The sequence below is a fragment of the Variovorax durovernensis genome, from assembly GCF_977011995.1.
Genome location: NZ_CDRNCW010000002.1, coordinates 618,387 through 731,676 on the forward strand (window position 1 = coordinate 618,387; position 113,290 = coordinate 731,676).

At 66.3% G+C, this 113,290-nt stretch carries 97 protein-coding genes, 1 tRNA gene and 7 pseudogenes (1 of these 105 running past the window's edge); 46 read left to right on the forward strand and 59 right to left on the reverse strand.

Annotated elements, in window-relative coordinates; all coding sequences use genetic code 11:
- Positions 1–135: 135 nt before the first annotated feature.
- Complete coding sequence (locus tag ACWV14_RS34925) at positions 136–3,084, reverse strand: Tn3 family transposase (protein WP_454908371.1); 2,949 nt, start codon at positions 3,082–3,084, stop codon at positions 136–138.
- Positions 3,085–3,236: 152 nt separating this feature from the next.
- Between ACWV14_RS34925 and ACWV14_RS34930 the strand changes: the two are divergent.
- The 3 genes and pseudogenes from ACWV14_RS34930 to ACWV14_RS34940 all read left to right on the forward strand — a co-directional run.
- Positions 3,237–3,647: pseudogene (locus ACWV14_RS34930) on the forward strand (Tn3 family transposase); the annotation flags it as partial.
- A 134-nt stretch (positions 3,648–3,781) separates the two neighbouring features.
- Positions 3,782–4,036, forward strand: a pseudogene (locus ACWV14_RS34935) (hypothetical protein); the annotation flags it as partial.
- A gap of 39 nt (positions 4,037–4,075) precedes the next feature.
- Positions 4,076–4,150: transfer RNA gene (locus ACWV14_RS34940), tRNA-Arg, on the forward strand.
- A 73-nt stretch (positions 4,151–4,223) separates the two neighbouring features.
- Here the strand turns inward: ACWV14_RS34940 and ACWV14_RS34945 are convergent.
- The 4 genes from ACWV14_RS34945 to ACWV14_RS34960 form a co-directional block, all read right to left on the reverse strand.
- The gene (locus ACWV14_RS34945; protein ID WP_454912867.1) at positions 4,224–6,425 is read right to left on the reverse strand and encodes a molybdopterin cofactor-binding domain-containing protein; all 2,202 of its coding nucleotides are present in this window, start codon (positions 6,423–6,425) and stop codon (positions 4,224–4,226) included.
- Positions 6,422–6,880 (reverse strand): (2Fe-2S)-binding protein, encoded by a 459-nt coding sequence (locus tag ACWV14_RS34950; protein ID WP_454908427.1) that lies wholly within the window; start codon positions 6,878–6,880, stop codon positions 6,422–6,424. The genes ACWV14_RS34945 and ACWV14_RS34950 overlap by 4 nt, the downstream gene beginning before the upstream one ends.
- A gap of 151 nt (positions 6,881–7,031) precedes the next feature.
- A complete protein-coding gene (locus tag ACWV14_RS34955) occupies positions 7,032–8,201 on the reverse strand; it encodes a CaiB/BaiF CoA transferase family protein (RefSeq protein WP_454908428.1) in 1,170 nt (389 codons plus the stop codon).
- Positions 8,201–9,373 carry an acyl-CoA dehydrogenase gene (locus ACWV14_RS34960; protein WP_454908429.1) on the reverse strand — a complete coding sequence of 391 codons (1,173 nt, stop codon included), beginning with the start codon at positions 9,371–9,373 and terminating at the stop codon, positions 8,201–8,203. Before ACWV14_RS34960 ends, ACWV14_RS34955 begins: the two co-directional genes overlap by 1 nt.
- Before the next feature lie 115 nt (positions 9,374–9,488).
- Between ACWV14_RS34960 and ACWV14_RS34965 the strand changes: the two are divergent.
- From ACWV14_RS34965 to istB, 4 genes and pseudogenes are all read left to right on the forward strand, one after another.
- A pseudogene (locus ACWV14_RS34965) lies at positions 9,489–9,650 on the forward strand (LysR family transcriptional regulator); the annotation flags it as partial.
- A 126-nt stretch (positions 9,651–9,776) separates the two neighbouring features.
- A pseudogene (locus ACWV14_RS34970) lies at positions 9,777–12,245 on the forward strand (Tn3-like element IS1071 family transposase); the annotation flags it as partial.
- 105 nt (positions 12,246–12,350) lie between these two features.
- Positions 12,351–13,940, forward strand: a complete 1,590-nt coding sequence (istA, locus tag ACWV14_RS34975; RefSeq protein ID WP_454901620.1) for an IS21 family transposase — start codon at positions 12,351–12,353, stop codon at positions 13,938–13,940.
- Complete coding sequence (gene istB, locus ACWV14_RS34980; protein WP_454901618.1) at positions 13,930–14,733, forward strand: IS21-like element helper ATPase IstB; 804 nt, start codon at positions 13,930–13,932, stop codon at positions 14,731–14,733. Before istA ends, istB begins: the two co-directional genes overlap by 11 nt.
- A gap of 72 nt (positions 14,734–14,805) precedes the next feature.
- Here the strand turns inward: istB and ACWV14_RS34985 are convergent.
- From ACWV14_RS34985 to merT, 8 genes and pseudogenes are all read right to left on the reverse strand, one after another.
- A pseudogene (locus ACWV14_RS34985) lies at positions 14,806–17,502 on the reverse strand (Tn3 family transposase); the annotation flags it as partial.
- Between the two features lie 2 nt (positions 17,503–17,504).
- Complete coding sequence (locus ACWV14_RS34990; protein ID WP_003124096.1) at positions 17,505–18,065, reverse strand: recombinase family protein; 561 nt, start codon at positions 18,063–18,065, stop codon at positions 17,505–17,507.
- A gap of 130 nt (positions 18,066–18,195) precedes the next feature.
- Positions 18,196–19,185: a DUF3330 domain-containing protein gene (locus ACWV14_RS34995; protein ID WP_003132006.1), complete on the reverse strand. Its 990-nt coding sequence runs from the start codon at positions 19,183–19,185 to the stop codon at positions 18,196–18,198.
- Complete coding sequence (merE, locus tag ACWV14_RS35000; protein WP_003132004.1) at positions 19,182–19,418, reverse strand: broad-spectrum mercury transporter MerE; 237 nt, start codon at positions 19,416–19,418, stop codon at positions 19,182–19,184. The genes ACWV14_RS34995 and merE overlap by 4 nt, the downstream gene beginning before the upstream one ends.
- The gene (gene merD, locus ACWV14_RS35005; protein WP_000995360.1) at positions 19,415–19,780 is read right to left on the reverse strand and encodes a mercury resistance co-regulator MerD; all 366 of its coding nucleotides are present in this window, start codon (positions 19,778–19,780) and stop codon (positions 19,415–19,417) included. Before merD ends, merE begins: the two co-directional genes overlap by 4 nt.
- Positions 19,781–19,797: 17 nt before the next feature.
- Complete coding sequence (gene merA, locus ACWV14_RS35010; RefSeq protein WP_003158917.1) at positions 19,798–21,483, reverse strand: mercury(II) reductase; 1,686 nt, start codon at positions 21,481–21,483, stop codon at positions 19,798–19,800.
- A gap of 71 nt (positions 21,484–21,554) precedes the next feature.
- Positions 21,555–21,830, reverse strand: coding sequence for a mercury resistance system periplasmic binding protein MerP (gene merP / locus ACWV14_RS35015; RefSeq protein ID WP_003131987.1), 276 nt, complete (start codon positions 21,828–21,830; stop codon positions 21,555–21,557).
- 12 nt (positions 21,831–21,842) lie between these two features.
- Positions 21,843–22,193 (reverse strand): mercuric ion transporter MerT, encoded by a 351-nt coding sequence (gene merT, locus ACWV14_RS35020; RefSeq protein ID WP_003131974.1) that lies wholly within the window; start codon positions 22,191–22,193, stop codon positions 21,843–21,845.
- Between the two features lie 71 nt (positions 22,194–22,264).
- Between merT and ACWV14_RS35025 the strand changes: the two genes are divergently transcribed.
- Positions 22,265–22,699, forward strand: a complete 435-nt coding sequence (locus tag ACWV14_RS35025) for a mercury resistance transcriptional regulator MerR (RefSeq protein ID WP_003131969.1) — start codon at positions 22,265–22,267, stop codon at positions 22,697–22,699.
- A 184-nt stretch (positions 22,700–22,883) separates the two neighbouring features.
- On the opposite strand, the pseudogene ACWV14_RS35030 reads toward ACWV14_RS35025, so the two are convergent.
- Positions 22,884–23,387 (reverse strand): annotated as a pseudogene (locus ACWV14_RS35030) (TRAP transporter large permease subunit); the annotation flags it as partial.
- Positions 23,366–24,721 carry a M20 metallopeptidase family protein gene (locus tag ACWV14_RS35035; RefSeq protein ID WP_454908430.1) on the reverse strand — a complete coding sequence of 452 codons (1,356 nt, stop codon included), beginning with the start codon at positions 24,719–24,721 and terminating at the stop codon, positions 23,366–23,368. The pseudogene ACWV14_RS35030 and the gene ACWV14_RS35035, both read right to left, overlap by 22 nt.
- A 339-nt stretch (positions 24,722–25,060) precedes the next feature.
- Here ACWV14_RS35035 and ACWV14_RS35040 point away from each other — a divergent pair, with 339 nt between their 5' ends.
- Positions 25,061–25,990 carry a LysR family transcriptional regulator gene (locus ACWV14_RS35040; protein ID WP_454908824.1) on the forward strand — a complete coding sequence of 310 codons (930 nt, stop codon included), beginning with the start codon at positions 25,061–25,063 and terminating at the stop codon, positions 25,988–25,990.
- 119 nt (positions 25,991–26,109) lie between these two features.
- On the opposite strand, the gene ACWV14_RS35045 is transcribed toward ACWV14_RS35040, so the two are convergent.
- The 5 genes from ACWV14_RS35045 to ACWV14_RS35065 all read right to left on the reverse strand — a co-directional run bounded on the left by ACWV14_RS35045 (position 26,110) and on the right by ACWV14_RS35065 (position 30,194).
- Entirely contained in the window at positions 26,110–26,541 is a 432-nt protein-coding gene (locus ACWV14_RS35045; protein ID WP_454908431.1) for a VOC family protein, read from the reverse strand.
- 111 nt (positions 26,542–26,652) lie between these two features.
- Positions 26,653–27,405, reverse strand: coding sequence for a LamB/YcsF family protein (locus tag ACWV14_RS35050; protein ID WP_454908432.1), 753 nt, complete (start codon positions 27,403–27,405; stop codon positions 26,653–26,655).
- Positions 27,406–27,454: 49 nt separating this feature from the next.
- Entirely contained in the window at positions 27,455–28,468 is a 1,014-nt protein-coding gene (locus tag ACWV14_RS35055; protein WP_454908433.1) for a 5-oxoprolinase subunit C family protein, read from the reverse strand.
- The gene (gene pxpB / locus ACWV14_RS35060; protein ID WP_455342745.1) at positions 28,465–29,229 is read right to left on the reverse strand and encodes a 5-oxoprolinase subunit PxpB; all 765 of its coding nucleotides are present in this window, start codon (positions 29,227–29,229) and stop codon (positions 28,465–28,467) included. The genes ACWV14_RS35055 and pxpB overlap by 4 nt, the downstream gene beginning before the upstream one ends.
- Positions 29,230–29,264: 35 nt before the next feature.
- On the reverse strand, positions 29,265–30,194 hold the full coding sequence (locus tag ACWV14_RS35065; protein ID WP_454908435.1) for a LysR family transcriptional regulator: 930 nt from the start codon (positions 30,192–30,194) through the stop codon (positions 29,265–29,267).
- Between the two features lie 169 nt (positions 30,195–30,363).
- Here ACWV14_RS35065 and ACWV14_RS35070 point away from each other — a divergent pair, with 169 nt between their 5' ends.
- The 7 genes from ACWV14_RS35070 to ACWV14_RS35100 all read left to right on the forward strand — a co-directional run bounded on the left by ACWV14_RS35070 (position 30,364) and on the right by ACWV14_RS35100 (position 37,677).
- Entirely contained in the window at positions 30,364–31,152 is a 789-nt protein-coding gene (locus tag ACWV14_RS35070; RefSeq protein WP_454908436.1) for a putative hydro-lyase, read from the forward strand.
- Between the two features lie 56 nt (positions 31,153–31,208).
- A complete protein-coding gene (locus ACWV14_RS35075) occupies positions 31,209–32,456 on the forward strand; it encodes an ABC transporter substrate-binding protein (protein WP_454908437.1) in 1,248 nt (415 codons plus the stop codon).
- Positions 32,453–33,331: a branched-chain amino acid ABC transporter permease gene (locus tag ACWV14_RS35080; protein ID WP_454908438.1), complete on the forward strand. Its 879-nt coding sequence runs from the start codon at positions 32,453–32,455 to the stop codon at positions 33,329–33,331. The genes ACWV14_RS35075 and ACWV14_RS35080 overlap by 4 nt, the downstream gene beginning before the upstream one ends.
- Positions 33,331–34,356: a branched-chain amino acid ABC transporter permease gene (locus tag ACWV14_RS35085; protein ID WP_454908439.1), complete on the forward strand. Its 1,026-nt coding sequence runs from the start codon at positions 33,331–33,333 to the stop codon at positions 34,354–34,356. Before ACWV14_RS35080 ends, ACWV14_RS35085 begins: the two co-directional genes overlap by 1 nt.
- Positions 34,353–35,084: an ABC transporter ATP-binding protein gene (locus ACWV14_RS35090; RefSeq protein ID WP_454908440.1), complete on the forward strand. Its 732-nt coding sequence runs from the start codon at positions 34,353–34,355 to the stop codon at positions 35,082–35,084. The genes ACWV14_RS35085 and ACWV14_RS35090 overlap by 4 nt, the downstream gene beginning before the upstream one ends.
- Positions 35,074–35,781: an ATP-binding cassette domain-containing protein gene (locus ACWV14_RS35095; RefSeq protein WP_435439671.1), complete on the forward strand. Its 708-nt coding sequence runs from the start codon at positions 35,074–35,076 to the stop codon at positions 35,779–35,781. Before ACWV14_RS35090 ends, ACWV14_RS35095 begins: the two co-directional genes overlap by 11 nt.
- A gap of 369 nt (positions 35,782–36,150) precedes the next feature.
- Positions 36,151–37,677, forward strand: coding sequence for a diguanylate cyclase (locus ACWV14_RS35100; RefSeq protein WP_454908441.1), 1,527 nt, complete (start codon positions 36,151–36,153; stop codon positions 37,675–37,677).
- Between the two features lie 15 nt (positions 37,678–37,692).
- Here ACWV14_RS35100 and ACWV14_RS35105 read toward each other — a convergent pair whose 3' ends face one another.
- Complete coding sequence (locus ACWV14_RS35105; RefSeq protein WP_454908442.1) at positions 37,693–38,499, reverse strand: IclR family transcriptional regulator; 807 nt, start codon at positions 38,497–38,499, stop codon at positions 37,693–37,695.
- Positions 38,500–38,630: 131 nt separating this feature from the next.
- On the opposite strand from ACWV14_RS35105, the gene ACWV14_RS35110 reads away from it, so the two are divergent.
- Genes ACWV14_RS35110 through ACWV14_RS35150 form a run of 9 tightly spaced genes read left to right on the forward strand, consistent with a single transcriptional unit; the run spans position 38,631 to position 47,083 of the window.
- Entirely contained in the window at positions 38,631–39,617 is a 987-nt protein-coding gene (locus tag ACWV14_RS35110) for a Bug family tripartite tricarboxylate transporter substrate binding protein (RefSeq protein ID WP_454908443.1), read from the forward strand.
- A gap of 6 nt (positions 39,618–39,623) precedes the next feature.
- On the forward strand, positions 39,624–40,544 hold the full coding sequence (locus tag ACWV14_RS35115; protein WP_454908444.1) for an amidohydrolase family protein: 921 nt from the start codon (positions 39,624–39,626) through the stop codon (positions 40,542–40,544).
- Positions 40,541–41,527: a Bug family tripartite tricarboxylate transporter substrate binding protein gene (locus ACWV14_RS35120; protein ID WP_454908445.1), complete on the forward strand. Its 987-nt coding sequence runs from the start codon at positions 40,541–40,543 to the stop codon at positions 41,525–41,527. The genes ACWV14_RS35115 and ACWV14_RS35120 overlap by 4 nt, the downstream gene beginning before the upstream one ends.
- 39 nt (positions 41,528–41,566) lie before the next feature.
- Positions 41,567–42,256: an RraA family protein gene (locus ACWV14_RS35125; RefSeq protein WP_454908446.1), complete on the forward strand. Its 690-nt coding sequence runs from the start codon at positions 41,567–41,569 to the stop codon at positions 42,254–42,256.
- Entirely contained in the window at positions 42,253–43,194 is a 942-nt protein-coding gene (locus tag ACWV14_RS35130; RefSeq protein ID WP_454908447.1) for an NAD(P)-dependent oxidoreductase, read from the forward strand. The genes ACWV14_RS35125 and ACWV14_RS35130 overlap by 4 nt, the downstream gene beginning before the upstream one ends.
- A 38-nt stretch (positions 43,195–43,232) precedes the next feature.
- Entirely contained in the window at positions 43,233–44,213 is a 981-nt protein-coding gene (locus ACWV14_RS35135) for a Bug family tripartite tricarboxylate transporter substrate binding protein (protein ID WP_454908448.1), read from the forward strand.
- Between the two features lie 46 nt (positions 44,214–44,259).
- Entirely contained in the window at positions 44,260–45,216 is a 957-nt protein-coding gene (locus ACWV14_RS35140; protein WP_454908449.1) for a tripartite tricarboxylate transporter substrate binding protein, read from the forward strand.
- Between the two features lie 7 nt (positions 45,217–45,223).
- Positions 45,224–46,111: an amidohydrolase family protein gene (locus tag ACWV14_RS35145; protein WP_454908450.1), complete on the forward strand. Its 888-nt coding sequence runs from the start codon at positions 45,224–45,226 to the stop codon at positions 46,109–46,111.
- 30 nt (positions 46,112–46,141) lie between these two features.
- Positions 46,142–47,083: an SMP-30/gluconolactonase/LRE family protein gene (locus tag ACWV14_RS35150; protein ID WP_454908451.1), complete on the forward strand. Its 942-nt coding sequence runs from the start codon at positions 46,142–46,144 to the stop codon at positions 47,081–47,083.
- A gap of 12 nt (positions 47,084–47,095) precedes the next feature.
- Here ACWV14_RS35150 and ACWV14_RS35155 read toward each other — a convergent pair whose 3' ends face one another.
- Positions 47,096–49,090, reverse strand: a complete 1,995-nt coding sequence (locus ACWV14_RS35155; RefSeq protein ID WP_454908452.1) for a phosphatase PAP2 family protein — start codon at positions 49,088–49,090, stop codon at positions 47,096–47,098.
- A gap of 343 nt (positions 49,091–49,433) precedes the next feature.
- On the opposite strand from ACWV14_RS35155, the gene ACWV14_RS35160 reads away from it, so the two are divergent.
- Positions 49,434–51,740, forward strand: coding sequence for a LamG-like jellyroll fold domain-containing protein (locus ACWV14_RS35160; RefSeq protein WP_455240234.1), 2,307 nt, complete (start codon positions 49,434–49,436; stop codon positions 51,738–51,740).
- A 27-nt stretch (positions 51,741–51,767) separates the two neighbouring features.
- On the opposite strand, the gene ACWV14_RS35165 is transcribed toward ACWV14_RS35160, so the two are convergent.
- A complete protein-coding gene (locus tag ACWV14_RS35165) occupies positions 51,768–52,391 on the reverse strand; it encodes a TetR/AcrR family transcriptional regulator (protein ID WP_454908454.1) in 624 nt (207 codons plus the stop codon).
- A gap of 143 nt (positions 52,392–52,534) precedes the next feature.
- Between ACWV14_RS35165 and ACWV14_RS35170 the strand changes: the two genes are divergently transcribed.
- The 4 genes from ACWV14_RS35170 to ACWV14_RS35185 are packed head-to-tail and all read left to right on the forward strand — an operon-like array spanning position 52,535 to position 59,101.
- The gene (locus ACWV14_RS35170; RefSeq protein ID WP_454908455.1) at positions 52,535–53,743 is read left to right on the forward strand and encodes an efflux RND transporter periplasmic adaptor subunit; all 1,209 of its coding nucleotides are present in this window, start codon (positions 52,535–52,537) and stop codon (positions 53,741–53,743) included.
- Between the two features lie 15 nt (positions 53,744–53,758).
- Complete coding sequence (locus tag ACWV14_RS35175) at positions 53,759–56,935, forward strand: efflux RND transporter permease subunit (protein ID WP_454908456.1); 3,177 nt, start codon at positions 53,759–53,761, stop codon at positions 56,933–56,935.
- 10 nt (positions 56,936–56,945) lie between these two features.
- Positions 56,946–58,406, forward strand: a complete 1,461-nt coding sequence (gene adeC / locus ACWV14_RS35180; protein ID WP_454908457.1) for an AdeC/AdeK/OprM family multidrug efflux complex outer membrane factor — start codon at positions 56,946–56,948, stop codon at positions 58,404–58,406.
- Between the two features lie 47 nt (positions 58,407–58,453).
- The gene (locus ACWV14_RS35185) at positions 58,454–59,101 is read left to right on the forward strand and encodes a TetR family transcriptional regulator (RefSeq protein ID WP_454908458.1); all 648 of its coding nucleotides are present in this window, start codon (positions 58,454–58,456) and stop codon (positions 59,099–59,101) included.
- 50 nt (positions 59,102–59,151) lie between these two features.
- Here ACWV14_RS35185 and ACWV14_RS35190 read toward each other — a convergent pair whose 3' ends face one another.
- From ACWV14_RS35190 to ACWV14_RS35250, 13 genes are read right to left on the reverse strand one after another with little or no spacing between them, the layout of a single operon-like run.
- Positions 59,152–60,135, reverse strand: coding sequence for a Bug family tripartite tricarboxylate transporter substrate binding protein (locus tag ACWV14_RS35190; protein WP_454908459.1), 984 nt, complete (start codon positions 60,133–60,135; stop codon positions 59,152–59,154).
- A gap of 49 nt (positions 60,136–60,184) precedes the next feature.
- On the reverse strand, positions 60,185–60,970 hold the full coding sequence (locus tag ACWV14_RS35195) for an SDR family NAD(P)-dependent oxidoreductase (protein ID WP_454908460.1): 786 nt from the start codon (positions 60,968–60,970) through the stop codon (positions 60,185–60,187).
- On the reverse strand, positions 60,963–61,967 hold the full coding sequence (locus ACWV14_RS35200; RefSeq protein WP_454908461.1) for a Bug family tripartite tricarboxylate transporter substrate binding protein: 1,005 nt from the start codon (positions 61,965–61,967) through the stop codon (positions 60,963–60,965). The genes ACWV14_RS35195 and ACWV14_RS35200 overlap by 8 nt, the downstream gene beginning before the upstream one ends.
- A gap of 43 nt (positions 61,968–62,010) precedes the next feature.
- Positions 62,011–62,991 carry an NAD-dependent epimerase/dehydratase family protein gene (locus tag ACWV14_RS35205; protein ID WP_454908825.1) on the reverse strand — a complete coding sequence of 327 codons (981 nt, stop codon included), beginning with the start codon at positions 62,989–62,991 and terminating at the stop codon, positions 62,011–62,013.
- Positions 62,992–62,993: 2 nt separating this feature from the next.
- Positions 62,994–63,995, reverse strand: coding sequence for a fumarylacetoacetate hydrolase family protein (locus tag ACWV14_RS35210; protein WP_454908462.1), 1,002 nt, complete (start codon positions 63,993–63,995; stop codon positions 62,994–62,996).
- Between the two features lie 22 nt (positions 63,996–64,017).
- Positions 64,018–64,596: a cupin domain-containing protein gene (locus tag ACWV14_RS35215; RefSeq protein ID WP_454908463.1), complete on the reverse strand. Its 579-nt coding sequence runs from the start codon at positions 64,594–64,596 to the stop codon at positions 64,018–64,020.
- A gap of 27 nt (positions 64,597–64,623) precedes the next feature.
- Positions 64,624–65,427 (reverse strand): cyclase family protein, encoded by an 804-nt coding sequence (locus ACWV14_RS35220; RefSeq protein ID WP_454908464.1) that lies wholly within the window; start codon positions 65,425–65,427, stop codon positions 64,624–64,626.
- Positions 65,424–66,578 carry an MFS transporter gene (locus tag ACWV14_RS35225; protein ID WP_454908465.1) on the reverse strand — a complete coding sequence of 385 codons (1,155 nt, stop codon included), beginning with the start codon at positions 66,576–66,578 and terminating at the stop codon, positions 65,424–65,426. The genes ACWV14_RS35220 and ACWV14_RS35225 overlap by 4 nt, the downstream gene beginning before the upstream one ends.
- Positions 66,579–66,606: 28 nt before the next feature.
- Positions 66,607–67,740 (reverse strand): FAD-dependent oxidoreductase, encoded by a 1,134-nt coding sequence (locus ACWV14_RS35230; RefSeq protein WP_454908466.1) that lies wholly within the window; start codon positions 67,738–67,740, stop codon positions 66,607–66,609.
- Positions 67,737–68,090, reverse strand: coding sequence for a Rieske (2Fe-2S) protein (locus ACWV14_RS35235; protein ID WP_454908467.1), 354 nt, complete (start codon positions 68,088–68,090; stop codon positions 67,737–67,739). Before ACWV14_RS35235 ends, ACWV14_RS35230 begins: the two co-directional genes overlap by 4 nt.
- Before the next feature lie 15 nt (positions 68,091–68,105).
- Positions 68,106–69,035, reverse strand: coding sequence for a VOC family protein (locus ACWV14_RS35240; protein ID WP_454908468.1), 930 nt, complete (start codon positions 69,033–69,035; stop codon positions 68,106–68,108).
- Positions 69,036–69,049: 14 nt separating this feature from the next.
- Positions 69,050–70,207 (reverse strand): alpha/beta hydrolase family protein, encoded by a 1,158-nt coding sequence (locus ACWV14_RS35245; RefSeq protein ID WP_454908469.1) that lies wholly within the window; start codon positions 70,205–70,207, stop codon positions 69,050–69,052.
- A 31-nt stretch (positions 70,208–70,238) separates the two neighbouring features.
- Entirely contained in the window at positions 70,239–71,114 is an 876-nt protein-coding gene (locus ACWV14_RS35250; protein WP_455240235.1) for a SphA family protein, read from the reverse strand.
- 323 nt (positions 71,115–71,437) lie between these two features.
- Here ACWV14_RS35250 and ACWV14_RS35255 point away from each other — a divergent pair, with 323 nt between their 5' ends.
- On the forward strand, positions 71,438–72,373 hold the full coding sequence (locus tag ACWV14_RS35255; RefSeq protein WP_454908471.1) for a LysR family transcriptional regulator: 936 nt from the start codon (positions 71,438–71,440) through the stop codon (positions 72,371–72,373).
- Positions 72,374–72,386: 13 nt separating this feature from the next.
- Here the strand turns inward: ACWV14_RS35255 and ACWV14_RS35260 are convergent, their stop codons facing one another.
- The 3 genes from ACWV14_RS35260 to ACWV14_RS35270 form a co-directional block, all read right to left on the reverse strand.
- Positions 72,387–74,513, reverse strand: coding sequence for a LamG-like jellyroll fold domain-containing protein (locus ACWV14_RS35260; protein WP_454908472.1), 2,127 nt, complete (start codon positions 74,511–74,513; stop codon positions 72,387–72,389).
- A gap of 203 nt (positions 74,514–74,716) precedes the next feature.
- Complete coding sequence (locus ACWV14_RS35265) at positions 74,717–75,148, reverse strand: antibiotic biosynthesis monooxygenase family protein (RefSeq protein WP_454908473.1); 432 nt, start codon at positions 75,146–75,148, stop codon at positions 74,717–74,719.
- Positions 75,121–75,885, reverse strand: coding sequence for a nuclear transport factor 2 family protein (locus ACWV14_RS35270; RefSeq protein WP_454908474.1), 765 nt, complete (start codon positions 75,883–75,885; stop codon positions 75,121–75,123). Before ACWV14_RS35270 ends, ACWV14_RS35265 begins: the two co-directional genes overlap by 28 nt.
- 276 nt (positions 75,886–76,161) lie before the next feature.
- Between ACWV14_RS35270 and ACWV14_RS35275 the strand changes: the two genes are divergently transcribed.
- Entirely contained in the window at positions 76,162–77,046 is an 885-nt protein-coding gene (locus ACWV14_RS35275; RefSeq protein WP_454908475.1) for a helix-turn-helix domain-containing protein, read from the forward strand.
- A gap of 20 nt (positions 77,047–77,066) precedes the next feature.
- Here ACWV14_RS35275 and ACWV14_RS35280 read toward each other — a convergent pair whose 3' ends face one another.
- The 5 genes from ACWV14_RS35280 to ACWV14_RS35300 are packed head-to-tail and all read right to left on the reverse strand — an operon-like array spanning position 77,067 to position 82,434.
- Entirely contained in the window at positions 77,067–78,617 is a 1,551-nt protein-coding gene (locus ACWV14_RS35280) for a bifunctional 3-(3-hydroxy-phenyl)propionate/3-hydroxycinnamic acid hydroxylase (RefSeq protein WP_454908476.1), read from the reverse strand.
- On the reverse strand, positions 78,614–79,477 hold the full coding sequence (locus ACWV14_RS35285) for a fumarylacetoacetate hydrolase family protein (protein ID WP_454908477.1): 864 nt from the start codon (positions 79,475–79,477) through the stop codon (positions 78,614–78,616). The genes ACWV14_RS35280 and ACWV14_RS35285 overlap by 4 nt, the downstream gene beginning before the upstream one ends.
- Before the next feature lie 33 nt (positions 79,478–79,510).
- Positions 79,511–80,416: a VOC family protein gene (locus ACWV14_RS35290; RefSeq protein WP_454908478.1), complete on the reverse strand. Its 906-nt coding sequence runs from the start codon at positions 80,414–80,416 to the stop codon at positions 79,511–79,513.
- Complete coding sequence (locus ACWV14_RS35295; RefSeq protein WP_454908479.1) at positions 80,413–81,444, reverse strand: amidohydrolase family protein; 1,032 nt, start codon at positions 81,442–81,444, stop codon at positions 80,413–80,415. Before ACWV14_RS35295 ends, ACWV14_RS35290 begins: the two co-directional genes overlap by 4 nt.
- Positions 81,445–81,459: 15 nt before the next feature.
- Entirely contained in the window at positions 81,460–82,434 is a 975-nt protein-coding gene (locus ACWV14_RS35300) for a Bug family tripartite tricarboxylate transporter substrate binding protein (protein WP_454908480.1), read from the reverse strand.
- 87 nt (positions 82,435–82,521) lie between these two features.
- On the opposite strand from ACWV14_RS35300, the gene ACWV14_RS35305 reads away from it, so the two are divergent.
- A complete protein-coding gene (locus ACWV14_RS35305) occupies positions 82,522–83,463 on the forward strand; it encodes a LysR family transcriptional regulator (RefSeq protein WP_454908481.1) in 942 nt (313 codons plus the stop codon).
- 7 nt (positions 83,464–83,470) lie between these two features.
- Here the strand turns inward: ACWV14_RS35305 and ACWV14_RS35310 are convergent, their stop codons facing one another.
- Complete coding sequence (locus ACWV14_RS35310) at positions 83,471–83,896, reverse strand: GlcG/HbpS family heme-binding protein (protein WP_454908482.1); 426 nt, start codon at positions 83,894–83,896, stop codon at positions 83,471–83,473.
- Between the two features lie 180 nt (positions 83,897–84,076).
- Here ACWV14_RS35310 and ACWV14_RS35315 point away from each other — a divergent pair, with 180 nt between their 5' ends.
- Positions 84,077–84,721: an SGNH/GDSL hydrolase family protein gene (locus tag ACWV14_RS35315; RefSeq protein WP_454908483.1), complete on the forward strand. Its 645-nt coding sequence runs from the start codon at positions 84,077–84,079 to the stop codon at positions 84,719–84,721.
- Positions 84,722–84,736: 15 nt separating this feature from the next.
- Here ACWV14_RS35315 and ACWV14_RS35320 read toward each other — a convergent pair whose 3' ends face one another.
- Entirely contained in the window at positions 84,737–85,768 is a 1,032-nt protein-coding gene (locus ACWV14_RS35320) for a HAMP domain-containing sensor histidine kinase (protein ID WP_454908484.1), read from the reverse strand.
- A 5-nt stretch (positions 85,769–85,773) separates the two neighbouring features.
- Positions 85,774–86,469, reverse strand: coding sequence for a response regulator (locus tag ACWV14_RS35325; RefSeq protein WP_454908485.1), 696 nt, complete (start codon positions 86,467–86,469; stop codon positions 85,774–85,776).
- Between the two features lie 124 nt (positions 86,470–86,593).
- Here ACWV14_RS35325 and ACWV14_RS35330 point away from each other — a divergent pair, with 124 nt between their 5' ends.
- Genes ACWV14_RS35330 through ACWV14_RS35340 form a run of 3 tightly spaced genes read left to right on the forward strand, consistent with a single transcriptional unit; the run spans position 86,594 to position 92,228 of the window.
- Positions 86,594–88,042 carry an efflux transporter outer membrane subunit gene (locus ACWV14_RS35330; RefSeq protein WP_454908486.1) on the forward strand — a complete coding sequence of 483 codons (1,449 nt, stop codon included), beginning with the start codon at positions 86,594–86,596 and terminating at the stop codon, positions 88,040–88,042.
- Positions 88,039–89,157 carry an efflux RND transporter periplasmic adaptor subunit gene (locus ACWV14_RS35335; protein WP_454908487.1) on the forward strand — a complete coding sequence of 373 codons (1,119 nt, stop codon included), beginning with the start codon at positions 88,039–88,041 and terminating at the stop codon, positions 89,155–89,157. Before ACWV14_RS35330 ends, ACWV14_RS35335 begins: the two co-directional genes overlap by 4 nt.
- A complete protein-coding gene (locus ACWV14_RS35340; RefSeq protein WP_454908488.1) occupies positions 89,154–92,228 on the forward strand; it encodes an efflux RND transporter permease subunit in 3,075 nt (1,024 codons plus the stop codon). The genes ACWV14_RS35335 and ACWV14_RS35340 overlap by 4 nt, the downstream gene beginning before the upstream one ends.
- Before the next feature lie 44 nt (positions 92,229–92,272).
- Here ACWV14_RS35340 and ACWV14_RS35345 read toward each other — a convergent pair whose 3' ends face one another.
- The 9 genes and pseudogenes from ACWV14_RS35345 to ACWV14_RS35385 form a co-directional block, all read right to left on the reverse strand.
- Entirely contained in the window at positions 92,273–93,445 is a 1,173-nt protein-coding gene (locus ACWV14_RS35345) for a CMD domain-containing protein (protein ID WP_454908489.1), read from the reverse strand.
- The gene (locus tag ACWV14_RS35350) at positions 93,438–94,760 is read right to left on the reverse strand and encodes an acyl-CoA thioesterase/bile acid-CoA:amino acid N-acyltransferase family protein (protein WP_454908490.1); all 1,323 of its coding nucleotides are present in this window, start codon (positions 94,758–94,760) and stop codon (positions 93,438–93,440) included. The genes ACWV14_RS35345 and ACWV14_RS35350 overlap by 8 nt, the downstream gene beginning before the upstream one ends.
- A 10-nt stretch (positions 94,761–94,770) precedes the next feature.
- Complete coding sequence (locus ACWV14_RS35355) at positions 94,771–96,348, reverse strand: ABC transporter substrate-binding protein (protein WP_454908491.1); 1,578 nt, start codon at positions 96,346–96,348, stop codon at positions 94,771–94,773.
- A 34-nt stretch (positions 96,349–96,382) separates the two neighbouring features.
- Positions 96,383–97,432: an ABC transporter ATP-binding protein gene (locus tag ACWV14_RS35360; protein WP_454908826.1), complete on the reverse strand. Its 1,050-nt coding sequence runs from the start codon at positions 97,430–97,432 to the stop codon at positions 96,383–96,385.
- A gap of 36 nt (positions 97,433–97,468) precedes the next feature.
- Positions 97,469–98,458, reverse strand: a pseudogene (locus ACWV14_RS35365) (ABC transporter ATP-binding protein); the annotation flags it as partial.
- Positions 98,455–99,354 (reverse strand): ABC transporter permease, encoded by a 900-nt coding sequence (locus tag ACWV14_RS35370; protein ID WP_454908492.1) that lies wholly within the window; start codon positions 99,352–99,354, stop codon positions 98,455–98,457. The gene ACWV14_RS35370 and the pseudogene ACWV14_RS35365, both read right to left, overlap by 4 nt.
- A complete protein-coding gene (locus tag ACWV14_RS35375; protein ID WP_106938356.1) occupies positions 99,351–100,325 on the reverse strand; it encodes an ABC transporter permease in 975 nt (324 codons plus the stop codon). Before ACWV14_RS35375 ends, ACWV14_RS35370 begins: the two co-directional genes overlap by 4 nt.
- Positions 100,322–101,815 (reverse strand): SidA/IucD/PvdA family monooxygenase, encoded by a 1,494-nt coding sequence (locus ACWV14_RS35380; RefSeq protein ID WP_454908827.1) that lies wholly within the window; start codon positions 101,813–101,815, stop codon positions 100,322–100,324. Before ACWV14_RS35380 ends, ACWV14_RS35375 begins: the two co-directional genes overlap by 4 nt.
- Positions 101,812–102,801 (reverse strand): LysR family transcriptional regulator, encoded by a 990-nt coding sequence (locus tag ACWV14_RS35385; protein ID WP_454908493.1) that lies wholly within the window; start codon positions 102,799–102,801, stop codon positions 101,812–101,814. Before ACWV14_RS35385 ends, ACWV14_RS35380 begins: the two co-directional genes overlap by 4 nt.
- A gap of 228 nt (positions 102,802–103,029) precedes the next feature.
- On the opposite strand from ACWV14_RS35385, the gene ACWV14_RS35390 reads away from it, so the two are divergent.
- The gene (locus ACWV14_RS35390) at positions 103,030–103,299 is read left to right on the forward strand and encodes a type II toxin-antitoxin system prevent-host-death family antitoxin (protein ID WP_019657235.1); all 270 of its coding nucleotides are present in this window, start codon (positions 103,030–103,032) and stop codon (positions 103,297–103,299) included.
- A 12-nt stretch (positions 103,300–103,311) separates the two neighbouring features.
- Positions 103,312–103,629: a CcdB family protein gene (locus tag ACWV14_RS35395; protein WP_081267703.1), complete on the forward strand. Its 318-nt coding sequence runs from the start codon at positions 103,312–103,314 to the stop codon at positions 103,627–103,629.
- 136 nt (positions 103,630–103,765) lie between these two features.
- Here ACWV14_RS35395 and ACWV14_RS35400 read toward each other — a convergent pair whose 3' ends face one another.
- On the reverse strand, positions 103,766–104,119 hold the full coding sequence (locus ACWV14_RS35400) for a hypothetical protein (protein WP_454908494.1): 354 nt from the start codon (positions 104,117–104,119) through the stop codon (positions 103,766–103,768).
- Between the two features lie 54 nt (positions 104,120–104,173).
- On the opposite strand from ACWV14_RS35400, the gene ACWV14_RS35405 reads away from it, so the two are divergent.
- The 6 genes from ACWV14_RS35405 (at position 104,174) to ACWV14_RS35430 (ending at position 111,424) form a co-directional block, all read left to right on the forward strand.
- Entirely contained in the window at positions 104,174–104,707 is a 534-nt protein-coding gene (locus ACWV14_RS35405) for a MarR family winged helix-turn-helix transcriptional regulator (RefSeq protein WP_454908495.1), read from the forward strand.
- Positions 104,708–104,713: 6 nt separating this feature from the next.
- A complete protein-coding gene (locus ACWV14_RS35410) occupies positions 104,714–106,297 on the forward strand; it encodes an ABC transporter substrate-binding protein (RefSeq protein WP_454908496.1) in 1,584 nt (527 codons plus the stop codon).
- Positions 106,298–106,420: 123 nt separating this feature from the next.
- Positions 106,421–107,362, forward strand: a complete 942-nt coding sequence (locus ACWV14_RS35415) for an ABC transporter permease (RefSeq protein WP_454908497.1) — start codon at positions 106,421–106,423, stop codon at positions 107,360–107,362.
- Between the two features lie 32 nt (positions 107,363–107,394).
- Positions 107,395–108,327 (forward strand): ABC transporter permease, encoded by a 933-nt coding sequence (locus ACWV14_RS35420; RefSeq protein WP_454908498.1) that lies wholly within the window; start codon positions 107,395–107,397, stop codon positions 108,325–108,327.
- A 2-nt stretch (positions 108,328–108,329) separates the two neighbouring features.
- Positions 108,330–109,979 (forward strand): dipeptide ABC transporter ATP-binding protein, encoded by a 1,650-nt coding sequence (locus tag ACWV14_RS35425; protein ID WP_454908499.1) that lies wholly within the window; start codon positions 108,330–108,332, stop codon positions 109,977–109,979.
- Between the two features lie 59 nt (positions 109,980–110,038).
- A complete protein-coding gene (locus tag ACWV14_RS35430) occupies positions 110,039–111,424 on the forward strand; it encodes an amidase (RefSeq protein ID WP_454908500.1) in 1,386 nt (461 codons plus the stop codon).
- Positions 111,425–111,620: 196 nt separating this feature from the next.
- Here the strand turns inward: ACWV14_RS35430 and ACWV14_RS35435 are convergent, their stop codons facing one another.
- Both ACWV14_RS35435 and ACWV14_RS35440 read right to left on the reverse strand, forming a co-directional pair.
- Positions 111,621–111,851 carry a hypothetical protein gene (locus tag ACWV14_RS35435; protein WP_454908501.1) on the reverse strand — a complete coding sequence of 77 codons (231 nt, stop codon included), beginning with the start codon at positions 111,849–111,851 and terminating at the stop codon, positions 111,621–111,623.
- Positions 111,852–111,935: 84 nt separating this feature from the next.
- Positions 111,936–112,658: a PRC-barrel domain-containing protein gene (locus tag ACWV14_RS35440; RefSeq protein WP_454908502.1), complete on the reverse strand. Its 723-nt coding sequence runs from the start codon at positions 112,656–112,658 to the stop codon at positions 111,936–111,938.
- 146 nt (positions 112,659–112,804) lie between these two features.
- Here ACWV14_RS35440 and ACWV14_RS35445 point away from each other — a divergent pair, with 146 nt between their 5' ends.
- Positions 112,805–113,290: the start of an MgtC/SapB family protein gene (locus ACWV14_RS35445; RefSeq protein WP_454908503.1), read on the forward strand. It continues 774 nt past the right edge of the window; only the first 486 of its 1,260 coding nucleotides appear in the window; it begins with the start codon at positions 112,805–112,807; its stop codon lies off the right edge, out of view.

Genomic DNA, 113,290 nt, shown 5'->3' on the forward strand with positions numbered 1-113,290 from the left:
TACGCTGGGCGTTTTCTGAGTCGCGTGCAAATCACAGCGGTTTGGCATTGAATTCCCATATGAATCAAGCACTTGTGAAAGGCCTGGTGTCGAGGCACTTTCTGATTCATGTGCAAACCGCAGCGCTGCGGTGCATCACATGGCCCCGGCAGCACGCCGCTTTGGGGCGGTCTTGTGCAGCAAGGCGTCCTCGAACTGCTCGATCCTGAACGCGATGGTTCCGCGAAAGTTGATGTGCCCGAAGTGCACCGGCCCCATGCGGCGCAGCCAGGCATCTTCGATGGGGTGCTGTTCCTTGCGCCAGCGATCGACAACACCTTGCATCCTCATGGTGTTCCATGCGACGACCACGTTCGTCAGCAAGGCGTGAGAACCCGAGATGGCCCGCATCTCGTCGCGCCGGCGACCGCGCTCGGGAAGAATCCGGCCATGGTAGATGGCACGCTGAAGTTGGTGCACCGACTCACCCCGGTTCAGCAGCGTGTGGATCTCGCGGCGGAATTCGGTGTTGGTGAAGTAGTCGCACAGAAAAATCGTGCGCAACAGCTTTCCCAGCTCATCTGCGGCCCGGTGCAAAGGATCACCCTTGGCGGCGCTGCCGAGTTTTTCCAGCGCTTCCTTGGCCGAGAGATGGCCGCCGCGGATCGAGGCGATCAACCTCAAAAGATCATCCCAGCCTTTGGTGATCGCCCGCTCGGAGACGTCGCCAATGGCAAGCTGCTCCAGATTCTCGGGTCGCTCGAACGAGCGCGGCAGATAGAGCTTGCGCTCGGCGAGATTCTGCAGGCGAACGCACAGGTCGAAGCCCAGCAGCTTCGCGACGGCCATCGCGACGTTCGTGTAGCCGTGCGTGTCCACCGCGAGCAGAGACAACCGGAGACCGTCGGCACCCAATGTGTTGTTGTGGGACTCCACCCCGTGAACCGCGACCGGTGCCTGGCGCTCGTTCAGGACGATCGGCTGGTCATAGAACAGGCCGTACGATCCCATGACGTGCGAATAGACCCCAACCGCGGGCGTGCGCCGGCGCGGGTCCAGCCGCGCGTTGTACAAGTGCCTGGACGCGTCCAGCGACATCATGTCGGCCGACGCCTTGTCGCCCTTGCCCCAAAGGCTTGCGATAGGGTGCTGGCGCTGGAATGCGACGAGACGCTCATTCGCACGCCGAAGGCGGCCATGCCCTTCCAGGGACCGCATGGCGGCCGAGATGTGAGAAACCTCCAGGCCGGGAACCATCGCGGCGACACCTCTCGCATCGTTCTCAGTGCCGTGCGCCAGGAGCGCACCGTACAAGGCACTGAGTTCGCGGGGCGTTTTCGCACGACTGCCCAAAAGCAGTTCACTGAAACCGACATGCGCATCGAGTTCAACGATCATGTCGCCGAACTGGGCATCGCCGATGATCGCAAAGATGGCATCCCGGCTCCGGCTGGCTTGGGCGTCGACGTCCATCGGCTGGATGGCAGGCAGTCGCACATGCCCTTGGGCGTCGATCTCGACCTTTCCGGCGGCGCACGCGGTGGACAGCGCCTGGAGGCATTCCTTCAGGGTGCCATGAAGGCGATCCAGAAATTGCTTCGGGTCGGCTGTGAGGCTCAGGGCACTGATCAAGCTCTGCCGCTTCTTCTTCCAGTCCTGCGGCGAGATCAACTGATCCTGCCTGTTGCGGTGGCTCCAGCTGTGATCGATCCACAGACGACCACCGCGCAGACCCTTGCGCACCGACGTGAGGGTGGACGCGCGAAGCGCGGCAAGAGCCTTCTTGCGATCGGGAGCATTCAGCAACTCATGCCACACCGGGTCCGTGATCGTGACATCGAAATCCTTAGGCAACTCTCTGATGCCACGCGCCTGGAGGTCGCGCAGCGCCTGGATCTGCTTGAGGGGACGCTGCGATTCATCGCCCTTGACCTCGAAGTGTGCCAACGAATTCAGCAGGGCTGTGATCTTCTGGTTGTCCTGCGTGAGTGCCTGCCTGACAAGCGCTGCGCGGCTCGTGAGGGGAGAACCGCACTCGGGCGGGATCAACGCTTTCAAGGCTTCGATCTTCTGCTGGGCCGTCTGGTCCTCGGCATACAGCAAGTTGCGAATCTTTTCGCGCTCCTGGCGCAGTTCGATGGCGCCACGTGCCTGCGTGGACTGGACCCGGCTGGAGGCATGGCGCACAAAATCGCAGACGCGGCGACCGGCCATGTACACGGTGGCGTCCGTCAGCTCGAGCAGGGTCACGCGCAGGAAACAAGCAATCTCCACCGCCTTCCTGTCCTCGCTCAGCCGCTCGGTGTCGAACGGGGGCCGGCTGACGACGCTATGGCTGTAAGCCCTCAGGCGCGCGTTCGAGATGCCGGACAGCGCCCAGTCGTGAACGCCGAGGGATTTGAGGTAGGAGACCTTCTCAGTGACCTCACTCAGGCCGCTGGGACCATGTTTACCCGGCGGCACCCTCAGCCATTCGAGAATGGTGCCACCCGTTCGGCCACGGCGCTTCGAAAACACCCGGGTAATGGCCCGCCTCAACATCGGTGCAGAGATCTCGCTGCGCACCGAGGCGAGCGCGGCGGCTTCAGTGGCCGCAAAGGCCTGGCGGGCGATGTCCCGAATCGCACGATCCCCTGGCAGGAGGTGTCTGCGGTCGAAGAGCCAGTGCTCAGCCTCCTTGACGAGTTCGTCGACAGATGAGGCCGTCGCCGCGAGTTCAGTCAGCGCGTCGGCAAGTTGTTTGAGAGTCGAGTCGTCGGCCGGGGAGAGGCCACTGGCTTCTCGGGCCCATTTTTGATGAGCGAATCGCGTGGCCGACCGCTTGTACAGCGTCTTGAGCGTTGCGATCGCCGTGTCGTTCAACGCCAGCGATATGCAAAGGGATTTCAGCAGCGCTCGGGGAATGCCCGTGACCTTGTCGAGAGAGCGACCCGTGGCCCGAATGAACACCAGTTGCAGTGCTGCACCCAGTCGCGCGCTCTTGAACTTCTCTCGAACGTCGGCGATGTCCTTCTCACTCAGGCGAAAGGATTCATCAACATCCATCTCCGAAAGCGACTTGGGCAACTCGACCGCACCCACGAACCTCAAGTGGAAACTCGACACCGTGTTCCTCTCGTCGACGCCGAATGGCGCAGGCGGCGCCAATCATGGCAGAGACGGAGGTCCGTGAAACCCGGGCTGAGTTACTCTTGCGAATACAAGGGTTTACCCTTTATTCAAACCGCTGCGATTTGCACCGGAACCGAGATCACCCCTTGCTGCGTACGGCGTTTTTGGCTGACTACTTTGTCAAGGACGCTTTCAGGAACGAGTTGCGCCGGGTGCTCAATCGGGGCGAGGCTGTTAACGCCCTCAAGCGCGCCATTTATACCGGCCGGATCAGCCCGGCGCAGGCCAAACGTGTCGATGAAATGCAGGCTGTGGCCGATGCGTTGAGCCTGATGGCCAACATCGTGATGGCGTGGAATACCTCACAGATGCAGGCGGTCCTGGATCGCTGGTCGAACCGCCGCCAGGTCATTCCACCGGAACTGATCGGGAAGATTGCGCCCACCAGGCTGGAGAGCATCAACTTGCGGGGTGTGTTTCGCTTCCCGGTTGACCGCTATGCTGACCAAATCCTGCCTTCGCGGCCAAATGCATCGATAACTGGCACCAATGGATGAAACCGACCACGGTTTGACGCCACGAATCGCAGATTTGAAAGTGAACAGGAAAGTCAATGAAATCAACGATCTACCAACACCACCTCCGCGCCAGTGCTAGCTTTTCGTACCGTCACTTATTGCACTGAAAACGAGGAGACCCCACCATGAGCCCGTACGAGATCCTGCAGCCGGGCGGCAGCGTCGAGCACCACAACCCTGAACCCGGGGCCGAGTGGCTGCAGCGGCTGACACATGCGTTCCCGAAGTCCGTGTGGATCAACCCCGAACCGCAGGGCGTCTGGGGCTACCGGCAAAGCATCAGCATCGTCCAGCAGCTCATGGGGCAGCGCATGTACCCGCTGACGGTCAAGGGCCTGGAAGAGGCCATGCGGCTGCTGTCCAAGTAGCGGCGGCGCGGGACGCCGCCACTACAATGGGCGCCCTTCGCCGCCGTAGTTCAATGGATAGAACGAGCGCCTCCTAAGCGCTAGATACAGGTTCGATTCCTGTCGGTGGTGCCAAGGCCAAGGCCCCATGCAAAGCGAAACGGCCGCCTGGTCTGCACCAGGCGGCCGTTCTACTTCAGCTCACGCTTCAGGCGCGCTTGAGCGTGGAGGTCTCGAAGGGCAGCGTGCGCAGGCGCTGCCCCGTGGCACGGGCGATGGCGTTGGCCACCGCCGGCGCCACCAACGGCACACCGCACTCTCCCACGCCGCCCGGGGCGGCGTCGCTCTTGACCAGCTGCACCTGCATGGGAGGCAGGTCGGCGGCGCGGGTCAGGTGGGCGTAGTCGTGGAAGTTGGAAGGCACGACCGCACCGTCCTTCAGGACCAGCTCGGCCCGCAGCGATTCCAGACCCCACATCAGACCGCCTTCGACCTGGTGGATCACGTTCTCCGGCATCACGGCCACGCCGCAGTCGATGACGGCCCAGAGCTTGGTGACCTTGAAGTCACCGACCTTGCGGTCCACGGCGACCTCGGCCACCAGTGCCGCGTGGGTGTTCCAGATGTCCGAATAGGCCACGCCCAAGGCGCGACCCGGCTGGCGCCGGCCGCTCCAGTTGGACAGCTTGGCGGCCTCGCGCAGCACGGCCTGGGCACGGGGGTGCTTGTGCAGCAGTTGCACGCGCATCTCGAGCGGGTCGACGCGGCGGCTGGCGGCCACTTCGTCGATCATGCTTTCCAGCGCGAACTTGGTGTAGCCGCCGCCCACGCCACGCCAGAACGCCACGTCCACGCCGCGCTCCTGGCGCAGGTATTCGATGTGGTGCACCGGCAGGTCGTACAGCGCCTCGGCGCCTTCATGGAAGGGCGCGTCCTTCTGCCCGGAGGCCCTGAATGCCGCAAGGTTGGCGCGCGCATAGATGCTCTCGCCAGCCAGCCGGTGCTGGATGCCGACGATGTTGCCGCGCGCGTCCAGACCCACCTCGACCCGCTGCGCGTTGAGCGGGCGCGGCTTGCCATGGCGCATCTCGTCCTCGCGCGACCAGGTTACCTTCACCGGCCGGCCCCCCATCTCACGCGACAGCATGGCGGCGTCGAGCGCGGCGTCCGGCTCGAGCTTGCGGCCGAAGCCACCGCCGATCAGGGTGCCGTGCACGGTGATGTCGGTGGGTGCGAGCTTGAGCCCGCCGGCCAGTGCGCCGGTGAGGCTGGAAGGCGCTTGCGTGGGCGCCCACAGTTCGAGCTTGTTGTCCTGGAAGCGCGCGGTGGCGGTGAACGGCTCCAGAGCTGCGTGCGTGATGTGGCCGGTGACGAAATCGGCGCGCAGCACCTTGGCGGCGCTGGCCAGGGCCGCCGGGGCATCGCCGTGCTTCTCGACCACCACGCCCGACTTGGACGCGTCCCGCACGACGGCGAGATAGTCCTTCTTGACCTCATCGGACGAGTAGCCGCGCGCCGGCGATTCGTTGGACCAGGTGACCTTCAGCGCGTCCTTGGCCTTGCGGGCTGCCCAGGTGTTGGTGGCGACCACACCCACGCCGTGCGGCAGGGTGATGGCCCGCACGAAGCCCTTGACCTTGGCGGCCTCGGAGGTGTCGACGGACAGCGGCTTTTCCTTCTGCACCGGCGGGCGCAGCACGGCTGCGTGCAGCATGTCGGGCAGGCGCACGTCGATGCCGTACACCGCGCGGCCGGTCACCTTGTCGCGCAGGTCCACGCGCTCGACGTCCTTGCCGGCCAGCTTCCACTGCGAGCTGGGCTTGAGCTGCGCGGGCGTGACCTCGGGCATGGCCTCGGGCACGCGGGCGAAGGCGGCGATCTCCCCGTAACCCATGCGGCGGCCGCTAGCGGCGTGCACGACCACGCCCGGCTCGGTGGACAGTTCGGAGGCATTGACGCCCCACTTCTCGGCCGCATTGAGCAGGAGCACCTGGCGCGCCTGGGCGCCGGCCAGGCGCATGGGGTTGTAGTAGCCGCGGGTGGTGCGGCTGGCGCCGGTGACCTGGCCGCCACCGAACATCGGGTTGCCGAATTCCTTGGGCCGGTGGGGCGCCTGGCGGACCACGACGCGCGACCAGTCGGCGTCCAGTTCCTCGGCCAGCAGGCGGGGCATGGCGGTGGAGGTGCCCTGCCCCATCTCGGCGGCGGGCGAGAAGATGGTCACGGTGCCGTCGGCTCCGATGGCGACCCAGGCCGTGAGCGGCTTGCTTGCGGCAGGGGATGCGGCAGACTGGGCGAGCGCCTGTTCGGCGATGCCCAGTGCCGGGGCGCCGAAGGCCACGCCGAGCGCCACGCCCCCGGTGCGCAGCAGGAAGGAGCGGCGGGATTGCTGGTCGATATCGAGCTTCATGCCTGGCCCCCCTTGGCCACGCGCGCCACGGCGGCGCAGATCTGGCCATAGGTGCCGCAGCGACACAGGTTGCCGGTCATGGCTGCGACGATCTGTGCGTCGCTCGGCTTGGGGTTCTTCTTGAGGAAAGAGGCCGCCGTCATGATCTGGCCCGACTGGCAGTAGCCGCACTGCGGCACGCTCTCGGCGACCCAGGCCTTCTGCAGGGGGTGTTCGCCCTGGGGCGACAGGCCCTCGATGGTGGTGACGTTCTTGCCCGCGGCGGCGGAGACCGGCAGCACGCAGGAGCGGGTGGCCTCGCCATCGAGGTGCACGGTGCAGGCCCCGCACATGGCCATGCCGCAGCCGAATTTCGTGCCGGTCAGGTTCAGCTCATCCCGCAGTGCCCACAGCAGGGGCATGTCCGCGTCGACATCGAGGGACACGGGCTTGCCGTTAACTTTTAGATCAATCACTCTGTTGTTTCCTCGGGTTGTGTGGGCGCGCCCGGTGGGGGACGTACGCATCCCCGGACCGCGCCGCCGCGCAGTCTGGATTGCGCCCGAGGCCGAGTCAAGTCTGGAAATTACCGAGATGGCACGCGCCGCACGATACGGCAAGCGAGGATCAGCGCCCCGTGTCGTCGGCGCCCCAGGCGGCGGTGCCTCCACCCAGGCGTGGCGGCGGCAGGTCCGATCGCATGCGCCAGCCATCGATGCAGATCGGATTCGCAATCATCGGCGGCACCCCTTCGCTTCCTTCGATGCGCATGCCGCGCGCGGCGACATGGGGGTGCGCCATGACCTGACCGACATCCAGCACGGGGGCGCAGGGCACGCCGCGCTCATCCAGTGCGCGCACCCAGTCAGCCGCATCGCGCTCGAGCAGCCAGCCGGCGATCCGGGGCACCAGCTCCTGCCGGTTCTCCACGCGGCCCTGGTTGCTGGCAAAGCGCGGATCTCGCGCCACCTCCGGATGGCCGGCGGCCTCGCAGAACTTGGCGAACTGCGTGTCGTTGCCCACGGCCACCACCAGCTGCCCACTGCGGGTGGGAAAGGCCTGGTAAGGGACGATGTTGGGATGGGCATTGCCCATGCGCGTGGGCGTGCGACCGCCGATCAGCTGGTTGCTGGCCTGGTTGGCCAGCATGGCCACCTGCACATCGAACAGGGCGGCGTCGATGTGGCGGCCGCGCCCGGTGGCGTGCCGCTCGTGCAGCGCGGCTAGCATCGCGCTGGTGGCGTACACACCGGTCATGAGGTCCGTCACCGCCACGCCGACCTTCTGCGGCTCGCCGCCTGGCTCGCCGGTGATGCTCATCAGGCCAGCCTCGGCCTGGATGGCGAAGTCGTAGCCGGCCTTGGACGCCAGGGGCCCGGTCTGACCGTATCCCGTGATGGAGCAGTAGATCAGGCGCGGGTTGAGCGCGGACAGCGCCGCATAGCCCAGGCCCATGCGCTCGAGCTGGCCCAGCTTGTAGTTCTCGATCAGGATGTCGGCCTCGCGCGCCAGTTCGCGCACGCAGGCCAGGCCAGCCTCGCTGGCGAGGTCCAGCGCCACCGAACGCTTGCCCCGGTTGGCGCAGACGTAATAGGCGGCCACGCGGTCCTCGCCCTGGCCCCACCAGGGCGGTCCCCAGGCGCGGGTGTCGTCACCACTGCCGGGGCGTTCGACCTTGATCACTTCGGCGCCATAGTCGGCCAGCATCTGCGCGGCCCAGGGGCCGGCCAGCACCCGCGACAGGTCGAGTACGCGCACGCCGGCCAGCGGCCGGGGCATGGAGGCAGCGGAGGGCATCAGGAGAAGGCGGCGATGCCGGTGATCGCGCGGCCGAGGATCAGCGCGTGCACGTCGTGCGTGCCCTCGTAGGTGTTGACCACTTCCAGGTTGACCAGGTGCCGGGCCACGCCGAATTCGTCGCTGATGCCATTGCCACCCAGCATGTCGCGCGCCACCCGGGCGATGTCCAGGGCCTTGCCGCAGGAGTTGCGCTTGAGGATGGAAGTGAGTTCGACCGGCGCCGTGCCTTCGTCCTTCATGCGGCCCAGGCGCAGGCAGCCCTGCAGGCCCAGCGAGATCTCGGTCAGCATGTCCGCCAGCTTCTTCTGCACCAGCTGGTTGGCCGCCAGCGGCCGGCCGAACTGGTGGCGGTCCAGCACGTACTGGCGCGCGCGGTGGTAGCAGTCCTCGGCCGCCCCCAGGGCGCCCCAGGCAATGCCGTAGCGTGCGGAGTTCAGGCAGGTGAACGGGCCCTTCAGCCCGCGGACCTCGGGGAAGGCGTTCTCCTCGGGACAGAAGACTTCGTCCATCACGACCTCGCCCGTGATCGAGGTGCGCAGCCCCACCTTGCCGTGGATGGCCGGGGCGCTCAGGCCGCTCCAGCCCTTCTCCAGGATGAAGCCGCGGATGGCGCCCTCATCGTCCTTGGCCCAGACCACGAAGACGTCGGCGATGGGGCTGTTGGTGATCCACATCTTGGAGCCGCTCAGGCGCCAGCCGCCGGGCACCTTGCGCGCGCGCGTGGCCATGCCGCCGGGGTCGGAACCATGGTTGGGCTCGGTCAGGCCGAAGCAGCCGATCCACTCGCCACGGGCCAGCTTGGGCAGGTACTTCTGCTTCTGCTCCTCGGTGCCGAAGGCGTTGATGGGAACCATCACCAGCGAGGACTGCACGCTCATCATCGAGCGGTAGCCGGAATCGACCCGCTCGACCTCACGCGCCACCAGCCCGTAGCAAACGTAGTTGAGGCCGGCGCCACCGTAGGCCTCGGGAATGGTGGCTCCCAGCAGCCCGAGCTCGCCCATCTCGCGGAAGATCGCCGGGTCGGTGCGTTCGTGCCGGAACGACTCCTGCACGCGCGGCAGCAGGCGTTCCTGGGCGTACTGGCTGGCGGCCTCGCGCACCTGGCGCTCGTCGGCCTGCAACTGCTGGTCGAGCAGGAAAGGATCGGACCAGGAAAAGGAAGTCATGCAAGAGCCTCACAAGGTAGATCGTCTGACCGGTGGATGCTAGGCGCCGGGGCCGGTGGCGGCAAGCGAGGATCCTGCATGCAGATATGCTGGAGGCTCATTTCTTCGCGAACGCATGAGACGACACCTGCCATCCACCCAGGCGCTCACCTGTTTCGAGGCGGCGGCCCGCCACCAGAGCTTCACCCGGGCGGCCCAGGAACTGGCCCTCACGCAGGGTGCCGTCTCGAGGCAGGTGGCCGCGCTCGAATCCTTCGTGGGGTCTCCTCGTTTTCAGTGCAATAAGTGACGGTACGCAAAGCTAGCACTGGCGCGGGGGTGGTCTGGGTAGACCGTTGATTTCATTGACTTTCCTGTTCGCTTTGTAAACGGGTATGGTGGCCTCCCACTTTTGAGGTTCACGATGCAGGGTTGGCACACAACGTTTTTGGGGATGCGTGGGCTCCCCCGCGATATCAGCGACTTCGAGATGAAGGCATTTTTCACCTTCGATGGTGCCGAGCGCGACGCAATCAATGCACGCCGAGGTGATTCCCACAAGCTTGGTCTGGCGCTCCATATTGGTTTCCTGCGCATGAGTGGGCGTTTGCTCGGTGCCTTTCGGGTAATTCCAGTAGCCTTGTGGCGCCACCTTGGCAACGAGCTTGGCATTGCAGCACCAGAAGTCGCCTCGCTGAGAGCCATGTATGAACGCGGGCGCACGCTATTCGATCACCAACAAGTAGCCTGCACGGTCCTTGGATTCCAGTGGATGAGCGAGCACCAGCGCCGCTCACTGGTACGTGAACTGCGCGACGAAGTGGCGCGCTGCGCCGACCGCGATCAGCTACTCGTGCGGGCGCGTCAATGGCTGTACAAGAACAAGCTGGTGATCGTGCACGAGCGGGCAATTCGGACACTGATTGCGGCGGCACTTGCCCAGCTTGAAGTTGAAACAGGCACCGCCATCGCCGCCAGCGTTGATCCAGCAACACTTGATCGCTGGCGAGCCTCAGTTTCAGAGCTGCGCCCAGATGGACAAACCCAGCAGAGTTGGCTATGGGCTGCACCGGCGAAACACTCAACCCGCCAAATCAGCGAGGTACTGGAGCGCATCGACCTGCTTTACACGCTGGACGTTCATAAGCACCTGGCAGACATCCCCGATCTCATCTTGCGCCGCTACGCGCGCCGACTTGTCTCCAGGCCGCCCTCAGCCGGAGCCAAGATCAAAGAGCCAGCGCGCACCGTGGAGGTCGCATGCTTTCTTCGGTATTGCCTGTTCACCACCACAGACCAGTTGATCCTTATGGTGCAGCGCCGGATCGCCGATCTGTGGCGTCAGGCTGCCGCCGATGTCCCCGCTACCGTCAATTGGGCCGCAATGTACAAAACGCTGCTCGGCGAACTTGTTGCCTTGAGCGCGCAAGGTGCGGTGCCAGATGCTGAGTTGCGTGCCCGTCTTGAAGCCTTGATCACCGAAACCCAGAAACGCAAACCACCGAGCAGGGCCTCCCTGGTCCGCGAGGGATTGATTGATGGAATTCGCCCCGTGCGGTCGTTGCTCGTCGCCATTGCAAAGCTGCCCTGGCAGGCCACCGGCGAGCATCCTGCCATCGAGTACCTTGCCAAGCTGCAAGCTTTATATCTCAAAGGATCCAGAAAGCTGCCAGTTGAAGTGGTGGCACCAAGTCTGGGAATGATCTGGCAGGTTTCGATCTCCAGCCCAGACCGGGAACGGGCGTTTCAGGCGTTGGAGGTGGCCACCCTGTTTGCCCTGCGCCGCGCGGTGCGCAATGGCTCGGTCTGGATTGAGCACAGCCTGAGCTTTCGGGGTCGTGCGCGCTTGTTCTTCACGGACGAGCGTTGGCAGGCAGAGTCCAAGAAACACTATGCCCGTCTATCGTTACCCAGCAAGGCTGCCACTTTCTTGAAGCCTTTGCTGGCCAGAGTAACTGCCGGTGTCGATGCGGTGGCCGCTGCAGCCCGCAGTGGCGTACTGCGCGTGGATGATGAACTCCATTTGTCGCCATTGCCCGCAGAGGACGAAGACCCAGAAGTGACCAAGCTGCGCGCGGCTTTGGATCACCGCATCGGTGAGGTTCAATTGCCGGAAGTGATTCTGGCCGTTGACGCCCAGGTGCGCTTTAGCTGGATCATGCTCGGACGTGAGCCGCGCTCTACCGACGAGCTGCTGATGGTCTATGCCGGCATCATGGCCCACGGCACCAGTCTGACTGCGGTCGAATGCGCGCGCATGATTCCGCAATTGTCTGCCACCAGCATTCGCCAGGCCATGCGCTGGGCGCGGGACGAACGGCGTCTGAGCCAGGCCTGCCAGGCTGTGCTGGAATTCATGCAGCGACACCCGATTGCCGCCACCTGGGGGCGGTCCGATTTGGCATCTTCTGACATGATGACCATGGAGACCACCAAACGGGTGTGGCAAGCCCGGCTTGATCCTCGGCGCAACACACCTTCCATTGGAATCTACTCCCATGTAAAAGACCGGTGGGGCATCTTCCATGCGCAGCCCTTTGTGCTCAATGAGCGCCAGGCGGGCGTGGCCATTGAAGGTGTCATCCGCCAAGAAAAGCTGGAGACCAGCCAGCTTGCTGTGGATACCCATGGCTACACCGACTTTGCCATGTCACATGCCCGTTTGCTTGGTTTTGATCTTTGCCCGCGGTTGAAGGAACTCAAACAGCGCCACCTCTTTGTGCCACGCGGCACCAAAGTGCCCGCAGAAATCGCTGCGGTGTGCGAAGCCAATGTCGACGTCGCTTTGATCGAAAAGCATTGGGATAGTCTGGTGCACCTGGCAGCCTCGGTCATGAGCGGACATGCCAGTGCGGTGGCAGCTCTTGCGCGGTTCGGTTCTGCCGCCCAGGGCTGTTGATTTCCATCCAGAAGTGACCCACTTGGCCCGGTGATTTCCATCTAAATCTGACCCACGTGATAACCCTAACCTGCTGCTTTTAGCAGCAGGAGCACAGGAGTGATTGACGTGGCGACACTGAGTGTCATCAGGCGTTGGGCACTGCGAGAGCAACTGTCCATCCGAGAGATAGCCCGGCGCACGGGCTTGTCTCGCAACACCATCCGCAAGTACCTTCGCGAGGGCGAGGCGGCGCCCAGCTACGCGAAGCGCATCAGCCCGAGCAAGCTCGACGCGTTCGCCGAGAAGCTCGGCGGCTGGCTCAAGAGCGAGGCGTCTAAGTCACGCAAGCAGCGGCGCACGCTCAAGCAGATGCACGCCGATCTGGTGGCGCTGGGCTACCAGGGCTCCTACAACCGCGTGGCGGCCTTTGCACGAGCGTGGCATGCGCATCTCCACGAGGTCCAGCAGACGACCGGGCGCGGCACCTTCGTGCCTCTGGCCTTCGGTCCCGGCGAGGCATTCCAGTTCGACTGGAGCGAGGACTGGGCCGTCATCGCTGGTGAACGCACCAAGCTGCAGGTGGCGCACTTCAAGCTCAGCCACAGCCGTGCGTTCATCGTGCGCGCCTACCTGTTGCAGACCCACGAGATGCTGTTCGATGCGCACAACCGGGCCTTCGAGGTACTCGGGGGCGTGCCTCGGCGCGGCATCTACGACAACATGAAGACCGCCGTGGACAAGGTACGCCGCGGCAAGGAGCGCGACATCAACGCGCGCTTCAGCGCCATGGTCAGTCACTACCTGTTCGAGGCCGAGTTCTGCAACCCGGCCTCGGGCTGGGAGAAGGGCCAGGTCGAGAAGAACGTGCGTGATGCGCGCCACCGGTTGTGGCAACCTGTGCCGGCGTTCGCCACGCTGGCGCTGCTCAACGACTGGCTGGAGGACCGCTGCAAGGCGCTGTGGGGCGAGATCGTCCACGGCAAGCTGCCAGGGACCGTAGCCGATGTCTGGGCGCAGGAACGGCCACTACTGTTGCAGATCCCCAGACCCTTCGATGGTTTCGTGGAACACACCAAGCGCGTCTCGCCCACCTGCCTGGTGCACTTCGAGCGCAACCGTTACAGCGTTCCGGCCTCCTACGCGAACCGGCCAGTGAGCCTGCGCGTGTACGCCGAACGCCTCGTCGTGGCGGCCGAGGGCCAGATCGTGTGCGAGCACACGCGCATCATTGACCGTCGCCACGACACCGCAGGTCAGACCGTCTACGACTGGAGGCACTACCTGGCAGTGCTGCAACGCAAGCCAGGAGCGCTCAGGAACGGAGCGCCCTTCAGCGAGCTGCCGCAGGGCTTCCGGCGGCTGCAGGCCGCGCTGCTGAAGCAGCCAGGCGGAGACCGCGAGATGGTGGAGATCCTGGCGCTGGTGCTGCACCACGACGAGCAGGCAGTGCTGACCGCGGTCGAACTGGCGCTGGAAGCCGGCGTGGCCAGCAAGACTCATGTGCTGAATGTGCTGCACCGACTGCTCGATGCCAAGCCCATTGCGCCGGCGCCTGTCACGGCACCGCAGGCACTGCGCCTGATGAACGAGCCGAAGGCCGATGTGCTGCGCTACGACACGCTCCGGGGGCGTGCCAGCGCTGCTGGCGGCCTGCGCGGGCCGCTGAACTCCAAGTCGAGTAGCCAGGAGGTGCGCCATGCGACATGACCCTGCCAGCGGCGCCATCGTGATCATGCTGCGCGAACTCAAGATGCACGGCATGGCCCAGGCCGTCGCGGAGCTGGCCGAGCAGGGATCGCCGGCCTTCGAGGCGGCCCAACCGATGCTCTCGCAGTTGCTAAAGGCAGAGACAGCCGAGCGGGAGGTACGCTCGGTGGCCTACCAGTTGAAGCTCGCTCGCTTCCCAGCCTATCGCGATCTCGCTGGCTTCGACTTCGCCAACAGCGAGGTCAACGAGGCGCTGGTGCGTCAGCTACACCGATGCGAGTTCATGGACGATGCGCAGAACGTGGTGCTCGTGGGCGGTCCGGGCACCGGCAAGACCCACATCGCCACGGCGCTGGGCGTGCAGGCCATCGAGCACCAACACCGCCGGGTGCGCTTCTTCTCGACGGTAGAACTGGTCAACGCACTCGAGCAAGAGAAGGCCAGTGGCAATCCCGGCCACATCGCGCACCGACTGATGTACGCGGACATGGTGGTGCTCGATGAACTGGGCTACCTGCCGTTCAGCGCATCAGGTGGCGCGCTGTTGTTCCATCTGCTGTCCAAACTCTACGAACGCACGAGCGTGGTGATCACAACCAACTTGAGCTTCAGCGAGTGGGCCAGCGTCTTCGGCGACGCGAAGATGACGACGGCGTTGCTGGACCGGCTCACGCATCACTGCCATATTCTGGAGACCGGAAACGACAGCTTCCGCTTCAAGCACAGCTCGGCTCAACCCGTTCAAGCAGTCCAACCTAAAAAGGAGAAAGCCAAGAACTTATCCACACCGTGAGCCGGCTGGCTCGCAAAGAGGGTGGGTCAATATTCGATGGAAATCGCGGGTCAGGATTCCATGGAACTCAACACCCAGACGGTTGAAGAATACGGCGCGGGCCAGCGCGTTGCGCGCTTCGCCCTTGTTCAGTCCAGCGTGGACGCGGCGGCGCAGCTCCACGCTTTGCAACCAGTCCAGGATGAACAGCGTGCGTTCGATGCGCCCCAGCTCGCGCAGGGCGATGGCTAAGCCGTTCTGGCGCGGATAGCTGCCGAGTTTCCGAAGCATCAGCGAGGCTGTCACCGTGCCCTGCTTGATCGAGGTCGCCAGCCGCAGAATTTCATCCCAGTGGGCACGAATAGCCTTGATGTTCAGCCTGTCGCTGCTAATCATCGGTTTGAGCGCGTCATAGGCGGTATCCCCCTTGGGGATGAACAGCTTGGTGTCGCCCAGGTCACGGATGCGCGGCGCAAAGCGGAAGCCCAGGAGGTGCATCAGGGCGAAGACGTGATCGGTGAAGCCCGCCGTGTCGGTGTAATGCTCCTCGATCCGCAAGTCGGACTCGTGGTACAGCAGGCCGTCGAGCACGTAGGTCGAATCGCGCACGCCGACGTTCACGACCTTGGTGTGAAATGGCGCGTACTGGTCAGAAATGTGGGTGTAGAACGTCCGCCCTGGGCTGCTCCCGTATTTCGGGTTGATGTGGCCGGTGCTCTCGGCCTTGCTGCCGGTGCGGAAGTTCTGGCCGTCCGACGATGAGGTGGTGCCGTCGCCCCAGTGCTCGGCGAAGGGATGGCGGAACTGTGCGTTGACCAGATCGGCCAGCGCCGCCCCGTAGGTTTCGTCGCGGATGTGCCAGGCTTGCAGCCAAGCCAGCTTGGCGTAGGTCGTGCCGGGGCAAGACTCCGCCATCTTGGTCAGGCCCAGGTTGATCGCGTCGGCGAGGATCGTGGTCAGCAACAGGTTCTTGTCTTTGGCCGGGTCGCCCGATTTCAGATGCGCGAAATGCCGAGTGAAGCCCGTCCATTCGTCCACCTCCAGCAGCAGTTCGGTGATCTTGACGTGCGGCAGGATCATTGCCGTCTGGTCGATCAGCGCTTGGGCGGTGTCGGGTACCGCCGCGTCGAGCGGCGTGATCTTCAAGCCTGACTCGGTGATGATGGCGTCCGGCAGCTCGTTGGCCGTCGCCATACGGTTGACGGTGGCAAGCTGTGTTTCCAGCAGCGTCAGCCGGTCGTTCAGGTACCGGTTGCAGTCGGTGGCCACGGCCAGCGGCAATTCGCTGGCCTGCTTGAGGCTGGCGAATTTCGCGGGCGGCACCAGGTAGTCCTCGAAGTCCTTGAACTGGCGCGACCCCTGCACCCAGATGTCGCCGGAACGCAACGCGTTCTTCATCTCCGACAGCGCGCACAGTTCGTAGTAGCGCCGGTCGATGCCGGTGTCGGTCATGACCAGCTTCTGCCAGCGCGGCTTGATGAACTCGGTCGGCGCGTCGGCGGGCACCTTGCGGGCGTTGTCGCTGTTCATGCCGCGCAGCACCTCGATGGCGTCGAGCACGTCCTTCGCGGCGGGAGCGGCCCGCAGCTTGAGCACGGCAAGGAATTCCGGCGCGTAGCGGCGCAGCGTGGCGTAGCTTTCGCCGATGCGGTGCAGGAAATCGAAGTCCTCGGGCTGCGCAAGCTTCTGCGCTTCGGTGACGCTCTCGGCGAAGGCATCCCAGGACATGACGGCCTCGATGGCGGCGAACGGATCGCGGCCCGCCTGCTTGGCCTCGATCAGCGCCTGGCCGATGCGGCCGAACAACCGCACCTTGGCGTTGATCGCCTTGCCGGACGCCTGGAATTGCTGCTGATGCTTGTTCTTGGCGGCGTTGAACAGCTTGCCCAGGATGCGGTCGTGCAGGTCGATGATTTCGTCGGTGACGGTGGCCATGCCCTCGATGGCAAGCGCCACCAGGGTGGCATAGCGTCGCTGCGCCTCGAACTTGGCCAGGTCGGCGGGCGTCATCTGGCCACCCTCACGGGCGATCTTGAGCAGGCGGTTCTGGTGCACCGACCGCTCGATGCCAGAAGGCAGGTCGAGCGCCTGCCACGCTTTGAGGCGTTCGATGTGTTCCAGCATGTGCCGCGAATTCGGTTTGACGGGCGATTGGCGCAGCCAGGCCAGCCAGGTCGTTTTGCCGTTGTCCCGACGCTTGAGCAGATCGTCGAGGCGGCGGCGATGCGCGTCCGACAGCGGTTCGGCCAAGGCATCGTAGATGCGCCGGTTGGCGCGGGTGATTGCTTCGGCGCTCGCCCGCTCGACGGCGTTGAGGGCAGGCAGAATGACCGACTGCTGCCGCAGGTGCTCGATCAAGGTGCTGGCCAGCACGATGCCCTTGTCGGTCTGCAAGGCCATCTCGGTCAGCAACTGGACGGCCTGCCGGTAGTGGCCCATGGTAAAGGGCTGGAAGCCGAACACCGTTTGCAGTTCGACCAGGTGCTCGCGCCGGGTCTGCTCCCGCTGCCCGTATTCGTCCCAGCTTTCGACGCTGACCTTGAGCTGGTCGGCGACCAGTTTCAACAAGGGCGGAAACGGCGGCTCATCGACGCCCAGGATGACACCAGGAAAGCGCAGGTAACAGAGCTGCACGGCGAAGCCCAGCCGGTTGGCCGGGCCGCGCCGCTGCCGGATGATGGAGAGGTCGGTTTCGCTGAACGTGTAGTGACGGATCAACTCATCCTTGGTGTCCGGCAACGCCAGCAGGCTTTCGCGCTCGGCGGCGGACAGGATTGAACGACGTGGCATATTTACTGATCCGTTCTCAAGTATTGATACAGGGTTTCGCGACTGATTCCGAATTCACGAGCCAGCTTGGTCTTTTGCTCGCCAGCCTCGACACGTTGGCGCAGTTCGGCAATACGCTCAGACGACAGGGATTTCTTCCTGCCACGGTAGGCCCCGCGCTGCTTGGCGAGCGCGATGCCCTCGCGCTGCCGCTCGCGGATCAAGGCGCGTTCGAACTCGGCGAACGCGCCCATTACCGACAGCATCAGGTTCGCCATCGGCGAGTCCTCGCCGGTGAAGGTCAAATGCTCCTTAAGGAACTCGATGCGTACGCCGCGCTGGGTGAGGCCCTGCACCAGGCGGCGCAGGTCGTCGAGGTTGCGCGCCAGACGATCCATGCTGTGCACCACGACCGTGTCGCCTTCGCGCACGAAGGCGAGCAGCCGTTCCAGTTCGGGCCGCCGTGTGTCCTTGCCCGACGCCTTGTCGGTGAACACTTTATCCACCTGGATCTGTTCGAGCTGCCGTTCTGGGTTCTGGTCGAAGCTGCTGACGCGGACGTAACCGATGCGCTGACCGTGCAAGGTATCCTCCTGAGGGAAATGTGTCAGGAAGAAATCTATGACCCTTGACGGCGCATGTCAATCAATTCGGAAGGCAACTCTATTCTGACGATTTAGCGCCGGATGGTCTGACGCCAAGTTAGGGTATGCCTCAATCTGACGGTAGCGAGTCGCAGGCGTTCGGATCGGCATCGGTTTCGTTCCCTGTCTTGGCACGCGCTTCGAAGCGTTGATAACACTCCAACCCGCAGAAGTGCTCGACGTATTCCGCGCCTTCCGGGGTGAAGGCGGCATCGAGCGGGATTTCCTTGCAGCACACGCAGCAACTGGTGGTGGTCGAGTCACTTGCATTCATGGTGGCACCCCTCCATTGACTGACGAAGACGGCGAATGCCGCCGCCGGCATTGGCTTCGCGAACAGGAAGCCTTGTCCTGTGTCGCAGTCCGCTTGTCGCAATAGATCAAGACTCGCCGATGTTTCCACGCCTTCAGCCACCACATCCATGCCCAGCCCGTGCGCAAGCTGAATCACGGTGTGCACGATGGTTTGGTCGCGGCGGTCGTTGGCGAGCCCGGCGACAAACGATTGGTCGATCTTGAGCGTGCTGATTGGGCAGCACTTCAGATGTTGCAGACAGGAATACCCCGTCCCGAAGTCATCGGCGGCGAAGCGCACACCGATCTGCCGCAAGGCGTCCAGGGCGGGGAAGATCGCCGGATCACCAAACGCGACCGATTCGGTCAGCTCGATTTCGAGATACTCGGCGGGCAACTCGGCATCAGCCAGCACGCCCTTTACCCACCCGTCGAAGTCCGGTCCCACTTGGCTCGCCGAAACATTGACGGCCAGCCGGAACGGTCGCCATGCCAGCATTCGCCAGTCACGCATCTGGCGGCAGGCTTCGCCCAGCACCCAAGCGCCGATTTCAGGCATCAGGCCGGACGATTCGACCACGGGCAGGAACTGGCCCGGTGGCAATAGTCCAAGCGTCGGATGACGCCAGCGCAACAGGGCTTCCGCGCCGACAATCCCACCACTGCGCAGATCGACGACGGGCTGGTAGTGCAGTTCAAGCTGCCCGCGCTCGACCGCTTGGGCCAGTTCCGGCGTCGTCCATCCATCCGGCCGGAAAGCGCTCATTCTCTTTCCCTGAATGCCCGCAACGCCCGCGACAGGGACAGAAGGAACAGGCCGGTCAAACCGAGCGCCGCGATGACCCAATGCTCGCCGAGGAAAGCACCGGCGGTTGTGCCGGCCAGCACGACAGCGAGGATGGGCAGGTGGCAGGGGCAAGTCAGCACAGCCAGTCCGCCCCACAGGTAGCCGGTGATCGGTTTGTGCGTCTCGGACGGCAAGCGCTCGGGGTTGTTCATGGCAGACTCTCCGCGTGCTGTGCCGGCTCGGTCGGCAGGGTGGCCAACTGCACTTCCAGATCGGCCAACGCTTCGCGCCGACGCTCGACGAACTGACGCAGCAGGGCAAGCTGCGCGGCCGCTTCGTCGCCGTCCGCCGCATCCAGCGCCCGGCACAGCCGCGCCAGCGCGTCGAGGCCGATGCCCGCCTCGAAGGCCGCCCGCACGAAGCACAGCCGTTGCAAGGCGGCGTCATCGAACAAGCCGTAGCCGCCTGGTGTGCACGCCACCGGGCGCAGCAATCCGCGCAGCAGGTAGTCGCGCACGATATGCACGCTCACCCCGGCATCAAGAGCCAGCCGGGACACCGTGTAGGCGTTCATTGAACACCTCCTTTTTCTCACCCGGCGCAGCAGGAAAGCTGCTTCACATCCTTGTTGAAGGTCTGCGCCGCGAGCTTCAACCCCTCGACCATCGTCAGGTAGGGGAACAACTGGTCGGCCAGTTCCTGCACCGTCATGCGGTTGCGAATGGCCAGAGCCGCCGTCTGGATCAGTTCACCCGCTTCCGGCGCGACCGCCTGTACGCCGATCAGCCGATGGCTGCCTTCCTCGATAACCAACTTGATGAAGCCGCGTGTGTCGAAGTTGGCGAGCGCACGCGGCACGTTGTCCAAGGTCAAGGTGCGGCTGTCGGTCTCGATCCCGTCGTGGTGGGCTTCCGCCTCGCTGTAGCCCACGGTCGCCACTTGCGGATCGGTGAACACCACGGCCGGCATTGCGGTCAGGTCGAGCGCCGCATCGCCGCCGGTCATGTTGATCGCGGCACGGGTGCCGGCCGCTGCCGCCACATAGACGAACTGCGGCTGGTCGGTGCAGTCGCCGGCCGCGTAGATGTTCGGGTTGCTCGTGCGCATGCCTTGGTCGATGGCGATGGCACCTTGCGCATTGACAGTGACCCCCGCTGCGTCCAGCGCGAGGCTGCGCGTGTTCGGTGTCCGACCGGTGGCAACCAGCAGTTTGTCGGCGCGCAATTCACCGTGCGTGGTGGTCAGCACGAATTCACCGTCCATATGGGCGACCTGGCTGGCTTGCGTGTGCTCCAGCACCTCGATGCCCTCGGCACGGAAAGCGGCTGTCACCGCCTCGCCGATGGCCGGGTCTTCACGGAAGAACAAGGTATTGCGCGCCAGGACCGTGACCTTGCTGCCCAGCCGGGCAAAGGCTTGCGCCAGCTCCAGCGCCACCACCGACGAGCCGATTACGGCAAGGCGTTCGGGAATGGTGTCGCTCGCCAGGGCCTCGGTGGAAGTCCAGTAGGGTGACTCTTTCAAGCCCGGAATCGGCGGGACCGCCGGGCTGGCACCCGTGGCGACCAGGCAGCGGTCGAACATCACGACGCGCTCGCCACCCTCGTTCAAACGGACGGTAAGGCTCTGGTCGTCCTTGAAGCGCGCCTCACCGTGCACAACGGTGATGGCCGGATTACCGCCCAGGATGCCTTCGTACTTGGCGTGCCGCAGTTCGTCGACGCGGGCCTGCTGCTGGGCCAGCAGCTTACTGCGGTCAATCGTAGGCACAGTTGCCGCAATACCGCCATCGAACGGGCTTTCCCGGCGCAGATGGGCGATGTGGGCGGCGCGGATCATGATCTTGGACGGCACACAGCCGACATTGACGCAGGTGCCGCCGATGGTGCCGCGCTCGATCAGCGTGACCTGCGCGCCTTGCTCGACGGCTTTCAGCGCCGCCGCCATCGCGGCTCCACCGCTGCCAATGACCGCTACCTGCACCGGGGGCTCGTTGCCACTGTGCTTTTCGGCGGCGGCCATCCATCCCCGCACCTTGTCGAGCAGTCCGACGCGGTTGTCCGCCAGTGGCGCATCGGCTAGCGTTGCCTTGTAGCCCAGTCCGGCCACGGCGGCAGTCAGCGCGTCCGGCGATGTGCCCGGCACGATGGCGAGTTGCGCTGTGCCCTTCGGATAGGACACCAGCGCCGACTGCACGCCTGGCACTTTTTCCAGCGCTTCCTTGACGTGCGCCGCGCACGAGTCGCAAGTCATGCCGGTGATTTTTAGATGGGTCATGCAACAGATCCTTTATCGTTTGTGGCGCCAGACAATGACGTCCGTTGTGCTGCGGTGCCGTTTTCAGTGACTCACTGCTTGACGCTGGACGGATAGCCCGCGTCTGCGGTTGCCTTGGTCAGCTTCTGCACGCTGGTCTTGGCATCGTCGAAGGTGACGACCGCTTGGCGTGTCTCGAAAGTCACGTCAACTTTGCTGACGCCTTCGACCTTGGAAATCGCCTTCTTGACAGTGATCGGGCAGGCGGAGCAGGTCATGCCCGGTACGGACAGCGTGACGGTCTGGGTGGCGGCCCAGACGGGGGCAACAACGGCGGCGAGGGCGAGGGAGGCAAACAGTTTCTTCATGGTGAACTCCGATCAGTAGAAAAATGGCATGACGTAGGGAAATCCGAGCGCGACCAGAACCAGCGCGGCCACGATCCAGAAAATGAGCTTGTAAGTAGCTCGCACTTGGGGAATCGCGCAGACCTCACCCGGTTTGCAGGCCGCTGCCTGCCGGTAGATGCGCCGCCAGGCGAAGAACAACGCCACCAGCGCCACGCCGATAAAGATGGGGCGATAGGGTTCCAACACCGCCAAGTTGCCGATCCAAGCGCCGCTGAACCCCAAGGCGATCAGAACCAACGGCCCGAGGCAGCAAGCCGAGGCGAGGATGGCGGCAAGCCCTCCAGTGAAGAGCGCGCCGCGCCCGGTTTTTGGTTCAGACATGCGCTTGTCCTTTCGAATTGAAATTGGATAGCGTAACCTTACTTCCGTACTCATGTACGGAGTCAAGCGATATGGAAAACAATTTGGAGAACCTGACCATTGGCGTTTTCGCCAAGGCGGCCGGGGTCAATGTGGAGACCATCCGTTTCTATCAGCGCAAGGGCTTGTTGCTGGAGCCTGACAAGCCCTATGGCAGCATCCGCCGCTATGGCGAGGCGGATGTAACGCGGGTGCGCTTCGTGAAATCAGCCCAGCGGCTGGGCTTCAGCCTGGATGAGATCGCCGAGCTGCTGCGGCTGGAGGATGGCACCCATTGCGAGGAAGCCAGCAGTCTGGCCGAGCACAAGCTCAAGGACGTGCGCGAGAAAATGGCTGACCTGGCGCGCATGGAGGCCGTGCTGTCTGAGTTGGTGTGCGCCTGCCATGCGCGAAGGGGGAACGTTTCCTGCCCGCTGATCGCGTCACTACAGGGTGGAGCAAGCTTGGCAGGTTCGGCTATGCCTTAGCGTGCTTTATTTTCCGTTTTCTGAGACGACCCCTCGATGAACACGAAGTGCGAGTCCGCTTCCCCCTCTGCAAAGATTTCCACCCTGGCGCCGGGCACGTGTGTCGCCTCCCACCGCATGCCGCTGTGCGGCACCAGACTGCCCTCGCCGCCGATGAAAAGCGTCGGTCGGTCGATGCGCGGGAGACGATGCCGATGGTCGACACCTCGGTCGCCGTGGCCACGCCTTCGACGACCGCCGCGCGGATCACGAAAGGCAGTGCCAGCGCGGGCAGCGCCACCAGCGCCAGCTTCAACACCTGCCGCATCGCGGGCCGCACGACCAGGCTCAGGTCTTCGTGCCGATTGCGAACGTACACCACCACGCACAGCATCAGGCCCAGGACGACGGCAGGCAGCAGGCCGCCCGTGAACAGCGCTGCGATCGATACGCCCGTGACCGAGCCGATGGTGATGAGCACGAGGCCGGGCGGCACCGTCTCGGTCTGCGCACCGATGGCCGCGAGCAGTGCCACCAGTTCGCCCTCGGCGGCGCCGCGCTTCTTCATTTCCGGGAACAACGCGTGCGCGATGGCGGCCATGTCCGCCGCCTTCGAGCCCGAGATGCCCGTCCATGCGCCCGACGAGGAAGCTCGCTCTCGACCTAGAACGCCGCCGTCCGCAGTCCTCAGCGACTCCGAAAGCGCGCGTCGCCCAGCTGAGAAAGCGTCGAGGCGGTCAGTGCGCGAACGCCCACGCGCATCGCCGACTCGTCGATCTGGAACAACGGCGAGTGGTTCACCGGGCCGTCCTTGTCGCCCATCGGCGAAGCGCTCAGCATCCAGAACACCACCGGCACGCCGGTCGAGCCGAAGGCGCCGAAGTCTTCCGATCCCATGGAGGCAGGCATCTGGCTCACCTTCGCGGCGCCTCCGGCGGCAGCACCGAAAGCTGCTACCAGCGAGAGCGTGGCGTCCCGGTCGTTGACCAGCACCTCGTAGCCGTCTCCGCTGTCGATCTTCACGTCGGCCTGCACCCCGTAGCTGGCTGCGATGCCCGTGGCGCGGCGGCGGATTTCCTCCTGGGCGATCTTCTGGTTCGTCGTCGAGAGCGCGCGGATCGTGCCGGCGATCTCGGCCGTCTCGGGAAGCACATTGAAGCGGTTCCCGCTCTGCAGCATGCCGGTGGTCACGATCGTCTGCCCGCCGTCGATGGTCGGGTTGAGCCGGTGGCTCACGATGTTCTGCAGGCCCAGCACGGTCTCGGCCGCGGCCAGCATTGGCGTGTTGGAGGCCCAGGGCGCCGCGCCATGGCCGCCCGTGCCTTTGAACAGGATGCGGAACACGTCGATGCTGGCCAGCATCGGGCCCGGCCTGTAGCGGATCGCTCCGGAAGGCGCCTGGTTGCTGATGTGCTGGCCGAGAACGATGTCGACCTTGGGGTTGTCGAGCACGCCCTCGCGCACCATCTCCATGGCGCCGCTGGACTTGCCCAGGCCCGGGCCGATCTCCTCGGCCGGCTGGAAGATGAAGACCACCGTGCCGGCCAGCTGTTCGCGCAATGAAGACAGCACCTTGGCCGCGCCTAGCAGCATGGCGACGTGGGAGTCGTGCCCGCAAACGTGCGACACCGCGACAGGCTTGCCCAACCAGTCCGCCTTGGCCGTGGACTTGAAAGGCAGGTCGTTGCGCTCCTCCACGGGCAAGGCGTCCATGTCCGCCCGCAGCGCCACCACGGGCCCCGGGCGGCCGCCCCGCAGCACGGCCTTGATGCCCGTGCCGGCGATTCCCGTGCGTACCTCCAGGCCGGGCATGCCGGCGAGTGCCTGGGCGATGTATTTCGCGGTGCCTGCTTCCTGATAGGCCAGCTCGGGGTTCTGGTGAATGTGCCGGCGCCATTCGACAACCTGGGGCTGCACGTCGTCGGACAGCGACAGTGCCTGTGACAGCAGCGTGGATGCCGTCGCGGGCGCTGCATTCTGTGCATGCGCCGCCGTGAAATTGATTGCGAGTATGAAAGTGCCGACGTAGCGCCGAATGTTCATGATGCTTGAGAAAGTTGCCGTAAGGGTTGCGTCGATCATGCGTTGCAGGGGCCAGCCCCGGCGAGCACACGGCCGGCCTCTGCGATCCGGCGAATCTGCACGTCCACAGGCATAAAGTGTGCCGCCCGCGTAGGTGCGTTCGCGACGCAACGTGCAAAGCATCTTTTCACTTTCTGCAGCCTCGACCAGCAGGGCCCCTGAGGATGTTCCTTGGAATCGAAAAATTCGATTGATGCAGCATTTGCAGATGACTTCTCACGCCCTGATGCCACCTTGTGGTTCGATCGATCTGCTCGATGTGTAATTGACCTTTCTATCGATATTTGGGATGCTCATCTGGTGATCAGCGAGCTCAAGACCTTCATCGCGGTGTGCAAACACGGCACCTTCGCCGCTGCGGGAGACCGCATCGGGCTCACCCAGTCCGCTGTGAGCAGCCAGATCAGGCGACTCGAAGAGGCCTTGGGGTTTGAACTGTTCGATCGAACCGGACGCTCTGCCACTTTGAATGTTGCTGGCCAGACGACCCTGCCGCGCGCGGAAGAGATCTGTGCGTTATTCGCAAAACTTGGGGATCTTCCCGAAGACCACTCCACCCGGGGATTGCTGCGGATAGGTTCGATTGCCTCGGCTCAGCCAACGTTGCTGGCACGAGCACTCGAGAAGCTTCGCGCAGCCTTTCCCCTTGTACGCGTCCATGTGTCACCGGGCGTGTCGATGCGCCTGATGGATGATCTTGACGCCGGGAAGATCGATGCCGCGGTGATCATTCGTCCACCGTTCGGCATGCCTCCCGATCTGACGTGGCAAGCTTTGATACATGAGCCGTATGCGCTTGTAGTTCCCAAGGCTGCGCCTTCGACGAAAGACTGGCGCGCACTTCTCCAGCGGCAGCCGTTCCTGCGCTATGACCGAGCTTCCTTCGGCGGGCGGATGGTCGAGGGGTTTCTTCGCCGGGAGGGGATCTCGGTCAATGATGCGATCGAGATCGACGAAATCCCGGGATTGATCCACCTTGCTTCCAAGGGGCTGGGGGTTGCGCTGGTCCCGCTGGTCGAGGCGCACCTTCCTCTGCCGCCAGGAGTCCGTGTCGTTTCCCTTGGAAAGCAAACTTTCTATCGTGAGATTGGCCTGCTTCAGCGCAAGCCACGGGCCAGTCCACCGATCGTGGCGCACTTTGCGCAGCATCTGCGCGAGGCAGCCGACGCCCAGCCAGGCGACTCGCTCGAATCGAAGCGCCGGCGCGCAGACCGGCCCCGCGTGTCCTAGCAAGGACTCTGGAGGATTCCCAAAAAGTGTCCTGATGCCAGGCCAGCACAGGCGCCGGAGCAAGCGCGGTCCCAAGATGCCAGGGACAGGGCGGCCGGTTTCCTGATGCTGGTGGTCTCTCAGCGTGCGAACAGCGAGCCCAGGTCGGCAAAGGACTTCATCTCGATCGCGTTGCCCGACGGGTCGAGAAAGAACATCGTTGCCTGCTCGCCAGGCTCGCCCTTGAAGCGGACGTAAGGCTCGATCACGAACTTGGTCTGGCGCGCCACCAGTTTGTCGGCCATGAGTTGCCACTGGTCCATCGGCAGGATCGCGCCGAAATGCCGTACCGGCACGTCGTGGCCGTCCACGGCGCTGCTCTGACGGTGGCCACATTCGTCCGGCGCCAGGTGGGCCACGATCTGATGGCCGTAGAAATCGAAGTCGACCCATTCCGGCGCACTGCGACCTTCCGGGCACCCGAGCAGTTCGCCGTAGAAGGCACGGGCCTCAGCAATATCGCGGACAGGAAACGCCAGATGGAATGGGATGCGAGTAGTCGCGGTGGACATGAAATGTTCCCCAACGGGAGAGTTGCAGTAAGGGCAACTTTAAATACGGGCTTCAATGATCGAAAGTGATTTATTTTGATGCTGAGCGACATGGAAATCGATCGATGAAAGTCAGGTCCGCTCGATGGCAATGCCGTCGGCCAGCAGCGCCGCACGGATTCGCCGCGCGAACACGACGGCGCCGGGCTGGTCGCCATGAAGGCAAAGGGTGTCGGCGGTCACCGGCACGTCCACGCCGTTCACGGAGCGAACGACGCCTTCGAGCACCATGCGCCGGACCTGTGCGATGGCCTGCTCGACGTCCTCGATCATCGCGCCCGGCTGCGAGCGCGGTGTCAGCGTGCCGTCGTCCTGGTAGCTGCGGTCTGCGAAGACTTCGGAACATACCGCCAGGCCCTTGTCGCGCGCGGCCTGGGCCATGTTCCTGTTCGCCACGAACAGCTGCAGCGTCGGATCGAAATCGAACACCGCCTGCGCCACCGCTTCGGCGAGCGCCGGCTGCCGAACCGTCATGTTGTAGAGAGCGCCGTGGGTCTTGACGTGGTGCAGAGATGCGCCCTGGGACCGTGCAAAGCCCTGCAGCGCGCCGACCTGGTAGATCACCAGCGCATAGACCTCGGCCGGGGACATGTCCATCGCGCGCCGTCCGAAGCCCTGGCGGTCCGGCAGGCCGGGATGGGCGCCCAGTGCCACACTATTGGCAAGGGCCGCCCGCACGGTCTTCAGCATGGTGTCGGGGTCGCTCGCATGAAAGCCACAGGCAATGTTCGCGGAGGTCACGTGCGGGAGGATCTCGAGGTCCTGCCCCATGACCCAGGGGCCGAAGCTCTCGCCCATGTCGCAGTTGATGTCGATCGATGGCATGGCTGTGTTCCTTGTTCCTTGTGAGTGGGGCGTGCGGTTCGATGCGGGCTCAGGCGAGCGCATGCGCGGCCATCTCCCGCACCTGCGCCAGCCGGTCTTCGAGATCGAGCCACGCCTGCTCTGCCGCCTGCTGGGTCACCGGCGTGAAGCGGATGGACGCGCCCGGAAGCGCCTGAGCCAGGCGCGGCAGATCGGCGCTCGCGACATAGGCGATCTTGGGATAGCCGCCCGCGCTCTGGCGGTCGGCCATCAGCACGATCGGCTGGCCGTCGGGCGGCACTTGCACCGTGCCGAAACTCGTGGCCTCCGAAATCATCTCCAGTGGCTGCGTGAGTTGCAGGCCGGGGCCTTCGAGCCGGTAGCCCATGCGGTTGGATCGCGACGAGATCGCGAAGGGCTGGCTGACAAAACGCTCTCTTGCCTCGGGGGTAAAGGCATTCCACTGCGGCCCCGGGATGAAGCGAACGCCATCGGGCGATCCGTCCGGCAGTTCGGTGCCGATGCGCGCTGCCGCCACGAAAGGCAGGCCGCTCTGCACCAGGATGCGCTCGAGCACCAGCGTGGGCGCATCCGGCTCCGATGGAGCGAGCGGCACCCGGTCGTTCTTGCACAGCGCCCGCCCCTCGTGGCCTCCGAAGTTGCCGGGCAGATACGTGCTTCGACTGCCGAGCACGGGCGTCGTCGCGAAGCCGCCGCGTACCGCCAGGTACATACGGGCGCCGCTGCTGCGCTCGCCTAAAGCCAGCGTCACGCCGCGGCGCAGCAGCACGGCGCAGCCCATGGGAACAGGCCGGTCCCCCGCAGTGATGCGGACCTGCGCACCGCAGACAGCCAGCAGCGTGTCCCGGGTGAATTGAACGGCGGGGCCGGTCAGCGTGCATTCGAGCACGGCCGCATCGTCGGCGTTGCCGACCAGCATGTTGGCAACCCGGTGCGACCACTCGTCCATGGCGCCAGTCACCGGAACACCATGGTGCTGGTGGCCCAGGCGCCCCCGGTCCTGCACCACGGAGAACATGCCCGGCTGCAGAACCAGCATGTGCGCAAACGAGCTCCTGGTCATGACCGGGGCTCCTGCATCTGCGCGAATTGCGAAGGCGTGATCGGACGGAAGCGCACCCGGGCGCCGGGCTGCATCCGCGTCGGCGGGGTCTTCGTCACATCGAACATGCTCCACGGGGTACGGGCGATCACGTTCCAGCCGCCAGGCAGCGCCGTCTGGTAGATCGACGTGATGCCGTTGGCAATGGCGACCGACCCTGCCTCCACGAGCAGGCGCGGCGTCGTGCGGCGCGGAACTTTCAGCCGGGGATCGACCGGACCGAAGAACGGGTTGCCCGGAGAGAAGAAGTAGACGTAGAGCGACATCGGCGTCGCGGAATGCAGACTGACGACTTCGTCGGCCGTCAGGCCGCAGCGCTTGGCCACATCCTCCAGGTCGGGACCGTATTCGCCGCCGTAGCAGGCGGGAATGTCGATCACCTGGTCGTTCACCGGCAGCGTGGGAATGTCTCGGCCCAGCAGCCGCTCGATGCGCCGTGCCAGCTGCGCGGACGCCGCCCCCTGGCTTCGCGCGAATGCGAGCGGCTGATAGTGCAAGGCCACGGTCGTGAACGCGGGCACCACATCGAACACGCCAGGCAGGCTCGCCGATGACAGGTACGCAGCGACGTTCTGCACCGTGCGACTGGTCTCGGCGCCAACCTGATCGCCCAGGCGCACCAGGAGGCATCGATCGCCCACCGGTTCGATTTGCCAGCCCGTGAGACGGTGCGCAAGCCCGCTGGCCCGAACGGGAGGATTCGTCGGCATCGCATCTTGCATGTTGGTTGAAGGTACTTTCAAGTTTGGTATGCCAGTCAGCCGAGGTGCTGCACCCACTGGGTGCCGCAACGCCTGCAATACGCCTTGCACGCCTGCCGCGCGATGTCGGCGGTGCGCAGCACGATGGGTGTCGCATTGGGCTGGTGCGAGAGCGCCACACCCAGCGAGGGCGGTGCGGGCAACGGCAGCACCACGAGTTCGCCGCGCTCGATGTGTTCCCTGACCAGCAAGCCGGGGATGATGCCCACACCGACGCCTTCTCTCACCAGCGACACCAACGCCGCCAGCGACGGTGAACCGGAGATGCGCAGCTCGCCTTGCGCCATGCCCTGGCGCGCCGCAAGCTGCTGCGCGAGATTGACCGCGGCGATGTGCGGTGTCGTGCCGCGCACCTGCGTCAGCAACTGGTGCGAGAGTGTCTTGCGCAGTGCGTCGCGCTTGGGGATGAGCCCGCGCCTGGCGATCCAGTGGATCGGCAGCGACATCAGGTCTTCCATGACCGAATAACTGCTGCCGACCTCGTTGCTCACCCGCAGGATGAAGTCCAGGGTGCCCCGCATCAACTGTTCGGCAAGGTCGACCGTGAGGTCGACCGTGAGATCGACTTCCACCTGGGGCAGTTGGGTTCGCATCGCTTTCATGAAGTCGGGCAGCCAGGTGTGCACGGCCGTCTCGAGCACGCCGACGCGGATGCGCCCGCCTATCACGCTGCCGCTTGCCGCGGCAGCCTGGATGGCGCGCGTTGCCTCGAGCACACCTTCGGCATGGCGCAGCAGGCGCGCGCCGTCCGGAGTGATGCGCATGGTCTTGTGGTCGTAGTCGAACAGCGTGACGCCCAGTTCCTCCTCGAGACTGCGCACACGCATCGAGATGGTCCCGGGCGTGGCATTGAGGTGCTCCGCCACGCGGCGCACGCTGCAGATGCGGGCCAGCATCACGAAGGTCTCGATGAATTTGGTGTTCACTTGCTCCTGATCCAGTGCGCGGGCGCACTACGTTGCAGCTTCATTCCCCGGCGTGGGGCATGCGCTGTTCAATTTGTCTGAACAGTGCCCGCGCAAATTCCTCGATGGACGCGGTGCACAGCGATTCCTACAGTAAGCAAATTCCTTGCTCACTTCCCTCGAGAACCCGATGAACTCCACGATCTGGATGCATCCCGCCCATCTGCGCCGCGAGATCCGGGAAGGCCGCTTCAGGGGCCCGACCGCAGGCCACAGCCCCGGCTACACACAGGGCAACCTGGCGATCCTGCCGCGCGAATTCGCCGAGGAGTTCCTGCGCTTTTGCCGCCTCAATCCGAAGGCCTGCCCGGTGATCGGCGTCAGCGAGCCCGGCGACTGGCGAGTGCCCGAGCTTGGCGAGGTAGACCTGCGCACCGATGTGCCGGCGTACTGCGTGTTCCGCGACGGCGAGCCGGCCGGCGAAGTGCTCGACCTGCGCGAACTGTGGAACGCCGACATGGTCGGCTTCGTCATCGGATGCTCGATGTCCTTCGAAGAAGCCTTGCTGGAGGCCGGACTGCCGATACGCCATATCGAGCAGGCCACCACTGTGCCGATGTACGACACCCACATCGCCAACGTCCCCAGCGGCCGCTTCGGCGGCACGATGGTCGTGAGCATGCGGCCGATGACGCCGCAGCAGGCGATTCGGGCGATCCAGATCACATCGCGCTTTCCTGGCGTGCACGGCGCGCCGGTGCATTTCGGCGACCCGGCGGCCATCGGCATCCGGGACATCGACCAGCCCGACTACGGCGAGCGCTCCGAGATCCGAGCCGGCGAAGTGCCGGTGTTCTGGGCCTGCGGCGTGACACCGCAACGCGCAATTCGCACAGCGCGCCCGAAACTTGCAATCACCCACAAGCCTGGGCAGATGCTGGTCTCGGACATCCGCAACAGCCACCTCGCGGTTTTCTGACCCTTCCATCGCCCTCACGCTTCCCGATCCACCTCTGAAGTACCGGAGATTCATTCATGAAACGCAGACAGGCCCTCATTGGCATCGCCGGCACCGTGGCATTGAACGGCGCCTTCACCCAGGCCCTGGCCCAGAAAGGCGAGATCGTCATCGGCGTGATCTACCCGTTGACCGGGTCCAGCGCGCAGGTCGGCGTGGACAGCAAGCACGCAATCGACACCGCACTTGAAATCATCAACACCGCCAGCACGCTCGACCTGCCGGGCGCCAGGAATGCCGGCCTTGCAGGCCTGGGGAACGCAAAGGTGCGGGTGGTCTACGCCGACCACCAGGGCGACCCGCAAAAGGGCCGCTCCGAGGCAGAACGCCTGATCACGCAGGAAAACGTCTGCACCATCGTGGGTGCATTCCACTCGGCCGTCTCCGCCACGGTGAGCGCCACCTGCGAGCGCTACGAGGTGCCCTATCTCTGTGCCGACTCGTCGTCCCCGAGCCTGAGCCGGCGCGGCCTGAAGTACTTCTTTCGTACCTCGGCGCATGACGAGATGTTCAGCGAGGCCATGTTCGACTTCATGGACGCGATGAAGGCCAAGGGCAAGCCGATCGGCAGCGTCGGCATCTTCTACGAAGACACCATCTTCGGCACCGACTCGTCCGCCGTGCAGCGCAAGCTGGCCAGCGAGCGGGGCTACAAGATCGCCTGCGACATCAAGTACCGCGCCAACTCGCCCTCGCTGAGCGCCGAGGCGCAGCAGATCAAGACGGCCAACCCCGACGTCCTGCTGCCCTCCAGCTACACCAGCGACGCGATCCTGCTGACCAATGCGATGGCGTCGATCGGCTACAAGCCGAAGAACCTCGTGACGCAAGCGGCCGGCTATATCGAGAAACCCACGCTCGAATCGGTGGGCGACAAGCTCCAGGGCATGATCTCGCGCGCGAGCTTCTCCGCTGACATGGGCGACAAGCGGCCGTCGGCCAAGGCCGTGAACGACATGTTCAAGGCGCGCGCCGGACGCGACCTCAACGACCAGACCTCGCGGGTGTTCACCGCGATGATGGTGCTGGCGGAGGCCATAGACCGCGCGAAATCGGTCGAGCCGAAGAAGATCCGCGAAGCGCTGGTCGCCACCGACATTCCCGGCGAGAAGACCATCATGCCGTGGAAGCGCGTGAAGTTCGACGCCACGGGCCAGAACACATTTGCCAGCCCCGTGCTGATCCAGTTCAAGGCAGGCAAGTTCTCGACGGTGTTTCCGTTCGAAGTCGCAACCGCGACGCCGGTCTGGCCGATGAACCCATGACCGCCGCCGCCCTGCCGCAGATCCTGGCCACCGGCTTGCTGATGGGGCTGATCTACGCCCTCATCGCCGCCGGGCTCTCGCTCATCTTCGGGCTGATGGACGTGGTGAACTTCGCCCACGGCGAGTTCCTCATGCTCGCCATGTACGCCACCTTCGGCTTCGCGGTGTTCGCGCACCTCGATCCAGTGCTCGCGCTGCCGCTGGTGGCGGCTGTCATGTTCATCGTCGGCGCGAGTGTCTATGCGGGCGTGGTGCGGCATGCGATGCGCTCCAAGGTCAACACGGGCATGGTCCAGATCTTTTCCACCTTCGGCCTGGCGACGCTGATCCAGGGCGGTGCGCAGTTCTTCTTCACGCCGGACTTCCGCAATGTCGACCACACCTGGCTCAGCGCGAAGACGCTCGACCTGGGCGGCATCTTCCTGCCCTGGCCGCAGATCTTCGGCGGGCTCATCTCGCTGGTCGCCTTCGGTGGCCTGTACCTGATGATGACGCGCACCGACTTCGGCCGGGCGCTGGAGGCCACGCGCGAGGACAAGGGCGCGGTCGCGCTGGTCGGCATCGACAGCAACCGCGTGTTCGCGCTCGGCTGGGGCCTGGGCGCGGCGCTGGTCGGCGTGGCAGGCGCGGTGCTCGCGACCTCGTACGCCATTCACCCCCAGGTGGGCGCCGGCTTTGCGACCATCGCCTACATCACCGTCGCGCTCGGCGGCTTCGGCAGCGTGTTCGGCGCGCTCGTCGCGGGCATCGTCGTCGGGCTGGTCGAGGCCCTCACCGCCAACATCCTGCCGCCGGCCATGAAATCGATGGGCATCTACGCGCTCTATCTGGTCGTCATCTTTCTTCGCCCGCAGGGGCTGTTCGGGAAGCTTTGATGACCATTCCATCTTCCCCTGCGGCCGTGCCGTCTTCCTTGCTGGCCGGCGTTACCCGGCATCGGCGCCGCCAGCTCATCGAGGCGGTGGTGGTGTTCGCACTCATCGCGCTGCTTCCCCTGCTGGTGAAGAACGCCTACCTGCGCAACGTGATCGTGCTGACGCTGATGTACGCCGCCCTCGCCCAGAGCTGGAACATCCTCGGCGGCTACTGCGGCCAGATCTCGCTCGGCCACGCGCTGTACTTCGGCGTGGGCGCGTATGCGGTCAGCAAGCTCTATGTGAGCTACGGCGTACTGCCCTGGTTCGGCATGCTCGCCGGTGGCGGGCTGGCGGTGTTGCTGGCCCTGGCGCTCGGCTACGGCACTTTTCGGCTGAAGGGCCACTACTTCTCGATTGCGACCCTGGTGATCGCCGAGATGGGGCTGCTGATCGTGCACAACTGGGACTGGCTCGGCGGCGCCACAGGCATCCAGTGGCCGTTCGGCCCTGACAGCTGGGCCACGCTGCAGTTTGCGCGCGACAAGACGCCCTACATCTTCTTCGCGCTCGGGCTGCTCGCCGTGACCTGGCTGCTGACCTTCTTCATCGAAGGCTCGAAATGGGGCTACTGGTGGCGCGCCGTGAAGGACCATCCCGAAGCCGCCGAAAGCCTCGGCGTGACCGTGTTCCGATCCAAGATGGCGGCCGCAGCGCTGTCGGCCTTCTTCACCGCGATCGGCGGCGGCTTCTATGCGGCTTTCGTGTCCTACGTCGATCCCGACAGCGTGATGCACTTCCGGTTCTCGCTGCTGATGGTGCTGCCCGTGGTGCTCGGCGGCATCGGCACGCTGTGGGGCCCGATCCTCGGCGCTGCGATCCTCGTGCCGCTGTCGGAGTTCACGCGCAGCTACGTCGGCGGCTCCGGCGGCGGCCTCGACCTGATGCTGTACGGAGGCCTCGTCATGGCGGTGGCGCTGCTCAAGCCCGAAGGGCTGATCAGGCTGTTCGCCAGGAAGACCCGGATCCGGGAGGCCGCACGATGAGCATCGACATTCTTCTGGAGACGATCGACGTCACGCGCCGCTTCGGCGGCCTCGTCGCGAACCGGGACGTGAGCATCCGCGTGCACCGGGGCGAAATCCTCGGGCTGATCGGGCCCAACGGCGCGGGCAAGTCGACCCTGTTCAACCTGATCGCCGGCGCCTATCTGCCGACCTCGGGCAGCATCCGCTTCGACGGCCGCGACATCACCGAACTGCCGGCCACGCGCCGCTGTGCGCTCGGCATTGCGCGTACCTACCAGGTCCCCCGCTCCTTCGATTCCATGACGGTGCTGGAGAACGTGATGGTCGGCGGCTTCGTGCGCCACGCCTCGTCGAAGGCGGCTCGCCTGGCGGCACTGCAGGTGCTCGACTTCACCGGCCTCTCGCGCGCGGCTGGCACCCTCACCGCCGAACTCACGCCGCCCGAGAAGCGCCGCCTGGAGGTTGCGCGGGCGCTGGCCACCGAACCCAAGCTGCTGCTGCTGGACGAAGTGCTCACGGGCCTCACGCCGAGCGAGGCGCAACTGGGCGTCGAACTCATCCGGCGTGTGCGCGACGCGGGTATCACCGTGGTCATGGTCGAGCACGTGATGCAGGTCGTGATGCCGCTGGTCGACCGCGCCATCGTCCTCAACCTGGGCACCGTCCTCGCCAGCGGCAGCCCCGCCGACGTCGTGCGCGACCCGGCGGTGATCTCCGCCTACCTTGGAACACGCCATGCTGCTTGAAGTCAGCGGCCTGACCACAGCCTATGCCGGCATGGTCGCCATCGCCGATATCTCGGTGTCCGTGAACGAGGGCGAGATCGTCGTCGTCGCCGGTGCCAATGGTGCCGGCAAGTCGACCCTGCTCCAGTCGATTGCCGGGCTGGTCAAGACGCAGTCGGGCCAGGTCCGCTTCGCCGGCGAGGCCATCGATGCCCTGCCCGCCCACCAGATCGCCGCGCGCGGGCTGGCGTTCGTTCCCGAAAGCCGGCGGCTGTTTCCGCGCCTGTCGGTGGAAGACAACCTGCGCCTGGGCAGCTACCTGCACCGCAAGAAGGCAGACCGAGATGCACCGCTGGCCCAGGTGTTCACGCTGTTTCCGCGCCTGAAGGAGCGCCTGAAGCAACGGGCGGAGACGCTGTCGGGTGGCGAGCAGCAGATGCTGGCCATCGGCCGCGCCTTGATGACGCGGCCGCGTCTTCTGATGCTGGATGAACCCTCGCAAGGAATCATGCCCAAGCTGGTCGACGAAATCTTCGAGGCCGTCCTGACGATTCGCAAGGCCGGCGTGACCGTGCTTCTGGTCGAGCAGCGTCTGGCGGAAAGCCTGGAGATCGCGGAGCGTGCCTACGTGCTGCAGACAGGCCGGCTGATGCTGTCGGGCAAGGCAGCCGAGGTGCGCGACAACCCCGAAGTACGTCGGGTGTATCTGGGCATGTGACCCTGCGCAGGCCACTCGCTGCTGCCCAGGGGCCAGGAGGCTGAAAGACTGGGCGACGGGCGCGGCAATTTCCGGCATCGGCTGAGGTCATCCAATCCTTGCGCCTGGGCTCGGTGCCTGGGTGCTCATCTGATCAGGTAGTAGATTAGATCAACAACTTGTCTCCGGCATATAAACGCGCGACGGCGCCATCGGGGCGCCGGACTCTCTGGTCAAGCATCGCGCCTGATCGGCTTCGATCTCATGTCCGAAGGCTGCCACCGGAAACTGTGCCAGGGGCCGAGACAGAAGCCGACCTGAATCGAAGGTGGGGAGGACCGCGCATTTCCGCCAAGGTCCTGCACGGCATCCATCGACAAAAAATACGCCATGCCCCCGCGTTCCTGCTCACAGAGACTTGCCACATTGGCAGGTCACCACCCCTTGACCGTCGGTGCACTGGGGACGCTCTTGACATTGGTCGTGCTGTCCATCAGCGCTCTCACGCTGTGGGCGGACCGGGAAACGGCCGTGGAACATGCTCACGGGATGTCAAAGAACGTCGCAGCCGTTCTGGCCAGCAACATCTCGCGGACAGTCGAATCGGCGGATCAATCGCTGCTCATGCTGATCGCCTCGCTGGACAAGCCCATTGTCCGCAGCCTGAGTCCGGAGGTGCGGCACGAATTGCTGTTCGGCTCGACCCTCTCCACCCGATATGTCACCGGCATGGGTGTCACGGACGACAAGGGCCATCTCATCGACGGTTGCTGCTCCGGCACACACCGGTGGGATTTCAGTGACCGTGACTACTTCACCGCGCATCGCGATTCCACGAACGTCGGGCTCTATATATCGGCGGCCTATCAGGCACGCTCGCGCGCAGGCGTCGAAGCCATTGCGCTGAGCCGAAGGATCAACCGCCCGGACGGGACTTTCGGTGGCACCGCGCTCGTCGCCATCGACCTCGAGTACTTCAAGCACTTGCTCGACGACCTGGAAATCGGCCCGCGCGGCGTGGCGGCGATTGTTCGCACAGATGGCACCCTGGTTGCAAGAAACCCCGCTCCGGGCAAGGCACTCCCCCGCGACTTGAATGGGTCGCCGACGTTTCCGCGCATGGTGAGCCGGGAGTCGGGCTTCTACGCGGCGTCCTCGGTCATCGATGGAACAATTCGCCTGTATACCTTCCAGCGCGTACCCGGGACGCCGTTCATCGCCGTGGTGGCCCCGGCCATGGAGGATGCGCTGGCGCCCTGGAAGCGGCTGTCGTGGATCGTCGGCCTGTCGTCGCTGCTGGTCAGCAGTGCCTTCTGCGGTGGCGTGTGGCTCCTCGCGTTTGCGCTGCGAGGTCGGGTGATCGCAGAGCAGCACCTGAGGGAGCTGACCCAGACCGATTCACTCACGGGCCTGAAGAACCGGCGCGCGCTCGACCTGGCGCTGGAGAGCGAATGGGACCGCCTGCAGCGCAGCGACGGTTGCCTGTCCGTACTCTTCGTGGATGCGGACAATTTCAAACGCTACAACGACGAGCATGGGCATGCCCAGGGCGACGTCGCGCTCCAGCATCTCGCAAACTGCATTGCAAGGCACGTGCGGCGACGCGGCGATCTTGCGGCACGGTACGGCGGAGAGGAGTTCATGGTCGTTCTGCCCGATACAGACGAAACAGGGGCCATGCGGGTTGCCGAGGCCATACGCGCCGAAGCCGAGGGCTCCCGCCCCAGCGATGGAGCGCAAGACTTGGCGCCTCTCACCGTGAGTGTCGGTTGCGCCACGACACGGCGATCGAGCTCTTCGTCGCTCGATGCATTGACGAAAGCAGCGGACATCGCGCTCTACCAGGCCAAGCGAAGCGGCAAGAACTGCATCGTCTGGACGTCGGTCGAGGCGACATCCCCGACTCGCACAACGTGATGGAGATGGCGCGGCCTACGGATGCCAGGTCGAGACGACGGCCGGCGTCTGCGCCGTAGGGCTGCCGGCCAATGCATACGACAGTTCGTTCGCCGCCTTCATGATCGTCTTCGCGTGGCCGATGAGCTTGGCCTTCGGCAGACGATCCGCCGGCCCGGAAATGCACACCGACCCGAGCAAGGCCCAGCGCAGGCCGAAGACCGGCGCCGACACCGTCGCCACGTTCTTCTCGCGCTCGCCGATGGAAAAGTGATAGCCCTTCTTGCGGATGTCCTCGTACAGCTTTCCCGGCTCCCCGGAAAACGCAAGGATCACCCGCCCCGGCGACCCCAGCTCCAGGGGAAGCATCGCGCCCATGCGCGCGTGATGGCGGATCGGCTGCGGCCCTTCCACGCGCGCGAGGCAAGTGCGCGAATTGCCTTCGCGCACATAGAACGCCGCGCTCTCGCCCGTGGCCTGCGATAGCGCAAGGAGCATCGGCTCCACCACGTTGTTGGCGTCGAAGCTGGCCTGGTAGCGGGCACCGAGCCAGCCCGCCGCGGGACCGAGCCGCCATTCGCCATCGTCGCGCTGCACCACATAGCCGGACAGCGCCAGCGTGCGAAGCAGCCGCAGGATGGTGGTCTTGTGCATGCCGGTGCGCCGTGTCAGCTCGGCCAGCGAAAGCCGTTCGTCCTGCATTCCGAACGTGTCGAGCAGTTGCAGGGCGCGGGTCACTGCGGTCACGCCGCCTGTCGCCTCGAGATCGGCTTCGCGCGGGGCCTCGATGACTTCAGTCGATCGCTTGGGTCTTGCTGTCCTGGCGTTTTTTGCAATGGGCATTTTGTTTCACTGGATGGTCCATGTTCCACCGAATGGACCACCATTGTATGGAACGAAACGCAAAACCAAAATCGCCGCATGCCCTGGAGCCCAGCTGCCAGGCACCCATCGAACGATTCGGAGACACATACATGCGTACCTCGAGCCACAGCTCCATTTCCCGTCGTGCAGCGCTCGGCGCCGCCCTCCTTCTCACGTGCGGCATGGCACTGGCGCAGGCCTATCCCTCGCGTCCGATCCGCCTGATCGTGCCCTTCCCGCCCGGCGGCGGCACGGACATCATTGCCCGCGAAGTGGCGAACAAGGTTGCGACCTCGGAGGGCTGGACCATCGTCATCGACAACAAGCCGGGCTCCGGCGGCAACATCGGCGTCGATGCCGCGGCCAAGGCCAACCCGGACGGCTATACGCTGGTGCTGGGCCAGACCAGCAACCTCGCGATCAATCCGTCGCTTTACGCAAAGCTGCCGTACGACCCGGTGAAGGACCTGGCGGCGGTGGGCCTTGTCGCGTCGGCGCCCTTGGTCGTGGTGGTGTCCGCCGCATCGCCCTACAAGAAGCTCTCGGACGTGGTCGCCGCCGCCAAGGCCAAGCCGACTTCGCTCAACTATGCGAGCTCGGGCAACGGCACCGTGGCCCACCTGGCCACCGAGCAGTTCCAGAAGGCCGCCGGGGTGCAGTTCACGCACGTCCCGTACAAGGGCGCCTCGCAGGGCCTGACGGACCTCGTCGGCGGCCAGATCCAGATGTACATCTCGTCGGTGCCGACACTGATCGCCCAGATCAAGAGCGGCCAGCTGCGCGCGCTGGCGGTGACCTCGCTGCAACGCAACAGCGACCTGCCCGACGTGCCCACCGTTGCCGAGTCGGGCTACAAGGACTTCGAGGCCGTGACGTGGTTCGGCGTCGCCGGCCCCGCCGCCATGCCGAAGGACGCCATCGCCAAGCTGAACGCTGCCTTCAACAAGGCCCTGGCGACGGAAGATGTGAAGAAGAAGCTGGTCGCGCAAGGCGCGGAAGTGATGACCGGCACGCCCGAGAAGTTCGCATCGCTGATCCGTACCGACGGCGTGCGCTGGAGCGCGATCGTGAAGTCGTCCGGCGCCAAGATGGACTGACTTCGCATGGCCGCGATTGATGCTTCGTGCGCGGATGCGCTCGTCGCTCCGTTCTCCGCGGGGCGCGGCCGCACCCCTGTCGACGTACCGCCCGATGCCTGCGACTGCCATGTGCATCTGTACGACGCGCGCTACCCGGCGGCGCCCGGCGCCACGCTGAGGCCACCGGACGCCAGCGCGGCAGACTACCGCCGGCTGCAGCGGCGCACGGGAACGCAGCGGGTCGTGTTCGTGACCCCTTCGACATACGGCATCGACAACGGGCCACTGTGCGATGCACTTGCAGCCTTCGGACCGCAAGCGCGCGGCGTGGCCGTGGTCGACGAACGGGTAAGCGATTCCGAACTGGAGACGTTGCACGCCCGCGGGGTGCGTGGCATTCGCCTGAATCTGTCGCTGGGTGTCGTGAATTCCGCCCCGCAGATCGCGCCGCTCGCACGTCGTATTGCGCCACTGGGCTGGCATCTGCAGCTGCTTGCACCCGCGCACACCTGGAGTGACCTCGCCGGCGTGCTGAGCGAGCTGCCGGTACCGGTCGTGTTCGACCATTTCGGCCGGCTCGCGCCCGCCATGGCCGGCAGGCACGCGTCGCATGCGCTGATCCTTCGCCTGCTCGAGGAGCGCCGCGCCTGGGTCAAGCTGTCCGGCGCCTACATCGTCAGCGAGCGGGGCGCGCCGCGGTACGAGGACGTGGCCGCACTGGCGCGCGGCTTCCTGGAAGCCGCACCGGACTGCGTGCTCTGGGGCAGCGACTGGCCGCACGCATCCGCCAGCGCCGGCCACCAGGCCATGCCGGACGACGCACAGCTGATGGCGCTGCTTGCCGACTGGACCGGCACACGGCAAGCGCTGCGCCGCGTGCTCGTCGACAACCCGGTCGCGCTCTACGGCTTCGACCGCCCCACTACATCTCAGGAGACTCCATGACCCGCATTCATCGGCGCCGGTTCGTCGCGCTGGGCCTGGCCGCGCTTGCCGTCGCGTCATTCCCCGTTTTCGCCCAAGGCCAGTGGCCCACCGGCAAGCCCATCACCTGGGTGGTGCCGTACCCGCCGGGCGGCACCACCGACATCCTCGGGCGTGCCATCGCGCTGCGATTGGGCACCTCCCTGGGCGCCACGGTGATCGTCGACAACAAGGCAGGCGCCACGGGCACGATCGGCTCCGCCTTCGTCGCGCGTGCCGCACCCGATGGCTACACGCTGCTGGGCACATCGATCGGCCCGCAGGCGATCGTGCCCAATCTGCTGCCGAAGATGCAGTACGACCCGGTCAAGGCCTTCGCGCAGGTGTCGCTCATCGGGACCATCCCGCACGTGCTGATCGTCGGTGCCAACCAGCCGTTCCGGACGGTCGCGGACCTTGTCGCGCAAGCGAAGGCGCGCCCCGATGAGCTCTCCTTCGCCTCCGGCGGCAACGGCACGGTGCTGCAGATGCAGGGCGAACTGCTGCGGCTGCAGACGGGCGCGAAGCTGACGCACGTTCCCTACAAGGGCGACACGCCGGCCATCCAGGACGTCCTGGCAGGCCATGCGACCTTCATGTTCGCGCCGGTGGCGGCCGCGCTGCCGCACATCCAGAGCGGTCAGCTCAAGGCGTTGGCCGTTACTTCGGCGGCACGCCTGAAGGCCTTGCCCGATGTGCCGACCATGGGGCAAGCCGGCTTCAAGGACTTCGTGGTGGAGCAGTGGCAGGCCGTGTATGCCCCGGCCGGCACACCCGCGCCGGTGGTCCAGCGCCTGCACGACGAAATCGTGCGGCAGCTGAAGGACCCCGAGGTCGTCGCGATGGCCGACAAGCTCGGCGTCACGCTGGTGGGAAGCACGCCGCAGCAACTCGCCGACACCCAGAAAGCCGACCTGTCCAAGTGGGCCAAGGTCATCAAGGACGCCGGCGTCAAGCCCGACTGAACTTCATTCCATTCCTCTTCCTTTCCTGAAAGTACTTCCATGTCCTCGACCCTTCCCGACATCATTCGCAACTTCGAGCGCGTGCCCGCGAACATCGTGGCGCAGGCCGCCGAGTTCCAGCCGGCCATCCTCGCCGACGTGGCCGGCCGCCGCGGCGCGCTGGACGGCCGCATCCAGGCCCTGCGCCCGCGCATGAAGCTGGCCGGCACCGCCATCACGGTGGAAGTGCGCCCCGGCGACAACCTCATGATCCATGCAGCCATTGCCATGGCACAGCCCGGCGACGTGCTCGTGATCGACGGCAAGGGCGACCAGACCTCGGCCCTCATGGGCACGATCATGATGACGGCCTGCAAGAAGCTCGGCATTGCCGGCGTGGTGATGGACGGCGCCTGCCGCGACAGCCTCGAGATCGACGAGATGGACTTCCCCGTCTTCAGCGTGGGCACCAATCCGAACGGGCCGACGAAGAACATCGGCGGGCGCATCGGACACCCCGTGTCCATCGGCGGCGTGACGGTGCACCCCGGCGACTTCGTGATCGGCGACGGCGACGGCGTGGTCGTGGTCGAGCGCGAGAAGATCGAATCGCTGCTGCCGCTGGCTGCCAGGAAGGTCCGCGACGAGGCCGCGCGCATCGCCGCCATCAAGGAAGGCGACACCGCGGCCAAGTGGCTGGACTCGGCGCTGCGCGCGGCCGGCGTGCTGAAGGAAGGCGAGACGCTGTGACCGCGACCCTCGGAAGCTCCATCCTCGTGACCGGTGCCGACCTGGCGCCGCAGGCACTCGCGCTGCTCGAAGGCCATGACATCGTCTATGCCGGCAAGACGCCGACCGAGGACGACCTGGTCGCCCTCTGCCGCGCGCATGATCCCGTGGCCATCATCGTGCGCTACGGCAAGGTGGGCGCCGCCGTGATGGACGCGGCACCCTCGCTGAAGGTGATCTCCAAGCACGGCAGCGGAACCGACACGATCGACAAGACCGCGGCGCAGGCGCGCGGCATCGAGGTGGTGGCGGCCGTGGGCGCCAATGCGGCTGCGGTTGCCGAGCAGGCGCTCGCCCTGCTGCTGGCCTGCGCCAAATCGGTGGTGGCGCTCGACGCGCGCATGCATGCCGGCCACTGGGACAAGGCGACGCACAAGAGCCTGGAGCTCGGCGGTCGCACCATCGGCCTTGTCGGCCTGGGCGCCATCGGCCTTCGCTTCGCGCGCATGGCCGACGCGCTGGGCATGCGGGTGCTTGGCTACGACCCCTACGCCAAGAACCTTCCAGCCTGTGTGCAACCTGCCGACCTTGCGACCCTCTGGGCCGAGTCCGACGCCGTGTCGTTGCACTGTCCGCTGACCGACGACAACCGTGGGCTGCTCAACGCCAGCACCCTGGCGCAATGCAAGCGCGGCGTGATCATCGTCAACACGGCTCGCGGCGGGCTGATCGATGAAGACGCGTTGCTGGCGGCTGTGCGTTCGGGCCAGGTCGCCATGGCCGGGCTGGACAGCTTCGCGGTCGAGCCGATGACGCCCGGCCATCCGTTCCAGGGCGAAAAAAACATCGTGCTCAGCCCTCACATCGGCGGCGTGACCAGCGATGCTTACGTGAACATGGGCATCGGTGCGGCGAGAAACCTGCTGGAGGTGCTTTCGCGCCAGGCAGCGACCACCTGAGGCATGGACGCCGGCGCTTGAAAAAAAAGGAGACAGAAATGCAGAGAAGTAAAAGCATCCGTTGTGTAGCGGCAGCATTCGGACTCATGACGGTACTGGCTGCACAGGTGCACGCACAGGCATGGCCCGCCAAGCCGGTGCGCGTGCTCGTGGGCTTTTCCGCGGGCGGCCCCACCGACGTGGTGGCACGTGCCTTCGCCGATCACGCATCGCGTGCGTTGGGCCAGCCGTTCATCGTGGACAACAAGCCCGGCGCGAACACGATCCTGGCGGCCGAGGCCGTCGCGGCGGCACCGGCCGACGGCTACACGCTGCTGCTGGGTGCGACCAACCACACCATGATTCCCGCGCTCTACAGCCAGCGGGTCAAGTTCGATGCCGTGCGCTCGTTCGCGCCGGTGTGTTCGCTCGCCGTGAGTCCCACGGTGCTGGTGGTCGGCCCGTCGATGCCGGTCGCCTCCTTCGGGGCGTTCCTGCAGGCGGTGAAGGCCGAGCCCGGCAAGCGCACCTATGCAACGCCGGGCTCCGGCAGCTCCGGGCATTTCGCGAGCGCGCACTTCACGCAGCTCACGGGCACGTCGATGAATCACATCCCGTACAAGGGCGCGGCGCAGGCGACGACCGACCTCATGGGCGGCCAGGTCGACAGCTCCTTCGCCACGCTGGGCTCGGTGCTCACGCAGGTGCAGTCCGGCAAGCTGACGGCCTTGGCGGTGGCATCGCCCAAGCGCTCCGCGCTGCTGCCGAACGTGCCGACCTTCGAGGAAGTGGGCGTCAAGGGCTATACGGCCGACGCGTGGTACGGCCTGCTGGCGCCCGCGAAGACGCCGCCGGAGGTGCTGGCCGTCTTGCGCCGTGTCGCCACCGAGTTCGCACAGACACCGGCCACGCGGGAGAAATTGCGATCGCTCGGCATGGAGGCGCAGAACACCTGCGGCGATGCCTTCGGCGCGCAACTGGCGCGCGAGGTCAAGCTGCACGGCGAGCTGGCCCGCTCGCTCGACCTCAAGACCGAATGAACGCGCTGCGCCTTGCCCGCAGCCGTCACAACACATCGGAGACATCATGAAATTTCTCGTCCGGGGCCTGCTCGCCGTGTGCCTGTGCGCCGCCGCGCTCGCCCACGCCGCCTATCCCGAGCGCCCCATCACCCTCGTCGTTCCGTACGCGCCGGGTGGTTCGGCCGATGCGCTGGCCCGCGTGCTCGCGGTGCGCGTCGGCCAGAAGCTCGGCACCAGCGTGATCGTCGACAACCGGCCCGGCGCCAGCGGCACCATCGGCGCGGCCTTTGCCGCCAAGGCCGCGCCCGACGGCTACACGGTGCTGTACGACGCCACGCCATACTCGATCAACCCGCACCTGTTTCCCCGGATGCCGTATGCGAGCAATGCGCTGCAGCCCCTGGCGCTCGTCGCCTTGGCGCCGAACATCGTGATCGTGCGCGCGGAGTCGCCGCTCAAGAGCATCCAGGACCTCGTGGACAAGGCCAAGGCCGAGCCGGGCAAGCTGAACTACGCGTCGGGCGGCAGCGGCACCGTGCAGCGTCTGGCGGCGGAGCTCCTGCGCCAGCGGCTCGGGCTGGACATGGTCCACGTGGGCTACAAGAGCGGCGGCCCCGCCATCGTCGACGTCATGGGCGGCCAGGTCGACTTCATGTTCAGCACCATTGCTGCCTCGTACCCGCTGGTGTCGTCGGGCAAGCTGCGTGCGCTGGCGGTGTCGTCGCCGCAGCGCTCGGCGCGCCTGCCGGAGGTGCCGACCCTCGGCGAAACGGTGGCACCCGGCTACGAGGCCTACGAATGGAACGGCTTGCTGATTCCCGCCGGCACGCCCGCCCCCATTGCCGACAAGCTCCACAAGGCTGTCATCGATGTGCTGAAGGAAGACGATGTGAAGCGCCGCTTCGTGGACGTCGGCGTGCAGCCTGTTGGCTCGACGCCGGCCGAGTTCGCCGACTTCCTGAAGAAGGAAGATGCGAAATGGGCGGACGTGATCCGCAAGGGCAACATCAAGCTCGATTGACCACGCCATGAACGACGTGCCGGAATCTCGACCGGTTCCCCATTCCGTCGGCATCAACCGGCCCGCGCATGCACTGCCCCAGGATGCCTGCGACAGCCACATGCACATCTTCGATCCGCGGTTCGCGCCTTCACCGCACTGGAAGCGCCAGCCGCCGCATGCCGATGTGGCGGCCTATCGCCGGTTGCAGCAGCGGCTGGGCACCTCTCGCACGCTCGTGGTCAATCCCTCGACGTACGGCACGGACAACGCCTGCACGCTCGACGCACTCGCCCAACTGGGCGAGCGTGCACGCGGCGTGGCCGTCGTCGGCCACCAGGTGGCCGACAGCGAACTCGATGCGCTCGCGGCGCAGCGCGTGTGCGGCCTGCGCGTGAACTTCGTCACTCCGCAGTCCTGGGGCGTCACCACGCCGGAGATGCTGACCACGCTGGCGCACAAGGTGGCTCGCCTGGGCTGGCACATACAGGTCTTCGTGCAGCCGGAACAGCTGGTGGCGCTGGCCCCGGTGCTCGCCAGACTCCCGGTGCCGCTGGTCATCGACCACATGGCCCGCATCGATCCGGCCGAAGGCATCAAGGGCGAGGCCTATGCGGTCGCGCGCCGTCTGCTGGATGGCGGCAACACATGGATGAAGCTGTCGGGCGTGTACATGCGATCGCGCGACGGAGCGCCCGCCTACGGCGATGCATTCGAGCTCGGCCGCGCACTGGTCACCGCCGCGCCGGAGCGCCTGGTGTGGGGCAGCGACTGGCCCCATACCACCGAGGCGCCGGGCACCGTCAACGATGCCGGCCTGGCCGATGTGCTCGCGGCCTGGTGCGACAGTACGGCGGTGCGCGACCGCATCCTGGTGGACAACCCGGCGAAGCTCTACGGGTTCGCGGCCGCGTGAGGCGCCGCACCATCTTCCAAGGAGACCGACATGTACCTTCTGCAAGCGCCCCAGGTGCTGGAAATGCAGACCTTCACGACGATGCCCGCGTCCTTCCGGCGACCGCAGCGCAGTGTCTGGGCCGACGCCAACCGCGGCGGGCAGCCGACCGACTCGTTCCTTGAAGGGCCGGTGTTCGACGACGCCGGCAATCTCTACGTCTGCGACATTCCCTTCGGCCGGATCTTCCGTATCGACCCGGCAGGCGCATGGACGCAGGTGGCCGAGTACGACGGCGAACCCAACGGCATGAAGTTCGTCGACGCCCACAGCCTGCTCGTCACCGACTACAAGAACGGCCTGATGCGCGTGGACGTGCAGACCGGGCAGGTCACGCCGCACCTGCAACGTCGCAACACCGAGAGCTTCAAGGGCGTGAACGACCTCGTGCTCGACGCCCAGGGCAACATCTACTTCACGGACCAGGGACAAAGCGGCCTTCACGATCCCTCGGGCCGGCTCTATCGCCTGCGCCAGAACGGCCAGCTCGACCTGCTCCTGTCGAACGTGCCCAGCCCGAACGGCGTGGCCCTTTCTCCGGACGGCAAGGTGCTCTACCTGGCGGTGACGCGGGGCAACTGCGTCTGGCGCGTGCCGCTGCTGGCCGACGGGAGCGTGTCCAAGGTGAGCCAGTTCTTCACTTCGTATGGGCCCAGCGGCCCTGACGGGCTCGCGGTCGACGTGCAGGGCCGGGTGTTGGTTGCCAATCCTGGCCTGGGTTACGTCTGGGTGCTCAATACGCGCGCGGAGCCTGTCATGGTGCTGCGCGGTCCTGCCGGTGCCTCGACCACCAACATCGCCTTCGGCGGGCAGAACAGGTCCACATTGTTCGTGACCGACTCCACGCATGGGAATGTGCTGATGCATTCCCTCGACACCCCGGGCGTCGAGCTGCACCCTTCCCGCTTGAGGAAGGGGCAGTCTGTCGGCTAGATCAGCGGGAGGTCATGCATCGAAACGCACGACGAGCTGCGTTCCCGTGTAGGTCGGCGTGACCTTGAAGCCCGGCGCGTTGATGGCCGAGAAGCGGCCGGTCAGGGTGCCGCCGCTGATGACGGTGAGCGTGTCTCCCGCGCTGGGCGCAAAGCCGGGCTTGAAGCTCAGGTTCAGCGTCCCGTCCAGTGCGGCCACACCCGCCACGTTCAGGCGGCCGGCGCCATTGCCGCCCAGATTCAGCTGTAGCGTCGTGCCTGCCAGCTGCGTGTAGGCGCCGGTCATCGTGACCGTCGAAGAGGCATTGCAGACCAGCGTGCCGCCACCGACGTAGACGTTGCCCTTGCCGAAGGCCGCGGCCGCATCCGCCTGCAGCGAGCCTTCCATCAGTTGCGTGCCGCCCGTGTAGCTGTTGCTGCCGCCGAGCGCGAGCGTGCCGCTGCCCTTCTTGGTGAGCTTGCCGGCGCCGGAGATGTTGTTGCGCCAGCTGTCCAGCGCGTTGAAACCGCCGAGGCTGGCGTCCATGGTCACGACCACGTCGCCGTTGAAGACACCGTAGCCGTCGGCCGCGTCGAACAGGTTGAGGCGGCCCCAGCCTTCGGGGTCGTCCATCACCGGATAGCCCGAAGCCACGGCCGTGGTCTTGAGCACCACGCGGCGCTGCGTGGCATCGAGATACGGCAGGCGGGTTTCGAGCAGCACTTCGGCGCCCTTGGGCACCACGGCGGGCTTGGTTGTATCGGCCACCTGCTTGAAGCCGAAGGTCAGGCGGCGCAGGTAGTCGGCCTTGCTCGCGGCATGGTCGGCAAAGCGGTCGGCCGCGGCGCCTTGCGAATGGGCGAAGTTGTTGAAGGCGGCGGCATCGCTCGCGCCCACTGCGCTCATCAGCACGCTCTGCGCCTGGGCATAGGCCGCGCTCTTGCGCGCGGCGTTGGCACCGGTGGCCAGGCTCGCGGCCGCCACGGCCTGGCCATGCAGTCGTCCGCCGACCACGTCCAGCGGCGAATGCATGCCCGCCAGGATGCGGTTCTCACCGAGTTCGAGGCCGCGCGCCACCATTTCCTGGAAGCGCTGCGGCACGACGTAGGCGGAGGCGATGGCATCGCGCACCGCCTCGGCCGTGTGGCCGCTCACGAAGCCGCCGTCGGTGGCGGGGGTGCTGCTCTTGGCGGGTTCCAGCGCGGGCACCACCTTCACGCTGCTGCTCCAGCGCCAGGGACGCGCGTATTTGTAGAAGCGCTTGGCGGGCTCGGTGGAGCCGTTCTCGCCGATGTTCTTGAGCAGGTCGACCACCGTGCCGAAGGTCGGGTTGGCGGCACCGCCCACGCCCACGTCGTTGCCGCCGTCGTTGTAGAGCACTGTGGTGGCGTCCGGCGCGATGCCGGTGATGGTGGTGACCTGCTGCGTGGCCGCGCGCCAGGCATTGGTGAGCGGGCCCATGCCGTCGCTGATGCTGTAGCCTTTGCCGCGGCGGTCGTCCAGGTAGGCGGCCAGCTCCTGCGCGCTGGTGCGTGCGTTGGTGGCGTCGACGACGTACTGGATGTTGCTGTTCAGCACCCCGCTGTTGAGGATCTTGCCGTCGGTGGCGTCGCCCGGAATGCCGCTCCACGTCGACTGAACGACCGCCGGAAAGCTCCCCTGTGCCGGCGCCGACACGCCTGCGTCGACCAGCAGCGTGCTGGGCTGCCAGAAGTCGAGGAAGCCGGCCACCACGCGCACGCCGGCATTGGTTTCCTTGGTCGCGTAGCGCGCATCGCCACGCTGGTTGGTCGCGACGTTGTCGACGAAGGGCGGAATGGCGACCGCGTCGGGTACGGGCGCGGTGTCGGTGAAGCCCAGGTCCTTGGGTGGCCCGGCCACCACAACGCCGGCCGGATTCGTGGTGGCCGGCGTGCCCGAGATGGGAAACGAGACACCGTCGTTGCTGCCGCCGCCGCAGGCCGAGAGGCAAAGGGCCGCGACGAGGGTGATGGCGAAGGGACGGGCGTAGGGAAAGAGATACGGCATGAGGAAGTGAATGGAGGAAATGAAGGCGCGGGGCTCGGCAGGTCGGCCCTCTGCGGCCCCGCGCAATCTAGGGGGGCAAGAAGTCATTGCCGTGAACGGCCGGCCCATATCGCGCTGCTGTGATGCGGCTGCGACAACCCCTCGATCAAGCCGGGCCATCGAGTCAGGCTCCGGTCAGGATCAATTCCGGCCCGCAATTGACAGGCGAATTGAAAAAATCGATTGCCCGGAATATTGAATCAATGCCCGTGAATTCGCGCGTTTTGCACGGTAATCAATTCATGAAAACATCATATTTGGAAAATAAAGTTCCGTTTTTCGAAGCATCTCGCAATTCTGCGGAATGGCTTCGGTGCGTTCCTTATTTTTTACCATGACTGAAAATTACTCTCCCGAAGAAAATGCCGGCCTCAATCAATTGGCTTCCGTTCCGGAAAACAAGCGCCGGGAATTGCTGAAGCTCATGCTGGCCGGTTCTGTCACCGGCATGGCAATTGCGCTGCCCGGGTGCGGTGGCGGCGGCAATGGCGCAGGCGCCACGACCTTTCCACCCACGGGAGGGAGCGGTACATCGACAGGTACGTCGTCGCCGGCCAGCCCGGGTACCGCCGCTCAAAAGATATCCAGCTTCACCATCTCCGTGCTTCCTGATACCCAGTTCTATCCCAGGTATGCATCGGAAATGATGGGCGAGCTTTATCAGAAGCTGTATTCGGGAATTGACCCGAAATACGACAATCCATTCAAGACCCAGACGCAATGGATTGCGCAGAATGCCAAGGCGCTGAACATGCCCTTCACCATTCACCTTGGCGACATCGTCGACCAGTCCTGGTATTACGGAAAGGAAAATTCGGCGCCATGGAGCGCCTCCACCGATCTCGTGGGCAATGGCCAGCTCGGCAATGGCCAGGTCACGAAGGAATGGGAGCTTGCGAGCCAGGCGATGCAGGTGCTCGAGGTGGCCCAATGCCCCTATTCAATCTGCGCGGGAAATCATGACGTGGGGGCCATCGACTCGGATATGCAATGGGGCCCGGATTGGGGCGTCGGTGTCACCGGCTTCAACAACGACGACGGCTACCAGGACGGCGGCAGCCATCGCGCGACCCTGTTCGAGCCCTACCTGCAGGTGTTCCCCGCGGAGCGCGCGAAGAGGCAGGCGACCTTCGGCGGAAGGCACGCCTCGGGCTTCCACGAGTACCACGTGTTCGAAGCCGAAGGAAACAAGTTCCTCGTGCTGTCGATGTCGTGGCGAGCATCTGACGATGCAATCGCCTGGGCCAACCAGGTCATCCAGGCCAACAAGACGATCCCCGCCATCCTGGTGAGTCACCAGTTGGTCGGAATCGGCAGCGACGGCAAGACCGCCGCCGACACCGCCTACTCGAACTACTTGTGGGACAAGCTCATCAAGGACAACGACCAGATCTTCATGGCGGTCTGCGGCCACTACCACGGCTCCTGCACGAGCACGAAGAGGAATTCCTTCGGCCACGATGTCTACATGATGGTGGTGGACTACCAGATGGCCTACATGGGCGGCAACGGTCTCATGCGGATGTTCGAGTTCGACCTCACCAACAAGAAGATCATCGCCAGCTCGTTCTCGCCATGGGTTCCCCTGAAGCCGGCCGCCACGCTCAACGAGTTCGATGCCGCCTGGCTGTCCGACTCGAACCAGTCCTTCACGCTGGACCTGGACTTCGTCCAGAGGTTTGCTTCCTTCAATCCGAACTTCACCGTTTCGAACGGCTCGTCGGACTCCGGCCTCACAGACGCGGCCAAGAAAATCATTCTGACGAACTACAGCCAGCCGCCGCAGAAAGCCGCAAGTCTTCCGTCGAGCACCGAGGACTACCCGAAGGTCGACAACACGCTTGCGCACTGGCGCTTCTTCAATGCGTCGGCAGCCGACGGGGATCTTTTTCCCTATCAGCCGGGGCAGCAGATCCAGGACATCGCGCCCGGAGGCAAGAACCCGGTCTCGGTGAACACGTGGGCGGGGCAGTCTGGTGACCTGGTCTGGTCGAAAAGCCATCATCCGCTGTCGGCCACGCCCGGAAGCCTGCGCTTCCGGAACGCCACCAAGTCCAGGTTTTCCTACTTCACCACCGACCACAACTCGGCGCTGAACGTGGAAACCTTCCCCTCGGGCTACACCATCGAGGCATTCGTCAATATCGATCCGGGTTTCGATGCGACGACGAACGGGTGGATGGGCATCCTGTACCGCCTGGGCGCGCGGTCGCGACTGTCTGGTTTCGGATCGGGCGACGGTGACTGCGCGCTGATGTTCGCCTTTTCAAACCTGATGGAGTTCCAGTGGGAGATCGTCCCGGTGAACCAGGCGACCAACCTGACCTGCTGGTCTGGCGGCGTGTCGGCCGGCCAGTGGCTGCACATTGCCATCGTGAACGACCCCTCCGCGTCGTATGCGACCACCATGTACGTGGAAGGAGCACCCGTTCTGCGGAACAACACGAACATGCAGGGCATTCAATACGTGAGCCCCACCGAGCAAATTGCCATCGGCTGTGGTCAGTGGAAAGGGGACATGTCGACCGGCTTCCTCGGAAGCATTGGTGAAATCCGCATCGTCGGCGTGCCCCTGACTTCCGACACGTGGCTGACGGCCAGGGCAAGCTGAGCTGAGCGTCGGGGCCGCCTGCCGTTCTCACTCGGCAGGCTGGCGCTCCGCGGCGTATCCGCCAAGAAACACCTGCACGGCGCGCCGCGTCGCCTCGCGAAGCTCCTTGCGTGTCAGCGGCCCCTGGATGCCGATCAGGCTCGGCTTGACGGTCTCCGAATCGAGAAGGCTCATCAGGTGGTGTGCCGCCACGACAGGGTCGGCCGTCCGCAGCCGGCCCTTTTGCATCTGCCGGGCAAGGAAGTCCGCCATCGCGGTCACGCCCTTCCTGGGCCCGCCCTCATAGAAGAGGCGCCCTATGTCGCTGCGGCCGGATTCGGCGATCACCGCCCTCTGCGCCTGGATGACCTCTTGCGAGCACACCACGGCCAGAATCTTCTCGCCGAAACGCTGGAGCACCTGGGCGAGGTCGTCCTCGCCCTCCTGCGCCAGCGCCGAGAAGATCGGATCGAAGTGCTTGCTTGCGGAGGTGTGGATCACCGCAACGAACAGTTCTTCCTTCGAGCTGAAGTACCCGTACAGGGTCGCCCTGGAGCCGCCGACGCGCGCAGCGATCTCCACCATGGAGGCGCCCTCGAACCCCAGTTCCCTGAAAACTTCCGATGCCACCTGGACGATGGCGTCGCGCTTGGCTTCTGTCTTTACCCGCATGCCGTGTGCCTCCTTATTTTTGTACACGTCTGACTATTTTAATTGACAGTCTCCTGAAGTCAAAATACATTTCAGTACAGCACTGTCTATTTAAAAGCCGGCGAGACAAAGCAACGTCCCGTCGTTTTCCCAGGAGAATCGCGATGCGCCCCCCTCTTACCTATGGCCTGACTTTCGTCGCGGCCTTCATGTCCACCTGCATGCTCGTGGCCTGCGGCAAGCCGCCAGGCGGCCCGCCGCCGGCGGCCGGCACACCTGAAGTCGGCGTGGTCACGGTGCAGCCGCAGCGCGTGGCCATCACGACCGAGCTGCCCGGGCGCACCGTGCCCTTTCTTATCGCCGACGTGCGCCCGCAGGTCGGAGGCATCGTCAAGACCCGCCAGTTCCGCGAGGGCAGCGACGTGAAGGCCGGCGAGGCGCTCTACCAGATCGATCCCGCCACTTACAAGGCGACCTACGACAGCAACGTCGCCGCGCTCGCCAAGGCGCAGGCCAGCCTGGTGACCACCCGGCTCAAGGCCGAGCGCTACAAGGAACTGGTGGCCATCAAGGCCGTGAGCCAGCAGGACTACGACGACGCCGCCGCTTCGCTGCAGCAAGGCGAGGCCGACGTTGCCTCGGCCAAGGCCAATGTCGAAACAAGCCGCATCAACCTCGCCTACGCGCGCATCGACGCGCCGATCTCGGGGCGCATCGGCAAGTCGTCGGTCACGCCCGGCGCATTGGTCACGGCCAGCCAGTCGACCGCGCTGGCCACCATCCAGCAGCTCGACCCGATCTATGTCGACGTGACGCAGCCCAGCGCCGCGATGCTCCAGCTCAAGCAGGCGATGGCGCGCGGCGACCTGCAGAAGAGCGGCGCCAATGCCGCGAGGGTGCGGCTGCTGCTGGAAGACGGCAGTACCTACCCGCTCGAAGGCAAGCTCGAGTTCTCGGACGTCACCGTGGACCAGAACACCGGCGCGATCACGCTGCGCGCGGTATTCCCCAACCCCAACGCGGACCTGCTGCCGGGCATGTACGTGCGCGCGGTGCTGCAGGAAGGCGTGAAGGATCAGGCGCTCATGGTGCCGCAGCAGGCGGTGTCGCGCGACGGCGCCGGCAAGCCCATGGCCTATGTGGTGGACGCCCAGCACAAGCTGCAGCGGCGCGCACTCGAGACCGAGCGCGCCATCGGCGACCAGTGGCTGGTGCGCAGCGGCCTGAAGGCCGGCGACCAGCTGGTGGTGGATGGCCAGCAGCGCGCGGCGCCGGGCGTCGAGGTGAAGACGGTGCAATGGAACCCCAAGGCCGGGCCAGGCACCGAGACCGCCAAGGCAACCCCGTCCGAGCCTGCCGGCGCGGCCAACTGATCGCGAAAGACCGTCATGGCACGCTTTTTCATCGACCGCCCCATCTTCGCGTGGGTTCTCGCCATCATCGTGATGCTGGGCGGCGCAATGGCAATCGCCACGCTGCCTATCGCGCAGTACCCGAGCATCGCGCCGCCCGCCGTTGCCATCACCGCCAACTACCCCGGCGCTTCCGCCAAGACGCTGGAGGACACCGTCACCCAGGTCATCGAACAGAAGATGAAGGGGCTGGACCGGCTCAGCTACATGGCATCGACCAGCGAGTCGTCCGGCTCGGTCACCATCACCCTCACCTTCGAGAACGGCACCGACCCCGACACCGCGCAGGTGCAGGTGCAGAACAAGCTCTCCCTGGCCACGCCGCTGCTGCCGCAGGAGGTGCAGCAGCAGGGTGTCGCCGTCACCAAGTCGGCCACCAACTTCCTGAACGTGCTGGCCTTCACTTCCGAAGACGGCAGCATGAACGGCTCCGACCTGTCGGACTACGTGGCCGCGAACGTGCAGGAGGCACTCAGCCGCGTGGAGGGCGTGGGCGACACCACGCTCTTCGGCTCGCAGTACGCGATGCGCATCTGGCTCGACCCGAACAAGCTCGCCAACTTCAGCCTCACTCCGCTGGACGTGAAGACCGCGATCCAGGCACAGAACGCGCAGGTGTCGGCCGGCCAGCTCGGCGGCATGCCGGCGGCCGCCAACCAGCAGATCAACGCGACCATCACCTCGCAGACGCGCCTGAAGACCGCGCAGGAGTTCGAGGACATCCTGCTGCGCACGCAGACCAACGGCGCCCAGGTGCGCCTGCGCGACGTCGCCCGCATCGAGCTCGGCAGCGAGTCGTACAACACGGTCGGCCGCTACAACGGCAAGCCGGCCGCCGGCCTGGCCATCAAGCTGGCCGCGGGCGCCAATGCGCTCGATACGGTCAAGGCCATCGACGCGCGAGTGGCGGAGCTCGAGAAGTTCTTTCCGCAGGGCATGAAGGTGCAGAAGCCCTACGACACCACGCCCTTCGTGCGGATCTCCATCGAGGAGGTCATCAAGACCCTGGTCGAGGCCGTGGTGCTGGTGTTCCTGGTGATGTACCTGTTCCTGCAGAACTTCCGCGCCACGCTGATCCCGACCATCGCGGTTCCGGTGGTGCTGCTGGGCACCTTCGGCGTGCTCGCGGCCTTCGGCTTCACCATCAACACGTTGACGATGTTCGCGATGGTGCTGGCCATCGGCCTGCTGGTGGACGACGCGATCGTGGTGGTCGAGAACGTGGAGCGCGTGATGACTGAAGAGGGCCTGTCGCCCAAGGAGGCCACGCGCAAGTCGATGGGCCAGATCACCGGCGCGCTGGTGGGCGTGGCCCTGGTGCTGGCGGCTGTGTTCGTGCCGATGGCTTTCTTCGGCGGCTCCACGGGCGTGATCTACCGGCAGTTCTCGATCACCATCGTCTCGGCGATGACGCTGTCGGTGCTGGTGGCGATGGTGCTCACGCCGGCCCTGTGCGCGACGCTGCTCAAGCCGGTGCACAAGGGCCACGCGATGGCGACCACCGGCTTCTTCGGCTGGTTCAACCGCAGCTTCGACCGTGGCAACGGGCGCTACCAGGGCATCGTGCGGCACATGGTGGGCAAGGGCTGGCGCTACATGGCCGTGTACGCGGTGCTGCTGGCGGTGGTGGTGGTCGGCTTCATGAAGCTGCCGGTGGGCTTCCTGCCCGACGAGGACCAGGGCACGATGTTCGCGCTGGTGCAACTGCCGCCGGGCGCGACGAACGCGCGCACGGAAGAAGTGATCCGCCAGGTGGAGCATCACTTCCTGGTCGACCAGAAAGATGCCGTCTCGGGCATCTTCACGGTGGCCGGCTTCAGCTTCGCGGGCAGCGGGCAGAACACCGGCTTCGCCTTCATCAAGCTCAAGCCCTGGGACGAGCGCAAGGGCGAGGCCCTGAGCGTGACCGGCGTGGCGGCAAAGGCCGGCGCCTTCTTCAACACCATCCGCGACGCGAAGGTGTTTGCCTTCGCACCGCCGGCCGTGGCCGAGCTCGGCAACGCGACCGGCTTCGACCTGATGCTGCAGGACCGCGCCAACCTCGGGCACGCGGCCCTGATGCAGGCGCGCAACCAGCTGCTCGGCACGCTGTCCAAGGACAAGCGCCTGGTGGCCGTGCGCCCCAACGGCCTGGAGGACACGCCTGAATTCAGGCTGGAGATCGATCCGCACAAGGCGCAGGCCCAGGGTCTTTCGATGTCGGACATCAACGACACCTTCTCGGCCGCCTGGGGCAGCAGCTACGTCAACGACTTCATCGACAAGGGACGCGTGAAGAAGGTGATGCTGCAAGCCGACGCCCGCTACCGCATGCTCCCTGAGGACATCGACCGCTGGTACGTGCGCAACAGCGCAGGAACGATGGTGCCCTTCACCTCCTTCGCCAAGGCCGGCTGGAGCTCTGGTTCGCCGCGCCTGGAGCGCTACAACGGGGTTCCCTCGGTCGAGATCCTGGGCATGGCGATGCCGGGGGCCGCATCGAGCGGCGAAGCGCTCGCCATCGTGGAAGCGGCGGTCGCGCAGTTGCCGCCGGGCATCGGCTACGAATGGACCGGCCTGTCGCGCCAGGAGAAGGCATCGAGCGGCCAGACCGGCCTGCTGTACGGGCTGTCGATCCTGATCGTGTTCCTCTGCCTTGCCGCGCTCTACGAGAGCTGGTCCATCCCGTTCTCGGTGATCCTGGTGGTGCCGCTCGGTGTGCTGGGCGCACTGGTCGGAGCGATCCTGACCTGGAAGATGAACGACGTGTACTTCCAGGTGGGCCTGCTCACCACGATCGGGCTCGCATCGAAGAACGCCATCCTGATCGTCGAGTTCGCGAAAGACCTGCACGCGCAGGGCAAGGGACTGGTGGAGTCGGCGCTGGAGGCTGCACGCTTGCGGCTGCGGCCCATCCTGATGACCTCGCTGGCCTTCATTCTCGGCGTGCTGCCGCTGGTGCTGGGCAGCGGCGCCGGGGCCGGCGCGCAGCACGCGCTGGGCACGGCGGTGATCGGCGGCATGCTGTCCGGCACGCTGCTCGCGATCTTCTTCGTGCCACTTTTCTTCGTGCTGGTGCGCGGTCTCTTCAAGGGCGGCTCTGCCGCGCCCGCGGCTCCTGCCACTCTTGCTACTCCCGCCACGCACGCACAACCGGCTGCGGCCGCATCCTGAGGCATCCGCCATGAAACTATTCCGTCTTGCGCCGCTCGCGCTCGCAGCCCTGATGGCCGGCTGCAGCCTGATGCCCGCCTACCAGCAGCCCGCAGCCCCCGTGGCCGGCAAGTTCGCCGGCGACACTGGTGCCGCCGACCCGGCATCCACGCCAGTGTCCGATCTCGGCTGGCGCGACGTCTTCACCGATCCCTCGCTGCAGCGCGTGATCGAGATGAGTCTTGCCAACAACCGCGACCTGCGCGTGGCGGTGCTGAACATCGAGAAGGCGCGCGCCCAGTACCGCGTGCAGGACGCCGCGCTCTTCCCCACCGTCAACGCCAGCGCCGGCGGCAGCGGCAGCCGCACCCCGGCCGACCTGTCGTCCACCGGCGAGGCGCTCACTGCGCGCCAGTACAGCGCGTCGCTCGGATTCAGCTCCTACGAGATCGACCTCTTCGGCCGCGTGCGAAGCCTGAGTGCACAGGCGCTGCAGCAGTTCCTCTCCACGGCCGAGGCGCGCCGCAGCACGCAGATCAGCCTCGTGGCCGAGGTGGCGACCGCCTATCTCACCCTCGCCGCCGACCAGGACCGGCTGGCACTCGCGCGCGACACGCTGCGCAGCCAGAGCGACTCCTACCGGCTCAACCAGCGCAGCTTCGAACTGGGCGCGGCTTCGGCCCTCACGCTGAGCCAGGCACAGACCAGCGTGGACAGCGCGCGCGTGGATGTCGAGCGCTACACCTCGCAGGTCGCGCAGGACCGCAATGCGCTGGTGCTGCTCGTCGGCGCGGAAGTGCCCGACGAACTCCTGCCGCGCGCGCTCCCCGACGGGGCGACGGCCGAGGCCAGCCCGCTGGCTTCCATTCCGCCGGGCCTGCCCTCGGACCTGCTGCAGCGCCGCCCCGACATCCTGCAGGCCGAGCGCGACCTCAAGGCGGCCAATGCCTACATCGGCGCGGCGCGCGCAGCCTTCTATCCGCGCATCAGCCTCACGGCGTCGGCGGGCACGTCGAGCAGCGAGCTGTCGGGCCTGTTCAAGGGCGGCTCGGGCAGCTGGAGCTTCGCGCCGCAGATCACGCTGCCGATCTTCGACGGCGGCACCAACCGCGCCAATCTCAAGATCGCCACGGTGAGCCGCGACATCTCTGTGGCGCAATACGAGAAGGCAATCCAGACGGCATTCCGCGAAGTGTCGGACGCGCTGGCGCAACGCAACACGCTCGGGCGCCAGCTCGATGCACAGCAGTCGCTGGTGAACGCGACGGCGGACAGCTACCGCCTGTCGCAGGCGCGCTTCAGCCGCGGCGTGGACAGCTACCTGAGCGTGCTCGACTCGCAGCGCTCGCTCTACACCGCCCAGCAGGACCTGATCGGCACGCGGCTGTCGCGCTTCACCAACCTGGTGACGTTCTACAAGACGCTGGGCGGTGGATGGGTCGAGACCACGGACACGCCCCTGGCCGCGAAGCCTTCGGGCAATGCCTCTTGACTTGATGCGGCCGAAACCGCGCCTGGACGTTTCCACGAACGCATCGCATGGTCCGGCACACGAAAACCGAGGCACGACTCACCCGCATGCGGATCGTGGAGGCGGCGCTTGCAGCCTTCGCCGAAAGCGGCGTGCGGACAACCACGCTGGAGCATGTTGCCGAGCGCGCGGGTGTCACGCGCGGCGCGGTGTACTGGCACTTCGCGGACAAGGTGGCGCTTGTTTCAGAGGCAAGCGCGGGACTCGTATGGCCGCTCGACGTCGGTGCCGACATGGATATCTATCGAGCGCACCCTTTGCCGCTTCAGCTGCTGTGCCGGCAGCTGTGGCGACAGATGGAACAATGCGTGAACGCGCCGATTCATTGGCGGAAAGTGAAGCTTGTACTGGCCCATGATGTTCGGTCGGAGCTGAGTCCCTCTGCCTTGAAGCAATTGGAAGAGGTCATGGCCAGTGCAGCGCGACACCTTGGCCAGGTCATGACGATCGCTCGTGAGCGTGGCCAGTTGCTCGCCGGACTGTGCCCGACGGCCGTTGGAGATAGTCTGCATGCCCTTGGCAAGGGCATGCTGTGGGAGCATGCGAGCGAGTTTTCCAATGCTTCCCGATTGGCTTCTCCTCTCTGCCTCGATCTCTTCATGTCCGGTGCCGCCTACCCCCAGGCACGCAACGACTGGCCCTGGACCGCTGGATAGCATGACCTCTTGGCCACGCCCGCAGTGCCGTGGCCGCTTCTACTGCCGCGTCATCCTTTGAGATCGAGTCGCCGCACCAGCGTCGGAAACTCTGCCATGTCCTGCTGGATGGTGGCTTCCAGCGGTTGCGGCCCGCCGCCGACCAGCTCCCAGCCATTGACCTGTGCGCGGGCCTTCATCTGCGTGTCGGCGAGCGCGACATCCAACGCCTTGCCCAGGCGTTCGACGACAGTTGCCGTTGTGCCGCGCGGCACCGCCAGCCCGATCCAGAACGACGGGTCGAAGCGCGGATAACCCAACTCGGTCAGCGTCGGTACATCCGCCATCGACGGCAGGCGATGCGAGGCGGTCTGTGCCAGCGGCACGATGTTGCCGCCCTTCAAACCGGATTGCGCTGACGAAAAATCGAGCAACGCCAGTTGCACCTCGCCGCCCATCAGGCCGGTGATCAACGGTGCCGAGCCCTTGTATGGCACATGAACCAGGTCGATGCTGGCGAGTGACTTGAACTGCTCGATGGCGATGTGATTGGCGGCACCGATGCCAGCACTGCCATAGAAGAGCCCGCCCGGCCGGGCTTTGGCTTGCGCGACGAACTCTCGCAGGTTGCGCCAGGGCGAACGGGCCGGCGTGGCCAGGATGCCGACCGCACGCAGCGCCAGGCCCACGGGCATCAGGTCGCGTGGCGGATTCACCTGTGCGCCTTGCTGCACCAGCGGTGCGATCACATGGTTGGAGCGCGACGTGACGAGCACCGTGTACCCGTCGGCTGGCGAGTTCGCGACCGCGGCCGTGCCGATGAGACCCGAGGCACCGGGTCGGTTGTCGATGATCAGCGGCTGCCCGAGTTGCGCGCGCATCGACTCGGCCAGGAAGCGCGCCACGATGTCGGACGGACCGCCCGGTGGGTTGGGCACGACCAGCTTGATCGGCCGCTGTGGAAAGGCGTTGTCGGCTGCCCAGGTCGAGCGTAGCGTGGCCAGTGGAGCGAGGCCGGCGATGGCGCCGGCAAGGAGGGTTCTGCGAGTGCTCATAGTGTCGACTCCTGGTTGGCGAGGGATGTGTATATCTTCTGGTCTTGGCTCAGCTGTCCGAAACCCGGGTGCCCCCGTCGACGACCAGCGTCTGGCCGCTGATGAAGCCGCCGGCTGCTGCTGCCAGCATCACGGCCACACCGGCTACCTCGCGCGGCTCGCCGACGCGGCGCAATGGCGTCATGGCCAGGCGGCGAGCCATGAAGGCTTCGTCTTCGATCAGGCCGCTGGCGAACGGCGTGCGGATCAGCCCCGGTGCGATCGCGTTGGCGCAGATGCCTCGCGGTCCCCATTCGACAGCCAGGTTGCGCGCCAACTGGGCGAGTGCGGCCTTGCTCATGCCATAAAGCCCGATCGCGCGATTTCCACGCAGCGCGGCGATGCTTGCCATGAGAATCACGCGGCCCGAGCCTCTGGCGGCCATGTCGGGCAAGAGCGCCGCGCACAGGGCATGGGCACTGCCCAGGTTGACCTGGAACACCCGCGCCCAATCGTCTTGCGAGACTGACGCCGATGGACCGGCGGGGCCCTGGATGCCCGCGTTGCAGACAAGCACGTCGATGCGCCCGCAGGCGTCGAGGGCGCGTTCGGCCAGGGCCTTGGCTTCGGCCGAATCGGCCAGGTCCGCGACCAGTGCCTGTGCCCTGCCGCCCGCGGCGCGGCAACGAACCGCCACCGCGTCGACGGCCGCTTCATCGCGGTCGCTGAGCACGAGATCCGCGCCGTGCGATGCATAGGCCAGCGCAATCGCCTCGCCCAGCCCGCCGGCCGCGCCGGTGACCAGCGCCACTTGGCCGCGCAGGTCGAAGAGCGTCGGGAGCATCGAACTAGTCAAGTCGCACTCCTACTTCCTGGATCACCTTGCCCCAGTGCGTCGTCTCGGCCTGGATCAGCGAGGCGAATTCGGTGCGCGAACTCGGATCGATGATGAGGCCCAGGTCGGTGTAGCGCTGCACCACGTCCGGCGACCGGAGCGCCATCACCAGTTCTTCATGCAGCAGGTTTGCAACAGGTTCTGGCGTACCGCTCTTGACGACTACGCCGTTCCAGCCCGGCACGTTGAGCGACGGATAACCCAGTTCGGCGATGGTCGGAACCTGCGGCAGTTGCGGCAGTCGCCGGTCGCTGCCCACCACCGCCAGCGCGCGCACCTTGTTCTCGCGCACCAGCGGGATGCTGCTCGGCGTCACATCGAGCATCGCGTCGATGTGTCCGGCCATCAGGTCCTGCACTGCCGTTGCGCCACCTTTGTACGCCACGTGCGTCATCTGGCCCTTGATCTCGCGATGGAGCATCTCCATCCAGATGTGAGGCTGGCTGCCCATGCCATAGGAGCCGTAGTTGATGCCCTTGTCGGTCCGCACGGACTGCACGAAGTCCTGCCAGGTCCGCACGCGGCTGCTGGCCGGAACGATCAACAGCGTCGGCGACACCAGCAGGCGCGTCAGCGGCGTGAAGTCTTTCAGCGTGTCGTAGCTGAGCTTGGGATAGAGCCCCGCATTCATCGAGAACGGCCCCAGGTCGCCGTAGAACAGCGTGTAGCCGTCGGCCGGTTGCTGCTTGACGAAGTTGGCACCGATCTGACCGCCCGCACCAGGGCGGTTGTCGATCACGACCGGCTGCTTGAGGCTGGCCGACAGCTTCTGGGCCAGCATGCGCGACAGCCCATCGCCGAAGCCGCCTGCGGGATAGGGCACGACCCAGGTGATCGGGCGTGTCGGATAGTTCTCGGCCCGTGCCCAGGCGGTCGATGCGAGGGGCGCCAGCGGAGCCAGGGACAGTGCAGCCGTACCACGCAAGAGCATGCGGCGCGAGAGAGTCGTTGGGTTCATGTAAGGTGTTCGGGCCTTGCCCGCCAGGAGTTGAAAAAACGATTCAGCGCCAGTCGAGGCCGCTTTCGGTATCGATGAAGTCGGCTTCGAGGGCGCGCCGCAAGAGGTCTTCGGCCGTGCCGTCGTCGCGCAGTCCGAGCGACCGCGATGCGCGGTCGTCCAGCACGGGGTAGCGACCGAAGACGGCCTCGACCGAAGGCTGCGGTGCATGCGTCACTAACTGCCCGCCATCCACGGCGTACACGGCCGACAAGGTGCGAATGACCTCGCTGATCGAAAGGTGCAGCACGGGCAGCGGCCACGCGCGCGCCGCGTCGCCCGCCGGGTCCATTACCGCCGCATGCACCAGGTTCTGTGCGCAGCGGCGTGCCGACATCCACCAAGCGGTGGCTTCCGGTCCGACCGGGCAAGTGAAGGGCTCGCCGGCCGCGAGCGCATGCATCAGGTTGCTCATGAAGGCCGACACCAGGCCGGACGGCGCTCTTGGTCGCGCGACGATGCCGGGCAGGCGCAGCGAACGGCCGTCGAGCAGCCCGCGCCGGGTGAAGTCCGCCAGGATGATTTCGCAGGCCAGCTTGTGCGCGCCGTAGACCATGGGCGGGCGTGTCGGCGTCAGAGGCGTGACAGGGTCCGGCAGCGGGCTGCCATAGACCGCAATGGTGCTGGCATAGACCACCACTGTCGGCTCGAGGCCGGTCGCTGCGCGCGACGCGGCCAGTGTCTCGAACAGATCGAGCGTCGCATCGAGGTTCACGCGTCGGCTCAGCGCAGGATCGGCCTCGGCCGCGCCGCCGGGCACGGCCGCCAGGTGGAAACAGACATCCGGCGCAAACGCTCCTATCTGCTTGCGAACCTCAGGGTCGTGCAGATCGCCTTCCATGCGCCGGATACTCGCTGAAGTGGCTCCCAATTGACGATCCAGCGCGGCAACCGCTCCGATGCGCCGTGCTCCCACATGGCCTGATTGCTCCAGCACCTTCAGCAATATCGAGCCGATGAAACCGCCGGCCCCCGTGACCAGCACCTTCAAGGGGTCACCTTGGGCAATGGCGCCTGCACCACGCGCTGTTGGATGACGCCGAACGGTCCATCCCGCCCATCGTCGTATCTGGCATGCAAGCGCACCCAGTCACCGAATCGCATGAAGCCCGTGCGGATTTCTCCCGCATCGATCTTTTCGATCACGCGACGCTCGGCGATGCAGGCAGAGCCGACCGCCCTTGCCCTGTTCGAGACGGTGCCCGAGCCGATGATGGTGCCTGCCGTCAAGCATCGTGTGCGCGCGGCATGTGCAATGAGCTGGCCGAAAGAGAAGCCCATCTCGCCGCCATGCGGCTCGCCAAAGCGTTCCCCGTTCCACTGCGCGTGCAGCCGCATCTGCACGCGCCCATCGCGCCAGGCATCACCCAGCTCGTTCGGCGTGACGGCAATGGGCGCGAACGAGGTAGAGGGTTTGGCCTGCAGGAAGCCAAAGCCGGTTTGCATCTCGTGAGGCCCTAGTGCCCGCAGGCTCCAATCATTGATTTGCACCACGAGGCGCACGGCTTCCAGCCCCTGCTCGGGCGTGGCAGCCATCGGCACAGGCCCCAGCACGACGCCGAACTCACCCTCGAAGTCGATGCCGTCGGCCTCGCTAGGCAGCGGCACGTCCTGATACGGGCCCAGGAAATCGTCGCTCGCGCCCTGGTACATCACCGGCACGGTGTCGAACTGAGGAATCGGTGGGGTGTTGAAGGCTTGCTCCATCAACCGCCCGTGGTTCAAGAAGGCCGAACCATCCAGCCATTGGGGGCTGCGCGGCAGCGGGGCCGTGCAGGCATGGGGATCGAAGAGCGTTGCGCCCTCGGCGTCACCTGCATTCAGCGCGCGGTACAGCTTTTCCAACGGCTCGCATACGGAGTCCCAGCGGCGCAAGGCGTCAGCCAGGCTGCGCGAGATGTGAGGAACGGGCAATGCGTACCGGGTATCGCGCGAAACGATCACGAGAGCGCCGTCCAGCGTTCCGTCATTGAGGGTGGCGAATTTCATTCTTCAGGTCTCCGGGACAGGTTCAACGCTCGGCAAGCGCGGAGGCGATCGACGGCTCGTAGACGCCGTCGATCAGCACGAACAACATGCGGCAGGGCTTGCCCGAACGGTTCGCCCAGGCGTGGTTGGTGCCGCGTTGCACCACCACGCTGCCGGGCTTGAGGAGCACCTCGCCCCGGTCGAGCACCAGCGTCAGTTCGCCTTCGATCACGATGCCGTAATCCACGGACTCCGTGCGGTGCATCAGCGGGTGGGGCGAGTCGGCTCGCACGGTGGATGCCTCCGCGTCGCCAATCTGGCTGAATGCGTCGTGCATCTTCGCGGCACCGTGTGCCAGGAATTCGGCGGTGTCGGGTGGAATGTCCACGAAGCGGATGCGCGTGCCTTGTGGGGGCGGAGGCAGCATCAGCGCGCCCAGTGAGGGGTCGGCACCGTTGTCCACGGGCGCGGGGCTGCCGTCGGTGCTCCAGACCTCGTGGAATACCGTGCCGGGAATGGCAGTGACCTCAATGACGCTGGGCAGCGGGCCGTCGCTGCTCACGATGGCGCGGCCTTGCGCGTCATGGCCGGTCACGACGCGGCGGATGGAAGGGAAAGACATGGAATCCTTGCGAGATATCGAATCGGTTCAAGCGTTGTCGTCGAAGATCGCCACGGCCCTTGTCCAGCCTGCGCTGGCGCCGCGGATCTTGTGCGGGAAGCAACTGATGGTGAAGCCGTGGGCCGGCAGAGCTTCGAGGTTGTGCAGCTTCTCCAGATGGCAGTAGCCGATGTCTCGGCCTGCCTTGTGGCCTTCCCAGATCAGTGCCTTGTTGCCGGTTTCGGCCACCCTCTGCGCGGTGTACGAAAACGGCGCGTCCCAGCTCCATGCGTCGGTGCCGGTCAGACGCACTCCGCGCTCCAGAAGGTACATGGTGGCTTCGTAGCCCATTCCACAGCCTGCGCCCAGGTAGTCGGCATGGCCGTAGCGTTCGCCCGCGCGGGTATTGACGACCACGATGTCCAGCGGCTCCAGCGTATGCCCGATGCGCGCAAGCTCGGCCTGCACGTCAGCGGCCGTGGCCACGTAGCCGTCCGCAAAGTGGCGAAAGTCCAGCTTCACGCCACGCTGGAAGCACCACTCCAGCGGCACCTGATCGATGGTGATCGAAGGCCGCGCGCCGCCGTTCTTGGCGTCCTGCGTGGAATGGAAATGCCAGGGAGCGTCCAGATGGGTGCCGTTGTGCGTGGTCAGCGTGACCCACTCGGCGGCAGCGGCTTCGCCGTCCGGGTAGTCCTGCGGCTGCGTGCCCGGCAGCATGGCCATGAACTCCGGCAAGGTGTCGGCGTGCTTCTGGTAGGTGATCCTGGGCGCCAGCGGCGGCGGATCGGAAAGCACGTCGTTTTCCAGATAGATCGACAGGTCGACGAAACGATACTTGGGTTTGTTCATGCGAGGGTCTCCTTTCGCTGGATGGCGACCTGGCCGGGAATGCGCGAGAAGCACAGCACCGCGATGGCGCCGATGGCCAACGCCACCGGCCCCAGGCTGGCGTAGCCCCAGGTCTTGACCAGCGTGCCGCCCAGCAGCGGGCCAATGGCGGCGCCGGTCATCAGCATGGCGGGGGTGGCCGCCATGGCGCGACCGCTGCGATCCAGCCGGGCCAGCAGGCCGAAGGCGAAGGTGTGCGTGAAGATCATCACGGCGGCGAACACCGAGGCTGCCGCGGCATAAGGCGCGAACTGCGGCGAGGACATGATCACCACCACCAGCAAGGCTTGAATCACCGGGCCGACCAGCAGCACGCTCTTGGCGGGAAAGCGCTTTTGCAGCAGTGCGGCCAGCGGTGCCGGCGCCAGGTTGACGACGCCCAGCGCGATCAGCACGCCGGTGACGGCCTCCGCGCCGAAGCCCCGGTCTCTGCCCGCGCGTTCCAGGAAGCTGAAGGTCATCGATTGCACCAGGCCCATGCAGGCGATGCCCACGATGCCACACCAGACTGCCCGCGGGATGGGCTGCCTGGGCGCGTTCGGCTGATGTGCTTCATCCGCGTCGGGCTGCGGAAAGGCCAGCGCACATGCGACGGCGCCCAGCGCCATCACTCCTGCGAAGACCTGGAACAACGCTGCGCCGCCCAGCTTGGCCACGAGCTGCGGCGTGCCCCCGAGGAACACGATGGCAAACACTCCCAGCGCCATGCCGACGATGGCGAACATCCGGTGCGGGTTGGCGGTGCGCGCGATGGTGCCGTGCGTGGCGCTCAGGGCCGCACCTGTCGCCACGCCGCAGAATGCATGCAGCATGGCCAGCATGCCGAAGTCGGTGGTGAAGCACGCCACGCCAAAGAGCACGGCGGCAACGGCGAAGCCCAGCGCGGCCTCCAGCCTGGCCGTGTCCGGGTTGAAGCGCGGGGCCAACCCAGCGCTGGCCAGCACCGCGCCGCCCAGAAACAACGAGGCCAGCAGACCCGCCTGCTGCGAGTCCAGGTGGTATTGCGCGACCAGCGTGCCGACCCAGACGGGCAGAGCCACCAGGTCGATCATGCCGGCGCAGTGCGCCACCATCAGCGCGATGCGTCCGCGCTTGGAGTTTGTCGTGATCATTTTTTGTCTCCTGCCGTTTGCCTTGGCTTCAAATGGGCCGGGCCAGCGCGGTGAGCGACTCGCGCATGATGCGGGCGTGCTCCTCCTTGTCGCCGCCTTCGATCTCGATGTCGCCCAGGCGCGCCGAGTTCTCGACCACCATGCGGCAGCGCTCCCAGCGGCGTGCCTCGAAGGCGGCCAGCGCAGCGGCCACGTTGTTGTCTTCGCGCTCCAGTTCTTCCGCCAGCACCAGCGCATCCTCGATGCCGATGCACGCGCCGGAGGCAAGGTGCGGCGTGGTGGCGTGCACCGTGTCGCCGATCAGCACGACGCGCCCCTGCGACCAGGGGCGCGGCAGCAACAGGCCCTCCAGCGGGCGGAAGATGATCTGAGACCGCTCGTCGAGCTGCGCGCGAATGGCCTGCAGCTCGGCGGCAGGGAAATCGGCCAGCAGAGCACGCAGGTGCTCGACGAAGGTGGCCGGATCCACGCGTTCGTTGAGGGGGCGCGGCTCGGTCACGAACAGGTACATCTCGGTCTTCGAAACCGGGTTCACGCCGGGCTTGATGCGCGGCCCCAGCCACATGACCGCCGTCTCGATCTCTGGTGGGCGCGGCAGCACCGCGCGCCACACGGCCTGCCCGCTGTAACGCGGCGCGGGGGCGTCCGGAAAGAGCGCGGCGCGCACATTGGAGTACAGGCCATCCGCGCCGATGACCAGGTCGTAGCGGCCGCGCCGGCCATCGGTGAAATGGACATCCACGCCCTCGCTGTCCTGCTGGAGCGTGCTGAAGGTGCACCCCAGGTACACATTGGCGCCGGATGCGCGGGTGGCGTCGGCAAGGATGCGCGCCAGCACGGGCCGCAAGATGGCGCCGCCCCCGGGCACGTCGGGACCGGCGATGCGCGGCGTCGGAATCTCGCTCACCTGCACGCCGTGCGGCAGGCACAGGCGTACGCCATCGGTCGCGCTGCCCTCGCGCAGGAAGGCTTCCAGGACGCCCAACTGGCGCAAGGCGCGCAGGGTGGCTCCGCCCAGGCTGATGCCTGCGCCATAGTTGCGCCAGCTGGGGTCGAGTTCCACCAGGTCGACCTCTGCGCCGCGCCGGCGCAGGTCTATGGCGGCCGACATGCCCGAAAAGCCGCCGCCGATGATGAGGATGCGCCGAGCCGCGAGTGTCATGTGAGTGTCTCCTTTGAATTGTTTTGGGTGGCCAGATGAAGGCCGCCGTCGGAATGAATGTGCAGTGGCACGGGCGTCAGCGCATCGCCCAGGCAGGGCCCGAGCGTGCAGATGCCGGTGAGCGGGTCGAACAGCGCGCCATGCGCCGCGCAGACCACGTGTTCGCCCGAAGGGTCGAGATAGGCGTCCTTGCGCCAGGGCAGCGGAGTGCCGTGATGCGGACAAGCGTCCTGCCATGCCCGGACCTGCGCGCCGCGCCGCACCACGAAGACGGTGACATGGCCTGCCGCGTGAGGGTCGAAACCACGCGCACCGCCGTCAGGCACGTCGAACAGATGGCACAGCCGCATGGCGCGCCACCTCGCTCAACGCGGTGCGCCCGGCGGAGGCGGCCCGCTGGGGGCCCACTTCTCGCGGTACTGGAACAGGAAGAGTTGCGAGGCATCGGCGCTCATGGGCGCTTCGCGCGCGCCCCAGGCGTCGTCATGCACGTCCATGTCGGCGTCGTACTCCACGTGGCAGCCCAACGGCGAATTGAAGTACCAGAACCAGTTGCTGCCGAAGCGGTGGCGCCCGGGCCCCCAGAAGCTCTGGTAGCCCTTTTCCACGAAGCGCGAGCCGGCCAGCAGAACCTCCGTCGGGCCGCCCATGTGGAAGGTGAAGTGCTCGCAGCCCTTCATGAATGGCGGCGTCTGGATCATGAACAGCGTGTGGTGGTCCTGTGTCCCGGCCGGACGCAGGAACGGTCCGACGCCGCTGAAGCGATCCGTGCAGACGAAGCCCAGGCGCTGGTAGAACGCCTCGGCCTTGGCCGCGTCGGGCACGAAGTACACGACGTGCGACAGCGAGCGAGGCAGCGCCGGCATGTCGGGCGGCAGGCCCAGTTCATTCACGCCGCGCTGCGCCGCGCCCCCCGGCGCGTTGATGCGCTCGGGTGCTAGATCCAGCGGCCTGCGCACCGTGACCTGAAAGGCCAGCGCGAAGCCCATGTCGTCGGTGCTGCGCAGCACGCCGTCCTGGCGCGTCACTTCGCGGTCGCGCCGCAGTTCGGTTTCGATCGCGTCGAGCGTGTGCGCGTCGGCGACACCGTAGACCGTTTCGCGCAACAGGCTGGCAGTGCCCATCGGCGCGGGCAGCACGGGGTCGTCTTTCGCGCGCAGCACGACGGCCGTGCCGTCCAGCGCTTCGAAGCGTCCGTTGCCTACGTCCTTCAGGCCATAGTCGATCAGGTACTGGCTGCAGCCCGGCAGATCGTCCACGCCGAAGACCAGCGCATCGGGTCCGATGATGTTCATGGAGGAGGCTCTTTTCATGCGGTGTGGCCACCGAGCGTCTCGGCCACCCAGTCGGCGATGTAGTGGCCGGGGTTGATGGAGTTGTCGAAGCTGGCGTGCTGCGCGCCGCCTTCGCGGTCGGTAAAAATCTTCAGCTCGCGCTTTGGACTGTGGATGAGCTGCTCGTAGGTGCGGTGCGCCCACTTGAGCGGAATCTGCGAATCCTTCTCGCCGTGCGTGACGAGGAAGGGCACGCGGATCTTCTCGACCACGCCGTCCAGATGCACGTCTTCGGCAATGCGCATGAAGTCGTCGACGTCCTTCGCGCCCCAGACCCAGCACACGTGCTGCCAGTAGTGCGGGACGGGGAAGTCGCCTTCCTTTTCCAGCCGGCGCTTCTGCACATCGCGCCAGTCGTGGTTGGCCCCCCAGGCCACGCCGCAGGCAAAGCGCGGCTCCATGGCCACGGCGCGCGGGCAGTAGTAGCCCCCGAGCGAAACGCCCTCGCAGCCGATGCGCCCAGGGTCCACGTCCTCGCGCGTTTCCAGCCAATCCACCACGCGGCTGGCCCAGTGTTCGGCGTCGTAGCGCGCCGTCATGCCGTGCAGGCGCAGGGCCTCGCCGGTGCCCGGCTGGTCGATCACCAACGACGATACACCGCGCTCTGCCAGCCAGTCAGGCAGGCCGACGAGGTACTTCATCTCTTTCGTCGAATCCAGCCCGTTGAGCTGAACGAGGATGGGCGCGCGCCCTTGCACGCCCTTGGCACGCACCATCAGGCCGGAGATGACCTTGCCCTCGTACGGAATCTCCACGCGCTCGCAGTTGTCCCTGGCCAATGCGATGCCGCGCGCGAAAACTTCCAGAACGCGCCGGTACAGCTCGATCCGGCCTGGCGCGCCATGCGCCTGCAGGCGCTCGCAGGTCAGCAGATAGCTGGCTGCGCGCTTGTACTTCTCTCCGGCGGAGAGCTTGCGGCCAAGCGCCTCGTCCTCTTCGGCCAAGGTACACAGCTTGTCCGCCATGTTCGACCAGGTGGCGCGGAAGGCTTGCGTGCCTGCCGCATCGGGTTGCCTGGCGGCTTCCTGCAAGGGCGCGCACATGGTTTCGATTTCGCCGATGCGCGCCCCCATCTCGATGGCCAGGTCGACGGAGAGATTCCAGACGTAGTTCGTCGGGAAGTAACGGAACATACAAGTTCCTCCTTTTACGGTAGTTGATTCTTCAGAGCCCTTGCTTCACCCACAAGGGGATGGCGACGTTGACCCAGAGTGCATTGCTCTTGGCCGTGTTGACTGCGTAGGTGCCTTGCTGGTAATTGACGTTGATGCTGAAGGGGCCGGCGTTGTAGGCAATGGACGGCCCGACGGTGAAACTTCGCGTCCGGTTGCCCACGACCACCGCGCCGTTCTGCCTGTCATCGCGGAATTGATTCAGGTATCCCCCCACCAAGCCCACCTTCCACTTGCCGAAGTTCCATCCCGCGGTGAAATCGGCGGCATAGGCACTGCCGGACCGGTAGTCCGTATCGCCGTTCTTCTGGTTGAACATGAAGCGGTTGGAAACCCCCACGTCAAGGCCGGCGGGATCGTTGTAGCGATATGCGAGGACAGGCTGCCACGAGGTGTAGCCCAGCGCCACGCTGGTCCTGTTGGGGTTGTAGGAGCCCGTAGGCAGGGAAATATCCAGGCCCGCGGTGATGTTCGAGTACTGTGACAAGCCCCATCGCAGCATGACTGGCGTCACCGTGATGTTGGACAGGCCCCGATGGGTCTCGCCGTGCCCCTGAACGTCCGTGTGCAGCGATACGGCCGGAAGGACAAGCTGCGAGTACACATTGGCACCCAGCAAAGTGGTGGGGTACGCGGCCAGCAGGCGCGTGGTGGCCGAGTACACAGACGACTTGAATGCAATCGGCAGCTTCTTGCCGTTGCGGTCGTACAGGCCATTGGACGAGCTGTAGTTGAACTGCTCCACCGCAAACAACCCGGGAATGGGCGGCAGCGCCGCGATGAACTCGCCGGTCGACCCCACGGGGAAAGGCGAAACCCCGCCTTCGAACGCACAAGCGCTTTGCGGACCCAGGACGGCGAACGTCATGCAACCCGCTGCAGCCAGCGTAAATCTCTTGCTCACTTTTGTCTCCTAGTCTTCTGTTTTGCCTGGTCATCTGTCTGATGCCCATTGGCTCTTCATGGCTGGAACAACGTCACGTGTTCCACCCACCGCATCCCCTGTGGCCCTATCAATGCGGCCGTGTACCGGGAACAGGCGGCAGATTAAGATTCGACGATCTATTGATCAAATGGATTGTTTTGATTCCTGCTATGGATCGTGCGAATACATGGGCCGGAGGTCGCAGGTGTGACACGGGTCACCAGGCCGGAGATGACCTGGAAGGAAAAAACTGATGGAAGACGGCAATGCGTTTCAACAAGCTTGACCTCAACCTGCTCGTCGCGCTGGATGCGTTGCTGACGGAACTCAACATCAGCCGGGCGGCGGAAAAAACGCACCTGAGCCAATCGGCCATGAGCAATGCGCTGGGGCGGCTGCGTGAATACTTCGACGACGAACTGCTGGTCCAGGTCGGGCGGCGCATGGAACCCACCCCGCGCGCCGAGGTGCTCAAGGACGCGGTGCACGATGTGCTGCGCCGCATCGAAGGCTCCATTGCAGCCAAGCCGGAGTTCGCTCCAGCCACCTCGCAGCGCGAGTTCCGCATTTCGGTCTCGGACTTCACGCTGGCTACGCTGATGCCCCATGTGCTGGCGCGTGCCTACGCACAGGGGCCAGGCATCCGCTTTGCCTTGCTGCCGCAGGTGCAGAGCCCGACCCGCGCACTCGACCGTGCAGAGGTCGATCTGCTGGTGCTGCCAAAAGAGTTCTGCACGCCGGACCACCCATCCGACGAGTTGCTCCAGGAGCGGCACCTGTGCGCGCTATGGCGCGACAGCCCGCTTGCGCAGGGAGAGTTGACGCTTGAGCGTTACATGGACGCCGGCCATATCGTCATGGTGCCCGCCGGGGCCAATGCCTCGTCCGTGGAGGCGTGGATGGCGAACCGTCTTGGTTTTACGCGACGGGTGGAAGTTACCAGCTTCAGTTTTGCTTCCACCCTGGCTCTGGTGCTGGGGACAGACCGGATTGCGACTGTGCACAACCGGCTGGCTCAACTGGCGGTGCGCCACCTTCCGATCGTCTTGCGCGAAAGTCCGCTTCCCCTGAGCGAGATGCACCAGATGATGCAGTGGCATCGCTACCGCACACGCGACCCCGGAATACAGTGGCTGCTGCAGGTTTTCCATGCAGCCGTGCAGGACATGGACGCGCCCGACTCTCTGCTGCACCGGGTTTGAAGCCGGTGTCGGCTCAACCCTGCGCCAGCGCGGCGATCTCCGTCGCGCCGAGTGCGCCGCCGTAGAGGCGGAAATCGTCCACGCGCCCCTGCAGATCGGGATCATTGGAAAACTGCGAACGGCCGAGCCAGTTCTGCGTCGTCTCCCCGATGTGGAAGGGCGCGAGCGTCATCTGGGCATTGGTGCCGGCAACGACGCCGTCCACGTACAGCGTGCCGATCGTGTCCGACAAGGTCACGGCAACATGCACCCAGCGGCCGGTGGCAAGCTCCGCGGTGCCATCGATCACCTGTTCGTTGTAGCCATGCACCGTGGATATTGCATAGCGGACTGCACCGGCATTGCTGCGCGGCGTGAGCATCATGTAGCGGCGCTCACCGGAGCCGAAGTCGAAGAGGCGCGACCATGTAGCGGCGCTGTCCAGCAGCACGCGGATCGACACCGTGAAGTCGGCGGCGTTCTTCGCCAGGCCGGTTGGAAGACTGACGGGAGCGCGCGCGCCGCCGTCGGGCTTCCACTGCAGCAACAGTTCGGGCTGCATGGCCACCCGCTCTTCGTTGGACGCAGCGCTGTCGCCCGAGGCGACGGCGGCAACGATCACGTAGTAGTACACGCCCGTGGCGCTGACGGCGGTATCGGCGAAGGTGAGCACGTCTGTGATACCCGAGGCGATCGTGTTGTAAGGGCCGCCTGCCTGCTCGGCGCGCCGCACCGAGTAGCTCGACGCACCGGTGCAACCCCACCACGACAGCACCACCTGTGCGCCGCGCAGCCGTGCCGTCAGGCCGCTCGGATGCACTGGTGACGGCAGCGGGTCGCGCGTGAAGGTCAGCGTCCCGAAACCCAGTTGATCGCCGTTGCCGCCATCCGACTCGGGATACATCTGCGCGACCTGCAGTTCGGTGTAAGGCGTGGCGACGCCCAGACGGTTGGCGTAGTGGTTGTGCACGCTCTCCCAGACGGGGCGGCGGCTCCCCTGGCTTCCCGTCGACAGAACCGACTGCGTGCCCTGCTTGTTGACATTGGTGAAGAAGGGCACCTTGTAGAAGGCGCCGGAGCCATCGAGCAGATTGGACTTCGCCACGTACTCGGCGCCGGCCAGGAAACGGTTGTTTTCGTAGCCGTAGATGTCGTCGCCCTGGTTCCACGCCATTTCGCAGAACGCGCCCGCAAGGCCGATGCCCAGCGTGCTGTGCCCCTGGTCGCGTCCGCTCTCCTGCCATTGGCCCAGGTAGCCCGGATGCACGTGATACACCGCCTGCAGCCCGGCGCCGTTGCCCTGGCCGGTCTTGTAGTAGGCGACGGCTTCGTCGTAGATGTCCAGCCGGTCGCACAGCACGCCGATAGCCAGCATCGATGCCATCGTGCATTGGTCCCAGTTGGCCCAGTAGTTGGTGATTTCCGCGCCGTTGTGCGCCGTAAGAAAGCTGTGATTGAGCGGATAGAACACGGTCAGCATCATGTTCTGGAAGCGCGCAAAGTCACTCGCCGCCCAACCCGGGTAGGAGCGCATGATCTCGGCCGCATTCGCGAACTGGTAGCCGTAGATGCCCGCGGCGAGGAAGCGGTCGGCATTGCCCTGGATGGACGTCAGGGTGGAAGACCAGGCGTTCAGGAAGACCACGGCCAGATCGGCATAGCGCGTGTCTTGCGACACTTTCCAGCGCAGTGCGAGTTGGTAAGCGCGTGCGATGTCGATGTACATCTGCGCGAAGTTCTGGTCGTCGCCGCCGCGGATCACGGTGGCCAGCGGGCGCGGCTGCGCACCCAGTTGCGCGCGGCCGTTGCTTGTCAATGCGTTCCAGCCGTCGAGCCAAGGTTGCGCCTTGTCATTGACCTTCTGGCGCATGCGCTCGAAGTCGCTTTCGGTGTGAAGAAGGCCGGGGTGGACGAACTCGCGTGCCTGGGGAGCCGGAGCCGCCGCGGGCGCGACGGCAGGTTCGCTGGAAGGATCGACTGCCGCAAGCGGTGCTGCATCGGTTGCCGCGGTCCCCGCAGCGGTGCTCCCGCCGAAGAAGCTACCGCCTCCGCCTCCGCCTCCACCTCCGCACGCCGTTGTGCCCAGAGTGACAAGGCCGATCGCGCCGACGCAAAAAAAGCGGCGATCCAGAGTAATTTTGTTTTCGTTGTCCGAATGCATTACCGAGCGGTGTAGTTGAAGTCAACCACGGGACTGCAACATGCATGCCGATCATGCGCACGGATCGCTCGCGCAGATCGATAAGTCGAAACCATTCGCGGACCGCCTTGTACAGGGCGAAGGATGCATTCCGCTTGACGTTTTATGGCACATGGCGCTTTCGAAAGACCATGAAATGTCATCCGGCACCGAGCCCGTGCCCTTCAATGCTCGTAGCGCTTCATCGACATGGTCGGGGCCTCGATCTTCGACATGAAGCTTGCAGCCGCAGGAGCCTTCTCGAAGCTTGCCATCGACGCGTCGGCGTCTTTCTTCGAGCGCCAATGCACGATCACGAGCCATTCCCCGCCCTCGCCCGCCGCGCTCTCGCGCGACACGAAGCCCGGTTGCCTGGAGACGTGCTGCTTCTCCACTTCCTTGTCCACGGTCCGGAATTCGGCCGCGCTCACTCCTGGCTTCAGTTTGAAGGTGACCACCTCGATCACTTTGGCCGGGGCACCCGCCGCCGCGGCTCCGCTTGCCTGCATCGCAAGGACACCGGCCGATGCGGCGGCCAGCAACAGTCTGGATATCGCTTTCATATGAATCTTCTCCTTCGCTCGGTCGCTCAGAACTTGCCGTTGGGGTTCTTCCACTCTGCGCGCGTCGGAATGGCCTCGATCGTGTCCCAGTGCTCGGCGATCTTGCCGTTCTGAACGCGGAACAGGTCGTAGAAGGCAACATGCTTGCCGCCGAACTGACCTTCGCTCGCGGTGAGCACGAAGTTGCCCTCGCCAAGCACCTTGTGCACCTGGTCGTACTTCATGGTGAGACCGGCCTTGGCCATTGCCTCCAGAGCCTTGCCCAGTCCCGAGAGTCCATCGGCAATCTGCGGGTTGTGCTGTGCGTAGTTGTCGCCGTCGTAGTAGCCGGCCAGCTTGTCCATGCGGCCGTTGACCAGGATGTCGTCGACGAACGAGGCGACCAGCTTCTTGTTGGCCTCGGTCTTGTCCAGGTCCACAGCCTCCGTCGGGCCGTCGGTCATCGTGTGGCCGCTCGGGTTCGGCGACTTCGCCGTCTCCTGCAGGTTGTCCCAGTGCTCGACGATCTTGCCGGCTTCGAAGCGGAAGACGTCGAAGCCGATCTTCGGGCCGAAGAAGTTGTAGTCGGTGTGGGTGAACACGTAGTCGCCATCCTGGAACACGCGAACGGTGTTGACCTTCGCGGAACCCTTGGGCAGTTGCTGCAGCAATGCGCCGAAGCCGGCCAGGCCGTCGGCCGCGCCGAGGTTGTGCTGGATGTACTTGTCCGGATTGATGACGGCAACGGGTCCGGCCTCACCGGTTTCGATGGCCTTGAGCAAGGCGACGACTTGCTGCTTTTTCTGTGTCATGGTGGCTTTCTCCTTGGATGCGTGGGTGGAAGGGGCGCTGGCGCATGCAGTCAGGCCTGCTGTGGCCAATGCGAGGGCCGCGAAGCGGAAGGGGCGTGGTAACTTCATGGTCATTTCTTTCATGGGTGAAGCTCAACCAATCAGATTGCAGGTGTGTCTTGCGTCAATCTCATGAGGGAATTCTGGATTCCTGAGGCTCACGGGAAAAGGTCTGTTCACGTCATTCGATGGTTGAAACTGGGAATGTCGGCGGTGGTGGCCGCTAGACTCGCATCCATGAAACGCCCCCAGGCCCAGCTCGAAGAAGTTCGTTTCCACAACCCGAGGCTCGCGAAGGTGGGCGTGGATGCATTCACGCTCGAAGACCTCCGGCAGCGCACGACTCCCCGGCAAATGTCTGCACCGCAGCGCGTGGACTTCCATCACCTGCTGCTCGTACAGGAAGGCAGCACCAGGCACATGGTGGATTTCGTGGAGCACGCGCTCCATCCCGGCTCGGTGCTGCTGGTGAGGCCCGGCCAGGTGCAGCAATGGCACATGCGCAAAGGCCTCCATGGCCAGCTGGCCCTCATTTCGAACGAGGCGCTGGCGCCTTCCGCCGGACGCCCGGAAACGGACATGCGGCTTCTCGCCCTGCTCGACTGGCCGGCCGTCTCCATGCCGAGCCAGGGCCTCTTCATGGAGGCGCTGGCCGACATCAGCCGGCTTTCCGCGGACGTCCAGCGCTTCGTTGGAACGGACCTCGAGGCGGCCATCATCAGGCACGAGCTCCTGACCCTGCTGCTGCGGCTCGCGCGCGAACTGCGGGGCACGCTTCCGGCTCCGGGAGCGACACGCGAGGCGCAGATCCACGCGCTGTTCGCCCGGGAGCTCGAATCGAACTACGCCGGACGCATGAGCGTGCTGGACTATGCCCGGCGCATAGGCTTCTCCGAGAGCACCGTCTCCCGCGCATGCCTTGCTGCTGTCGGCCGCACCGCGAAGCAGGAGATCGACACCCGTGTGGCCCTGGAAGCGAAGCGCCTGCTGGTACACAGCGACGCGACTGCCGCGCAGATCGGACACCGGCTCGGTTTCACCGAGCCGACCAACTTCCTCAAGTTCTTCAAGCGGACGGTGGGCTGCACGCCGCTCGAGTTCCGCGAGGCGCATGCAGCCTGAGGTCGGCAAACCCCGAGGGCTCAGGCGACGCAGGCCTGCAAACCGAGCGCTGCGCCGGCCTCCTCGCACAAGGCGAGAGCCTCGGCGGCGCTGCGAGCCGTGCCGTAGACGTAGTTGTCAGGCCGCACGAGCGCAGCGACACATTCATGCTGCCGGAACCAGCCTGTCGCGACACCTTCAACGTCGTCGTCCCCGCCAAGTGCCAGCGTGACCAAGCCCGGCATCGGATCGGCCTTTGGCAACTCGTGGCCCGGCGCAAGCACCAGTCGCCAGCCATGGCCTGCCACTTCGTCCATGCGCCGGCCCTGCCCCGCCGCGCCCCCGAGCCACGGCTGCGGAAACAGACTGCCGCGCGCCGCATCGGGCACCGCCGAGAGAAGACCGCACTCCAGGCGCGGCAGGATGTCCTGTCGCGGCGTGTCCTGCACCTTGCCGCCGCACTCCTCCAGGAGGCGTGCATCGCGTGCCCTTGCCTTGGCCGGGTCGCGCTCGCAAATGACCGCCCCCACCCCCTTGATGCGGCTGGTGAGCTCGCGCACATGGGCCTGGCGCTCGGCACCATAGCTGTCGAGCAGCGCCTCGCCCGCCGCACCCGGCACCTCGCCTTGCAGTACCGCGGCGAGCTTCCAGCTCAGGTTGGCCACGTCGCGCACGGCCTGGCACATGCCCTGCCCGAGAAAGGGCGGCTGCATGTGCGCCGCATCGCCGGCCAGGAAGACGCGGCCGCGGCGCCATTCCTTGGCCACCAGCGCATGGAAGCGGTAGCTCGCCTGCCGCCACAACTCGCCATCCTCCGGCGCGAGCCAGCGCGAGAGCAGCTTCCAGGTGTGCTCCTGCGTGGCAACCTCCTTGGGGTCTTCGCCCGGCAGGATCGAAATCTCCCAGCGGCGATGGTTCTTCGGACCGACCACCAGGGTGCAGGGGCGCTGCGGTTCGCAGTACTGCACGCTCACCTTCGGCAACTTGGCCAGTCCCTGCTCGTTGACGAGGACATCGACCACCAGCCAAGGCTCGTCGAAGTCCAGGTCCTGCATCTCGATGTCCAGCTGCGTGCGCACGCCGCTGCTGCCGCCGTCGCAGGCAATGGCATAGCGGGCCCGCACCGTGCGCCGCTGGCCCTCGGCGTCGATCTGCAGCGTGACACCCTCGTCGTCCTGCGCGAGCGCGCTCATCCCGACGCCCAGGTTCACCTTTACGTTGGGCAACTGCGCCACCCGCGCACGCAGCGCGCGTTCCACCGGCGGCTGCGTGAACACGATGGAAGGCGTGTACCCCTGCGGATAAGGCGGCGCCACCATCGTCATGCGACGGATCAATTGGCCGTCGACGCCGAAATACTCGGAGTTGGTGAACGGCTCGGTGTAGGGCTCGATGGCCTCCACCACGCCCAGTTGCTGGAACACACGCATGATTTCGTGGTCCAGCGCGATGGCACGCGGAATCTCGTAGACGTCGGGCAGGCGCTCGCACACATACACCTTGAGTCCACGCTGTCCCAACAGCCCCGCCGCCACCTGCCCCGCCGGCCCGTAGCCGACGATGGCAACGTCGTAGATGTCGCTCGTGCTCACGCCGCCTCGTCCGCGATAGGGTTGGAAAGAAGACCGACACGATCGATCTCGATCTCGATGGTGTCCCCGGCCTTCATCCACACCGGCGGGTTGCGTGCCTGGCCCACGCCCGCGGGCGTGCCCATCACGATCACGTCGCCCGGCTCCAGGGTCAGCACCTCCGCCAGCAGCGCGATGGTCTCGGCAACGCTGAAGATCATGTCGTCGGTATTGGCGTCCTGCATCACCTGGCCATTGAGGCGGCTCCGGATGCGCAGGCCCGCGGCCCCCGGCGCCAGTTCGTCGGCACTGACCAGCACCGGACCGAAACCGCCGGTGCGGTCGAAGTTCTTGCCGATGGTCCACTGGGGCGTGCGCTTCTGGTAGTCGCGCACGCTCATGTCGTTGAAGCAGCTGTAGCCGAAGACGTACTGCAGCGCATCGGCCTCTTTCGTATGCCGGGGCACCGTGCGGCCGATCACCACCGCCAGCTCGGCCTCGTAGTCGAAGCGGGTCGATACCTTGGGCAGCCAGCCTGCCTCGCCGTGGGCCACCAGCGACGACGGCGCGCGGAAGAAGAACCAGGGATAGTCGGGCTTCTCGCGTCCGCCTTCCTTGGCGTGGTCGTAGTAGTTCAGGCCCAGGCAGATGATCTTGCCGGGCTCGGGCACCAGCGGCGCCAGCTTCGCGGAGTCCATGGGCTGCCGCTTGCCGGAATCGAGTGCCTGGCGTGCCGCGGCCTGCAGGTCGACGCCGGTGCGCAGCGCGGCGCGCAGATCGGCGGGCACCTGCGAGTCGGCGTCGTTCATGTCGATCAGGTCCTGGCCTTCGACCAGGGCCAGGCGAGTTGCGCCTTGGCGCAGGTAGGTGGTGAATTTCATCGGGATGTCACTCGGTTGGGAAATCAGGAGGAATCAGAGGTTCGGGGCAAAGAAGATGCGCCTCTGCGCTTCTTTCAGCGCGGCGCCGGGCGGGGGCGAGATGCCCCACTGGTCCACGCGGCCGGGCGGCCACTTCCAGTGTTCGGGGCCGTGCGCCTCGTAGCTGTCGTCGATCTGCTCCACATCGGCCGTGTACTCGATGACGACGCCGAAGGGATCGAGGAAGTAGTTGAAGAGGTTGTTGCCCGGGCCATGCCGGCCGGGGCCCCACTGGATGGGAAAGCCCGCGTCCTTCATGCGGCCGCCCCCGCGCATCACCGACTCGAAGTCCGGCATCAGGAAGGCGATGTGGTTGAGCGCATCGTTGTCCGAGATGCCGATGGCGATGGCGTGGTGATCGCGATCGCAATTCATGAAGGCCATGATCCCGGTGCGGTCGGCCAGGCGAAAACCCAGCGCCTGCTGCAGGAAGGCTTGCGTCTCGTCCACCGCGTGGCTGTTCAGGACCACGTGGGTCAGGCGGATGGGCCGGTCTTTCACCGCGGCGCCTTCGGGCCGCTGCGTGTCGCCGTGCACCACCTGGAAGATGCGGCCGTGCGGGTCCTTGAACTTCAGGCCCACGCCGCCGGCCGGGTCGCGGCTGAGTTCGTGCACCTGCGCCAGCAGGCTGCCACCGGCGGCCACCACCTGGGCCGCAACCGCATCGAGCGCCTCGCGGCTGCGCGCGCGCAGGGTCACCTGGCGGATCTGCGGCACCTCCCCGCCCTGGTGCAGCGCCAGCAGGTAGGCGTCGTTGCCCGTGCCGCGCAGGTAGAGCACGCCTTCCGCGCGATGCGCCACCTCGAGCTGCCAGGTGCGGGTGTAGAAGTCTTCGGCCTTCGCGAGGTCTGGCACGAACAGCGCCACGCTGCGCAGGCCCTGGATCCAGGGGGAACTCATGAGGTCGTCTCTTTCATGTGGAGGCCGAGGAATCGCTCGGCATTGCGATGCACCAGCGCCGCCGCCGTGTCTTCGTCGAAGCCCGCGGCCTCGACGCGTTGCACCGGCGTGCGGTCGTGGAAGTTGAAGGGGTAGTCGGTGCCCAGCAGCAGCTGGGTGGCCCCGAACCGCTGCACCAGGTGGCGCAGCAAGGGCGTGTCGAACACGAGGGTGTCATAGAACAACTGTCGTGCCTGCTCGGCGGGCGACGTGGCGATGCTTTCCTTGAGCGCCGGGAACACTTCCCAGCCCTGCTGCAGGCGCGGCAGCAATGCGGCCAGCGTGCCACCGCCATGGCTGAAAGCGATGCGCAGGCGCGGCCGCCGCACCAGCAGGTTGGTCGTGATGACCGAGGCTGCCGCCAGGCCCACGTCGCCCGGATAAGCCAACACCTGCTGCAACGGCGCCGGGCCCACCAGCCGGTCCATGCCCGCCGGACGCAGCGCATGCACGAACACCGCCGCGCCCAGGGCCTCGCAAGCTTCGAAGAAGGGATCGAACTGCGGGGCGCCCACCGGCACGCCGTTGACGTTGCTGCCGATCTCCACCCCGGCAAAGCCCAGGGTCTTCGTCACGTATTCGAGTTCGGCAATCGCCAGGTCGATGTCCTGCAGCGGCACGGCGCCGAGTGCCGCGATGCGGCCTCCGCCCTGCGCCACCATCTGCGCCATGCAATCGTTGGTATAGCGCAGCAGCTGTCGGGCATCGTCCGCGCCCATCCAGTACGACAGCAGCTCCGGCATCGGGGAGACCACCTGCAGCGCGAGCCCCATGCCCGGCAGATCCTCGAGCCGGCGCGCGGTGTCCCAGCACTTGTCGGACACCGTGCGGTACACCTTGCCCGAGATCATCACGTGGCGGTGGCAGGCATGGGCCGGCGCCATCGAGGGCCACTCGGCAGGCAGCCTGGAGCCGATGTAGTTCGGAAAGTTTTCGGGCACCACGTGCGCATGCACGTCGATGCCGCAGGTGCAGTCGAGCTTATGCACGCCTGGGGCTCCGGCTCATTCAGGCTGGATGCCGAGCTGCTTGACCAGCTTGACCCAGCGCTCGCGCTCGCCGCGCATGAAGGCCTCGAACTCAGCCACCGACATGTGCGGCTCCGGTTGCGAGCCCAGTGTCTGCAGGCGCTGCACCACCTCGGGCTGCTGCAGGACGGCCTCCAGGTCGCGATTGACGCGCGCGATCACGTCCGGCGGCGTACCGGCCGGCGCAAAGAGACCGTTCCAGCCCGAGTAATCGAAGCCGGCGAAGGTCTCGGAGAGCGACGGCACATCCGGCATGCCCGGCTGTCTCTGGGCCGTGCTCACGGCCAGTGCACGCACCTGCCCCGCCTTGAGGTAGGCAGTGAGGGCCGCGTCGGGCAGGCAGACAAGCTGCACGCGCCCGCCGATCACGTCTTGCAATGCATCGGGTGCCTTGGTGTACGGGACATGGTTGAAGCGCACACCGGCCATGCCGGCCACGCTGTCGGCCAGCATGCCGGAGAAGGTCTTCGGACCTTCCGTGGCAATGGTGATGTCGCCCGGCTTCGCCCTGGCCAACGCCAGCGCGTCCTTCAGGTTCTTCGCCGGAAAGTTCGCCGCGCAGGCGATCACGAAGGGACTGCGGCCCACCAGCCGCACCGGCGCGAAGTCCTTCGCAGGGTCGTAGGGCAAGGCCTTGAAGGTGAAGGCATTGGTCACCATCGCCGCGGTGGTGGCGTAGTAGAAGGTGTAGCCGTCGGCCGGCGAACGCGCTGCCGACAGTGCGCCGATCACGTTCTGTCCGCCGGGCTTGTTCTCCACCACGATGGGCTGGCCCCAGCTTCGCGTCAGCCGGTCGGCGACAACGCGCGCCAGCACGTCGGGGCCCGAGCCCGCCGGCTGCGAAAGAATGAACTTGATGGGGCGCTGCGGCCAGTCGGGCTGGGCGCGAAGCAGGCCGCTGCCGGCCAATGGAAACAGCATCGCCGCCCGGGCGAAATCTCTGCGTTGCATGAAGTCTCCTTTTTTATTCGAGCCTGCATGCTAGGAAGCCTTCGGTCATCTGAACAGTCGATGACATGGATACATAGAATCCATTTCATGGATATTCGTTCGGTCGATCTCAATCTGCTGGTGCTGTTCGACGCCATGACCAGGCTGCGCAGCGTCAGCCGCGCGGCCGAAGCCGTCGGACTCAGCCAGCCGGCAACCAGCGCGGCACTGGCGCGGCTGCGCGCAACCTTCGACGACGACCTGTTCGTGCGCGCCGGTGCGCAGATGGAACCCACGCCGCGCGCGCAGGCGCTGGGGCCGGCGGTGCAGCGCGTGGTGCAGGCCATCCAGTCGGAGATCCTCCAGCCCGCGGGCTTCGATCCGGCGAGCGCGGAGCGCAGCTTCACGCTGCTCACGCCCGATATCGGCGAGGTGGCCTTTCTCCCCGGCGTGCTGCGCCGCTTGCGGCAGGAGGCGCCGCTGGTGCGGCTGCGTGCGCTCTCGATGCCGCGCACGGCCGCGGCGCAGGCGCTGGAAGCCGGCGAGGCCGACCTGGCCGTGGGCTTCTTTCCCGATCTGCAGAAGGCGGGCTACTTCCGCCAGGCGCTGTTCAGGACGTCCTACACCTGCATCGCCTGCGCGCACAACCGGGCGGCGCCCGCGCGCATGACGGCGCGGCAGTACCTGGCGGCACGGCACATCGTGGTGCGGCCGGACGGGCGCGAGCACATGCTGGACCGCTTCCTGGAAGACAAGGGCTGGCACCGGCACGTGACGCTGGAGCTGTCGCATTTCATGAGCCTGCTGTCGCTGCTCCCGGGCAGCGACCTGGTGGCGACCGTGCCCGACGACATCGCCACCGTGGTGCAGCGGCACATCGCGGTGAAGAGCATCGAGCTGCCTTTCAAGCCGCCGCAGCTCCAGGTACAGCAGTACTGGCACCGGCGCATGCAGAACGATGCGTCCAACCGCTGGCTGCGCGGCCTGTTCTACGAAGTGAACCGGCGCGACGCCAACGCCCGCCTGCCCGATTGGCAGGCCGCCAGCTGAAGGCGTTTCAACCGGCAGCGAGCCCTGCCGCCTGCACGCCGGCGATGCAGATGGCTTCGTCCTCGTCGCCGGTGCCGCCGCTGGCGCCCACCGCGCCCAGCAGTTGGCCGGCGGCATCGCGGATCACCACCGCGCCCGTCTGCGGCAGGAACTTGCCGTCGGCCGTGGCGGCCAGCGCGACGAAGAAGTTGGGGTTGTCCTTGGCGCGCTCGGCCAGCTTGCGGCTGGCCACGCCCATGCCCACGGCGCCCCAGGCCTTGGCGCGGGCGATGTCGAAGCGGAACATGCTGGCCCCGTCTTCACTGACGAAGGCCTTGAGATTGCCGGCGGCATCGAGCACGGCAATGCCCATGGGCTGATAGCCGGCCTCCCTGGATTTCTCGAGGGCGGCATCGATGATGGTTTGGGCTTGCTGCAGGGTGAGGCTGGACATAGGCTTTTCCTTTGCTTTCGTTGGGCGGCGGCGCCGCTATCTTGGTCTTCGACTTGCTGATCGGCACGAAGTCTCCATTTTTTCTCCTTCTTTGCCCTCTAGCCTGAGGGAATGCCTGATCTCATCCGCGTTCCACCTCGGCGAGCCGGTCGGTTCGGAACGATCGCCCGCATCTTGAGCATGGCGCTGGCCACCGGCTGCGCGCAAACCTCCGTCGCCCCCTCGGAAGACCACGTAAAGAGCACCGGAGTGTCGCTTGCAAGCCGCTCCGGCGATCGTGCCGCGAAGCCCAACGGTGCCTGCAGCGTCGAGCTCTATGGCGACTCCATCCTTCATGGCGGTTACCTGGGCGACCGGCGGCTCGATGAAAGCCCGGCGGCCGCTCTCCGCCGGATGCGTCCCAGATACCAGGTGATCGATCATTCGGTGAGCGGTGAAACAGCTAGTGCACGATCGGCGGCATTCGCGAGTGAGGCACGTTCGAGCCGCATCGTGGTCATCCAGCATGGGCTCAATGACGCCATGCAGAACTTGCCGCTGGAGCCGGCTTTGCGCTCCATGGTCACGCAAACCAGGGCGGAGGGCCGCGACGTGGTCTTGACGGGCCTGTCGCAAACGCTCGCCGGCGCCGACGTGCGCGCACGAGGCGACGCGACCGTGCGGCGCCTGGCAGGGGATCTGGCGGTGCCGTTCGCGGACTGGGGCAGCGTACCGATGCGTCGCGGCGAGATGGCGGACATTCTTCATCCGTCGCAGATCTATTCCACCCGACTCGTCGAGCGCCTGGTCAAGGTGCTGGACAGCCTGGCCCCCGAATGCGTGTGAGGCGCCACGCGCACTTCAGCGCGGCAGTTCGATCCTGATGCGCAGGCCGCCGTTGTCGGCGAGCGATGCCTCGATCGTGCCGTCATGGGCCAGCACTGCGCTGCGCGCGATGGCGAGGCCCAGCCCGACACCGCGGTCGACCTCGCGCCGGTCGATCCGCACGAAGGGCACGAAGATCGCTTCGAGCATGTGCGGCGGCACGCCCGGCCCGTGGTCGCTGATCACCACCTCCAGCAATCTGCCCTCCGCGCGCAGGCTCGCACGCACCTCCACCGTGCTTCCCTGCGCCGTGTGCTTCACGGCATTGCGAATCACGTTCTCGAACGCGCGATAGATCAGCTCGCCGTCCACCTGGGCGACAAAGCGCTCGGGCGTCTCGATGCTCACAGAGCGGTTCGTCGCGCGACCTTCGAAGTCTGCGTCGGCCACGATGTCGTGCAGCAGCTCGATCACATCGACCGCGCTGCGCGAGACGGGTGCCGATGCCGTCAGGCGGTGCAGCGTGAGCATTTCGTCGATCAGCGCATCCAGGCGCCGGGTCTCGCGCTCGACGCGTTCGACCATGGCACCCACTTGCGAGGAACCCTGCTCCAGCAGCCCGATGGCCGCCTGGATGCGCGACAGCGGTGAACGCAGCTCATGGGAGATGTCGTGCAGCAGGCGGTCGCGCGCGGCGATCAGTTCCTGCAGCTGCGCCGCCATGCCGTCGATGTCGTGCGCCAGATCGGTGATCTCGTCGCGGCGCCCTTTCATCAGCGGTTCGACGCGCGTATCCAGATGCCCTTCCGCCATGCGTTGGAGCCCCCAGCGAAGGTGCTGGAGCGGCCGGGAGAGATACCAGGCCAGGAAGCCGCCGAAGACCAGGCTGGCAAGCACGGCGATCATGGCGGGAACGACGGGAATCCCGCTCACCTTGGGCACCGGATCGCTGGGCGGCGGCACCGCTCCGATGAGCCACAGATAGAGCGCCGTCAATCCGATGCTCGAGATCATGCAGCTCGACAGCACGAGCAGCAGCTTGCGGAAAAGGCGCGTGGGCCGGGCCATGCCGTTCAGTCCTTGAGCAATTGGTAGCCGAGGCCACGCACGCTCTGGATCCACGAACGTCCGTCTTCGCGCGTGCCCATCTTCTGGCGGATGCTGCTGATGTGCACGTCGATGCGGCGATCGAAGCGCGTGAGCGGCCGGTCGAACGCAGCCAGGGAGATGTCCTGCTTGCTGATCAACTGCCCCGCATGGCGCACCAGGACTTCCAGCAGGTTGAATTCGGTGCCCGTCAGCTCCAGCGGCGCACCCTGCCAGGTGGCCTGGCGCGTGCCGGGCCAGAGCGTGAGTGCGCCGGCCGTCAGCATCAGCGCGGCGTTCGCGCCCTCGGGCCGGTTGCGGCTTTCGGTGCGACGCAGGATCGCATGGATGCGCGCCACCAGTTCGCCGGGCGTGCATGGCTTGGGAACGTAGTCGTCCGCGCCCATGTTGAGGCCGACGATCTTGTCGACGTTGTCGCCGCGCGCAGTGAGCATGAGCACGGGCACGTTGCTCGTGGAGCGGATCCGGCGCAGCGCTTCGATTCCGGACAGGCGCGGCATCATGATGTCCAGCACGACGAGCGCATAGCTGCCGCGCAACGCCTCGCTCACACCCGCCTCGCCGTCATGGACGACACGCACATCGAAACCCTCGCGGGAGATGTAGAGCGACAACATCGATGTGAGGTCGACGTCGTCGTCGACAAGCAGAACCCTGTGCATGGGCGGAGTATGGCGCCGATCCGGCCGAGGCTCGCCGGACCGGCGCCGATATTTACCCAGCTTAACGCTGGTTGACCGCAGCCAACAGGGGACGCTTCTAACCTCGGTGGAGGAAGAAGATCTGATGACCACACCGCTGCGCTCCCTGTTCGTCACCCCGCTGGCCGTCTGCCTGGCCTGGGGCCTGACCGCCTGTGCCACAGGCCGCCTCGAAGGCCCGCCACAGCCGCAGGCGCCGCCTTCATGGCAGTCCGAATTGCCTCACGGCGGGCGCGCCGGTGACCTGCAGCAATGGTGGCAGCAGTTCGACGACACACGTGTCGCCCGCCTGGTCGAGATGGCCGAGCGAGACAGTCCCTCCCTCACGAAGGCCTGGGCCAGCATAGAGAAGGCACGCGCCACTCTGCGAAGCACGCGCGCGCAGGCCCGCCCCAGCGTGAGTGGCAGCGCATCGGCTTCGCGCAGCAACCAGTTGCAGTCGGGCGAGTCCACGGCCACCGGCACCTCGCGCAGCGCCGGCTTCGATGCCTCGTGGGAGCTGGACCTGTTCGGCAAGGTCCGCCGCAACACGGAAGCATCCGAGGCGCGCATCGAGGCACGCGCCGCCGACTGGCACGATGCGCGCGTCTCGCTCGCGGCGGAGGTCGCCGACACCTATGTGCAGTACCGCGCATGCGTGTTGCTCGCGGACGCGTACCAACGCGAGGCAGCCTCGACGGCCGCCACCGAGAAGGCGACGGAGGCCGCCGTGCAGGCCGGCTTCACCGCACCGTCGGACGGCGCCCTGGCGCGTGCGAGCCTCGCTAGCGCGCAGTCGAGTCTGCTGCAGCAGAACACGCAGTGCGACATCCTCGTCAAGTCGCTGGTCTATCTCACCGGCAGCGACGAGCCGTCGCTGCGGCGCCTGATGGCGGGCGGCGCGGACCGCATGCCGCGGCCGGCCGGCCTGCAGGTGCAGGCGGTGCCCGCGCAGGTGCTGCGGCAGCGCCCCGACCTGGCCTCGCTCGAGCGCGAGGTGGCCGCCACCGGCGCGGAGATCGGCGCGGCGCAGGCGGATCTGTATCCGAGCCTGTCGCTCAGCGGATCGGTCAGCTTGTCGGCGAGCAGCCTGGCCTCGCCGGCCACGCTCTGGTCGTTCGGGCCGTCGCTCTCGATACCGCTGTTCGACGGCGGCAAGCTCAACGCCGCGGTCGACACGGCGCGCGCCAGCTACACGTCGGCGCTGGCCGCCTATCGGCAAGGTGTGCGCACCGTGGTGCGGGACGTGGAAGAAGCCCTCACGAACCTCAACGGCGCCGCCCTGCGGGCGGAGCAGGCGGAGAAGGCCGCGCGCGAGTACCGCAGCTACTTCCTGTCCACCGAGACCAACTGGCGCGCGGGGCGCACCAGCCTTCTGTCCCTGGAGGAGGCTCGGCGCTCGGCGCTGTCGGCGGAGATCACCGAGATCACCCTGCAGCAGAACCGCGTCCAGTACTGGATCGCACTCTACAAGGCCGTGGGCGGCGGATGGCAGCCCGGCACGCCGGCCATGTCGCCCGAAACGCTGGCCGATGAAAAGACGAGAACGCCATGAACATCACATCGAAACCCAAGCTCCGCCGCGGCGCCACCATCGCCTTGGTCCTTCTCCTGGCTGTCGGCGGCGTGACGCTGCTGCTGCGGCCGCCCACCCGGGCGCTTGCGACGAGCGCTCCTGCCAGCGCGATGACGGTCGAGGTCGTGACGCCCGACAACCGAGACTGGTCGCGGACCTTGCAAGGCAGCGGGCCGGTGACGGCATGGCAGGAGATCATCGTCAGCCCCGAGACAGGCGGCTACCGCATCGCCGATTTGCTGGTGGACGTCGGTGCCACGGTCCGGCGCGGCCAGGTGCTCGCGCGTCTTGCGGACGATGGCCTGCGGGTCGACTTGCGAAAGCAGGAAGCGGTGGTCGCGCAGTCGCGCAGCAGCCTCGAACAAGCCAGCGCGAACGTGCGGCGGGCGAAGGTCGTCGGCACGACGGGGTCGCTGTCCGCGCAGCAGATCGAGGAGTACCGCATCACGGAGGACTCGGCGCGCGCAACCCTGCAGTCGTCCCAGGCAGACCTCGACAGCGTGAAGCTCAAGCTCACGCAGACTCGCGTGCTGGCTGCCGATGACGGCGTGGTGTCGTCGAAAACCGGTGTCGTCGGCAATGTGGTGAGCGCCGGCACCGAACTCTTCCGCCTCGTGCGGCAGGGCCGGCTCGAGTGGAGGCCCGAATTCGATGCCCGCGAGCTCGCTTCGGTGAAACCCGGCCAGAAGGCGGAGCTGACGCTGCTCAACGGAGAGCGCGTCGAGGGCACGGTGCGCATGGCGGCGCCCACCTTGTCGACGACCACCGGACGCGCCACGGTGTACGTCAGCCTGAACGGCGGCAGCACGGCGCGCGCAGGCATGTTCGCCAGCGGCCTGGTCCGGCTGGGCACCGCGCCGGCGGTCACGCTTCCGCAGTCGGCGATCGTCATGCGCGACGGGCGTGCCTATGTCTACCTCGTGGATGCGGACAACAAGGTCTGCGCCGAGGCCGTGACGACGGGCCGCCGCCAGGATGACCGGGTCGAGCTGCTGTCGAAACTGCCCGCTGACGCGCAAGTGGTTGCCAGCGGCGGCGCATTCCTGTCCGACGGTGTGCAGGTGACGGTGAAGCAACCGGAGACCAAGCGATGAATGTCTCGTCCTGGTCCATCCGCAATCCGGTTCCCGCCATTCTGACTTTCATCCTGCTCACGGTCCTGGGGCTGATCGGCTTCAGGACGCTGCAGATCCAGGATTTTCCCGACACCGACCTGCCGACCATCCAGGTCTCCGCTTCGCTCGAAGGCGCCGCGCCGGCACAGCTCGAGACGGAGGTCGCGCGCAAGATCGAGGACAAGCTCGCGTCGCTGAGCCGGCTTGACCACATCACCACGACCATCACCGACGGCCTGGTGAGCATCAGCGTCAGCTTCGAGATCGACAAGAACTCGGAGGAGGCGCTCAACGAAGTCCGCAACGCCGTAGACAGTGCCAAGGCCGACCTCCCGGCCAGCATGGCGTCGCCGACGGTCTCCAAGCTGACCACGGCCAGCAGCGCGCTGCTCACCTACACCATCGAATCGAAGACGATGGATGAGAAAGACCTGTCCTGGTTCGTCGACAACCAGGTCACCAAGAGCCTGCTGGCCGTCAAGGGCGTCGGCTCCGTGTCGCGGGTGGGGGGTGTCAGCCGCGAAGTCCACGTCGATCTCGATTCGAGGTTGATGGCGGGCCTGGGCGTCACGCCTTCCGATGTGTCCACGAGACTCAAGGCGACGCAGAAGGAAGCCTCGGGCGGGGAAACCTTCGTGGGCGGCCAGAAGCAGTCGAGCCGCACCCTGGCCACGGTGGGGTCGGCCGCCGAAGTCGCGGCCATCACGCTGTCGCTGGGCGACGGCCGCTATGTGCGGCTCGACCAGATTGCGCGCATCAGCGATGCGAATGCCGAGCGCACGACCATGGCGTTTCGCGACGGCAAGAAGGCGATCGGATTCCAGGTCACGCGCTCCCGGGGATTCTCGGACGTCGGCGTCGCGAACGATATCCGCGAGGCGCTGAAGAAGTTTTCCGCCGCGCATCCCGAGGCAAGTGTCGTCGAGGCCAGCAATACCGTCACGCCGATCCAGGAGAACTACCAGGGCTCCATGGAGCTGCTGCTCGAAGGCGCCGTGCTCGCGGTTCTGGTGGTGGGGTGGTTCCTGCGCGACATGCGCGCCACCTGGATCGCGGCTGCCGCGCTACCGCTGTCCATCGCGCCGGCCTTCGCTTTCATGGCGCTGGCGGGCTATTCGCTCAACACCGTCACGCTCCTCTCGCTTTCCCTGGTCATCGGCGTGCTGGTGGACGATGCGATCGTGGAGATCGAGAACATCGAGCGGCATCTGCTGATGGGAAAGACGCCCTACCAGGCGGCGATGGAGGCCGCGGACGAGATCGGCCTGGCGGTGATCGCCACGACGTTCACGCTGGTGGCGGTCTTCCTGCCGACGGCCTTCATGGGCGGCATTCCGGGCAAGTTCTTCCGGCAGTTCGGCGTGACCGCGTCGATTGCGGTGCTCGCATCCCTGCTGGTGGCGCGCCTGCTTACGCCGATGATGGCCGCCTACCTGCTCAAGCCCAAGGCCGCCCATCTGCACAACGCATCGGCGGACGGGCCCACGATGACGCGCTACCTGGCGTGGGTACGCGGCGTGCTTCGGCATCGCAAATCCACCGCCGCGGCCGCACTGCTCTTCCTGGTGCTTTCGATCGGGCTGGCGCTGTCGATCCCGACCGCCTTCATGCCGGCGCAGGACAAGGCGCAGAGCACGGTGACACTCAAGCTCGGCCCCGACGCCACGCTGGAGCAGACCGTCGCCGTCAGCCGGCAGGCGCAGCAGATGCTCAGCGAGATACCCGAGGTGCGCTCCGTCTTCGTCGCCGCCGGCACGGCCAGCACCGGAAGCGGCATGGGCGCGACCGCCACGACGGACGTCACCAGTTCCACGCTCACGGTGGACCTGGTCGATCGCGGGGACCGCACGCTCAAGCAGTCCCAGGTCGAGTCGAAGATCCGCGACCGGTTGAAGACCATTCCCGGCGTGCGTGTGACCGTCAGCGGCAGCAGCAACGGTTCGACGCTGGAGATCACGCTCGCCGGCGACGATGCCGACACGCTGAACAAGGCGGCCAACCAGGCTGAGCAGCAGCTCCGGTCGCTGAAGAATGTGGGCAACGTGACGTCGAGCGCGGCATTGCAGCGGCCTGAGGTTCAGGTGCGCCCGGACTATGCGCGCGCCGCAGCCCTGGGCGTCACCTCCGAGGCGCTCGCGGACGCCGTGCGGCTGGCAACCTACGGCGATTACTCGACGGCGCTGCCCAAGCTCAATCTGCCCGAGCGCCAGATCGCGATTCGCGTGCGCATGGATGCCTCCGTGCGCGCTGACATGGATGCGATCGCCCAGTTGCGCGTCAAGGGAGATGACGGGGCGGTCAGCCTCGGCTCGGTGGCGGACGTGGCCATGGGCAGCGGCCCTTCGCAGATCGACCGCCTGGACCGTTCCCGCAACGTGACCTTGAGCGTGGAGCTCAACGGCCGTGCGCTGGGCGAAGTGCAACAAGAGGCCATGGCCCTGCCGGCTTTCAAGTCGCTGCCTGCAGGCGTGCGCATCGTGGAGCAAGGCGAGTTGCAGCGCATGGCGGAACTGTTCACGAGCTTTGGCACGGCGATGGCGATCGGGGTGTTCTGCATCTATGCGGTGCTCGTGCTGCTGTTTCACGACTTCATGCAGCCCGCCACCATCCTCTGCGCACTGCCGCTTGCCCTGGGAGGCGCGTTCGGCGCGCTGTGGCTCACCAACCAGTCATTCTCGATGCCGGTGGTCATCGGCGTGCTGATGCTCATGGGCATCGTCACCAAGAACTCGATCCTGCTGGTCGAGTACGCCATCATCGCGAGGCGGCAGCGCGGAATGACACGGCTGGAGGCGGTGATCGACGCTTGCCACAAGCGGGCGCGCCCGATCGTCATGACGACCATCGCCATGGGCGCCGGCATGCTGCCCAACGCCCTCGGCCTCGGCGCGGAGCCCAGCTTCCGGCAGCCGATGGCGATCGTGGTCATCGGCGGCCTGATCACCTCGACCGTGTTGAGCCTTCTGGTGGTCCCCGTGGTGTTCACCTACGTGGACGATCTGCTGCAGTCGCTGCGCCGTTGGCTGCCTGAAAAGCAATCGGCCGCATAGAACACCAGAAAACCGATGAGCGATGCGTCGTGGCCGCGCGCGTGTCAGTCGCGCGGTGGAAACACCGGCTCGCCCAGGTTGAGCATCAGCCGGTTGGCCCAGGCGAAGATCGCCACCGCATGGATGGTGTCCAGGATCTCGAGATCGGTGAGGCCGGCGGCGCGCACGGCGCGCAGTTGCTCCGCACCGAAGCCGGCCGGGCTGCGCGTGAGCTCGATCGACAGGTTCACGATGGCGCGTTCGCGCGGCGTGGTGCCCGCGGTCTGCGGGTCGGTGAAGACCTGTGCGATCACGTCGTTGCGCTTGGCCAGCTGCTCGAAGCGCTGCGCATGCACCGAGGCGCAGTACACGCAGCCGTTGATGCGCGACACCACCGCGCTCGCCAGTTCGCGCTCGGCGCGCGACAGGCCGCCGGGCGCGTACATGATGGCGTTGAACACCGTGGCGCGCTCCTGCAGGATGCGCGGCTGGTGCACCAGCAGCAGGTAGTAGTCGGAGCTGCGCGCCTTCGGGTGGCTGCTGTCCAGCACCTGCACTTGTTCGGCCGAGGCCTGCGTCAGGTCGATCACCGGCAGCCATGCCTTCCAGCCCAGCGTCTCGCTGGTGTAGCCGTCGATGCGCAGCGGCTCGCCGGGCGGCGGCAGGTTGGCCGGGTGGACGAAGGGGGCCGTGTTCTCTTCCACGGCCGTTGCGGCGTTGTCGCCGCCGAGCGCGGCCAGCGCCTGCAGGCCGGCGACCACGCGCACCTGGTAGGCCACGAAGGCGATCAGCTGCGCCAGCGCCACCACCTCGGGCGTCGCCAGCCCGGCAGCCGGCAGCTTGAGCAGGGCCTCGCGATCACCCTCGACCGGGCGATCGGTCAGCGTGCGGGTGAATGCGAGCACAGCCTGCAGCCGTGGGTCCGCGCCTAGCGATTCGACCGGGGCGCCATCTGCGGCAGCCTGCTGCGCCGCGCTCAGCGGCGCCAACGCATCGAGCCGCGCGCGGTAGTGCGCCTGCAGCGCGACGCTGCCCGCGCTGCGCGCGATGGCATGGGCCGCAAGCAGGCGCTCGACCAGCGGCGGGCCCGACAGTGCCGGATCGAACAGGGCTTCGTAGCTGCCCTGCGTGGCAGCGGCCACCTTGTCGCGCTGGTGGCGCACCGCATGAACGGTGCTGCCCTCGGCGAGCGGCACGCAAGCGTCGACGAGGTCGGGGGAAAGCTGGGAATCAGTCATGGGTGGTGTCTCCGGAAGATGTGGTGCGCGCGGCTACGGCCTGCTGCAGGAAGCGCAGCACGCCCTGCCAGGAAGCCTCGTCCGCATGCGCGTTGTTCGCGGGCGTTCCGCCCGAGGTGCTGCGCCGGCCCGACACCGGATGCGCATAGCCGAGCTGCGTGGTCGGCACATAGGGGAACAGGATCGAATGGCCCGCGCCTTCGAAATCGAGATGCGCCACCGCGTGCGGATGCTCGAACTGCGCGAGGCGCTCCGTCACCATGCGGCTGTAGAGGCTCGACGGCCACGAGCCGTCGTCCGTTGCCGACAGCAGCATCACCGGCCCGCGGATGCGTTCGACCCTGATGCGCGCGCGCTCGACCGCCTCGGGGTCTTGCAGCGCGGTCAGCAGCGCGTCGGCATGGCGGCGCGGCTCGGGGCCCTCGTCCCAGGGTGCCCAGGTCGCGGTGCGGTTGTTCTCCCACACATGCGGCAGCGGCTGCCCGCGGAAGAGCCAGGCGGGCCCCTCGCGTCCGAGCGATGGATCGCAAGCGTTCTGCGCGCAGTGCACCACGGCGCCGGGCACATAGCCGATCACCGCCGAGACCGACTCGGGGAACAGCGTGCCCAGCAACAGCACCAGCTCGCCGCCGCGCGACTGGCCGCTGAGCGCGACGAAGCCGTGCGCCGGGCGCACCGCGCGGTGCAGCCAGGCCAGCGCTGTCTCGAAGTATTCGAGCCGGGTGTTCGAGATGTAGTCCGACAGGCCCGGCGCCTTGAAGTAGGCGAGCGCGAAGGCCGCGTAGCCGTGCGAGGCGTACAGCGCGGCACGCGGCTCGTTGATGCCGCCGCCGGAGCCGTTGAGGATCATCACGGCCGGATGCGGGCCCGGCCCCGCAGGCAGGTAGAGCGTGCCGACCAGGCCCTCTTCGCGCACATCGCGGCGGGTCACGCCCTCGCCGGCCAGTCGCTGCAAGAACCCGCCATGGAGTTCTTCGGCCGCATCGCCGCTTCGGCGCACGCTGATGTCGGTGCGCAGCGCCGCGCCCGGCACGGCGCCGAACTGCTCGCGCGCACCGGGCGTGTCCGGCACCTGGGACCAGACCAGGCCCATCTCCGACACGCCTTGGTAGCTGCTGCCGGCAATCGGCGCGTCACGCTGCAGGTCGACCGTGCCTGCGGCATCGGCCACGAAGCGCGCCGACGCGCGCCACGGCACGCCGGCCCCGCGCTGCGTGCAACTGGCGATCTCGATCTGCTCGCCCGGCGCCAGGCCATCGACCGCGATGCGCCGGGGCACGTCGATGAGCGCGTCCTCGGGCGTGATGCTCAACATGCGCGCGCCCTCACTTGACCGGCGTGACCTGCATCGCCGTCGTGCGGTCGCTCAGCAGCGGCACCACCTTCAGGCCCTTCTTCGCGGCCCAGATGTTCTGGTAGTGGTAGAGCGGGATCTGGCCCACGTCGTCGGTCACCAGCTTGGCGGCATGGCGGAAGATGGCTTCGCGGCGCTTGGCGTCGAACTCGACGGTGGCGGCGTCCAGCGCCTTGTCGACCGACTCGTTGCTGTAGCGGCCCCAGTTGTTGGAGCCGCGGCCGCGCTTGGCGTCGGGCGTGGTCAGCGTCTGCAGCAGGCCGTAGCCGGCTTCGCCGGTGCCGTTGCCCCAGGCGATCACGCTGACCGCATATTCGTTCTTGTTCGCGCGGCTCGAGTACACGGCCCACGGCACCACCTCGACCTTGGTCTTCACGCCGATGCGGCTCCAGAACTGCGCCACGGCCTGCACCGTCTCGGGCGCCTGCGGGTAGCGGTCGCCAGGCACGTGAATCGCGATCTGGAAGCCCTGCGGGAAGCCGGCCTCGGCCAGCAGCTTCTTCGCCTGCTCGGGGTTGTAGGCGATGTCCTTGACTTCGGGGTTGTAGCCGAAGCTGCCCTTGGGCATCCACTGGTTGGCCTCGGTCACGGTGCCCTGCAGCACGCGATCGACGATGGCCTTGCGGTTGATCGAGAGCGACAGCGCCTGGCGCACCTTCACGTCGAGCAGCGGGTTCTTCTCGAGCGGCTTGCCCGCGTTGTCGGTGATGAACTCGTTCGGGCCGGCCTTGAAGGTCGGCTGCAGCAGCAGCACGCGCAGCCCCGGGTAGGTGTACACGCTGACCTTCGGGTCCTTGCGCAGCTTTTCCACGTCGGTGACAGCGACCTTGTCGATCACGTCGACGTCGCCGGCCAGCAGCGCGGCCGTGCGCGCCGCGCCGTTGTTGATGAAGCGGTAGTTGACCTTCTCCCACAGCGGCTTCGGGCCGTAGTAGCCAGGATTGCGCTCGAACACCGTGCGGTCGCCCGGCACGTACGAGACGAACTTGTAGGGGCCGGTACCGACCACGGCGCGGCCCGCGTTGTAGTCCTCGGTCTTCGACTTCTCGCCGACGTGCTTGCTCACGATGTAGATCGATGCGATCTCCAGCGGCAGCATCGGGTTGGGCGTGGTGGTCTTGACGATCAGCGTGGCCGGGTCCTTGGCGGTGGCGGACTCCACCGAGCGCAGCGCGCCCGAATACGAGGCCACGCTGCCCGGCACGTTGCGCGCGCGCTGGAAGGAGAACACGATGTCGTCGGCCGTGAAAGGCGTGCCGTCCTGCCACTTGATGTCGGTGCGCAGCTTGAATTCCCAGGTCTTGTCGTCCAGCGTCTTCCAGCTCGACGCGAGCGCGGGCTCCAGCTTGCCGCCGTCGCGCGAATTGATGATCGAGTCCCAGAAATGCAGCGCCAGCGAACGGTCGCCCGCGTGGTTGTTGAGCTCGGGGTCGACCGAGGAGATCGGGTCGGCGAAGCCGATGGAAAGCGTCTGGGCGGAGGCCGATACGGAAGCCAGTGCTCCGGTGGCGAGCAGTGCGGCGGCGGTAATGGGAAGCAGGCGGTTCATGAAGATCCTTTGGCGAAGACAGTGAAGCAGGAGATCAGTTCGAGTCGTACGTCGTTTCGTACAGATGGCAGGCCGTGGCATGCCGGATCGCGATGCCGCGCAGCTGCGGCACCTCGGTGCGGCAGCGCGGCATCGCCTGCGGACATCGCGGATGAAAGTGGCAGCCCGAAGGCGGTGCGATAGGGCTCGGGATCTCGCCGCGGATCGCGCTGAAGGTGGTGCGCCGCGCGTCGATGCTCGGAATTTCGGCCAGCAGCGCCTGCGTGTACGGATGGGCCGGCCGCGCGAACAGTTCGGCCACCGGCGCGCTTTCGACCACGCGGCCGAGGTACATCACGACCACGCGGTCGCACAGATGCTCGATCACGCCCAGGTCGTGGCTGATGAAGAGGTACGCCAGCCCGAGCTGGTCGCGCAGGTCCATGAAGAGATTGAGGATCTGCGCCTGGATCGACACATCCAGCGCCGCCACCGCCTCGTCGCACACCAGCATCGAAGGCTGCACCGCAAGCGCCCGCGCAATGCCGATGCGCTGGCGCTGGCCGCCGCTGAACTGGTGCGGATAGCGATGGCGCAGCGTGGGGTCGAGCCCGGCGCGCTGCAGCTGGGCGCACACGTAGTCGTCCTGCCCTGCCGCGTCGGTCAGCCCGTGCAGCAGCGCCGCCTCACCCACGATGCGCGAGACGCGCAGGCGCGGGTTCAGGCTCGCGTACGGGTCCTGGAACACCATCTGGATGCGCAGCCGAGCCGCGAGTTGTTCCTCGGCCGAGAGGCTCGCCACCGGCTTGCCGCCGACGATCACCTCGCCCTCGGTCGGTGTCAGCAGGCCCGCGGCGATGCGGCCCAGCGTCGACTTGCCGCAGCCGGACTCGCCGACCAGGCCGACCACCTCGCGGGGCCGTACCGACAGGTCGACCACATCGACAGCGTGCGTGACCACCGGCGGCTTGCTCATGCCCACGCTGCGCAACGCACGGCCGACAGCACCGGGCGGCGGCGTGACGCCGAAGCGCTGCGCGACCTGGCGCAGTTCGATCAGCGGCACATCGTTTTCCTGCGCAGGCGCGCGCGCGGCGGCCGGCAGCGCGGCCGGCAACGTGCGCACGGATTTGTCGCGCTGCGGATGAAAGCAGCGCACCTCGTGCCAGGGCGCGTCATGCCGCGGGCGCGAAACCTCGGGCCGCACTTCGCAGGCCGCGTCCGCATGCGGGCAGCGCGGCGCGAAGGCGCAGCCGGCCGGCATGTTGAGCAGGCTCGGCGTCATGCCCTGGATCTGGCGCAGCCGCGCGCCGCGTTCGTTGGCGCTCGGCAGGCTGTCGATCAGCCCGCGCGTGTATGGATGCTGCGGATGGTCGAGCACGTCGGCCACCGTGCCGTGCTCGACGATGCGACCGGCATACATCACGGCGATCTCGTCGGCCAGGCTCGCCACCACCGACAGGTCGTGGCTGATCCAGATCAGCGAGGTGCCGGTGTCGCGCACCAGCTTCTGCACTTCGGAGAGGATCTGCGCCTGGATCGTTACGTCGAGCGCGGTGGTCGGCTCGTCCGCGATGATCAGGTCGGGGCCATGCAGCATCGCGATGGCGATCGCCACGCGCTGGCGCATGCCGCCCGAGAGCTGGTGAGGGTAGGCGCGCAGGCGCTCCTCCGGGCTCGGGATGCCCATCAGCCCCAGCGTGTCGCGCGCATGGCGGCGTGCCTCTTCGGTAGAGACGCGCTTGTGCGCCTTCACCGCCTCGATCATCTGGGTGTCGACCCGCAGCACCGGGTTGAGCGTGGCCATCGGGTCCTGGAAGATCATCGCGATGCGGTTGCCGCGCAGTTCGCGCCGCTCGGTCGCAGGCAGCTGCGTGAGTTCGCGGCCCTGGAACAGCACCTGCCCGCCCTCGACCTTTCCTGGCGGATCGACCAGGCCCATGATCGAGAAGCCCGTGACCGACTTGCCCGAGCCCGACTCGCCCACCAGGCCCAGCACCTTGCCTCGCCCCAGCGTGAAGGACACGCCGTCGACCACCGGCAGCACGCCAGCGCGCGTGTGGAAGCGCGTCTGCAGGTTGCGCACCTCGAGCGTCGGCACCTCGAGGTCTTGCACGGGAACGGCGCTCATTTCTGCAGCCTCGGGTTGAGCACGTCGCGCAGCTGGTCACCGACCAGGTTGATCGCGACGATGGCGGCCAGCAAGGCGACGCCGGGGAAGAAGCTGATCCAGTATTCGTTGGACAGCAGGTATTGGTAGCCGTTGGAGATCAGCAGCCCCAGCGAAGGCTCGGTGATCGGCACGCCCAGCCCCAGGAAAGACAGCGTGGCCTCCAGCGTGATGGCGCGCGCGATCTGCAGCGCGCCGATGACCAGCAGCGGCGGCAGGCAGTTCGGCAGGATGTGGCCGGTGACGATGCGCCAGCGCGGAATGCCCTGCCCCTGCGCCGCGTCCACATACTCGCGCCGCGCCTCGACCAGCGCCTGGCCGCGGGCGGTGCGCGCGTAGTAGGCCCACTCCAGCAGCACCAGCGTGAGCATCACGTTGCCCACACCCTTGCCTACATAGGCCAGGATCATCAGCGCCATCAGGATGGTCGGGAAGGACAGCAGCAGGTCGACCAGCCGCATCAGCAGCGCGTCGACCTTGCCGCCGGCATAGGCGGCAATCAGGCCGACCAGCGTGCCGACCACCGCGGCGATCAGCGCCGAGCCCACGCCCACCGTCAGGCTGATGCGCAGCCCGTAGACGATGGCCGAGTACAGGTCGCGGCCCTGCCCGTCGGTGCCGAGCCAGTAGGTGTAGCCGCCTTCGCTGCTGTGCGAACCCGGCGGCAGGCGCGCGTCGAGCACGTCGAGCTGCAGCAGGTCGTAGGGGTTCTGCGGCGTGATCCACGGCGCGAGCAGCGCGGCCAGCACCACGATGCCCAGCACCACCAGCCCGCCGACGGCGATGCGCGAGTGCAAAAAGTCCGCGGCCACGCGCCACCAGATCGAGCGCTCGTCGTAGCTTTTTGCTGCGCTCATTTCGCGCCCTCCAGCCGCACGCGCGGATCCAGTAGCTTGTAGAGCAGGTCGACGATGAGGTTCAGCGTCACGAAGATCACGACCACCACCATCAGGTAGGCCACCACCACGGGCCGGTCGAGCGAGTTGATGCTGTCGAGGATCAGCTTGCCGGCTCCCGGCCAGGCGAAGATGCTCTCGGTGACCACCGCATAGGCGATGGTCGCGCCCAACTCCAGCCCCAGCACCGTGACCAGCGGGATCATGGTGTTGCGCATCACGTGCATCAGCACCACGCGCGTGGGCGTGAGGCCCTTGGCGCGCGCGAACTTCACGTAGTCCTGCGGCAGCACCTCGCGCACGCCGGCGCGCGTGAGCCGCAGCACCAGCGAGATCTTGAACAGCGCCAGGTTGAAGGCCGGCAGCAGCAGGTGCTGCCAGCCGTCGAGCGTGAGCCAGGACCACTGCACGCCGAACAGCTCGCGCGTGGCGCCGCGTCCGCTCGCGGGCAGCCAGCCGAGCTGCACGCTGAACACCATGATCAGCATCAGCGCGACCCAGAAGGCCGGCAGCGAGAAGCCTACGATGCTGGTGGCCATCAGCGTGCGCGACACCGGATGCTCGGGCTTCATGCCCGCGAACAGCCCCAGCGGCACGCCCACCACGATGGCCATGAGCAGCGCCGCGAAGGCCAGCTCCATGGTGGCCGGCAGGCGCTGCAGGATCAGGCGCACGGCGTCTTCCTGGTAGACGAAGCTGCGCCCCAGGCTGCCGTGCAGCGCGCCGTCGACGAAGGCCAGGTACTGGCGCCACAGCGGCTGGTCGAGCCCGAGCCGCGCGATGGCGGCCAGGCGCTCCTGCTGGTTCATGTCCTCGCCGATGAGGATGTCGATCGGGTTGCCGATGGCATGCAGGCCGATGAAGACGATCACCGTCATCGCCACCACGACGCCCAGCGCCTGCAGCACGCGGCGCAGCAGCCAGCCGGTCATGGGGACACCTCGCGGTCGCCGGCTTCGATGTACGGCGGCAGCTCCGAAGGCGTCCATTCGTCGCCGTCGAGCTCGGGCTCGGCATAGCGCTGCATGGCGGCGAAGTGCTGGTCGGCGTCCTCGCTCAGCAGCCTGGCCGCAAGGCCGCGTGCCAGGCGCTGTGCGCCGTCGGTGATCTGCGGGATGTCGCCGGCAGCGGCGCCGTGCGAGAGCGAGGCGGCGTAGTTGAAGCAGTGCACGCGCTCCAGCCCTGGGCAGGCGCCCGGCGTCTTTTCCTGGAATTCGAACAGCGGGCCGAGGTCGGGCGATTCGGCCAGTTCGCTGTCTGCCATGCCCTCGGGCGGCGCGAAGCGGTCTTGCCAGACGCGCACCTGCGCGGAGAACGCGGCGAACTCGGGCCGCAGTGCCCAGTCGGTGCGAAAGCCCGTGCTGAACACGACGAAGTCGGCCGCCAGCGGGCCCTTGGCCGTGTCCAGGCGCAGCGCGCCGTCGGCCCGCTGCGCGGCGCCGAGCACCGGCGTGCCGAGCTGGAAATGCGCGTTCGCATGGCGCGACACGCGCAGCGTGCTGCCGTGCGGCGGCGGCACCTGCTGCACGTTGATGTAGTGGCGTATGCGCCACTTCCATTCGTCAGGCAGTTGCCAGAAGCCGTGGACCATGCCCGGGCTGCCCGCGCCCTTGCCCTTGTTGACGCGCGGCAGGTCGGCGCGGCGGATCAGCAGGTCGACGCGCGCGGCACCGGCTTCGAGCGCGCTCGCGGCGGCATCCATCGCCGAGGCGCCGCCGCCGACCACGGCGACACGCTTGCCGCGCAGGCTCTCGGCGTCCCAGCGTTCGGACGAATGGGCCCAGCGATCGCGCGGCAGCGAAGCCGCCCAGTCGGGCACCCAGGCGCCGCCGAGGCCGTCGCGGCCGGTCGCGAGCACGACGTGGCGCGCCTGCACGCTGTAGTGCCCGCCGCCCGCGGCGAGATCGGCCAGGTCGAGCTGCACCACGCCGTCGGCGCGCGGCAGCACCGCCCTCACCTGCTGTTCGTTGCGCATGTCGAGGTCGAGCACGCGGCGATACCAGCGCAGGTACTCGGCCCACTGCAGGCGCGGGATCTTGTCGAGCGCGTCCCAGGCCGCCAGGCCCCACTGCGCCTCGAACCAGGCGCGAAAGGTCAGCGCCGGCAGGCCCAGCGCGGGGCCGGTGAGCTCCTTGGGCGAGCGCAGCGTTTCCATGCGCGCGGTGGTGGCCCAGGGGCCTTCGAAACCGGCGGGCGAGCGGTCGTAGATGCGGGCATGCACGCCCAGGTGCGTGAGCGTCGCGAGCAGCGCGAGGCCCGCCATGCCGCCGCCGACGATGGCGACGTCCAGCAGCGCATCGCCTTGCGCTGGATTGGGCGGCACCCAGCGTTTGGCCGGCAGGCCGAGCCAGCACAGGTCTTGCCGCAGGCGCGCTTCGAGCGCGGGAAGGCCGAGGGGTACGTTCGTCACAGGGGCTTTCAGGAAATGCTCTCTTCGTCCGCAGCGGCATCGCCGCCGCCGTACAGGGTGCGCAGCAGCGCCGCGTGCGCCGACACGTCGTGCTGCACGAAATGCGGCAGCTCGCTGGCGGCGGCCAGCAGCGCATCGATCAGCGCGCGCACCGGCGCCGTGATCGGCTTGGCCTGCGGCGTGACCACGCCGAAGACGAAGGGAATGTCGGTATCGAGCGGCCGCACGGCCAGGCCTTCGAGCGGCGCGCCGCAGGCGGTCAGCGGCTCCAGCACGGCCACGCCGAGCCCGGCGCGGGCCAGCGCCTGGGCGTTGACCGAAGAATTGGTCTCGATCAGCGCGTCGCGCCGCGTCGGCGAATGGCCGGCGCGCGCCAGGGTGGCGTCGAGCCGGTGGCGCAGGCGGAACGGGTTGCTCATCGTGATGATGCGGCGCTGCGCGAGCGCCTCCAGGGGCACGACCTCATGCGCCGCCAGCGGATCGTCCTGCGGCAGCACGGCCACGCAGGGCATCTGCCCGATCCAGTGCACCTCCAGCCCGCGGTGCTCCAGCGGAAGGCTGCTCGCGCCGAGCTGCGCCGCGCCGCTGAGCACCGCATGCACGACCTGCTCGGGCGAGGCACTGCGCAGCTGGATCGGCATGGTGCCGGCCTGTGCCTCCATTTGCCGCAATGCCTGCGGCAGCAGCCCGAGTGCCAGCGCGGAGGTGGCGGCCAGCAGCAGCGGCTGGGCATTGCCGCGCGCGATCTCGGCCGCGCGCAAGTGGATCTGCTGAAGGCTGCCCAGGGCGCGGTCCACATCCTCATAGAGCAGGAAACCCTGCTCGGTCGGCGTCACGCGGGGGCCGTGGCGGGTGAACAGCGCATAGCCGATCTCGGCTTCGAGTTCCTGCACCAGGCGGGACACTGCCGGCTGCGAGCGCGCCAGCAGCCGTGCCGCGCCTGTGACGCTGCCGGTCGACATGACGGCGGCGAAGGCTTCAAGCTGCCGGAGTTCCATGGGGTTCAGTATCCATTTTCATCATCATGAAGCATTTAGCATGTGAATTGCAAATACTTCATCCGCATGAGCTTAGATGCGGGGTTTCTTAGCGCGGGATTCGAATCCCAACTGCTCGACAGATCGCGAGTCCGCGGGATCCCGTGTTGGGCTTGACCGCCTGCCGGAAGCCATCGCTGATTTCGGCGAATGGCTAAAATGGCTAATCCCCCCTATCCGAGTCCAATCATGCAAGTCAGTGCCACGGATGCCAAGAACCGTTTCGGCTACTACCTGAGTCAGGCCGAGCGCGAGCCCGTGCAGGTGATGAAGAACGACCGCGTCGCGGTGGTGATGGTCTCGGCTGCGCGTTATGCCGAACTCGAGGCGCTGGAACGAACGAAGACGCTCGGCCAGCGCAAGCGCGAATTCAACGAAACCTATGCGGAATGGATTGCCGCCCAGAACGGGCTCGTTGAGCGCGTGGGCGTTTTCGGCGAGGACTACCGTCCCTGGTGAGGGGATCGCGCGATGGCCCAGTTCGACGTCTATGCCAATCCGTCCAAGACCCAGCGCGGAGAAATCCCCTGGATGGTGGACATCCAGAGTGACATCCTCGACAAGCTCCCGACTCGCCTCGTGATACCGCTGGCACTGCGTGCCCACATGCCGGCGGCGATGCCGCGGTCTCTTTGCCCGATCATCGGCTGGAACGGATCGACGCTGGTGGCATTGCCGCATCTGGCTGCACCCTTTCGGGTCAAGGATCTGGGTCCCGTCCAGGGCAGCTTGCGGCCGCAGGCGAACGATTTCGTGGCCGCGCTCGATGCGGTGATCAGCGGCATCTGAGTCGCACCACGATCAGTGCCGTCGGGCTGCCGGGCAATCCGCCGATGCAATGCTTGTCCACCACGAGTATCAGGCCACCTGGCGCGTTGGCCATCTGCAAACCTTGCAGGTGCACGGGCGGTTTCCGTCAGCATGGTCACCCAGCGAACAATCTCTTCAGCCAACCCTGCTTGATCTGGCCGCCAGTCCTTCCCTGTCCCAATTCCTTTCTTACCTGTGCCTTGACGATCCTTTCCGCCGTCGACTCGGTGACTTGCAGATGCGCTTTCACGGCGGGGACATATGCACCGTCTTCGTGACGAATGTGGTTGAACAGCCAGCGCGAAAGCATGTCGTGAAGCTCGGCCAGCACATCCTCGGTGCGGCGAGTGCACCAGGAAAGGCAATCGCCCTTGGCTCGAGGGCGAGTGCTTCCCTCTTGCATTCCGGTTCTGCGCGGGGAATCGCTCTCATAGGGGATTTCCCTTGCGAGCTGGCTTGAAGCTTGCATAGGCCGGCAAGATAGTTGAATATTTCAACTATTGAAGGTTTCTCTCAAATCGCCATGCACGCACCGCTCCAGCTCAAGACCGACTACATCAACGTCCTGCTCGACATGGCCACCGAGCGCACGCGCGATCGCGGTTCGCGTGTCTACGAGATCGAGACCGGCCTGTCGCTGCGCGACATCCGGCTCCTGCGCGCCATCGGCGGCTCGCCCGGTATCACGATGGGGCAATTGGTGCAGGCCTGCGCGATCGAGAAAACGCTGGTCTCCAAACTGATCAGCGCGCTGGTCCAGCGCCAGCTGGTGCAGCGCCAGATCGGCAGCGAGGACGCCCGGCAGATCCACATGTACCTGACGCAGGCCGGCATCGACCTCGTGCTGCAGGCAGAGCCCATCGGGCGGGAAATGGAAGCGCGCTTCCTCGACTGCCTCAGTGCGTCCGAGATCGACACCCTGCGCCGCATCCTCAACAAGATCATCGACGCGGAAGCGGGTTCGCGCGATGTCTTCGAGTTTCTGCTGGCCCAGTTGCGCGAAAGCAAATCTTCGGAATCCTCCACCCCTCCCTCTGGCACTCCTCGAAAGAAGTAAGGCTTCATGGCAACTCCACTCTCGCTGCGCCGCGCGTTCGCGGTCACCCTGTCGGCACTGGCCCTGACGATCTCGGCCGCGGCCGGCGCGGACACCGTGCTGCGCACCGTGCCCTCGTCGGACCTGAAGATCCTCGACCCGATCTGGACCACCGCCAACATCACGCGCAACCACGGCTTCATGATCTACGACACCCTCTTCGGCATGGACGAAAAGGGCGTGATCAAGCCGCAGATGGTGGACAAGTACACCGCCAGTCCCGACAACAAGGTCTGGACCTTCACGCTGCGCCCCGGCCTGAAGTTCCATGACGGCGCGCCCGTCACCTCGCAGGACGTGATCGCATCGCTCGCGCGCTGGGCCAAGCGCGACACGCTCGGCCAGAAGATGTACGAGGCCATGGACAACATCACCGCGGAAGGCCCGAACGCCTTCCGCATGAACTTCAAGCAGCCCTTCGGCGTGGTGCTCGACGCGCTGGGCAAGCCCAATCCGCTGGTGCCTTTCATCATGCCCAAGCGCGTGGCCGACACCCCCGCCGACAAGCAGATCGAAGAGATGATCGGCTCCGGTCCCTTCACGCTCGCCAAGGAAGATTTCCGCCCCGGCGACCGCGTGATCTACCGCAAGAACACCGCCTACGTGCCGCGCAAGGAAGCCCCTTCGGGCCTGGCGGGCGGCAAGGTGGTGAACGTGGACCGCGTGGAATGGGTGCTGCTGCGCGACCCGCAGACGCAGGTCAACGCCCTGCTCAACGGCGAGGTCGACATGCTCGAGACCGTGCCCTCGTCCGGCTACACCGACATGCGCACCAACCAGAAGATCGAACTGGTGGACGTGATGCCCGCCGGCCCGTTCACCGTGATCTACAACCACAAGGTCGCGCCCTTCAACAACCCGAAGGCGCTGAAGGCGGCCATGCTCGCCATCAACCAGGAAGCCATGCTGCGCGCGCAGGCCGTCTTTCGCGACTTCTACAAGCCCTGCGCCTCGATCTACCTGTGCGGCTCGATGTATGCGAGCGACAAGACCGGCTTCTTCACCGGCAAGCCGCAGTTCGAGGAGGCCCGCAAGCTGCTGAAGGAGTCGGGCTACGACGGCAAGCCCGTCGTCATCATGCTGCCGGGTGACTCGCCCGCATTGAACAAGCTGCCTGCGATCTACGGACAGTTGCTCAAGCAGGTCGGCTTCAACGTCGACGTGCAGACCACCGACTGGGCCACGCTCGTGACCCGGCGCACCAAGAAAGACCTGCCGGAGAACGGCGGCTGGAACGCCTTCATCACCTTCTGGGGCGGCGTGGACGCCAGCAGCCCCATCACCTACAGCCCGTTGACCGGCAACGGCGACCAGGGCTACTTCGGCTGGCCGGTCGATCCCGAGCTGGAAAAGCTGAAGACACGCTTCATCGAAACCGCCGACATCGCGCAACGCAAGGACATCGCGGCGCAGATCCAGCTGCGCGTGCTCGAAGGCGGTGTGATCGCCCCGCTGGGCGAAGGCAAGGCGCCCACGGCGGTACGCCGCGGCGTGGTCAGCGGCCTGCTGCCCTCGCCCGCCGTCCTGTACTGGAACGTGCGCAAGCAGTAGGCGCGGCCCTCCACTTCTTCATCGAGTCGCTTGGCCGGTCGCACCCGTTGCGACCGGTCGGGGATTTGCTTTGCCCGCATTACCTGCATCGGCTGTTCAACCGCTCGAACGAGACCCTCTTACATGCTCAACTTCCTGTTGCGGCGCGGCCTGGCCACGGCGCCCGTGCTCCTGATCGTGGCCGTCATCGTCTTCCTCCTGCTGCGCATGACGCCCGGCGATCCGGCGGCGGCCATCGCGGGCGACGGCGCCACCGTGCAGGACGTCGAACGCATCCGCGCACAGCTCGGCCTGGACGCACCGGTCATCAGCCAGTTCTTCGGTTGGCTGGGCCACGTTCTGCGCGGCGACCTGGGCTACTCCTACTTCTACAAGATGAGCGTGACCCAGCTGATCGGGCAGCGGCTGGAGCCCACGCTGTCCGTGGCTGCGGTGACCGTCGTGCTCACCGTGCTGATCGCGGTGCCGCTGGGTGTGCTGGCGGCCTCGCGGCGCGGCGGCCGGCTCGACCGCTTCATCATGAGCGCCTCGGTGCTCGGCTTCTCCGTGCCGGTGTTCGTCGCGGGCTACCTGATGATCTGGCTGTTCTCGATGCAGCTGGGCTGGCTGCCGTCGCAGGGCTACAGCCGCATCGCCGAAGGCGTCGGCCCATGGCTGCGCAACCTGGTGCTGCCGTGCGTCACGCTGGCCGTGATGTATGCCGCGCTGATCGCACGGGTCACGCGGGCGGCGGTTTCCGAAGCGCTGACCGAAGACTATGTGCGCACCGCGCGTGCCAAGGGCATCTCCGAGTGGCGCATGCTGATTCGCCACGCCCTCGCGAATGCGGCCGTGCCGATCGCCACCATCGTCGGCCTGAGCGTGGCCGGCCTGATCGGCGGCGTGGTGGTGACCGAGACGATCTACGCCATACCGGGCCTGGGCCAGCTGACGGTGGACGCGGTGCTCTCGCGCGACTACCCCCTCATCCAGGGCATCACCCTGTTCTTCTCGCTCGTCTATGTCGTCGTCAACCTGCTGGTGGACCTGAGCTACCTGCTGCTCGATCCACGCATCCGCTACTGACGCGCGGCCATCTTCTCTTGGAGACCCTTTCCATGAATTCGATTTCCATACCGATGGACTCGACGACGGCGGAACTCCGCCGTCGCAAGCCATCCCTGCTGCGCCGCGTCTTCTCGAATGGTGCCGTGCGCACGGGCAGCGTGCTCCTGTTCCTCATGGTGGTGCTGGCGGTCGCGGCCCCCTGGCTCTACACCATCGACCCCAACGCCATGGACCCGGCCAGCTCGCACCTGTCGCCGGGCGCGCATGCCGAATTCACGACGCTGGCCGGAGACAGCTTCGAGCGTTTCTTCCCGATGGGCACTGACAGCATGGGCCGCGACATCTGGAGCCGCACGGCCTACGGCGCGCGCATCTCGCTGTCGGTCGGGGTGGCGGTCGCACTGGGCTCGATCGTGCTGGGAATGCTGGTGGGCATGATCGCGGGTTACTTCCGCCGCTTCGACGGCGTGATCATGCGCGTCATGGACGGGATGATGGCGATCCCGGGCATCCTGTTCGCCATCGTGCTGGTCGCGGTCTGGCGGCCGAGCCTGTTCACGGTGATCCTGGCCATCACCGTGCCGGAAACGCCGCGCGTGGCAAGGCTGGTGCGCTCGGTCGTCCTGTCGGTGCGCGAAGAGCCGTATGTCGAGGCCGCCATTGCGCTGGACACGCCCGCCTGGAAGCTGATGCTGCGCCACATCCTTCCCAACACGGTGGCTCCGCTGATCGTCCAGGGCACCTTCGTCTGCGCGGCTGCGATGCTGGCGGAAGCGGTCATGTCCTTCCTCGGCATCGGGCTGCCCTCCGACGTGCCGACGTGGGGAAACATCATGTCCGAAGGCCGCGCGTATTTCACGTCGCATCCTTCGACCGTGCTGCTGCCGGGCGCCTTCCTCGCGCTCACGGTGCTGGCGGTGAACATGCTCGGCGACGGCCTGCGCGACGCGCTCGACCCCAAGTTCAACAAGCGCGGGAGCTGACCATGGCACGCACGCTTTCCACCACCACCTCCTCCGCAGCCGGATCGGCCTGCCTGGTCGTGCGCGACCTGTGCATCGACCTGCCCGAGGGCGCGGACCGGCCGCATGCCGTTCACGCCGTTTCCTTCGACGTGATGCCCGGCCAGGTCGTGTGCCTGCTGGGCGAGTCGGGTTCCGGCAAATCGGTGATCGCCCAGGCCGTGATGGGGCTGCTGCCCGCTTCGCTGGTGCCTTCGGGCGGACGCATCGAGGTTCTGGGCGAGAGCATCCTCACGGCCGATGCCGCGCAGCTGCGCGCGTGGCGCGGCGCACGCATGGCGATGGTGTTCCAGGAACCCATGACGGCGCTGAACCCGGTGATGCGCTGCGGTGCGCAGGTCGACGAAATACTGGCCGAGCACACCGGGCTCGGCGCCTCCGAGCGCCGGCAGAAGGTGCTGGCCATCTTCGCGCGCGTCAAGCTGCCGGAGCCCGAACGCATCTACGACGCCTACCCGCACCAGCTGTCGGGCGGACAAAGGCAGCGCATCGTGATCGCCATCGCGCTGATCCTGCGTCCCGCGCTGCTGATCTGCGACGAACCCACCACCGCGCTGGACGTGACCACGCAGGCCGAGATCCTCTCGCTCATTCGCGAGATGCAGCAGGAGAACGCAACGGCGGTGCTGTTCATCACGCACGATTTCGGCGTGGTCGCGGACATTGCGGACCATGTCGTGGTGATGCAACTGGGCCGGCAGGTCGAAAGCGGCCCGAAGGACGACGTGCTGCGCCGCCCGAAGGAGCCCTACACGCGCATGCTGCTCGACGCGGTGCCGCGGCTGGAGCCCGCCCCGCGCCCTCCCCTCGCGGACGCGCCGCCCCTGCTCGATGCGCGCGGCGTGACCAAGACCTATCGCTCCGGATCGTGGCCGGGCAAGCGCCGCACGGTGCATGCGGCCACCGATGTGTCGCTCAAGCTGCATGCCGGCGAAACCGTGGGCATCGTGGGCGAGTCAGGTTCGGGCAAATCCACCGTTGCGCGCTGCATTGCGCGCCTGATCGAACCGACCGGCGGCGAAGTCTGGGTGCCTCACATCGAGGCGCAGCACACGCAGCGTGCTCGACTCTCGGCATTCAGGCGCATGGTGCAGGTGGTGTTCCAGGACCCGAACCGTTCGCTGAATCCGCGCCGCACGGTCGGGCAGTCGATCGTCGAGGGGCCGGTGAACTTCGGCCTTTCTCCCGAGAAGGCCTGGAAGCGCGCCGAGGAACTGATGGACCTGGTGCGGCTGAAGCCCGAGGTGCTGCATCGCTATCCGAGCGAGTTCTCCGGCGGCCAGCGACAGCGCCTGTGCATCGCGCGTGCGCTGGCCTGCGAACCCCAGGTGCTGATTGCCGACGAGGCCGTGTCGGCGCTCGACGTCTCGGTGCAGGACCAGATCCTCAAGCTGCTCGCGGAAATCCAGCAGCGCCTGTCCATCGGCATCCTCTTCATCACGCACGACCTGCGCGTGGCCAGCCAGATCTGCGACCGGCTGATCGTCATGCACAAGGGCCGCATCGTCGAACAAGGCACGGCGCACGACGTGCTGCTGTCGCCGCGCGAGGCCTACACCCGCTCCCTGTTGGCCGCGGCCCCTGGTCAGGGCTACGCGTTCGGGCAGGGCTGATGCGCGCGCACCAGCCACTGGCCCCGATCAACATCTCCGACCCGAAAAAGAAACACACCATGGAAACACCCCTGTACGCCCTGAGCGCCGTCCAACTGCTGGAACACTATCGCGCCCGCACTCTCTCGCCCGTCGACGTGACGAAGTCCGTGCTGGCGCGCATCGAGCGCTGGGAGCCGAGCATCCACGCCACCTACGCGCTGGATGCCGAAGCCGCGCTGGCCTCGGCCCGGGCCTCGGAAGCGCGATGGAACCAGGGCGCGCCGCAAGGCGAACTCGACGGCGTGCCCGTCACGCTCAAGGAAAACATCGCCACGCGCGGCACGCCGACTCCGGTCGGCAGCGCCGCCACGGTGCTGTCGCCCGCCGCGGCGGATGCGCCAGCGGCCGCGCGCCTGCGCGAAGCGGGCGCGGTCATCGTCACCAAGACCACGATGCCGGACTTCGGCTTCCTGGGCGCGGCCCCTTCGAGCTTCCATGCGCTCACGCGCAACCCCTGGGACCTGAGCAGGAACACGGGCGGCTCCAGCTCCGGTGCGGGCGCCGCGGCCGCCGCGGGCTACGGCCCCTTGCACCTGGGCACGGACATCGGCGGCTCGGTGCGCATTCCCGCCAACTTCTGCGGCGTGTTCGGGCTCAAGCCCAGCCACGGGCGCATTCCGGTCGATCCGCCGGCCGCCGCGCGCGTGATCGGTCCCATGACGCGCACCGTGGCCGATGCCGCACTGCTGATGAAGGTCGTGTCTCGCCCCGATCCGCGCGACTACATGAGCCTGCCGGCACAGGACATCGACTGGGAACATCTGGGCCGCGACGTACGGGGCCTGCGCATCGGCCTGTGGACCGACACCGCGGGCGGCTGGCCGATCGATCCTGAAGTGAAAGACGCGGTGCTGGCGGCGGCGCGCGTCTTCGAGCAGGCCGGCGCCATCGTGGAGCCCCTGTCCGACTGGACCACGCTGGACATGCGCATGGGCATGGCGCACTTCTTCACCATGCGCTGCCGCGTCGACCTGGCGGCCATGCCGGTCGAGCGCGCCAGGCTGGCGGCGGACTACATCCACGCCGCAGGCGAGTTCGCAGGCTCGCTCACGCCCGAGGAAACCTTCCGCGCCTTCACCCGCATGCAGGCGCTGCGCGCCGCGACCGTGGCAGCCACGCAGCCATACGACTACGTGCTGTCGCCGGTGTCGCCCGTGCTGCCGTTCGCGGCGGAGGCCATCAACAGCGGACCGGAGAATCCTCTGAAAGACTCCCACTTCACCTCGGTGTTCAACCAGTCCGAGCAGCCCGCGGCGTCGATCAATTGCGGCTACGCCCGCAGCGGCCTGCCCATCGGCCTGCAGATTGCAGGCCGCCGGTTCGACGACCTGGGCGTGCTGCAGATTGCCCGCTTCTACGAGTCGGTCCGGCCAGCGCAATCGCCGTGGCCGGAACCCCGCTGATCGGGTACAGCGCGAAGCAGGCGGTCGGGTCGGGCACGGGCACCGGGCAGATCCAGGCCGGCAGGAGCCCGATCTCGCGCGGCTGCCGTCGGGCATCAAGACGGCAAAGCATGCGGCGGCGCGCTGGCCGATGCCTTCGAGCATGTTGCGCAGGGGGAGAGAGGGCATCATGGAATGCGGCCGGTCGCATGTGCGCCTAGCCGTCGAGCGGTACGCCGCCGCCGAAACGGCAGATCCACAGATCCGTCATCTCGCGCTGGGCGGCGCCGATCGAGCGCTGCCAGGCCACCAGCATTTCCCATTGCTCACGCTGCGCGTGTAGCATGCTTTTGCTCACGGCCAGTTGCCAGTTCATGATGGATTGAAAATAGTCGCCGCCGAAGGGCGCGGGAGTTCTCGGGGTCGTCGAAAAAGCATCGCTGGGCATGTGGTGTCTCCAAGAGCCAGCGGCCATCCTAGGAACTCGCCGGCGGGTTCGCTTGATGCGCATCAAGCAACGCGCGGATGCCCGTCAGGCCCCGGCGTCGCGGATCGCGCTGCGCAGGCGTGCGGAAGCCCGGCCGACCTCGGCCTCCACGGCCTGCCATTGCGCCGCCCCGGCGGTGTCCATTTCGGCCACCCTGTCCTCCACCTCTTTCTGGCTCTGCCGCAGCGCGAGGATGCGCCGGTCCAGGTCGACCCTGGCCTGCCCGCTGCTCTGTGCGCCCATGCGCTCGAGCCGGGCGACGGCCTGCCGCGCCCTGTCGACATCCCGCTGCGCCCGCTCGACGATGGAACTCTGCGTGCGGGTGATCGGCGCGTAGACGAAGGCGGGCTGCGAGGCCAGCGCCCGGCGCTCGGCATCGGGCAGCACGAGACGGCCTGCGTGCACCTGCAGCTGCGCCGCCGGTACCGTGACGAGGTGCTCGCCCGTTCTCAGGTTGCCGCCCGTGTCGACGAGCAGGAAAGTCACGCGCTGTTCCCGGCCGACGATCAGGTCGCGCACCTTGCCCAGCCTGTCCCCGGACGCGTTGTACACGGGCCGCCCGAGGATGCTCTGCTTCGCGCTCCATCCCGCGACCACTTGCTCCGTCTCTGTCGTCGTGGTGTCCAGCCGAACGGCACCGGCCACCTGCGCATCGGCGATATGGGCAAGCGCGAATGCGAGCGTCAGGCCGACGATCAGCAGGCTGCCGACATGCGGCTTGCGAACCCGCGCGAGGGAGTGATCGCGATGTTCGAGGAGTGCTTTCATGCCAGGGAGCTTCGAGGTGGGAAATTGACCCATCCTCCCGTCCGGCACGGCCCTGCGGCTTGAGAAAAATCAAGCCCGCGCGATCAAGCGCCGGGCCGATGGCTTGCGCGCCTTGACGCGGTGCCGCCCGGGAGGACACTGGGCGGATGAACACCTTCAGTCCATCGGCTGCGATCGCCGGGCTGGCCGTGGCACTGGGCATCGGCGTCATGGTCGGGATCGAGCGCGAGCGCCGAAAGGGCGACGGCGACCGGCGCGCGGCCGCCGGATTGCGCACCTTCGCCATCGCGGCGCTGACCGGTGCGGTCGCGCAGATCCTGCCCGTGCCGACGCTCGTTCCCATCGGGGCAGCGTTCGTCGCCACGCTGGCGGCGGTGTCGCACTGGCGGAGCCGATCGCAAGACCCCGGCATGACCACCGAGCTCGCCCTGTTCACCACCTATCTGATCGGCGTGCTGTGCGCCATCGATCCGTCGCTGGGCGCGGCGTGCGGGACCGGCCTGACGCTGCTGCTGGCGACGCGCCGCAGGCTGCACCGGTTCGCAACCCAGTTGCTCAGCGAGCAGGAGTTGCACGACGGCGTCCTGCTGGCGGCGCTGGCCCTGATCGCGCTGCCGCTCATTCCTTCCGGC

Bases quoted from the DNA above. Each gene is read 5' to 3' on its own strand.
- ACWV14_RS34945 (WP_454912867.1), bottom strand. From the start codon at position 6,425: ATGAAGCTCGATATCGACCAGCAATCCCGCCGCTCCTTCCTGCTGCGC.
- ACWV14_RS34955 (WP_454908428.1), bottom strand. From the start codon at position 8,201: ATGCCCTCCGCTGCCTCCATGCCCCGGCCGCTGGCCGGCGTGCGCGTA.
- ACWV14_RS34960 (WP_454908429.1), bottom strand. From the start codon at position 9,373: ATGACTTCCTTTTCCTGGTCCGATCCTTTCCTGCTCGACCAGCAGTTG.
- istB (WP_454901618.1), top strand. From the start codon at position 13,930: ATGCGACATGACCCTGCCAGCGGCGCCATCGTGATCATGCTGCGCGAA.
- ACWV14_RS34995 (WP_003132006.1), bottom strand. From the start codon at position 19,185: ATGAGCGCTTTCCGGCCGGATGGATGGACGACGCCGGAACTGGCCCAA.
- merE (WP_003132004.1), bottom strand. From the start codon at position 19,418: ATGAACAACCCCGAGCGCTTGCCGTCCGAGACGCACAAACCGATCACC.
- merD (WP_000995360.1), bottom strand. From the start codon at position 19,780: ATGAACGCCTACACGGTGTCCCGGCTGGCTCTTGATGCCGGGGTGAGC.
- merA (WP_003158917.1), bottom strand. From the start codon at position 21,483: ATGACCCATCTAAAAATCACCGGCATGACTTGCGACTCGTGCGCGGCG.
- merP (WP_003131987.1), bottom strand. From the start codon at position 21,830: ATGAAGAAACTGTTTGCCTCCCTCGCCCTCGCCGCCGTTGTTGCCCCC.
- merT (WP_003131974.1), bottom strand. From the start codon at position 22,193: ATGTCTGAACCAAAAACCGGGCGCGGCGCGCTCTTCACTGGAGGGCTT.
- ACWV14_RS35025 (WP_003131969.1), top strand. From the start codon at position 22,265: ATGGAAAACAATTTGGAGAACCTGACCATTGGCGTTTTCGCCAAGGCG.
- ACWV14_RS35035 (WP_454908430.1), bottom strand. From the start codon at position 24,721: ATGAACATTCGGCGCTACGTCGGCACTTTCATACTCGCAATCAATTTC.
- ACWV14_RS35045 (WP_454908431.1), bottom strand. From the start codon at position 26,541: ATGTCCACCGCGACTACTCGCATCCCATTCCATCTGGCGTTTCCTGTC.
- ACWV14_RS35050 (WP_454908432.1), bottom strand. From the start codon at position 27,405: ATGCCATCGATCGACATCAACTGCGACATGGGCGAGAGCTTCGGCCCC.
- ACWV14_RS35055 (WP_454908433.1), bottom strand. From the start codon at position 28,468: ATGACCAGGAGCTCGTTTGCGCACATGCTGGTTCTGCAGCCGGGCATG.
- pxpB (WP_455342745.1), bottom strand. From the start codon at position 29,229: ATGCAAGATGCGATGCCGACGAATCCTCCCGTTCGGGCCAGCGGGCTT.
- ACWV14_RS35070 (WP_454908436.1), top strand. From the start codon at position 30,364: ATGAACTCCACGATCTGGATGCATCCCGCCCATCTGCGCCGCGAGATC.
- ACWV14_RS35075 (WP_454908437.1), top strand. From the start codon at position 31,209: ATGAAACGCAGACAGGCCCTCATTGGCATCGCCGGCACCGTGGCATTG.
- ACWV14_RS35080 (WP_454908438.1), top strand. From the start codon at position 32,453: ATGACCGCCGCCGCCCTGCCGCAGATCCTGGCCACCGGCTTGCTGATG.
- ACWV14_RS35085 (WP_454908439.1), top strand. From the start codon at position 33,331: ATGACCATTCCATCTTCCCCTGCGGCCGTGCCGTCTTCCTTGCTGGCC.
- ACWV14_RS35090 (WP_454908440.1), top strand. From the start codon at position 34,353: ATGAGCATCGACATTCTTCTGGAGACGATCGACGTCACGCGCCGCTTC.
- ACWV14_RS35095 (WP_435439671.1), top strand. From the start codon at position 35,074: ATGCTGCTTGAAGTCAGCGGCCTGACCACAGCCTATGCCGGCATGGTC.
- ACWV14_RS35100 (WP_454908441.1), top strand. From the start codon at position 36,151: ATGCCCCCGCGTTCCTGCTCACAGAGACTTGCCACATTGGCAGGTCAC.
- ACWV14_RS35105 (WP_454908442.1), bottom strand. From the start codon at position 38,499: ATGCCCATTGCAAAAAACGCCAGGACAGCAAGACCCAAGCGATCGACT.
- ACWV14_RS35110 (WP_454908443.1), top strand. From the start codon at position 38,631: ATGCGTACCTCGAGCCACAGCTCCATTTCCCGTCGTGCAGCGCTCGGC.
- ACWV14_RS35115 (WP_454908444.1), top strand. From the start codon at position 39,624: ATGGCCGCGATTGATGCTTCGTGCGCGGATGCGCTCGTCGCTCCGTTC.
- ACWV14_RS35120 (WP_454908445.1), top strand. From the start codon at position 40,541: ATGACCCGCATTCATCGGCGCCGGTTCGTCGCGCTGGGCCTGGCCGCG.
- ACWV14_RS35125 (WP_454908446.1), top strand. From the start codon at position 41,567: ATGTCCTCGACCCTTCCCGACATCATTCGCAACTTCGAGCGCGTGCCC.
- ACWV14_RS35135 (WP_454908448.1), top strand. From the start codon at position 43,233: ATGCAGAGAAGTAAAAGCATCCGTTGTGTAGCGGCAGCATTCGGACTC.
- ACWV14_RS35140 (WP_454908449.1), top strand. From the start codon at position 44,260: ATGAAATTTCTCGTCCGGGGCCTGCTCGCCGTGTGCCTGTGCGCCGCC.
- ACWV14_RS35145 (WP_454908450.1), top strand. From the start codon at position 45,224: ATGAACGACGTGCCGGAATCTCGACCGGTTCCCCATTCCGTCGGCATC.
- ACWV14_RS35150 (WP_454908451.1), top strand. From the start codon at position 46,142: ATGTACCTTCTGCAAGCGCCCCAGGTGCTGGAAATGCAGACCTTCACG.
- ACWV14_RS35155 (WP_454908452.1), bottom strand. From the start codon at position 49,090: ATGCCGTATCTCTTTCCCTACGCCCGTCCCTTCGCCATCACCCTCGTC.
- ACWV14_RS35160 (WP_455240234.1), top strand. From the start codon at position 49,434: ATGGCTTCGGTGCGTTCCTTATTTTTTACCATGACTGAAAATTACTCT.
- ACWV14_RS35165 (WP_454908454.1), bottom strand. From the start codon at position 52,391: ATGCGGGTAAAGACAGAAGCCAAGCGCGACGCCATCGTCCAGGTGGCA.
- ACWV14_RS35170 (WP_454908455.1), top strand. From the start codon at position 52,535: ATGCGCCCCCCTCTTACCTATGGCCTGACTTTCGTCGCGGCCTTCATG.
- ACWV14_RS35175 (WP_454908456.1), top strand. From the start codon at position 53,759: ATGGCACGCTTTTTCATCGACCGCCCCATCTTCGCGTGGGTTCTCGCC.
- adeC (WP_454908457.1), top strand. From the start codon at position 56,946: ATGAAACTATTCCGTCTTGCGCCGCTCGCGCTCGCAGCCCTGATGGCC.
- ACWV14_RS35185 (WP_454908458.1), top strand. From the start codon at position 58,454: ATGGTCCGGCACACGAAAACCGAGGCACGACTCACCCGCATGCGGATC.
- ACWV14_RS35190 (WP_454908459.1), bottom strand. From the start codon at position 60,135: ATGAGCACTCGCAGAACCCTCCTTGCCGGCGCCATCGCCGGCCTCGCT.
- ACWV14_RS35200 (WP_454908461.1), bottom strand. From the start codon at position 61,967: ATGAACCCAACGACTCTCTCGCGCCGCATGCTCTTGCGTGGTACGGCT.
- ACWV14_RS35210 (WP_454908462.1), bottom strand. From the start codon at position 63,995: ATGAAATTCGCCACCCTCAATGACGGAACGCTGGACGGCGCTCTCGTG.
- ACWV14_RS35215 (WP_454908463.1), bottom strand. From the start codon at position 64,596: ATGTCTTTCCCTTCCATCCGCCGCGTCGTGACCGGCCATGACGCGCAA.
- ACWV14_RS35220 (WP_454908464.1), bottom strand. From the start codon at position 65,427: ATGAACAAACCCAAGTATCGTTTCGTCGACCTGTCGATCTATCTGGAA.
- ACWV14_RS35225 (WP_454908465.1), bottom strand. From the start codon at position 66,578: ATGATCACGACAAACTCCAAGCGCGGACGCATCGCGCTGATGGTGGCG.
- ACWV14_RS35230 (WP_454908466.1), bottom strand. From the start codon at position 67,740: ATGACACTCGCGGCTCGGCGCATCCTCATCATCGGCGGCGGCTTTTCG.
- ACWV14_RS35235 (WP_454908467.1), bottom strand. From the start codon at position 68,090: ATGCGGCTGTGCCATCTGTTCGACGTGCCTGACGGCGGTGCGCGTGGT.
- ACWV14_RS35240 (WP_454908468.1), bottom strand. From the start codon at position 69,035: ATGAACATCATCGGACCCGATGCGCTGGTCTTCGGCGTGGACGATCTG.
- ACWV14_RS35245 (WP_454908469.1), bottom strand. From the start codon at position 70,207: ATGTTCCGTTACTTCCCGACGAACTACGTCTGGAATCTCTCCGTCGAC.
- ACWV14_RS35250 (WP_455240235.1), bottom strand. From the start codon at position 71,114: ATGACGTTCGCCGTCCTGGGTCCGCAAAGCGCTTGTGCGTTCGAAGGC.
- ACWV14_RS35255 (WP_454908471.1), top strand. From the start codon at position 71,438: ATGCGTTTCAACAAGCTTGACCTCAACCTGCTCGTCGCGCTGGATGCG.
- ACWV14_RS35260 (WP_454908472.1), bottom strand. From the start codon at position 74,513: ATGCATTCGGACAACGAAAACAAAATTACTCTGGATCGCCGCTTTTTT.
- ACWV14_RS35270 (WP_454908474.1), bottom strand. From the start codon at position 75,885: ATGACACAGAAAAAGCAGCAAGTCGTCGCCTTGCTCAAGGCCATCGAA.
- ACWV14_RS35275 (WP_454908475.1), top strand. From the start codon at position 76,162: ATGAAACGCCCCCAGGCCCAGCTCGAAGAAGTTCGTTTCCACAACCCG.
- ACWV14_RS35285 (WP_454908477.1), bottom strand. From the start codon at position 79,477: ATGAAATTCACCACCTACCTGCGCCAAGGCGCAACTCGCCTGGCCCTG.
- ACWV14_RS35290 (WP_454908478.1), bottom strand. From the start codon at position 80,416: ATGAGTTCCCCCTGGATCCAGGGCCTGCGCAGCGTGGCGCTGTTCGTG.
- ACWV14_RS35300 (WP_454908480.1), bottom strand. From the start codon at position 82,434: ATGCAACGCAGAGATTTCGCCCGGGCGGCGATGCTGTTTCCATTGGCC.
- ACWV14_RS35305 (WP_454908481.1), top strand. From the start codon at position 82,522: ATGGATATTCGTTCGGTCGATCTCAATCTGCTGGTGCTGTTCGACGCC.
- ACWV14_RS35310 (WP_454908482.1), bottom strand. From the start codon at position 83,896: ATGTCCAGCCTCACCCTGCAGCAAGCCCAAACCATCATCGATGCCGCC.
- ACWV14_RS35315 (WP_454908483.1), top strand. From the start codon at position 84,077: ATGGCGCTGGCCACCGGCTGCGCGCAAACCTCCGTCGCCCCCTCGGAA.
- ACWV14_RS35320 (WP_454908484.1), bottom strand. From the start codon at position 85,768: ATGGCCCGGCCCACGCGCCTTTTCCGCAAGCTGCTGCTCGTGCTGTCG.
- ACWV14_RS35325 (WP_454908485.1), bottom strand. From the start codon at position 86,469: ATGCACAGGGTTCTGCTTGTCGACGACGACGTCGACCTCACATCGATG.
- ACWV14_RS35330 (WP_454908486.1), top strand. From the start codon at position 86,594: ATGACCACACCGCTGCGCTCCCTGTTCGTCACCCCGCTGGCCGTCTGC.
- ACWV14_RS35335 (WP_454908487.1), top strand. From the start codon at position 88,039: ATGAACATCACATCGAAACCCAAGCTCCGCCGCGGCGCCACCATCGCC.
- ACWV14_RS35340 (WP_454908488.1), top strand. From the start codon at position 89,154: ATGAATGTCTCGTCCTGGTCCATCCGCAATCCGGTTCCCGCCATTCTG.
- ACWV14_RS35345 (WP_454908489.1), bottom strand. From the start codon at position 93,445: ATGACTGATTCCCAGCTTTCCCCCGACCTCGTCGACGCTTGCGTGCCG.
- ACWV14_RS35350 (WP_454908490.1), bottom strand. From the start codon at position 94,760: ATGTTGAGCATCACGCCCGAGGACGCGCTCATCGACGTGCCCCGGCGC.
- ACWV14_RS35355 (WP_454908491.1), bottom strand. From the start codon at position 96,348: ATGAACCGCCTGCTTCCCATTACCGCCGCCGCACTGCTCGCCACCGGA.
- ACWV14_RS35370 (WP_454908492.1), bottom strand. From the start codon at position 99,354: ATGAGCGCAGCAAAAAGCTACGACGAGCGCTCGATCTGGTGGCGCGTG.
- ACWV14_RS35375 (WP_106938356.1), bottom strand. From the start codon at position 100,325: ATGACCGGCTGGCTGCTGCGCCGCGTGCTGCAGGCGCTGGGCGTCGTG.
- ACWV14_RS35385 (WP_454908493.1), bottom strand. From the start codon at position 102,801: ATGGAACTCCGGCAGCTTGAAGCCTTCGCCGCCGTCATGTCGACCGGC.
- ACWV14_RS35390 (WP_019657235.1), top strand. From the start codon at position 103,030: ATGCAAGTCAGTGCCACGGATGCCAAGAACCGTTTCGGCTACTACCTG.
- ACWV14_RS35395 (WP_081267703.1), top strand. From the start codon at position 103,312: ATGGCCCAGTTCGACGTCTATGCCAATCCGTCCAAGACCCAGCGCGGA.
- ACWV14_RS35400 (WP_454908494.1), bottom strand. From the start codon at position 104,119: ATGCAAGCTTCAAGCCAGCTCGCAAGGGAAATCCCCTATGAGAGCGAT.
- ACWV14_RS35405 (WP_454908495.1), top strand. From the start codon at position 104,174: ATGCACGCACCGCTCCAGCTCAAGACCGACTACATCAACGTCCTGCTC.
- ACWV14_RS35410 (WP_454908496.1), top strand. From the start codon at position 104,714: ATGGCAACTCCACTCTCGCTGCGCCGCGCGTTCGCGGTCACCCTGTCG.
- ACWV14_RS35415 (WP_454908497.1), top strand. From the start codon at position 106,421: ATGCTCAACTTCCTGTTGCGGCGCGGCCTGGCCACGGCGCCCGTGCTC.
- ACWV14_RS35420 (WP_454908498.1), top strand. From the start codon at position 107,395: ATGAATTCGATTTCCATACCGATGGACTCGACGACGGCGGAACTCCGC.
- ACWV14_RS35425 (WP_454908499.1), top strand. From the start codon at position 108,330: ATGGCACGCACGCTTTCCACCACCACCTCCTCCGCAGCCGGATCGGCC.
- ACWV14_RS35430 (WP_454908500.1), top strand. From the start codon at position 110,039: ATGGAAACACCCCTGTACGCCCTGAGCGCCGTCCAACTGCTGGAACAC.
- ACWV14_RS35435 (WP_454908501.1), bottom strand. From the start codon at position 111,851: ATGCCCAGCGATGCTTTTTCGACGACCCCGAGAACTCCCGCGCCCTTC.
- ACWV14_RS35440 (WP_454908502.1), bottom strand. From the start codon at position 112,658: ATGAAAGCACTCCTCGAACATCGCGATCACTCCCTCGCGCGGGTTCGC.